This window comes from Rossellomorea sp. FS2, assembly GCF_047915635.1.
Lineage (GTDB): Bacteria > Bacillota > Bacilli > Bacillales > Bacillaceae_B > Rossellomorea > Rossellomorea marisflavi_A.
This window is the reverse complement of record NZ_JBLRVS010000001.1, coordinates 726,940-838,867: the sequence shown is the minus strand read 5'-3', so window position 1 is coordinate 838,867 and position 111,928 is coordinate 726,940. Positions and strand designations below refer to the sequence as shown.

Annotated in this window: 124 protein-coding genes, 1 other RNA gene, 1 pseudogene and 1 riboswitch (2 of these 127 running past the window's edge); of the genes and pseudogenes, 24 read left to right on the top strand and 102 right to left on the bottom strand. The window is 49.4% G+C overall.

The window, feature by feature from the left end; translation table 11 throughout:
* The 3 genes from ribD to ACNA6I_RS04500 all read right to left on the bottom strand — a co-directional run.
* Nucleotides 1-1,022, bottom strand: the 5' portion of a protein-coding gene (gene ribD, locus ACNA6I_RS04510) for a bifunctional diaminohydroxyphosphoribosylaminopyrimidine deaminase/5-amino-6-(5-phosphoribosylamino)uracil reductase RibD (protein ID WP_148795304.1). Its footprint begins 106 nt before the window's first position; 1,022 of the gene's 1,128 nt are visible here — the first part of the coding sequence; it begins with the start codon at nucleotides 1,020-1,022; its stop codon lies beyond the left edge, outside the window.
* Nucleotides 1,023-1,136: 114 nt separating this feature from the next.
* Nucleotides 1,137-1,280: riboswitch (FMN riboswitch) on the bottom strand.
* A 117-nt stretch (nucleotides 1,281-1,397) separates the two neighbouring features.
* A complete protein-coding gene (locus ACNA6I_RS04505; RefSeq protein ID WP_156489347.1) occupies nucleotides 1,398-1,604 on the bottom strand; it encodes a hypothetical protein in 207 nt (68 codons plus the stop codon).
* 85 nt (nucleotides 1,605-1,689) lie between these two features.
* Entirely contained in the window at nucleotides 1,690-2,382 is a 693-nt protein-coding gene (locus ACNA6I_RS04500) for a hypothetical protein (protein ID WP_048003845.1), read from the bottom strand.
* Between the two features lie 140 nt (nucleotides 2,383-2,522).
* On the opposite strand from ACNA6I_RS04500, the gene ACNA6I_RS04495 reads away from it, so the two are divergent.
* On the top strand, nucleotides 2,523-2,645 hold the full coding sequence (locus ACNA6I_RS04495) for a hypothetical protein (protein ID WP_262370504.1): 123 nt from the start codon (nucleotides 2,523-2,525) through the stop codon (nucleotides 2,643-2,645).
* A 92-nt stretch (nucleotides 2,646-2,737) separates the two neighbouring features.
* Here the strand turns inward: ACNA6I_RS04495 and ACNA6I_RS04490 are convergent, their stop codons facing one another.
* The 4 genes from ACNA6I_RS04490 to ACNA6I_RS04475 form a co-directional block, all read right to left on the bottom strand.
* Entirely contained in the window at nucleotides 2,738-3,586 is an 849-nt protein-coding gene (locus ACNA6I_RS04490) for a patatin-like phospholipase family protein (RefSeq protein ID WP_416312981.1), read from the bottom strand.
* Between the two features lie 12 nt (nucleotides 3,587-3,598).
* Nucleotides 3,599-4,000, bottom strand: a complete 402-nt coding sequence (locus tag ACNA6I_RS04485) for an NUDIX hydrolase (protein ID WP_048003847.1) — start codon at nucleotides 3,998-4,000, stop codon at nucleotides 3,599-3,601.
* On the bottom strand, nucleotides 3,984-4,982 hold the full coding sequence (locus tag ACNA6I_RS04480) for a helix-turn-helix transcriptional regulator (RefSeq protein WP_416312980.1): 999 nt from the start codon (nucleotides 4,980-4,982) through the stop codon (nucleotides 3,984-3,986). Before ACNA6I_RS04480 ends, ACNA6I_RS04485 begins: the two co-directional genes overlap by 17 nt.
* 134 nt (nucleotides 4,983-5,116) lie before the next feature.
* Entirely contained in the window at nucleotides 5,117-5,440 is a 324-nt protein-coding gene (locus ACNA6I_RS04475; RefSeq protein ID WP_187427066.1) for a DUF4870 domain-containing protein, read from the bottom strand.
* A gap of 176 nt (nucleotides 5,441-5,616) precedes the next feature.
* On the opposite strand from ACNA6I_RS04475, the gene ACNA6I_RS04470 reads away from it, so the two are divergent.
* The 5 genes from ACNA6I_RS04470 to ACNA6I_RS04450 all read left to right on the top strand — a co-directional run bounded on the left by ACNA6I_RS04470 (nucleotide 5,617) and on the right by ACNA6I_RS04450 (nucleotide 9,753).
* Entirely contained in the window at nucleotides 5,617-6,396 is a 780-nt protein-coding gene (locus ACNA6I_RS04470; protein WP_416312979.1) for an undecaprenyl-diphosphate phosphatase, read from the top strand.
* A 13-nt stretch (nucleotides 6,397-6,409) separates the two neighbouring features.
* The gene (locus ACNA6I_RS04465) at nucleotides 6,410-7,009 is read left to right on the top strand and encodes a DedA family protein (RefSeq protein ID WP_048014937.1); all 600 of its coding nucleotides are present in this window, start codon (nucleotides 6,410-6,412) and stop codon (nucleotides 7,007-7,009) included.
* A gap of 63 nt (nucleotides 7,010-7,072) precedes the next feature.
* On the top strand, nucleotides 7,073-8,200 hold the full coding sequence (locus ACNA6I_RS04460) for an amidohydrolase (protein ID WP_048014938.1): 1,128 nt from the start codon (nucleotides 7,073-7,075) through the stop codon (nucleotides 8,198-8,200).
* Between the two features lie 375 nt (nucleotides 8,201-8,575).
* Entirely contained in the window at nucleotides 8,576-9,127 is a 552-nt protein-coding gene (locus ACNA6I_RS04455) for a GNAT family N-acetyltransferase (protein WP_048003852.1), read from the top strand.
* A gap of 107 nt (nucleotides 9,128-9,234) precedes the next feature.
* Complete coding sequence (locus ACNA6I_RS04450; protein WP_053072386.1) at nucleotides 9,235-9,753, top strand: hypothetical protein; 519 nt, start codon at nucleotides 9,235-9,237, stop codon at nucleotides 9,751-9,753.
* Between the two features lie 298 nt (nucleotides 9,754-10,051).
* Here ACNA6I_RS04450 and ACNA6I_RS04445 read toward each other — a convergent pair whose 3' ends face one another.
* From ACNA6I_RS04445 to ACNA6I_RS04420, 6 genes are all read right to left on the bottom strand, one after another.
* Nucleotides 10,052-10,198 (bottom strand): DUF2639 domain-containing protein, encoded by a 147-nt coding sequence (locus ACNA6I_RS04445; RefSeq protein WP_416312978.1) that lies wholly within the window; start codon nucleotides 10,196-10,198, stop codon nucleotides 10,052-10,054.
* A 59-nt stretch (nucleotides 10,199-10,257) separates the two neighbouring features.
* A complete protein-coding gene (locus ACNA6I_RS04440) occupies nucleotides 10,258-11,328 on the bottom strand; it encodes an undecaprenyldiphospho-muramoylpentapeptide beta-N-acetylglucosaminyltransferase (protein ID WP_048005785.1) in 1,071 nt (356 codons plus the stop codon).
* 117 nt (nucleotides 11,329-11,445) lie between these two features.
* On the bottom strand, nucleotides 11,446-12,912 hold the full coding sequence (locus ACNA6I_RS04435) for a phytoene desaturase family protein (protein WP_316247139.1): 1,467 nt from the start codon (nucleotides 12,910-12,912) through the stop codon (nucleotides 11,446-11,448).
* The gene (locus ACNA6I_RS04430; protein WP_416313215.1) at nucleotides 12,909-13,997 is read right to left on the bottom strand and encodes a glycosyltransferase; all 1,089 of its coding nucleotides are present in this window, start codon (nucleotides 13,995-13,997) and stop codon (nucleotides 12,909-12,911) included. Before ACNA6I_RS04430 ends, ACNA6I_RS04435 begins: the two co-directional genes overlap by 4 nt.
* Nucleotides 13,998-13,999: 2 nt before the next feature.
* On the bottom strand, nucleotides 14,000-14,707 hold the full coding sequence (locus ACNA6I_RS04425) for a lysophospholipid acyltransferase family protein (RefSeq protein ID WP_048005787.1): 708 nt from the start codon (nucleotides 14,705-14,707) through the stop codon (nucleotides 14,000-14,002).
* Entirely contained in the window at nucleotides 14,694-15,470 is a 777-nt protein-coding gene (locus tag ACNA6I_RS04420; RefSeq protein ID WP_416312977.1) for a carotenoid biosynthesis protein, read from the bottom strand. The genes ACNA6I_RS04425 and ACNA6I_RS04420 overlap by 14 nt, the downstream gene beginning before the upstream one ends.
* Nucleotides 15,471-15,569: 99 nt before the next feature.
* Between ACNA6I_RS04420 and ACNA6I_RS04415 the strand changes: the two genes are divergently transcribed.
* Entirely contained in the window at nucleotides 15,570-16,931 is a 1,362-nt protein-coding gene (locus ACNA6I_RS04415; RefSeq protein ID WP_048005789.1) for an MATE family efflux transporter, read from the top strand.
* Between the two features lie 55 nt (nucleotides 16,932-16,986).
* On the opposite strand, the gene ACNA6I_RS04410 is transcribed toward ACNA6I_RS04415, so the two are convergent.
* The 3 genes from ACNA6I_RS04410 to ACNA6I_RS04400 all read right to left on the bottom strand — a co-directional run bounded on the left by ACNA6I_RS04410 (nucleotide 16,987) and on the right by ACNA6I_RS04400 (nucleotide 19,292).
* Nucleotides 16,987-17,769, bottom strand: a complete 783-nt coding sequence (locus ACNA6I_RS04410) for an SDR family oxidoreductase (RefSeq protein ID WP_048006356.1) — start codon at nucleotides 17,767-17,769, stop codon at nucleotides 16,987-16,989.
* A 135-nt stretch (nucleotides 17,770-17,904) separates the two neighbouring features.
* A complete protein-coding gene (locus ACNA6I_RS04405; protein ID WP_416312976.1) occupies nucleotides 17,905-18,702 on the bottom strand; it encodes a CAP domain-containing protein in 798 nt (265 codons plus the stop codon).
* 323 nt (nucleotides 18,703-19,025) lie between these two features.
* The gene (locus ACNA6I_RS04400) at nucleotides 19,026-19,292 is read right to left on the bottom strand and encodes a hypothetical protein (protein ID WP_148795313.1); all 267 of its coding nucleotides are present in this window, start codon (nucleotides 19,290-19,292) and stop codon (nucleotides 19,026-19,028) included.
* Nucleotides 19,293-19,364: 72 nt separating this feature from the next.
* Between ACNA6I_RS04400 and ACNA6I_RS04395 the strand changes: the two genes are divergently transcribed.
* Complete coding sequence (locus ACNA6I_RS04395; RefSeq protein ID WP_048005792.1) at nucleotides 19,365-19,607, top strand: hypothetical protein; 243 nt, start codon at nucleotides 19,365-19,367, stop codon at nucleotides 19,605-19,607.
* 52 nt (nucleotides 19,608-19,659) lie between these two features.
* Here ACNA6I_RS04395 and ACNA6I_RS04390 read toward each other — a convergent pair whose 3' ends face one another.
* The 3 genes from ACNA6I_RS04390 to ACNA6I_RS04380 form a co-directional block, all read right to left on the bottom strand.
* Nucleotides 19,660-21,261, bottom strand: coding sequence for an MDR family MFS transporter (locus tag ACNA6I_RS04390; RefSeq protein WP_048005793.1), 1,602 nt, complete (start codon nucleotides 21,259-21,261; stop codon nucleotides 19,660-19,662).
* 99 nt (nucleotides 21,262-21,360) lie between these two features.
* Nucleotides 21,361-21,789 carry a MarR family transcriptional regulator gene (locus ACNA6I_RS04385; protein ID WP_231578998.1) on the bottom strand — a complete coding sequence of 143 codons (429 nt, stop codon included), beginning with the start codon at nucleotides 21,787-21,789 and terminating at the stop codon, nucleotides 21,361-21,363.
* Nucleotides 21,790-21,871: 82 nt separating this feature from the next.
* Entirely contained in the window at nucleotides 21,872-22,774 is a 903-nt protein-coding gene (locus ACNA6I_RS04380) for a CobW family GTP-binding protein (protein WP_048014942.1), read from the bottom strand.
* Between the two features lie 215 nt (nucleotides 22,775-22,989).
* Here ACNA6I_RS04380 and ACNA6I_RS04375 point away from each other — a divergent pair, with 215 nt between their 5' ends.
* Entirely contained in the window at nucleotides 22,990-23,703 is a 714-nt protein-coding gene (locus ACNA6I_RS04375) for a helix-turn-helix domain-containing protein (protein WP_048005795.1), read from the top strand.
* A gap of 40 nt (nucleotides 23,704-23,743) precedes the next feature.
* On the opposite strand, the gene ACNA6I_RS04370 is transcribed toward ACNA6I_RS04375, so the two are convergent.
* From ACNA6I_RS04370 to ACNA6I_RS04345, 6 genes are all read right to left on the bottom strand, one after another.
* The gene (locus tag ACNA6I_RS04370; protein ID WP_048005796.1) at nucleotides 23,744-25,219 is read right to left on the bottom strand and encodes a S41 family peptidase; all 1,476 of its coding nucleotides are present in this window, start codon (nucleotides 25,217-25,219) and stop codon (nucleotides 23,744-23,746) included.
* A gap of 89 nt (nucleotides 25,220-25,308) precedes the next feature.
* Complete coding sequence (locus ACNA6I_RS04365) at nucleotides 25,309-25,893, bottom strand: YitT family protein (protein WP_048005797.1); 585 nt, start codon at nucleotides 25,891-25,893, stop codon at nucleotides 25,309-25,311.
* A 353-nt stretch (nucleotides 25,894-26,246) separates the two neighbouring features.
* Nucleotides 26,247-27,086, bottom strand: a complete 840-nt coding sequence (locus ACNA6I_RS04360; RefSeq protein ID WP_048005798.1) for a M15 family metallopeptidase — start codon at nucleotides 27,084-27,086, stop codon at nucleotides 26,247-26,249.
* Nucleotides 27,087-27,222: 136 nt separating this feature from the next.
* Entirely contained in the window at nucleotides 27,223-27,927 is a 705-nt protein-coding gene (gene deoD / locus ACNA6I_RS04355) for a purine-nucleoside phosphorylase (protein ID WP_048006358.1), read from the bottom strand.
* Between the two features lie 94 nt (nucleotides 27,928-28,021).
* Nucleotides 28,022-28,342 carry a YodL domain-containing protein gene (locus tag ACNA6I_RS04350; protein ID WP_148795315.1) on the bottom strand — a complete coding sequence of 107 codons (321 nt, stop codon included), beginning with the start codon at nucleotides 28,340-28,342 and terminating at the stop codon, nucleotides 28,022-28,024.
* Nucleotides 28,343-28,430: 88 nt separating this feature from the next.
* Entirely contained in the window at nucleotides 28,431-29,204 is a 774-nt protein-coding gene (locus ACNA6I_RS04345) for a sporulation protein (protein WP_048005799.1), read from the bottom strand.
* A gap of 173 nt (nucleotides 29,205-29,377) precedes the next feature.
* On the opposite strand from ACNA6I_RS04345, the gene ACNA6I_RS04340 reads away from it, so the two are divergent.
* On the top strand, nucleotides 29,378-30,451 hold the full coding sequence (locus ACNA6I_RS04340; RefSeq protein ID WP_159129759.1) for a DUF2515 family protein: 1,074 nt from the start codon (nucleotides 29,378-29,380) through the stop codon (nucleotides 30,449-30,451).
* A gap of 71 nt (nucleotides 30,452-30,522) precedes the next feature.
* Here the strand turns inward: ACNA6I_RS04340 and ACNA6I_RS04335 are convergent, their stop codons facing one another.
* Complete coding sequence (locus ACNA6I_RS04335; protein WP_048005800.1) at nucleotides 30,523-30,702, bottom strand: YozD family protein; 180 nt, start codon at nucleotides 30,700-30,702, stop codon at nucleotides 30,523-30,525.
* A gap of 166 nt (nucleotides 30,703-30,868) precedes the next feature.
* Between ACNA6I_RS04335 and ACNA6I_RS04330 the strand changes: the two genes are divergently transcribed.
* Complete coding sequence (locus ACNA6I_RS04330) at nucleotides 30,869-31,006, top strand: hypothetical protein (RefSeq protein WP_156489349.1); 138 nt, start codon at nucleotides 30,869-30,871, stop codon at nucleotides 31,004-31,006.
* On the opposite strand, the gene ACNA6I_RS04325 is transcribed toward ACNA6I_RS04330, so the two are convergent.
* The 9 genes from ACNA6I_RS04325 to ACNA6I_RS04285 form a co-directional block, all read right to left on the bottom strand.
* A complete protein-coding gene (locus ACNA6I_RS04325; RefSeq protein ID WP_048005801.1) occupies nucleotides 31,001-31,642 on the bottom strand; it encodes a hypothetical protein in 642 nt (213 codons plus the stop codon). The genes ACNA6I_RS04330 and ACNA6I_RS04325 overlap by 6 nt on opposite strands.
* Nucleotides 31,643-31,823: 181 nt before the next feature.
* Nucleotides 31,824-32,048 carry a YozE family protein gene (locus ACNA6I_RS04320; RefSeq protein WP_079516241.1) on the bottom strand — a complete coding sequence of 75 codons (225 nt, stop codon included), beginning with the start codon at nucleotides 32,046-32,048 and terminating at the stop codon, nucleotides 31,824-31,826.
* An 85-nt stretch (nucleotides 32,049-32,133) separates the two neighbouring features.
* Nucleotides 32,134-32,418, bottom strand: a complete 285-nt coding sequence (locus ACNA6I_RS04315; protein WP_048005802.1) for a YokU family protein — start codon at nucleotides 32,416-32,418, stop codon at nucleotides 32,134-32,136.
* Nucleotides 32,415-33,830, bottom strand: a complete 1,416-nt coding sequence (gene ablA, locus ACNA6I_RS04310; protein WP_048014115.1) for a lysine 2,3-aminomutase — start codon at nucleotides 33,828-33,830, stop codon at nucleotides 32,415-32,417. Before ablA ends, ACNA6I_RS04315 begins: the two co-directional genes overlap by 4 nt.
* A 46-nt stretch (nucleotides 33,831-33,876) precedes the next feature.
* Nucleotides 33,877-34,707, bottom strand: coding sequence for a putative beta-lysine N-acetyltransferase (gene ablB, locus ACNA6I_RS04305; RefSeq protein WP_416312975.1), 831 nt, complete (start codon nucleotides 34,705-34,707; stop codon nucleotides 33,877-33,879).
* A 168-nt stretch (nucleotides 34,708-34,875) separates the two neighbouring features.
* Nucleotides 34,876-36,144 carry a peptidase gene (locus ACNA6I_RS04300; protein ID WP_416312974.1) on the bottom strand — a complete coding sequence of 423 codons (1,269 nt, stop codon included), beginning with the start codon at nucleotides 36,142-36,144 and terminating at the stop codon, nucleotides 34,876-34,878.
* A gap of 7 nt (nucleotides 36,145-36,151) precedes the next feature.
* Nucleotides 36,152-36,817 (bottom strand): 3-oxoacid CoA-transferase subunit B, encoded by a 666-nt coding sequence (locus ACNA6I_RS04295; RefSeq protein WP_048005806.1) that lies wholly within the window; start codon nucleotides 36,815-36,817, stop codon nucleotides 36,152-36,154.
* The gene (locus ACNA6I_RS04290) at nucleotides 36,796-37,494 is read right to left on the bottom strand and encodes a CoA transferase subunit A (protein ID WP_159129760.1); all 699 of its coding nucleotides are present in this window, start codon (nucleotides 37,492-37,494) and stop codon (nucleotides 36,796-36,798) included. Before ACNA6I_RS04290 ends, ACNA6I_RS04295 begins: the two co-directional genes overlap by 22 nt.
* A gap of 5 nt (nucleotides 37,495-37,499) precedes the next feature.
* On the bottom strand, nucleotides 37,500-38,807 hold the full coding sequence (locus ACNA6I_RS04285) for an aspartate aminotransferase family protein (RefSeq protein ID WP_252264807.1): 1,308 nt from the start codon (nucleotides 38,805-38,807) through the stop codon (nucleotides 37,500-37,502).
* A 354-nt stretch (nucleotides 38,808-39,161) separates the two neighbouring features.
* Here ACNA6I_RS04285 and ACNA6I_RS04280 point away from each other — a divergent pair, with 354 nt between their 5' ends.
* The gene (locus tag ACNA6I_RS04280; RefSeq protein ID WP_252264808.1) at nucleotides 39,162-40,928 is read left to right on the top strand and encodes a methyl-accepting chemotaxis protein; all 1,767 of its coding nucleotides are present in this window, start codon (nucleotides 39,162-39,164) and stop codon (nucleotides 40,926-40,928) included.
* Nucleotides 40,929-41,095: 167 nt separating this feature from the next.
* Here ACNA6I_RS04280 and ACNA6I_RS04275 read toward each other — a convergent pair.
* The 5 genes and pseudogenes from ACNA6I_RS04275 to rsgA all read right to left on the bottom strand — a co-directional run.
* Nucleotides 41,096-41,185, bottom strand: a pseudogene (locus tag ACNA6I_RS04275) (YjcZ family sporulation protein); the annotation flags it as partial.
* 188 nt (nucleotides 41,186-41,373) lie between these two features.
* On the bottom strand, nucleotides 41,374-41,874 hold the full coding sequence (locus ACNA6I_RS04270) for a PTS sugar transporter subunit IIA (protein ID WP_048005809.1): 501 nt from the start codon (nucleotides 41,872-41,874) through the stop codon (nucleotides 41,374-41,376).
* Between the two features lie 70 nt (nucleotides 41,875-41,944).
* The gene (msrB, locus tag ACNA6I_RS04265) at nucleotides 41,945-42,370 is read right to left on the bottom strand and encodes a peptide-methionine (R)-S-oxide reductase MsrB (RefSeq protein ID WP_048005810.1); all 426 of its coding nucleotides are present in this window, start codon (nucleotides 42,368-42,370) and stop codon (nucleotides 41,945-41,947) included.
* Complete coding sequence (gene msrA / locus ACNA6I_RS04260; protein WP_048006363.1) at nucleotides 42,367-42,909, bottom strand: peptide-methionine (S)-S-oxide reductase MsrA; 543 nt, start codon at nucleotides 42,907-42,909, stop codon at nucleotides 42,367-42,369. Before msrA ends, msrB begins: the two co-directional genes overlap by 4 nt.
* A gap of 247 nt (nucleotides 42,910-43,156) precedes the next feature.
* On the bottom strand, nucleotides 43,157-44,227 hold the full coding sequence (gene rsgA, locus ACNA6I_RS04255) for a ribosome small subunit-dependent GTPase A (protein ID WP_416312973.1): 1,071 nt from the start codon (nucleotides 44,225-44,227) through the stop codon (nucleotides 43,157-43,159).
* A gap of 295 nt (nucleotides 44,228-44,522) precedes the next feature.
* On the opposite strand from rsgA, the gene ACNA6I_RS04250 reads away from it, so the two are divergent.
* Entirely contained in the window at nucleotides 44,523-45,263 is a 741-nt protein-coding gene (locus tag ACNA6I_RS04250) for a DUF4397 domain-containing protein (protein WP_048005812.1), read from the top strand.
* Nucleotides 45,264-45,297: 34 nt separating this feature from the next.
* Here the strand turns inward: ACNA6I_RS04250 and ACNA6I_RS04245 are convergent, their stop codons facing one another.
* Nucleotides 45,298-45,891 carry a YpmS family protein gene (locus ACNA6I_RS04245; RefSeq protein WP_048005813.1) on the bottom strand — a complete coding sequence of 198 codons (594 nt, stop codon included), beginning with the start codon at nucleotides 45,889-45,891 and terminating at the stop codon, nucleotides 45,298-45,300.
* Nucleotides 45,892-45,905: 14 nt separating this feature from the next.
* Nucleotides 45,906-46,718, bottom strand: coding sequence for an SGNH/GDSL hydrolase family protein (locus ACNA6I_RS04240; protein WP_251527283.1), 813 nt, complete (start codon nucleotides 46,716-46,718; stop codon nucleotides 45,906-45,908).
* 297 nt (nucleotides 46,719-47,015) lie between these two features.
* Here ACNA6I_RS04240 and ACNA6I_RS04235 point away from each other — a divergent pair, with 297 nt between their 5' ends.
* The gene (locus ACNA6I_RS04235) at nucleotides 47,016-47,474 is read left to right on the top strand and encodes a PCYCGC motif-containing (lipo)protein (RefSeq protein ID WP_148795746.1); all 459 of its coding nucleotides are present in this window, start codon (nucleotides 47,016-47,018) and stop codon (nucleotides 47,472-47,474) included.
* A 42-nt stretch (nucleotides 47,475-47,516) separates the two neighbouring features.
* Here ACNA6I_RS04235 and ACNA6I_RS04230 read toward each other — a convergent pair whose 3' ends face one another.
* Nucleotides 47,517-48,359, bottom strand: a complete 843-nt coding sequence (locus ACNA6I_RS04230; protein WP_048014105.1) for a DegV family protein — start codon at nucleotides 48,357-48,359, stop codon at nucleotides 47,517-47,519.
* A 188-nt stretch (nucleotides 48,360-48,547) separates the two neighbouring features.
* Entirely contained in the window at nucleotides 48,548-48,793 is a 246-nt protein-coding gene (locus tag ACNA6I_RS04225) for a DUF2535 family protein (RefSeq protein WP_048005817.1), read from the bottom strand.
* Between the two features lie 184 nt (nucleotides 48,794-48,977).
* Between ACNA6I_RS04225 and trhA the strand changes: the two genes are divergently transcribed.
* Nucleotides 48,978-49,616, top strand: coding sequence for a PAQR family membrane homeostasis protein TrhA (gene trhA, locus ACNA6I_RS04220; protein ID WP_048005818.1), 639 nt, complete (start codon nucleotides 48,978-48,980; stop codon nucleotides 49,614-49,616).
* Between the two features lie 50 nt (nucleotides 49,617-49,666).
* Here trhA and ACNA6I_RS04215 read toward each other — a convergent pair whose 3' ends face one another.
* The 13 genes from ACNA6I_RS04215 to ACNA6I_RS04155 all read right to left on the bottom strand — a co-directional run bounded on the left by ACNA6I_RS04215 (nucleotide 49,667) and on the right by ACNA6I_RS04155 (nucleotide 61,857).
* Nucleotides 49,667-50,152 carry a dihydrofolate reductase gene (locus tag ACNA6I_RS04215; protein ID WP_048005819.1) on the bottom strand — a complete coding sequence of 162 codons (486 nt, stop codon included), beginning with the start codon at nucleotides 50,150-50,152 and terminating at the stop codon, nucleotides 49,667-49,669.
* Nucleotides 50,149-50,943 carry a thymidylate synthase gene (locus tag ACNA6I_RS04210; protein ID WP_048005820.1) on the bottom strand — a complete coding sequence of 265 codons (795 nt, stop codon included), beginning with the start codon at nucleotides 50,941-50,943 and terminating at the stop codon, nucleotides 50,149-50,151. Before ACNA6I_RS04210 ends, ACNA6I_RS04215 begins: the two co-directional genes overlap by 4 nt.
* 381 nt (nucleotides 50,944-51,324) lie before the next feature.
* Nucleotides 51,325-51,810, bottom strand: a complete 486-nt coding sequence (locus ACNA6I_RS04205) for an NUDIX hydrolase (RefSeq protein ID WP_048005821.1) — start codon at nucleotides 51,808-51,810, stop codon at nucleotides 51,325-51,327.
* Between the two features lie 230 nt (nucleotides 51,811-52,040).
* Nucleotides 52,041-52,631: a YpjP family protein gene (locus tag ACNA6I_RS04200; RefSeq protein WP_048014102.1), complete on the bottom strand. Its 591-nt coding sequence runs from the start codon at nucleotides 52,629-52,631 to the stop codon at nucleotides 52,041-52,043.
* A gap of 353 nt (nucleotides 52,632-52,984) precedes the next feature.
* Nucleotides 52,985-53,758 (bottom strand): class I SAM-dependent methyltransferase, encoded by a 774-nt coding sequence (locus ACNA6I_RS04195; RefSeq protein WP_048006364.1) that lies wholly within the window; start codon nucleotides 53,756-53,758, stop codon nucleotides 52,985-52,987.
* Nucleotides 53,759-53,839: 81 nt separating this feature from the next.
* Nucleotides 53,840-54,271, bottom strand: coding sequence for a BrxA/BrxB family bacilliredoxin (locus ACNA6I_RS04190; protein ID WP_048005823.1), 432 nt, complete (start codon nucleotides 54,269-54,271; stop codon nucleotides 53,840-53,842).
* Nucleotides 54,272-54,287: 16 nt separating this feature from the next.
* Entirely contained in the window at nucleotides 54,288-55,406 is a 1,119-nt protein-coding gene (locus ACNA6I_RS04185; protein ID WP_416312972.1) for a conserved virulence factor C family protein, read from the bottom strand.
* 71 nt (nucleotides 55,407-55,477) lie between these two features.
* Nucleotides 55,478-57,355, bottom strand: coding sequence for an ABC-F family ATP-binding cassette domain-containing protein (locus ACNA6I_RS04180; protein ID WP_416312971.1), 1,878 nt, complete (start codon nucleotides 57,353-57,355; stop codon nucleotides 55,478-55,480).
* Nucleotides 57,352-57,972: an HD domain-containing protein gene (locus ACNA6I_RS04175; protein WP_416313214.1), complete on the bottom strand. Its 621-nt coding sequence runs from the start codon at nucleotides 57,970-57,972 to the stop codon at nucleotides 57,352-57,354. The genes ACNA6I_RS04180 and ACNA6I_RS04175 overlap by 4 nt, the downstream gene beginning before the upstream one ends.
* 85 nt (nucleotides 57,973-58,057) lie before the next feature.
* Nucleotides 58,058-58,903, bottom strand: a complete 846-nt coding sequence (locus ACNA6I_RS04170) for a DegV family protein (protein WP_048005826.1) — start codon at nucleotides 58,901-58,903, stop codon at nucleotides 58,058-58,060.
* A gap of 40 nt (nucleotides 58,904-58,943) precedes the next feature.
* Complete coding sequence (locus tag ACNA6I_RS04165) at nucleotides 58,944-59,423, bottom strand: hypothetical protein (RefSeq protein WP_048005827.1); 480 nt, start codon at nucleotides 59,421-59,423, stop codon at nucleotides 58,944-58,946.
* Between the two features lie 17 nt (nucleotides 59,424-59,440).
* The gene (locus tag ACNA6I_RS04160) at nucleotides 59,441-61,129 is read right to left on the bottom strand and encodes a formate--tetrahydrofolate ligase (protein ID WP_048014099.1); all 1,689 of its coding nucleotides are present in this window, start codon (nucleotides 61,127-61,129) and stop codon (nucleotides 59,441-59,443) included.
* Between the two features lie 53 nt (nucleotides 61,130-61,182).
* The gene (locus ACNA6I_RS04155; RefSeq protein ID WP_048005829.1) at nucleotides 61,183-61,857 is read right to left on the bottom strand and encodes a class I SAM-dependent methyltransferase; all 675 of its coding nucleotides are present in this window, start codon (nucleotides 61,855-61,857) and stop codon (nucleotides 61,183-61,185) included.
* Between the two features lie 140 nt (nucleotides 61,858-61,997).
* Here ACNA6I_RS04155 and ACNA6I_RS04150 point away from each other — a divergent pair, with 140 nt between their 5' ends.
* Nucleotides 61,998-62,183, top strand: coding sequence for a DUF3892 domain-containing protein (locus ACNA6I_RS04150; RefSeq protein WP_048014098.1), 186 nt, complete (start codon nucleotides 61,998-62,000; stop codon nucleotides 62,181-62,183).
* Between the two features lie 55 nt (nucleotides 62,184-62,238).
* Here the strand turns inward: ACNA6I_RS04150 and mntR are convergent, their stop codons facing one another.
* The 5 genes from mntR to ACNA6I_RS04125 form a co-directional block, all read right to left on the bottom strand.
* On the bottom strand, nucleotides 62,239-62,655 hold the full coding sequence (mntR, locus tag ACNA6I_RS04145; RefSeq protein WP_048005831.1) for a transcriptional regulator MntR: 417 nt from the start codon (nucleotides 62,653-62,655) through the stop codon (nucleotides 62,239-62,241).
* A 71-nt stretch (nucleotides 62,656-62,726) separates the two neighbouring features.
* Nucleotides 62,727-63,602, bottom strand: a complete 876-nt coding sequence (locus tag ACNA6I_RS04140; protein WP_048005832.1) for a metal ABC transporter permease — start codon at nucleotides 63,600-63,602, stop codon at nucleotides 62,727-62,729.
* Nucleotides 63,599-64,858, bottom strand: coding sequence for a metal ABC transporter permease (locus ACNA6I_RS04135; RefSeq protein ID WP_082139310.1), 1,260 nt, complete (start codon nucleotides 64,856-64,858; stop codon nucleotides 63,599-63,601). The genes ACNA6I_RS04140 and ACNA6I_RS04135 overlap by 4 nt, the downstream gene beginning before the upstream one ends.
* Nucleotides 64,859-64,873: 15 nt before the next feature.
* Entirely contained in the window at nucleotides 64,874-65,611 is a 738-nt protein-coding gene (locus tag ACNA6I_RS04130; protein ID WP_048005833.1) for a metal ABC transporter ATP-binding protein, read from the bottom strand.
* A 12-nt stretch (nucleotides 65,612-65,623) separates the two neighbouring features.
* A complete protein-coding gene (locus tag ACNA6I_RS04125; protein WP_048014097.1) occupies nucleotides 65,624-66,547 on the bottom strand; it encodes a metal ABC transporter solute-binding protein, Zn/Mn family in 924 nt (307 codons plus the stop codon).
* 343 nt (nucleotides 66,548-66,890) lie between these two features.
* Between ACNA6I_RS04125 and cspD the strand changes: the two genes are divergently transcribed.
* Nucleotides 66,891-67,091, top strand: coding sequence for a cold-shock protein CspD (gene cspD / locus ACNA6I_RS04120; protein ID WP_048005834.1), 201 nt, complete (start codon nucleotides 66,891-66,893; stop codon nucleotides 67,089-67,091).
* 56 nt (nucleotides 67,092-67,147) lie between these two features.
* On the opposite strand, the gene ACNA6I_RS04115 is transcribed toward cspD, so the two are convergent.
* Both ACNA6I_RS04115 and ACNA6I_RS04110 read right to left on the bottom strand, forming a co-directional pair.
* Entirely contained in the window at nucleotides 67,148-67,324 is a 177-nt protein-coding gene (locus tag ACNA6I_RS04115) for a zinc-finger domain-containing protein (RefSeq protein ID WP_082139311.1), read from the bottom strand.
* Nucleotides 67,325-67,389: 65 nt separating this feature from the next.
* Complete coding sequence (locus ACNA6I_RS04110; protein WP_231888759.1) at nucleotides 67,390-68,040, bottom strand: reverse transcriptase-like protein; 651 nt, start codon at nucleotides 68,038-68,040, stop codon at nucleotides 67,390-67,392.
* Between the two features lie 79 nt (nucleotides 68,041-68,119).
* Here ACNA6I_RS04110 and ACNA6I_RS04105 point away from each other — a divergent pair, with 79 nt between their 5' ends.
* Nucleotides 68,120-68,506 (top strand): reverse transcriptase-like protein, encoded by a 387-nt coding sequence (locus ACNA6I_RS04105; RefSeq protein WP_048005837.1) that lies wholly within the window; start codon nucleotides 68,120-68,122, stop codon nucleotides 68,504-68,506.
* A gap of 33 nt (nucleotides 68,507-68,539) precedes the next feature.
* Here the strand turns inward: ACNA6I_RS04105 and ACNA6I_RS04100 are convergent, their stop codons facing one another.
* The 10 genes from ACNA6I_RS04100 to ACNA6I_RS04055 form a co-directional block, all read right to left on the bottom strand.
* Nucleotides 68,540-68,806 carry a DUF6123 family protein gene (locus ACNA6I_RS04100; RefSeq protein WP_048005838.1) on the bottom strand — a complete coding sequence of 89 codons (267 nt, stop codon included), beginning with the start codon at nucleotides 68,804-68,806 and terminating at the stop codon, nucleotides 68,540-68,542.
* 24 nt (nucleotides 68,807-68,830) lie between these two features.
* Nucleotides 68,831-69,301 carry a divergent PAP2 family protein gene (locus tag ACNA6I_RS04095; protein ID WP_048014095.1) on the bottom strand — a complete coding sequence of 157 codons (471 nt, stop codon included), beginning with the start codon at nucleotides 69,299-69,301 and terminating at the stop codon, nucleotides 68,831-68,833.
* Between the two features lie 47 nt (nucleotides 69,302-69,348).
* Nucleotides 69,349-70,251: a 5'-3' exonuclease gene (locus ACNA6I_RS04090; protein ID WP_159129766.1), complete on the bottom strand. Its 903-nt coding sequence runs from the start codon at nucleotides 70,249-70,251 to the stop codon at nucleotides 69,349-69,351.
* Nucleotides 70,252-70,307: 56 nt separating this feature from the next.
* Nucleotides 70,308-71,150 (bottom strand): sulfurtransferase, encoded by an 843-nt coding sequence (locus ACNA6I_RS04085; protein WP_048014982.1) that lies wholly within the window; start codon nucleotides 71,148-71,150, stop codon nucleotides 70,308-70,310.
* Nucleotides 71,147-71,338: a hypothetical protein gene (locus ACNA6I_RS04080; RefSeq protein WP_048014956.1), complete on the bottom strand. Its 192-nt coding sequence runs from the start codon at nucleotides 71,336-71,338 to the stop codon at nucleotides 71,147-71,149. Before ACNA6I_RS04080 ends, ACNA6I_RS04085 begins: the two co-directional genes overlap by 4 nt.
* On the bottom strand, nucleotides 71,322-74,906 hold the full coding sequence (locus tag ACNA6I_RS04075; RefSeq protein WP_416312970.1) for a dynamin family protein: 3,585 nt from the start codon (nucleotides 74,904-74,906) through the stop codon (nucleotides 71,322-71,324). Before ACNA6I_RS04075 ends, ACNA6I_RS04080 begins: the two co-directional genes overlap by 17 nt.
* A 172-nt stretch (nucleotides 74,907-75,078) precedes the next feature.
* Nucleotides 75,079-75,243 (bottom strand): hypothetical protein, encoded by a 165-nt coding sequence (locus ACNA6I_RS04070; protein ID WP_156184508.1) that lies wholly within the window; start codon nucleotides 75,241-75,243, stop codon nucleotides 75,079-75,081.
* A gap of 62 nt (nucleotides 75,244-75,305) precedes the next feature.
* Nucleotides 75,306-75,872 (bottom strand): isoprenylcysteine carboxyl methyltransferase family protein, encoded by a 567-nt coding sequence (locus ACNA6I_RS04065; RefSeq protein ID WP_048014958.1) that lies wholly within the window; start codon nucleotides 75,870-75,872, stop codon nucleotides 75,306-75,308.
* A gap of 2 nt (nucleotides 75,873-75,874) precedes the next feature.
* Nucleotides 75,875-76,939, bottom strand: a complete 1,065-nt coding sequence (locus tag ACNA6I_RS04060; protein ID WP_367257828.1) for a type III polyketide synthase — start codon at nucleotides 76,937-76,939, stop codon at nucleotides 75,875-75,877.
* 69 nt (nucleotides 76,940-77,008) lie between these two features.
* Nucleotides 77,009-77,134 carry a hypothetical protein gene (locus ACNA6I_RS04055; RefSeq protein WP_262370506.1) on the bottom strand — a complete coding sequence of 42 codons (126 nt, stop codon included), beginning with the start codon at nucleotides 77,132-77,134 and terminating at the stop codon, nucleotides 77,009-77,011.
* A 314-nt stretch (nucleotides 77,135-77,448) separates the two neighbouring features.
* Here ACNA6I_RS04055 and ACNA6I_RS04050 point away from each other — a divergent pair, with 314 nt between their 5' ends.
* Nucleotides 77,449-77,925, top strand: a complete 477-nt coding sequence (locus ACNA6I_RS04050; RefSeq protein WP_416312969.1) for a cytochrome c oxidase subunit II — start codon at nucleotides 77,449-77,451, stop codon at nucleotides 77,923-77,925.
* Between the two features lie 10 nt (nucleotides 77,926-77,935).
* Nucleotides 77,936-79,561 (top strand): b(o/a)3-type cytochrome-c oxidase subunit 1, encoded by a 1,626-nt coding sequence (locus tag ACNA6I_RS04045; RefSeq protein ID WP_416313213.1) that lies wholly within the window; start codon nucleotides 77,936-77,938, stop codon nucleotides 79,559-79,561.
* A gap of 142 nt (nucleotides 79,562-79,703) precedes the next feature.
* Here ACNA6I_RS04045 and ACNA6I_RS04040 read toward each other — a convergent pair whose 3' ends face one another.
* From ACNA6I_RS04040 to ACNA6I_RS03995, 10 genes are all read right to left on the bottom strand, one after another.
* Entirely contained in the window at nucleotides 79,704-81,215 is a 1,512-nt protein-coding gene (locus ACNA6I_RS04040; protein ID WP_048014091.1) for a carboxypeptidase M32, read from the bottom strand.
* A gap of 163 nt (nucleotides 81,216-81,378) precedes the next feature.
* Complete coding sequence (locus ACNA6I_RS04035; protein WP_048005845.1) at nucleotides 81,379-83,295, bottom strand: ATP-dependent DNA helicase; 1,917 nt, start codon at nucleotides 83,293-83,295, stop codon at nucleotides 81,379-81,381.
* Between the two features lie 122 nt (nucleotides 83,296-83,417).
* Entirely contained in the window at nucleotides 83,418-83,597 is a 180-nt protein-coding gene (locus tag ACNA6I_RS04030; protein WP_148795357.1) for a hypothetical protein, read from the bottom strand.
* Between the two features lie 69 nt (nucleotides 83,598-83,666).
* Nucleotides 83,667-84,815 (bottom strand): THUMP domain-containing class I SAM-dependent RNA methyltransferase, encoded by a 1,149-nt coding sequence (locus ACNA6I_RS04025; protein WP_048005846.1) that lies wholly within the window; start codon nucleotides 84,813-84,815, stop codon nucleotides 83,667-83,669.
* A 147-nt stretch (nucleotides 84,816-84,962) separates the two neighbouring features.
* Nucleotides 84,963-85,347: RNase P RNA component class B (gene rnpB / locus ACNA6I_RS04020), an RNA gene on the bottom strand.
* A gap of 61 nt (nucleotides 85,348-85,408) precedes the next feature.
* Nucleotides 85,409-85,720 (bottom strand): cell division regulator GpsB, encoded by a 312-nt coding sequence (gene gpsB, locus ACNA6I_RS04015; RefSeq protein WP_048006372.1) that lies wholly within the window; start codon nucleotides 85,718-85,720, stop codon nucleotides 85,409-85,411.
* A gap of 70 nt (nucleotides 85,721-85,790) precedes the next feature.
* The gene (locus ACNA6I_RS04010; RefSeq protein WP_048005847.1) at nucleotides 85,791-86,342 is read right to left on the bottom strand and encodes a DUF1273 domain-containing protein; all 552 of its coding nucleotides are present in this window, start codon (nucleotides 86,340-86,342) and stop codon (nucleotides 85,791-85,793) included.
* A gap of 159 nt (nucleotides 86,343-86,501) precedes the next feature.
* A complete protein-coding gene (locus ACNA6I_RS04005) occupies nucleotides 86,502-86,789 on the bottom strand; it encodes a CotD family spore coat protein (protein ID WP_082139313.1) in 288 nt (95 codons plus the stop codon).
* A gap of 317 nt (nucleotides 86,790-87,106) precedes the next feature.
* The gene (locus ACNA6I_RS04000; RefSeq protein WP_252264823.1) at nucleotides 87,107-88,345 is read right to left on the bottom strand and encodes a ribonuclease H-like domain-containing protein; all 1,239 of its coding nucleotides are present in this window, start codon (nucleotides 88,343-88,345) and stop codon (nucleotides 87,107-87,109) included.
* A gap of 13 nt (nucleotides 88,346-88,358) precedes the next feature.
* On the bottom strand, nucleotides 88,359-90,623 hold the full coding sequence (locus ACNA6I_RS03995; protein ID WP_416312968.1) for a DEAD/DEAH box helicase: 2,265 nt from the start codon (nucleotides 90,621-90,623) through the stop codon (nucleotides 88,359-88,361).
* Between the two features lie 164 nt (nucleotides 90,624-90,787).
* Here ACNA6I_RS03995 and ACNA6I_RS03990 point away from each other — a divergent pair, with 164 nt between their 5' ends.
* Nucleotides 90,788-91,240, top strand: a complete 453-nt coding sequence (locus ACNA6I_RS03990; protein ID WP_048014961.1) for an Hsp20/alpha crystallin family protein — start codon at nucleotides 90,788-90,790, stop codon at nucleotides 91,238-91,240.
* 227 nt (nucleotides 91,241-91,467) lie between these two features.
* On the opposite strand, the gene ACNA6I_RS03985 is transcribed toward ACNA6I_RS03990, so the two are convergent.
* Nucleotides 91,468-91,914, bottom strand: a complete 447-nt coding sequence (locus tag ACNA6I_RS03985) for a YppG family protein (RefSeq protein ID WP_053072034.1) — start codon at nucleotides 91,912-91,914, stop codon at nucleotides 91,468-91,470.
* Between the two features lie 226 nt (nucleotides 91,915-92,140).
* On the opposite strand from ACNA6I_RS03985, the gene yppF reads away from it, so the two are divergent.
* Nucleotides 92,141-92,311: a YppF family protein gene (gene yppF, locus ACNA6I_RS03980; RefSeq protein ID WP_082139316.1), complete on the top strand. Its 171-nt coding sequence runs from the start codon at nucleotides 92,141-92,143 to the stop codon at nucleotides 92,309-92,311.
* Nucleotides 92,312-92,392: 81 nt separating this feature from the next.
* Here yppF and ACNA6I_RS03975 read toward each other — a convergent pair whose 3' ends face one another.
* From ACNA6I_RS03975 to ACNA6I_RS03965, 3 genes are all read right to left on the bottom strand, one after another.
* Nucleotides 92,393-92,749, bottom strand: a complete 357-nt coding sequence (locus ACNA6I_RS03975; protein ID WP_416312967.1) for a YppE family protein — start codon at nucleotides 92,747-92,749, stop codon at nucleotides 92,393-92,395.
* A 94-nt stretch (nucleotides 92,750-92,843) separates the two neighbouring features.
* Nucleotides 92,844-93,053, bottom strand: a complete 210-nt coding sequence (locus ACNA6I_RS03970) for a hypothetical protein (protein WP_048005852.1) — start codon at nucleotides 93,051-93,053, stop codon at nucleotides 92,844-92,846.
* Between the two features lie 336 nt (nucleotides 93,054-93,389).
* A complete protein-coding gene (locus tag ACNA6I_RS03965) occupies nucleotides 93,390-94,391 on the bottom strand; it encodes a DUF2515 family protein (protein ID WP_082139697.1) in 1,002 nt (333 codons plus the stop codon).
* A 114-nt stretch (nucleotides 94,392-94,505) separates the two neighbouring features.
* Here ACNA6I_RS03965 and recU point away from each other — a divergent pair, with 114 nt between their 5' ends.
* Entirely contained in the window at nucleotides 94,506-95,114 is a 609-nt protein-coding gene (gene recU, locus ACNA6I_RS03960; protein WP_048005853.1) for a Holliday junction resolvase RecU, read from the top strand.
* A 104-nt stretch (nucleotides 95,115-95,218) separates the two neighbouring features.
* On the top strand, nucleotides 95,219-97,945 hold the full coding sequence (locus tag ACNA6I_RS03955; protein ID WP_416312966.1) for a PBP1A family penicillin-binding protein: 2,727 nt from the start codon (nucleotides 95,219-95,221) through the stop codon (nucleotides 97,943-97,945).
* 19 nt (nucleotides 97,946-97,964) lie between these two features.
* On the opposite strand, the gene ACNA6I_RS03950 is transcribed toward ACNA6I_RS03955, so the two are convergent.
* From ACNA6I_RS03950 to bshA, 14 genes are all read right to left on the bottom strand, one after another.
* Entirely contained in the window at nucleotides 97,965-98,399 is a 435-nt protein-coding gene (locus ACNA6I_RS03950) for a YpoC family protein (RefSeq protein ID WP_416312965.1), read from the bottom strand.
* Nucleotides 98,396-99,052, bottom strand: coding sequence for an endonuclease III (nth, locus tag ACNA6I_RS03945; protein ID WP_048006376.1), 657 nt, complete (start codon nucleotides 99,050-99,052; stop codon nucleotides 98,396-98,398). The genes ACNA6I_RS03950 and nth overlap by 4 nt, the downstream gene beginning before the upstream one ends.
* 107 nt (nucleotides 99,053-99,159) lie before the next feature.
* Complete coding sequence (locus tag ACNA6I_RS03940; RefSeq protein WP_048005855.1) at nucleotides 99,160-99,870, bottom strand: DnaD domain-containing protein; 711 nt, start codon at nucleotides 99,868-99,870, stop codon at nucleotides 99,160-99,162.
* Between the two features lie 131 nt (nucleotides 99,871-100,001).
* Entirely contained in the window at nucleotides 100,002-101,294 is a 1,293-nt protein-coding gene (gene asnS / locus ACNA6I_RS03935; protein ID WP_048014963.1) for an asparagine--tRNA ligase, read from the bottom strand.
* 112 nt (nucleotides 101,295-101,406) lie between these two features.
* Entirely contained in the window at nucleotides 101,407-102,591 is a 1,185-nt protein-coding gene (locus ACNA6I_RS03930) for a pyridoxal phosphate-dependent aminotransferase (RefSeq protein ID WP_416313212.1), read from the bottom strand.
* A 23-nt stretch (nucleotides 102,592-102,614) separates the two neighbouring features.
* On the bottom strand, nucleotides 102,615-103,067 hold the full coding sequence (locus ACNA6I_RS03925) for a DUF5590 domain-containing protein (RefSeq protein WP_159129771.1): 453 nt from the start codon (nucleotides 103,065-103,067) through the stop codon (nucleotides 102,615-102,617).
* Between the two features lie 37 nt (nucleotides 103,068-103,104).
* Nucleotides 103,105-103,275, bottom strand: a complete 171-nt coding sequence (locus tag ACNA6I_RS03920) for a YpmA family protein (protein ID WP_079516288.1) — start codon at nucleotides 103,273-103,275, stop codon at nucleotides 103,105-103,107.
* A 177-nt stretch (nucleotides 103,276-103,452) separates the two neighbouring features.
* The gene (dinG, locus tag ACNA6I_RS03915) at nucleotides 103,453-106,236 is read right to left on the bottom strand and encodes an ATP-dependent DNA helicase DinG (protein ID WP_416312964.1); all 2,784 of its coding nucleotides are present in this window, start codon (nucleotides 106,234-106,236) and stop codon (nucleotides 103,453-103,455) included.
* 130 nt (nucleotides 106,237-106,366) lie between these two features.
* The gene (gene panD, locus ACNA6I_RS03910; RefSeq protein ID WP_048005858.1) at nucleotides 106,367-106,750 is read right to left on the bottom strand and encodes an aspartate 1-decarboxylase; all 384 of its coding nucleotides are present in this window, start codon (nucleotides 106,748-106,750) and stop codon (nucleotides 106,367-106,369) included.
* Complete coding sequence (gene panC, locus ACNA6I_RS03905) at nucleotides 106,743-107,606, bottom strand: pantoate--beta-alanine ligase (RefSeq protein WP_416312963.1); 864 nt, start codon at nucleotides 107,604-107,606, stop codon at nucleotides 106,743-106,745. Before panC ends, panD begins: the two co-directional genes overlap by 8 nt.
* Nucleotides 107,603-108,442, bottom strand: coding sequence for a 3-methyl-2-oxobutanoate hydroxymethyltransferase (gene panB / locus ACNA6I_RS03900; RefSeq protein WP_048005860.1), 840 nt, complete (start codon nucleotides 108,440-108,442; stop codon nucleotides 107,603-107,605). Before panB ends, panC begins: the two co-directional genes overlap by 4 nt.
* A gap of 275 nt (nucleotides 108,443-108,717) precedes the next feature.
* Nucleotides 108,718-109,701, bottom strand: coding sequence for a biotin--[acetyl-CoA-carboxylase] ligase (locus tag ACNA6I_RS03895; protein ID WP_048005861.1), 984 nt, complete (start codon nucleotides 109,699-109,701; stop codon nucleotides 108,718-108,720).
* Complete coding sequence (locus ACNA6I_RS03890) at nucleotides 109,686-110,870, bottom strand: CCA tRNA nucleotidyltransferase (RefSeq protein ID WP_048014082.1); 1,185 nt, start codon at nucleotides 110,868-110,870, stop codon at nucleotides 109,686-109,688. The genes ACNA6I_RS03895 and ACNA6I_RS03890 overlap by 16 nt, the downstream gene beginning before the upstream one ends.
* A 12-nt stretch (nucleotides 110,871-110,882) precedes the next feature.
* A protein-coding gene (gene bshA, locus ACNA6I_RS03885) for an N-acetyl-alpha-D-glucosaminyl L-malate synthase BshA (RefSeq protein WP_048005863.1) crosses the window boundary here: on the bottom strand, nucleotides 110,883-111,928 show its 3' portion. The gene runs 76 nt beyond the window's last position; only the last 1,046 of its 1,122 coding nucleotides appear in the window; the start codon falls outside the window, past its right edge; its stop codon occupies nucleotides 110,883-110,885.

The window sequence follows — 111,928 nt, the reverse complement described above, 5'->3', positions numbered from 1 at the left end:
CCTTCGGCTATGGATGGGAAACCATCTCCGCCGAAGCTTGGGAACGAGTTCCGTCCTCCGAGCAGTTTCGGGGCCATATAAAGGATGAGCTCCTGGAAGGCCTCCTCCTGAAGGAAGCTGCCGTGAATGCTGCTTCCACCTTCTACATAAACCGAGGTAATCGATTTTTTTCCAAGCTCACCGACAAGCTCTTTCATGGTGATGGCCGGACTTGATAGGGAGAGTATTTCACATCCCTCCTGAATGTATGCCTGCTTACGAAACTCAGGCACCTCACATCCTGTGATGAGGATGGTCGGGCTTTGACGATCTTGAATGATATGGGAGTGAATCGGGGTACGCAGGTGCGTATCCACGATAAGTCGAATGGGGTTTTTTCCACCTTGGGGCAAACGGGTGGTCAGGTGCGGATTGTCTTGAATGATGGTGTTGACTCCAACTACTATCGCGTCATGCCGGTGACGATCATAGTGGACGTCCAGTCTTGATTGTTGCGATGTGATCCATTTACTTTCTCCGGACGAAGAGGCAGTCTTGCCGTCCAATGTCACGGCGGACTTCAGCGTCACAAAGGGTGTGCCTGTCCGGATGAAGTGGAAGAAATGCTTATTGAGCTCAAGGGCTTCTGACTCTCCCATGCCGAGGTGGACATCAATGCCTGCTTCCTTCAACCGCTCGATTCCCCTCCCTCCTACAAGAGGATTGGGATCCTTGCAAGCGATGAAAACGCGTTTGATCCCGCTCTCGATGATCAGGTTTGCACACGGAGGCGTACGCCCGTGATGGGAACAAGGCTCGAGGGTCACATATATATCTGCCCCTTCGGCTTTATCACCCGCTTCCCTGATTGCATGGACCTCTGCATGAGGGCCGCCTGCCTTGAGATGCGATCCGGTGCCCACAATGGAACCATCTTTAACCACCACTGCTCCCACGACCGGGTTTGGTGAGGTCTGTCCTTGAGTGGCCCTTGCCAGTTGAAGGGCAAGGTTCATGTATTCATTGAGTTCCAATTTCTTCATTCACCTCCTGATTCATTCATAAAAAAACCCCAAGAACGTAGTCTTGGGGGAAGTTTGGCATGACGAAATAAAGCATCTATCCTGATCGTTTAAAAAATCAGTGATACACACTTGCCGTTCCTTCTCCCATCCAGACTTTCACTGTCGGCTTTGGAGTTTCACCAAATCCACCGTCTAATAACCATTAGCCGGGTCACGGACTGAGAGCATACGCTCATCACCGCCGGTAGGGAATTCCACCCTGCCCCGAAGGAAACCTATTCGATTATGTACTGATTATCACCTCAACACAAATTGATTGTCAAGCATTGAGTTTTTTGCCTCAGCTGCGTGATATCACTCGATCTACCTGTTGCGGACGGGATCTCGGTGCCCTCATGCGCCGAATTTCCTATCCCTGATCATCCCCGCTGAAAGGATATTCTCACGCCGGAACATCCTGATCCCCCGCTTCGTATGACAGTAGGCACGAACATGGGTAGCGGTTATGGACACAACGTGTATGACCCTCTCACTCAGCCGGGATTGACGGTCGATATAGATGATTTTCAATAGTATATCTTCTTCGATCGCTTTTCTCATCAAGGGGTCCATAAGCCCACTCCATTCTGCCTGGTATGAGCTGATTATATACGAACGTACGTTCTTTTTCAAGTGGGCGGTTTTCTTATGGCGTGATATAGAACTCCTGATCAAGATGCCAAAGAAAGGCGAATAACCAGTCCAATTCATCCGAGTAGGATTCATACATCGTAATCAAGGTGTGGTGGGCATCAAAAATGGCATGGAGGTTCGTCGGCAGAATCCCGGTTTGGATGGCAAACATATTTACGCCATTAAAGTTCAGTATCCACTTTTCGGCCCCCTTATAAATCAGGATTTTATCATTCTCAAGGCTTCTCCACTCGAGAGCGGTCCGGCTGGCGTATTTTAAGATGAACCGTTTTCCCACGGAATGATCCATGTTCAGGACCCGCTTTCTCTTTAAAATCGGAAGGGGATCTTTATTTTCCCTGTAAAAGGCGTAATCTTTTCTGGGACTGAGGGGCTGCTGCCGATGGATGGCATACTTCACCCATCCATTGGTCTTCACAAAAAAATACCCTTCCTTCGTTGAGACCCCAATCAGTGTGCTGCTTGATACCGGCAATTCGCGGAACCAGATTCGGTACGCTTTCCTCAACTCCCTGTTCATACTGACTGAAAGATACAGATTGGAACAGGCAGGTATGAAAATCAACAGGGGAAAATAGAAAAGGTCATGCATGACGAGGAGCATGCCGACACCGACCAGGAAGTACATCGTTCCCCTGAAAAGGAGGGTATACTGCTCGTTCTTGTAGATTTGATAGAGATTCATTTAAGCCCGTCCTTTCAAGCAGGAATCACTACTATGCTATGAACCATCCATCACATGCAGAACAGAAAAGAAGTTGGGTCAACACGAAAAAGGTACCATGACATGACGAACCCGATCAATGCAGGTTCTTTATACCGCTCATGATTTCCGGGAAAGACTTCGGGGAGCCCGTGAGCCTCCTCGGCAAGCCTGCGGGATCTCACATCAGCTACTCTTCCAGCAGGAGTCTTCGTCTTGCACTCCAGCTGGAAACAATGATCTGAATGGTCACAGGAAACAAACTAAAAACCCGAATTCAAGTGCCTGACTGTAGGCAATTGAATTCGGGCTTTACTAAACACGTTTGTCCCAGCTCTTATGTCCACGATAAAATCCGGTTCAGCTGTGCTTCTGCGTCTCGATACCCCTGTTGGTAAAGAGCATCCAGTTTAGCAGGGTTTTTCTCGATCCTGCTTACTTGGAGTGGTTCCTGGGGCTGGATGATGATGACTTCCCCCCTCCGCTCTTTTTCCTCGAGTTCAGCAATCGTTTGGTTGTAATGAAGATACCGATTTTTCAGTGCATGGTACAAATGAGGATACTGGGGATATTTCCTCTTCACGAAATAAGAGAACCGGGACGGTTTTTTCATATACCCACGGTTCCGCGTCAAAATGACTACATTCTTCTTATATCCATCCCGTTCTGCCTGCTGGAAAGGCACTGGATCGCTGATGCCGCCATCGAGCAGTTCGTGGCCAGATAAGTTCACGATGGGCGCTACAAATGGAAGGGAACTGGACGCCCTGATCGCTGTGAGGAGCTCGTCCCCATAGTCACTCCTTCGGAAATACTGAGGTTTTCCTGTTGCACAGTTGGTCGTCCCGATCACGAATTCACTCTCATTTGATGCGAACGCATCGAAATCGAACGGCACGATTTTCCTCGGAATCTCTTCAAAAACATAGTCCATCCCGAAAAGTTCCCCGGTCTTCCAGTAATTCCTCCAGGACAGATAGCGGGGGTCATGGATGAAATCGACATTGACCTTGCGATTCCTCCCTTTTTGTCTCGATAGGTAGGATGCGGCGTTACACGCCCCGGCCGATACCCCGATCACATAAGGAAAGTCCACTCCCTGCTCAAGGAAGTATTCAAGGGCACCTGCCGTATAGATCCCACGCATGCCCCCGCCTTCCAATACAAGTCCTCCGTTGATCATCATGATGGTTCCTCCTTACCGATTCACTAGTAACGATTTCACTTGCTCGGGGTAAAGGGGAATAGACACCGCTTCGTCCAGCGGCATCCAGACGGGCTCATAGCTGCCGCTTGAATGCCCTGAGTACTCATACCCTTCCCCTGTTCCGAACGTCCCTTCATATTTTCCCACAAGAAAATAATGATGGATACCATTTTGCTTGAACATCATGCAGGGCTGTAGGGACGCAACCGTTATCCCAAGCTCCTCTTGTGCTTCCCTTCGTGCGGCTTCCAGCGGTGTCTCACCTGATTCGATCCCGCCTCCCGGAATCACGTAGTAGATGCTGCCGCCCTTCACGCGTTTGATCAAGGCGATGCAGCCGTCCTCGATTAGGAGTACCCCTGCCCGGTCCCTCGCATCACGATTCACGATCATATAACCGGTGGAGGTTTTCCACCTCTTCTTTCACGGTCTCCTGAAGGGTTTTCGGTGACAGGACCATCATCTTGGATGCAAATCCGAGGATCCAGTTCACCAGGCCGTCGCTTATCCGGGCTTTGGTTGTAAGGATGAAATGGTCTTCTCCGTCGCGGGTCGTCGAGATGTCCTTGCCGAACTTATCGATGATCACATTGATCAAGTTGTTGCGGCAGCGGATCTTGATCCATTCTTCATCCCCTGCAAACATATGGAATGTTGACTGTGTATAGCTTGAAACATCAAACGATTCATAGGCGAAGGTTTCATCCGATTCCATTACATTCTGAAGCCTGTCCACCCGGTAATGACGGATTTCTTCCGCCTCGAAATAATAAGCGATCAAGTAATAGAAATCATTCGCCCACGCGAGGGCATAGGGTTTCACACGGTAGACCCGTCCTTCATGGCTGAGCTGGAATTTCTTATCCACATCGTATCGCCCATACTGAAAGGTGATGACCCTCCTTTGTTCGATGGCTTCATGGATTTTATGTATCGCGAGGCGGATATAGGGGTTTTCGCTTTTGATCGACGAATCGATCTGAATTTCATTTTGGAGCTTCTTCCCCTGATGGGTACTTGTCAGCCGGCGGATCTTCCCTGTCAGCTGACGGGTTTCTTTCCTCGAGATGAATTTCGCCGATACGACTGCGTCGATGAGCATGCGAAGCTCGTACAGTTCGAAGAGGCGGTACTGATGGCTATAGTACTTCGGCATCCCTTCTTTTTCCTGATTCACGGTGATATCGAATCCATTCTGAATCAGATGCTCCATATCATCTTTGAGTGAATGTTTATTCAACTTCACATCGGGACCATATTGCTGCTTGAAGCGATAGATAAGATCATCCAGGGTCTTCTGCCTTTCTTCATCCGTCTCTTCGCTCAAGATCTGCCTCAATTGAAGCAACCGGTCTTTGTTATCCAGTCTTGTCAATGTCCTCCCCCTGTTCCCCGGCTGTGCCGGCTGGAGCGTATTATCTCCTAGTGGATTCTATAAAGTTATCAATCTAAGGGTAAATTTGTCAATGCGTAAAGAAAAAAGCCCCTGTAGAAACAGGGGCTTTTGACTTATTTGATGAAACGGATGACGGTCGGGATCCGGTATGTTTCCCCTCCGTATGATTTAACGGCCGCGATGATGGTGAAGACGAAGGCCAAGATTCCTACCACCGGAAGAAGGACAAATCCGATGAGGATGAGCATCAACAGACTTGCTACGATACTGTAAATCGTATAAGAGATAAGGAAGTTGAGGTATTCCTTACCGTGGAAATCCACAAATTCCGAGTCCTCCCTCTTCATCAGCCAGATGATCAAGGGGCCGATGAAGGTTGTGAAGAAGCTTGTCAAATAGATTAGCATCGCCATGAGTTTTTCGTCACTTGTAGGCATAGGTCTTTCCATAAATTCTCATTCCTCCATAAAAAAATAATAAGTTCATATATATGTACGCATGAATCAATCAAAAGTTTCACAGATTGGAAAACTTTCATAGATTAGACTCTTTTTGAATATAAGTGAATGGAATGAGTTTGTCCATACCATTAGGGAAGAAAGGCGGTCTTGTGTTGAGTAAATTAGAAGCATTCATTCTCGGGATCATCCAGGGGCTGACGGAATTCCTGCCCATTTCGAGCACGGGGCATCTTTACCTCGGGAGGCTTGCCTTCGGACTGGAGGAGGCCGGTCTATTCCTCGATACGATGCTTCATATCGGGACGCTTATCGCCGTCCTTGTGGTGTATCAAAAAGAGCTTCTTCACATGATCCGGCATCCGTTTTCAAAACTATCATTGATTCTTATCATCGGCACGGTACCGGCTGTCATCGTCGGCCTGCTTTTCAAGGATTTTTTCGACAGCATCTCTAAAAACGGTGTCACCATCGGGTGGGAATTCATTGCGACGGGGTGCATCATGTATTTCGCTGACAATGTGAAAGGCGGGTACAAGAAACGGCAGGATCTAACCTATACCGATGCCTTGGTGATCGGGAGCTTCCAGGCTGCTGCCATCTTTCCTGCCCTTAGCCGTTCGGGGCTTACCATTGCTGCAGGGCTCATCCGGAAGCTAGACCGGGAGACAGCCGCTTATTTTTCTTTCCTGCTCTCCACTCCCGCTATACTCGGGGGCATCGTCCTGCAAGGAAAAGACTTGTTCAGCGGCCACACCGAAGCCATCAGCTTCACAAGCCTCCTCATCGGGACAGTGAGTGCAGGGCTCTTCGGATATTTCGCCATCGTCGGGATGATCAATTTTCTCAAGAAACGGTCACTGAAAGTATTCTCATATTATGTTTGGGCCCTGGGTATCGCCATTTTGATCCTGCAGTTTACGGGAGTCCTTTAGGAGGTGGATGATCATGGATACGGATTGGATCCTTCAGCTCTTATCCACGCTGGGTGACTGGGGGTATATCGGGGTGGCGGCGGCCCTCATGGTCGAAGTGATCCCGAGCGAGCTGGTCCTCGGCTATGCCGGCTATCTTGTTCATGCCGGACAGATTAGTCTTGTGGGAGCTATGCTGAGCGGGATGATCGGAGGGACCCTTGCTCAGGTTTTCTTATACTGGCTCGGCCGCTATGGTGGACGCCCGTTTTTTGATCGATATGGAAAATTCCTTCTCATGCCTCCCCGGCATATCGAGGCCGCTGAGAAATGGTTTGAAAAACACGGGACCTTCGTCGTTTTCACGGCCCGGTTCATCCCGGTTGTACGTCATGCCATCAGTATACCGGCGGGGATGTCGAGGATGCCCCTCTCTTCTTTCTGTTTGTATACCTTTGCCGCCATGTTTCCTTGGACGCTCCTGTTCCTGCTTGTCGGCATGCAGCTCGGTACACACTGGCAGCACATCGAAGTGATCGGCGTACGGTACATCAAACCCTTGGCCGCAATTGCCATCGGTGGGATATCGCTCTACGTATTGTTTACTTTCTTGCGGAGCCGGAAGAGAAGATGACTTCTATTATCAGGCAGGATTGATTACAATAGAACTATTACCTGATAAGGAAGGGACGACCTTATGAATCGATTACTCTTAACCAATGCAACCATCTACCCCATCTCAAGTCCTCCGATTCAAAATGGCTCCGTGTTGATCGAGGACGGCATCATCAGGCAGGTGTATGCACGTGCCTTCGAGGCCACGGATATCCCTTGGATCGACTGCGGGGGGCGGCATCTTCTCCCAGGGCTTATCGATGCCCATACCCATCTGGGATTATATGATGAAGGGACGGGCTGGGCGGGGAATGACGCCAACGAAACCATCGAGCCCATGACTCCCCACGTCCGGGCATTCGACGGTGTCTACCCCCTTGACCCCGGGTTTACAGACGCACTGAAGTACGGGGTGACGACGGTCAATGTGATGCCCGGAAGCGCCAATGTCATCGGGGGCACCACATCTGTCATCAAAACGTTCGGTTCGAACATCAGCTCCATGATCGTCAGGAAGACATCGGGACTGAAGCTTGCACTCGGGGAGAATCCCAAACGGATCCACAGTAACGGGAACAATGATTCCATCACGCGCATGGGCATCATGGGCATGCTCAGGGAAGCTTTCTTCACTGCAAAATATTGTGACCATCCCGATGACCTCCGGGTTGCCCCGCTGGTGGCTGCACTGAAGCGGGAGATCCCGGTCCGCATTCATGCCCACAGGGCAGACGATATCCTGTCAGCCATCCGGTTCGCCGATGAGTTCAACCTCGACCTACGTATCGAACATTGTACGGAAGGTCATCTCATTGCCCAGGAACTCCAGGGACGGAATCTTAAAGTATCCGTCGGTCCGACCTTCACGAGGCGTTCCAAGGTGGAACTGAAGAATAAAAGCTGGATGACCTATCAAAAATTGACGGAAGCAGGCGTCGAAGTGTCGATCACTACGGACCACCCTTATACGCCGATTCAGTATTTGAATATGTGCGCTGCCATCGCTGTGAGGGAAGGACTCGATGAAGGGAAGGCCCTGGAGGGAATCACCCTCGCTCCTGCCAGGAACCTTGGCGTATCGGACCGTGTCGGCAGCATTGAAGCCGGGAAGGATGCTGATCTTGTCCTCTGGACCCATCATCCGTTCCATTTCATGGCGAAACCCGTGCTCACATTGGTGAATGGACGGACGGCTTTCAGCAACCTATAAAAGGGCGCGGACGGATTGATTTCAATCCCCTCCATCCCTTGTGACGCATAGGATTGACGGATTTCCCTTCCTGTTTTTTCGACCTTTACAATCTTAAAAAAATAAATACAAAAAAACAGCATTTACCCTATTCCCTTTTTGTCGATTATCTTATATGATACAGAAAGGATATAGAATATTTCCTATTACATTGTTCTGAACACGCGATCTATTTATAGATAGGGCGATTGTAATGGAGGGAAGGCAAAAGGTGCGCCACCAGTTTCTTGACTGGTCTTAGTGGGTTCGATTCCCACCCCGAAATTTTTTAGTTACCATTTAAAAATTTCGAGGGTGGATCGTTCACAACGGGACTGCCCTCAAGGAGGGTCTACTATGATCAAGAGACGGGACCTTAATGAGTGTCATGAACTATTCGACCTCATGGTGCATCCGGATGTCTTCCCTTTTGTGCGTCAAAAAGCACATTCCTATGAAGAACTGTTATTCTTGACGAAACAAACCATTGAAGCAGAAGACCGCGGCGAGCTCATCTCCCGCACCATCACCGATGAATGGGGCAACCCCATCGGAACCATCAACCTTTACGACATCCAGGAAGGCGCCGGGTTCCTCGGGACATGGTTAGGTAAGCCCTATCACGGGAAAGGCTATAATCAACCTGCAAAGGATGCTTTTTTCCACGAGCTATTCTATGAACTCGGTATGGAAACGATTTTCATGAGGATCCGCAAAGTGAATGCGCGGTCAAGAAAAGCGGCTGAAAAACTGCCTTATGTCGTCAATGCGAACGAAACGAGGGCATCCCTATACGCTCAGCTCAATGCGGCGGAAGATGTCTATGACCTATACGAAATTCCCAAAGACCTCTATACGCTTTACCTTTATCAGCAGGAGCAGGCTGAAGAAGAGGCTATGGAAGCTTGAAATGAAGACACCGGCCAGCCGGTGTCTATTTTTTTGCATTCTCCCTATACATAATTCCCCCTTCTGTCAGGCAAACTGTCTGTAAAGTGTTAAGGAGGGGCATTCCTATGATTCTTCGCGTACTTCTCGTCATCCTGTCTTGGTTCAGCTTGATCTTTCTGCGGCGGACGGATATTCTTCGTTATTCACCGGCAGCCATCCTGGTGTCATTCATCTTGACTGTCGTTTCCTTCATCAATCCTGTGCTTAAACTTTGGAAGGTGAAGGGAAATAAGAAGGCACAGGTGTTGGCCGATCTCTCGTTCATCATCGGTCCATTTTTCGCAGCAACCATTTGGGTGTTCAAACTGTCTTTTCACTCTTTCCCCCTATACCTATTCCTGAACGGAGCGGTGAATTACTTTTTTGCCTACCCCATGACGGCATTCTTCCAAAAACAAGGGCTGTACAAGCTTCTGCACATGAATAAGCATGTCTTATACGGCGTGAGCATCCTGTATGCCATCGTCATCTATCTCTATCAGCGCGGCATCGAAAACTTATGCACTGCGCTGAAAGACATTCGCCACAAAAGATTTTCGGATGTTACAAACGATGTCCTCGCCGAAAAGATCTCCAAGGGATAAAACTAATAAGGGAGCCATAAATGACGAACACGATCAGTATAGGTTCCTCATACCGCTCATGATTTCCGTGCAAAACTTCGCTTTCAGCGGCTAGCCCGCGCGCCTCCCCGGCATGCCTGAGGGATCTCACATACGCTACTCTTCCCGCAGGAGTCTTCGTCTTGCACTCCAATCAACCGCTGGAAACAATGAAATCGTAATGGTCATGAAACAAATGAAAAACCCGAACCATACTGCCTGAACGGCAAATGAATTCGGGTTTTTCTATGACTGAAATACGTTTGTCCCAGCCTCTTTGTTAGTTCTTATTTTTCTTTTCGAAATAAAGATTGCGGATGACGAAGGTTTTATAGCTTTCAAGCTTCCGTTTATCAACCGGATGGTGATAAATCCCCATTTTCTTCAGTTCCTGGAGATACCAGCCTTTCGAGTATTGGTACGCCATGCCTCTCTCCCTTTCAACCGTTTGTACAGTTTATGTACATCGGCGGGTGAAAAGACGCATCATTTACTCATGCTGGATAATTCTTCATACATGTCCTGGATGGTATATGCCTTATCGGCGTTTTCCATGGCAGAAACGTACTCATCCCGTTTGCTTTCAAGTTCCTTCACATGTTGAAGGAACGTTTCCGCGGTTACTTCTTCTTCTTCAAGCTTCAGGGCATAGCCATGCTTGACGAATGAGTTGGCATTGAGGATTTGATCCCCCCTGCTCGCTTCACGGGACAGGGGAATCAGAAGCATCGGTTTTTTAAGGGCCAGGAACTCAAAGATGGAATTGGATCCTGCTCTCGAAATGACAAAGTCCGTCATGGCGAGATAATGAGGCAGATCACCTTTGATGAATTCGTACTGTTTGTATCCTGGTTGTTCTATATCGGGTTCTATGTTGCCTTTTCCGCAAATATGGACAATCTGGAAATGATTCAGCAGATCTTCGAGGTTGCTTCTTACGGCTTCATTGATCTTTCTTGCCCCGAGGCTTCCTCCCATGATCATGAGGACCGGCTTCAGATTGTGATATCCGGTCAGGCGGCGCCCTTCCTTTTCATCTCCGGTGAAAAGTTCTTCGCGGATGATGGCACCTGCACAAATCGATTTCTCGGCAGGCAGGACATTCACGGTTTCCGGGAATGTGGTGAAGATCTTGGTCGCAAATGGGACGGCCAGTTTATTTGCAAGGCCTGGCGTCACATCGGATTCGTGGATTGCAACCGGCACCTTGGCGATTTTGGCTGCCATCACAACCGGTACCGACACGAATCCCCCTTTTGAGAAAATGATATCCGGCTTCGTTTTGCGAATGATGGAAAGAGCCTCGAGGACCCCCTTCATCACTCGGAACGGGTCGGAAAAATTCTTCCACGAAAAGTAGCGGCGCAGCTTCCCGCTCGAGATTTCTTTATAAGGAATATGAGGGAATTGATCGGTGATGATTTCTTTTTCAATTCCGTCCTTGGATCCGATATAAGTGATCGCCCAGCCTTCTTTTTCAAAGTGGGGAATGAGCGCTGTATTGACGGTGACATGACCGGCAGAACCCCCGCCTGTAAATAAAATTCGCTTACTCATAGTGATAGACTCCTAACTGTTACTCGATAATGGTGGATGCTCCATTTGGCATCATCATTATACACTTTACCAAAAATACGGCCGGGATAGAACAAAAATTCATGAAGAATACATCAATTATCTCTTTCCTTGACGATTAAGGATGAAATCCGCCACGTTTTTGCCACTGATCGTCACCATTGGTGACCCCCCGCCCGGATGGGTCGTCCCACCGGCGTAATAGAGATTGCGTACATCCCTGCTTACATTGGAGGGCCGCAGGAACGCTTCCGTCATTGTATGGGAGGCAATCCCGTACAGGGCTCCCCGGTAAGCAGAGAATTTCCCCTTGATGGCATCCGGGGTCATCACCTTTTCGAACTCCAGCTGACTCCGGATGGGGATCCCCTTTTGTTCAAGTGCATCATAGATCCTGTTTTTGTACCTCATGACTTCTTCTTCCGTCAGATTCACCGCAGGCGCATTGACCAGGATGAACAAATTGCTACCCTTCGTCACCCCGGGATCGGTGGCAGCGGAATGGCTGATATAGATGGTGGGATCCTTCGGCAGTCTCTTTTTATAGAAGATGTCGTCAAACTCCTCCTTGTAATCATCCGTGAAGAAAACCTGGTGGTGGTGGATATCGGGCTGGAACTCTCGCAACCCTGCTAGGATCACGAATGCCGAGATGGAAGGTTCATAGGCATCAAGCTTCTGATCGGGAGTGGACGGACGGTCACGTTCCTCGAGAAGTTCTTTGGTTGCTGTGATATAATCTCCGTTCACAATCACAAAGTCACCCCTCACCTCTTCACCTGTGGAAGTCATTATGCCCTTCGCTTCCCTTCCCTCGACAAGGATTTTCTTCACCTTCGTTCCGGATCGGATTACTCCCCCGCATTCCTTGAAGAATGTCGAGAATCCTTTGGCGATACCGGTGTTCCCCCCCTGGGTGTAGTACACACCGTCATTCATCTCAAGATGTCCGATCAAGGAGAAGGTTGCCGGACATTTGTATGGAGATGATCCGATATACGTTGCGTAACGATTGAACACTTTCAGTACATCGGGGTGGCGGAAGAACCGTCTGTGGAAATGGTCCATCTTCTCAAGTGGCCTTACTCTTGCGAAATTGGCGGCAAGGGATGGGGACAGATAGTCCCTCCAGGAGTTGAACACACGATAAAAGAATCCTTTCTCAGCAAGACCGTAAAGTCTGTTCACTTCCTCTAGATACGCTTCATACCTCCCTGCTTCTCCGAACTGAGAGAGCGATTCTTTCATCTCACCGGGATCCGATGACTGATAAAGGATCCTTCCGTCCGGAAACACATTCTTTGTATGCCTGGTCAATTTGGTGAAGCGGAAATAGCGATCCGCATCACCACCGGCATCATTGATCACTCTTCTGAAAATGTCCGGCATGGTGATGGTATTCGGTCCGAAATCGAAATGGAATCCGCTCTCATCCACCGGCATCATCTTGCCTCCGGGGTGGACATTTTCGTCGATGATCGTCACATCAAATCCCTTTGATTGAAGGGTGATGCCCGCCGACAGGCCGCCAAGCCCAGAGCCGATTATGATGACTTTCCCACTCAATATGATCTTCCTTTCCAGTTGTACGTTTGTTTTCTGATCCGTTTTACCATGGACGTCCACATGATGGCGATCAGGGCCAGACTAGCCAGTGGCATCAGCCAAAAATGATGGGGAGATTGATTGGATGTCCGGTCGACAATGAACGTCTGGGCCCATACCACGATCAGCGGGAGACAATAGATTGCCTGAAGGCTGATGATCCCGTAGCCGAACAGCGGGAGGGGCATGAAGTAGAAGATGAAATAAAACAAGGAACATAGCCCGACCATGAAGGGATTCTGGCCAAGACCGATATAAATATTCTTGAGGAATCCCTCCCATACTTCACGATTCGTATCGTACATATGGCAGACGGCGTCACCTGTGTTATTGACCAGGGTCGCTTTCCATCCCTTTCTCTTCACCAGCCTGGTGATATGTACATCCTCGAGGAGGGATGATTGAACGGCTTGATGTCCGCCTATGCTTTCATACGCCTCCCTCTTAAAGAACATGAAGGCGCCGTGAGCCGCCGTAAAAGCAGGGAGCGTCGTATAATTTGCCATAGATAAAGGAAGGTGGAAGAATACCAGGAAATGCTGAAAGGGAACGAGTAGTTTCCCGAGGAGCGGCTTGACCGGAAATCGTGGAAAACCCGTGACCAATCCTGATCTGCTGCGGTCCATCTCGTTGAGCACCTTTTCGATCGTATCAGGCGCGATGCGGACGTCGGCATCAAGGAAGAACAAATACTCCCCCTTTGCTTCAATGCTAAGTTGATGGCAGGCATGTACCTTCCCGACCCATCCTTCCGGGAGGGGTTTGCCGGCTATGACCTTGAAAAAGGGATCATCGCCAATCGATTTCTTCAAGAGCTCTGACGTCTGATCGGTCGATCCGTCGTCCAGTATGATGATTTCCAAGGATCGATGAGTAAGACATTTCAAATTTCGAATCAAGGATACGACATTCCGTTCTTCATTGCGCATCGGAATCAAAAGGGAAACAAATGCGGTAGATGGAGAGGCTGCCTTCAACCGGGGAAGGAATGCCAAATTGAGGACGGTCAAGATCATAAATACGATGAGTATGGCAGTGTAGATCACAATCAATTCATTCTATCCTTTCCTTTTAAAAACTGCAGCTTTTCGCTACTTGATGAAAATCCGCCGACCCAGGGGGTGAACGAAGAAAGATCCTCCTCCACCACTTCCGATTTCATCCTATCCAGTTGAGTTTCCATCAACGTCCTTAAGTGGTCGGTCCTTTCTTTCCGTCCGCCATGCAGGGGCGGGGCATCTTTCAATCGAATGAACAGCTCCGGGCGCTGGTGGTGACGGAAGGTATAATAGAATGTGACGAGGACCACCGACACTTCTGGAACTTTTCCTATCAGGTAGCCCGGTCCATTAAAGAATGTAAGGGGACGCTTCTCCACGTGCTCCTCATCCCCTTGAGGGAAGATCCATACCGTTTTATCCTCCTTGAGGCGCTCTTCAGCGTAGCGTAAAGACGCAACCACTTCCCTTGAAGAATCCCGATCCACTGAAAACGCCCCTATTTTCCGGAAGAATCCGTATTCTTCCATCCCTTTGCGGCTCATCATGGCATAGCTGTCCCCTTTCACCACATGCCGGTTCAAATAAAACACCAGTAGCCCGTCCCACCAGCTGGAGTGATTCACGAGCATAAGCCCCTGCCCTTTCCTTTGACGATCATCATCCAGCCAGATCCGGTGAAAATGCTTCTTCAATTGAAAGGTTAAATATCCTGACAGGATCCGTTGGAATGCCGGACTTTTTTTAGGCTCTATCATAGGATTCCCTCCATATCTTCCTGATGATCAACATGATGCCATATACAGTAAGCGTCACGAAGACCGCAAGCCATAGGCCTTCCACCATGGAAGTGACCACGAACATTCCGACGACCATCCCATATAACCACCTCATCCTCCGGCTCCAGCCCTTTGGGAATGACGTATCCCTCAAAAGGTAGTAGAGGATGAATTGGATCACGATAGATACATAGAACCAGCCAAGGAAGTTTTGCGTTGGAATATCATAATAGATGCCGTCCCCCTCCCAGATCCAGTATTGCCTGCCTTTGTAGGCAACTGGATCGATGATGAGATCCATCGTGACCGCAAGGATTGAAGTGGCAATGCTGTACACCAAGGCGTTCTTCACGGTTTTCTTCCCGTTCAGCATCCACTCGAAGTACGCCATACTCGTGAATATGACCATCACCCATGCGAAGCCGATCGTAACGGGGACTCCGAAGAGCTGGATGCCGAAATCTTTTTCATAATGATATGACCCGAAGATCCATCCGTAATGGACTCCGAGTGATTCGGCGGCAATGGTCCCTATGATGATGATGGCAGAAAGCCAGTAACCCATTCCCCTTTTAAATACCATGCCGGCATACAAGACGGCCAGAAATCCCGAAAGATATAAAAAAACGGCATTCGCCCATTGAAGTGCAGGCGGAAGCCAGTCAAGGGAAACAAGCACGAGTCCGACTCCATACCAGACCAAAAATACGATCCACACCCAATTCTTCCATCTATCTTCCACGGCGTTCCCTCTTTTCAAGATTGGATTTTTTCACCTGTCACCCCTATTCTGTGGTACAGTATGATAGTGCATTTTTCGCAGATTAAAGGAGAGTACGCCATGAATGAAACTTCATCCATCCCCCAAAAAATCAAACAGCTAATGGTCATCCTCATCCCCATCCTGATTACTCAGTTGGCGATGTTTTCCATGAATTTTTTCGATACGATCATGTCGGGGAAATATTCCCCAGCGGATCTGGCAGGGGTCGCCATCGGATCATCCCTTTGGGTTCCGATCAGCACCGGTTTGACCGGCATTCTTCTCGCAGTCACACCGATTGTGGCTCAACTGATCGGGGCCAAACAGAAACGGGACGTCCCTTCCACCGTTCTTCAAGGCAGTTATGCCGCCATCTTCTTGTCTATCCTGGTATTCATCATCGGGGCATTGTTGATCAGACCGATCCTGAATGGAATGAATTTGGAGTCGGATGTCCGGGAGGTGGCATATGCGTATCTTGTTGCCATTTCCATTGGGATCCTCCCTCTCTTCCTCTATACGGTCTTCAGGTCATTCATTGATGCACTGGGCATGACCCGTGTGACGATGGTTATTACATTGATGAGCCTGCCGATTAATGTGATCCTGAACTACCTGTTCATCTTCGGTAAGTGGGGATTCCCCGAATTAGGAGGTGCAGGGGCAGGGTATGCTACTGCCATCACCTATTGGGTGATCGCCTTCATCGCCTTTTGGGTGATCCACACGAAGCAGCCCTTTAACGATTACCGGATATTCAGGGTGATTCCGCTTCCTGAATGGAACAAGCTGAAGGAGCTCTTAACGATGGGAGTCCCCATCGGCCTGTCAATCTTTTTTGAGGTTAGCATCTTTTCGGCGGTGACGCTTTTGATGAGCAACTACAGCACGATGGTCATTGCAGCCCATCAGGCAGCCATCAACTTTGCATCCTTCCTGTACATGATCCCCCTCAGCATCTCCATGGCCCTTACGATCGTCGTAGGGTTCGAGATCGGGGCCAAGCGGGTGAAGGATGCGAGAGTTTACAGCTGGATCGGGGTTTCATTCGCCCTTCTCCTTGCCCTTATTTACGGCGCATTGCTCCTTACCTTCAAGTCCGATATTGCATTTTTATATACCGACGACCTCCATGTACGGGAACTGATCGGCCATTTCCTGCTCTATGCTGTGTTCTTCCAGCTCTCAGATGCGGTTCAGGCCCCTGTCCAAGGTGCACTTCGGGGCTATAAGGACGTGAATATCACCTTTGTGATGGCGCTGATTTCCTATTGGGTAATCGGGCTGCCGCTTGGTTATGTACTAGCCAATTACACGGCATGGGGACCGTATGGGTATTGGCTCGGTCTTACATCGGGACTCACCGCCGGGGCCATCACATTATCCATTCGCCTGATTGCCATTCAGCGCAGGTCGATAAAAACAGCCACATCCCGCTAAGTGCTATGAAATCATAGATGAGGAGAGATGAGCCGTTCCGGCTCATCTCTTTTTTTTATAACCCTTCCTGATGAAAGACCTTCCCCAGCACATCCTTCCCCCCTGTCACAGGGATGATCGAGCCGGTGATGAAATCGGATTCCTCACTGCACAGGAAGGCAATGACACGTGATAGGTCTTCTCCCGTGCCCGGGCGCCCCACGGGTGTCGATTCATCTTCCTCTCCCCGTGCTTCACTGATTGAACGTTCCTTCCATTCGGGTACGATGTCACCCGGGCATACCATATTCACCGTGATGCCGTTGGCGGCTTCTTCCATTGCAAGGGTCCTCGTAAAGGATGCAAGCCCCGCCTTGGCAGCTGCAAAGGCAGAGCGGTAGATCCATCCCGGAGCCGTCTCCACGCGGTCATAGCCGAAGGTGACGATCCTACCCCAGCCTTTTCCACGCATATGTGGGATCAAGAGCCTGGTTAAGTAAAACACCGCATTGAGGTTGCCTGCGATGATATAATTCCATTCACCCGGACTGTACTCATCAAACGTCTTTCGATCTTTGACGAAGGGACCTGCGTTGTGTATGAGAATATCGACTCCTTCGACCTCATGTGACAGTTCTTCCACCATCCGGGAACAGTCCGCCTCGTCCGCGATGTCACCCTTGACAGAAAAGACCCTGTTTCCATATGTATCATGAAGCTGTTTTGTAAGCTCCTGCACTTCTTCTTCATGTTTTCGATAATTGAGTATGACGGTGTGTCCTTTTCGGGAAAATTCTTCTGCTGTTTTCTTTCCGATCCCCTTCGAACCACCAGTAATGAACACTACTTTTTCTTTCATCAAGCTAGATCCACTCCACGTCTCACTTTATACCTTAATAGTATGGACCAGAGGGCCGAAATGCAAATGTAAGCTCTTTTTTATTCACAATAAAAACGCCCGGGTACCATACCCGGGCGTTCATTCGTGAATCGATTATTTGCTGATGAATTGTTGTGTCCAGTAGTTACCTTCTTCAACATAACCCACACCGATGTGTGTATAGTCTGAGCTCATGATGTTTTTGCGGTGTCCTTCACTGTTCATCCATGCTTGAACGACTTCTTCAGGTGTCTGTTGACCCTGGGCGATGTTTTCACCGGCCGCTTTGTATTGGATTCCGAATTGCTTCATCATGTCGAATGGAGATCCGTAAGTCGGGCTGTTGTGATCGAAGTAGTTGTTCTTTTGCATATCTTTTGACTTTTCCTTCGCAACCTTGCTCAACTCGGCATCCACTTTCAAAGCAGGAAGTCCTTGTTTCGCACGCTCTTGGTTTGTCAATTCCACTACTTTTTGCTCATACTGGCTCAATTGGCCGCTCTCATCAGAGGCTTTTTGCTCAGATTGCTTTGGTTGTTCCTGCTTTGCAGGTGCCTGTTGCTGCTGAGCTTTTCGCGCTTCTGCTTTTGGTGCATCTGCTTTTGGAGCTTGGGCTTGAGGAGCTTCCGCTTTAGGTGCCTCTGCTTTTGGTGCTTCCTGTTGATTTTCAGGTGCCGGAATGCTACCGTTCATGCAATCTTGTACGTTGATGGCTTTTCCATCCATTTGATATTTTGAAAGGATATCCTGCATCCATTTATTCAAATCTTCTTGATTAGCAAACTGTTGCGCATTCACGTTTGTATTTACTTTAGCCTGGTCCATTCCAGCGGCGTCTGCTTTGCCTCCGGCGAATGGTGCTGCAAGGAATGTAAATGCTGTTGCTGTCGTGATAACCAATTTCTTGTTCATAGGTGTGTGTGCCTCCTTAATGAATGTGTTTTTCCTGGTGCAAAAACATCATACCATCAAGTTTTTGTTACATTTACGGGAGATGTTGGCAGCTCACCGATAATTGTCGGGATTGAAAGACAATTCTCCTCTAGTACTTTAGTAATCACCGAAACTAAAGGGTATAAAGACTCACCGGATGGTTTGCTTTCATTTCCAACACAAGAAATTCATCTCTCCCGCACCTAATAATTACCTGAACAAGAAGATTGACAACTTTATGAACGGCGTTCCTCTGTGACATTTGTTACAGGTTTTTTTCAATGATTTCTATATGAAGCAGCTCAGATCAACTCTGACATGACCAGTATATGACACTGTATCAGTTTCTCTTTTACTTCTGCCGGAAAGGGAGAGTCACTAATTCGTTTGGTGGCCAAATAGAACTTGTCCAACGGTCCCTTTCTGATCCGGGGGTGGCTGAACTCATCCTGAAGCTCCCGCTTGATTGCTTCGCGGAGGACCTCCAGCGGCTCCCTGCCCCCATGCTCGAGGCGGCGGCCCTTATACATGTTCCTATATGCTTCCAGAAGTTCTTCGGATGTCATCATTTCCTCTCCTTTTTACATATTATCTGATTTATCAAGGTACACTATCCATAAAACCCGAAAGGTGGAATCTCGATGTCGACACCATACCGTTGTCCGAGTTGTAAAACAAATCGCACCCGTTTCAACATTATACAGCAGCTCTCTCAGAGTGTTAAACTGGACCCTGCTTCCGGAGAAGTGGTGCAACAATACGAAAGTGGTCAGTTGGAACCCTTTCACCTGGCCTATAATGGACCCGATAAGAAGATTCAATGCGCTGCATGCGGACTTGTGGAAGACGAAATGACCTTTAAAAAGTTCGGGGAGTCCCACTGAGATGGTATCATGAATCCAAAAAGCTGACCCTTTCACAGGATCAGCTTTTTTGTTATTCATTAACAGCTTTTTGTGGTTCGCTCTCTTCTTTATTGCTCATCCGCAAAGGGATTTCCTGGATGAAGAAGGTCAACAGGAACCCGGCGAAGAGGATGATCGCCCCAATAAGGAAGACGTTCGTCAATGCGTAGCTCAGTGCTTCCCTCACACCTGATATGATCGTATCAAATACACCGCTCAGTTCTGAAGGAAGCGTCTTTTCTATTTCTTTGAGCTTGTCGGCACTCATGATCAATTGTGGATCCTGGAGTTTTTCGAGCCCCTTTGCAGCGTCCGGGTTGGACAGGAGGGGCGATTCTTTGACCGCTCCCATCTGCTCACTCATCTTATTCGCCATGGACTGGTTCATGACGGTTCCCATGATGGCCACCCCGATTGTTCCGCCAATTTGACGGAAAAGCTGTGTGGCTGCCGTCGCGACTCCAAGGAACTGGTGGGCAACGGCGTTCTGCACGGTCAGGGTGAAGACCGGGAAGCTAAGCCCGAGTCCGGTGCCGACGATGATGATATTGATCAGGGCCCTGGCATTCGTCGTGTCAGTATCCATGAATGACAAAAGAACCATCCCGCTGCTCATCACAAAAAGTCCGATAAGGGCCAGGAACTTGTATCGCCCCGTTTTGGTGATGATCTGACCGCCGATGGCACTGGCGAGCACCATGCTGAGGGTCATCGGCATCATGACGAGTCCCGACTTGGTGGCGGATGTTCCCATGACCCCCTGAATGAAGAAGGGCATGTACATGATGGCACCGAACATCCCGGCCCCAAGGATGAAACCGATCATATTGGACAGGGTGAAGATCCTGTTTTTAAACAGACCAAGGGGCAGTACCGGATTCGACGCATTCTTCTCAGTGACGATGAAGAGGATCAGTGCGATGATGGCACCTCCAAGGAGGCCGAGTATCTGGACAGACAGCCAATCATAGTCATTCCCGCCCCATGTGAACGCAAGGAGAAGCGGGATGATGGTGAGTGAGAGCATGACGGAGCCCAGATAGTCCACCTTCTGCCCTTTTTTTGCCTTCTGGGATGGAAACATTTTATAAATCATGCCAAAAGCGATGAAGCCTACCGGCAGGAATACCCAGAATACCCAGTGCCAATTGGCATTATCGACGATCCAACCACCCAGGGTTGGCCCAAAGACGCTGGCAAGACCGAAAACCGAACTCATGAGTCCCTGCCATTTCCCGCGCTCTCTCGGAGGGAACAGATCCCCTACTGCAGTGAAGGCCGTGGACATGATCATCCCTGCACCGAAGCCTTGGATGCCCCGGAATAGGATGAGCTGAAAGATCGATCCCGATAGACCATTCAGGAAGGAGCCGACCATGAACACCCCGATTCCGAGAAGGATGAACGGTTTACGCCCGTACATATCCGACAGTTTTCCCACCAGGATGGCCGTGACCGAGCTGGTGAGCATGAAAATGGTGAAGACCCAGCTATAGTAATCCATTCCACCGATTTCGGAAATGATCCTTGGAAGCGCCGTACCGACAATGGTCTGATTCAATGCGGCGAATAACATAGCTGACATGATGGCGATCATGATCATGACTTTCTTTTTATGTTCCAAATGTTCCAATTCATTCCCCTCCTATACCATTCGGTTGCAAAATAGTTCAACGAGTGAAGTAATGGGCAGAAAAGGAGGGGCGACCGGATCGTTCCGGTCATCCCCTTCCTACGAATGACGTTTCGGATGACTTAACAGCTTTTCAAATAGATGCGTGAAAATGCGGATTTCTTCCTCATCGAACGTGTGGAACAGATCCTGGAAATACTCCGATTTCCGCTCTTCACATTTGGCCAGTACTTCCTCACCACTTTTGGTGATCTGCAGCTCTACGACCCGGCGATCTTCATTGGATCTTTGTCTCGTGATATGTGATTTTTCTACGAGGGCATCGGTGATGGAAGTGATGTGGCTCGCTGAAACTTCCATCCTCTTTGATATTTCCGAGGACTTCAGGGCCCCGTTCTCACGAATGAGCTGAAGGACACGGAATTCCCCATTGGATAGGTATTGTCCGAAGATGTTTCTCACATCTGCCTTCATCATTCGGAATACGGATACGAATAATCGCTCTAACTCAAATAAGTCTTTCCCCAATTCTAATCGACCTTTCCTACGATTATTGAATAATTCAGTGTGTTAACTATTAAATCATAGACCTTTTTCCTCTTCTTGTCAATCATCTTTCCAGGCTTTTAAGGGAGGAGATGATCCGTTCCCGATCAAGTCCTTCGCCGATGACGACAAAGTTGGTCGGGTAGTTCATGTCCCCAGGCATGTATAGGGGCATGCCGTATGAGTATTGGAAGAGCGTCGGGTGCTTCCTTCCCTGAAGCGGAATATAGCCTTTCATCCTATAGATGGACTCTTGATGGGCATGGACCCATTTTTCAAAGTCTTCACCGCTCACCCCCGCTTCAAACGTATGGACGACCGCCTGAAGCGTCAGGGTATGGCCTTCTCCCCCCTCATAACGATCTTTTTTCGTCATGGAGGTGATGGCCTCTACAGGCACTTTCGAATGGCTCGTTAAATAAATCGAAGCGCCTGGATTCAGTTGTTGAAGATCATACGCAAACGTCCCCTGTTCCATTTCAGTCAAAAGGTCAACCTTGTTGGCGACAAGGAAACTTGCATGACGGATCTGTTCCCTCATGAGGTGTAGGACAGAAGGACTGAAACTCCCCCGTTCTCTCCATTGAAGACCGTCGACCACGGTGAGGATGCCCTTGAAGTCGAAACGATCTGCAAAAAGCGGTGAGAGAATCGAGTCGACCACCTCTACAGGATGGGCGGCACCCGTCGTTTCGATGACCAATGCACCGAAATCTTCCTTCATCAGCAGATCTTGAAGCTGGGATTCAAGTTTATCCGAGAGGGTGCAGCAGATGCATCCGTCAAGCATCTCCCTCAAAGCCGTATCTTCATCCACTTCATCGCTGTCGATCGAGACACTTCCAAGCTCATTCATCAGGACCGCGGGTTTTGTCCCCTCTGCTTTCAATGATTCGAGCAACCCTTTCAGCAAGGTTGTCTTTCCGCTTCCGAGGAAGCCCGATAATATGTAGACATCTTTCTTCATGAATATGTTCCTCTTTTCTTTTTTCACCGGACTACAAAGACTCTATGATCAATCATTCCTTCGGATTCACGGTGATAGTCTCTATATACTATTTTAGTCAATTCGAGCCGTTATGACAATGAAAGCAATCCCCCCTGATTTTCAGGACACAGCCATAAAGGGCGACCTGGCGCATAAAATGTAGGTATAGACCAAAGGAAAAGAGGTCGACCCCATTGTTTCATGACAAGATTGTGCCTCAGACATTGAAGGAATTCCTGATCAGCCCGTCTAGGGAGAACCTGAAAGAATTGTTGTTGAATAATACGGGTGAATCGGATTATGTTGACTTCAAATCCAGCTGGGTCGAGTGGACCAAGCTTGCCAAGCATATCCTAGCGATCTCGAATTCAGGCGGTGGGTGCCTGATCCTCGGGGTCAGACAGGAAGATGACGGCAGTCTTACACTGAGAGGGCTGGCGGATGAAGACTTTTATGATAAAGCCGATGTGGACAATAAGCTTCAACATTTACTTCCGAGCTATCTTACGTACAGGACGGAAGATTACCTTTTCCCGAGTGAAGTTGATCCCCTGTTGCACTCAAAACGCTTTCAGGCCCTGATTATTGAATATGATCCCCGGTATGTCCCCTTCACTTCTGTCGTCACCAAGGGGGAACTCAGGGACGGGGCCATCTATGTGAGACAAGGCACGAAAACCATCGAAGCAGGGAATGAACATCTTGTAGATATCATCATGAAGAAGGTTCACTTGAACGGCTTTGAAAGGAGCATGAAATCCCTTGAAGAGCACCTCACGGATTTACGGACGTTGCTCAGGGAGTTCCACTCTTCCCAGGATGATCTATATCGACATTATGTGGGGGAATGGATCACGAGAAAAAAACAGAAAATCGAAAAGGTACTCGGTCTCGATACCTTTCCATAACAAAAAAATGCCCCGGTACGTCACCGGGGCATCATGATGATCAATTCTTCTTATTGAGCTGTTCCACTGCTTTTTTGAACTGTGGATCGTTCTTCTGCAGTTTTTCCCTCAAGCTATCCATCAGCTGAATGATTGTATCGGAATCAAGCTTTCCGGTGACCTTCAGCTTTTTGCTTTCCTGGAACTTCTCCACTGCCTTCGTTGTGTCTTCGTCGTAATAGCCATCAACGTTACCAGGGTTGAAGTCAAGGGCATTCAGCATCTGTTCTGCTGTCTTCACCTGATCGGAAAGGTCTGATTCCTTCAGTTCCTTGTCAGGATTCAAGTATGGCAATTCAGCATAATCCGGCATCTTAACTTCCACGGTCGGCTTGATTCCCTTCTCATGGATCCAGTTGCCATCCGGGGTCAGCCACTTGGCAGTCGTGAATTTCATGTTGGATCCGTCCTTGAACTCTTCAGCCGTCTGTACGGTTCCTTTCCCGAACGTCTTCGTTCCGATCAACGGGATGTCATTGGATTCACTTACGGCAGCCGCAAGGATCTCGGCCGCACTGGCACTGCCCCCATCGATGAGGACGGCTGTAGGGATATCGATTTTATCTCCGCCCTCAGCAACGTATTTCTCGACTTTGCCGTTACTGTCCTCCACCTGGAACATCACTTCCCCTTCAGGTACGAAGAGGTTTGAGATCTTGATGGCCTGGTCCAAAAGCCCACCTGGGTTCTGCCTTAGGTCGAGGACCACCTTTTTCATGCCCTTATCGTTCATTTCATTCAATGCCTCTGTCAGTTCCTTATACGTGTGCTCAGAGAATGAAGTGATCTGGATCTTCGCGACCCCATCCCCTTCCATTTCTGCATACACGGTCTCAATTGGGATCTCATCACGGGTGATGGTCACTTCCATTGACTTGTCCTGACCCGGCCGCTGCACGGTGAGGGTGACTTTCGAGCCTTTTTCCCCTCTGATCAACAGAACGGCTTCCGATACGGACATCCCTTGGATGCTTTTATCGTCGACCTTCAGGATCTTATCGTTCGGTTTGAGTCCTGCCGATTCGGCGGGTGACCCTTTAATCGGGGATACGATGGCGATATAGCCGTCTTTCTCCTGGATTTCAGCTCCGATTCCTTCAAAAGAAGATGAGATGCTCTCATCGAATTTCTTCGCTTCATCTTTGTCCATATAATCGGAGTACGGATCCCCCACGCTTTCGATCATGCCGTTGATCGCGCCGTCGATGAGCGTATCTTTATCTAGGTCCTTGTAATAATTCTCGTTCAGTTTGTCATAAGCGTCGTATAGCTTCGTGAATTCCGATCGATCGGTCACTCCGACATTCACGGCTTTTTCATCACCGAAGGCCAGGGCAAAGGTGGTGATTCCTGCTGTGGCGAATACGAGGATGAAAATCAGCATGACGAATTTAAATTTCTTCATTTTAATGACATTCGATTCTTGCTGGGGTGATTGATCTGTCTTGTCCTGTTCCAATGCTTCCACCACTTTCATTGCTATGTATCATCGTGTTTTCGACTGGTCATGAAGCCCATAAGGCCATCATGAGATTATAACCTCTTCATTCTATCAGCTTTTATCCATTAGCGAAAGGAAAATCCATCATTATGGGTAGGATATGCCAAAAGTGTCGTAAAAAAACCGACCGTGCTGATGGCGACCAGCGAATGAAGGAATGCTTCCCCTCCGATGATCGAAAGACCAGCCAAAAGAACGATGCTGTCAAAGAGGAAGATGACCTTCCCTGGATTGAGTCCGAATCCCCTCCCGAGGAGCTGTGCCAGCAAATCGCTGCCCCCAGTCGCTGCCCCCACCCTCAACATCAATCCGATCCCGATCCCGACGGTAGCACCACCAAGCAGTGCACACCCCAAGGGGGGCAGGTATACGCGGTCGCTCAAGGGCCGTAGCCAGTCAATCATCAGGGAGGAGAACCACAGGCCGTGGACACTTCGATAGAATAGGCTGCGATCTTTATAAAAGGCAATGGCATAGAGGGGGATGCTTAAACCGATGATCGTCAGCCCCGGCGGCAGGCCAAACCAGTAATAGGTCAGGAGCCCGAGCCCGATCATGCCTCCATCAAGAAAATGATGGGGCACGAAGAACATATTGATCCCGGAAGCCACGAGCAGGCTGCCGATTGCGATCGAGATACCCGATTTCATGTTTGCTCCCCCCTTGTCCTGCCAACTACCCCTAGTCTATGTAGGTGAGCCTGGATTCAGACATAAAGAAATAGGTTGGGACAAAACAAAAAGGTTCCATTTTATGACGAACACGATCAGTATGGGTTCTTAATACAGTTCATGATTTCCGTGCAAGACTTCGCTTTCGGCGGGTAGCCCGTGAGCCACCTCGGCATGAGTCTCTCATAAGCTACTTTTCCCGCAGGAGTCTCCGTTTTGCACTCAAATCAACCGATGAAAACAAATTAAAAGCCCGAATTCATTTGCCTGATCGCAGGCAAATGAATTCGGGCTTTACTATGACTAAAACACGTTTGTCACAGCCTAGTTCATCATATTTCCTTCACATGATCAAAATATTCTTCCAACGTCCAATCCTTATCATACATGACCTTGGCCGCTTCTTTTCCGACATAGCGGAAGTGCCACGGTTCATATTGATATTTCGTGATGTCTTCCTTGTCTTCAGGGTAGCGAAGGATGAATCCGTACTCATGGGCATGCTCGGCAAGCCATTTTCCTTCCTTGGTTTCCCCGAACGGGATATCGATTTGGAATTGATGGCTTTGACTTGAAATATCCATGGCCAAGCCCGACTGGTGTTCACTGTTTCCAGGAGGAGCGACGGCCATTACCGCTTTTTTCTCTCCATATTGTTCTTTCTCCCTGTCGAGGAGCATTTTTTGATAATCATACGACCTGTATCCGGAGATAGCGGTCAGATAAAGATTGTCCTTTTTGGCACCGGCGAACATGTCTTCAAGATGTTCTGCCGCTTCTTTACGCAGATGGGCTTTTTCCAGGTCCTCTTCGCCGAAAACGAACGGAACGTCCGGACGTACGAGGTCATCCGGTTTGTATTCACCCAGCCCATAATCCTTATTGACCATGGCGAGGATGTTGGAAGGGTTCTGGATGATGGCATGGCCATCCACTTCCTTGATATCGTTGAAGAACCGGGCATCCAACTGAAGCTCAGGAGGGACGGTCTCTTCCGGTGCGGAGGCTTTTTCCTGTTCATCCGCAGGTGTTTGTTCAGGTTTTTTTTCGTCTTGTTGTTTTTCTTCTGTCTGATCTTTTTTACCTGTAAGATCATTAGACCAGTCCTTGACTTGCTGACATCCTGAAAGCAGGACGAGGGATGCAGCAGAGACCATGATGATCTTTTTCATACTTTCACCTAGTTTCTATTTTGATTGCATTTAACATATTACCATTAATTTTTGATTCTGTAAGCAGGAGAAACTTCACAAAATAAAGACTGCGCTCCCCCAAGTTTTGGGAAAACGCAGTCTATTCAGCATGATGTTACGCCTTGATGGCCGCTTCAAGGGCCACTTCGATCATATCGTTGAAGGTAGTCTGTCTTTCATCTGCAGAAGTTTCTTCACCTGTGATGATGTGATCGCTCACCGTCAGGACGCTCAGTGCATTCCGGCCGTATTTGGCAGCCAATGTGTAAAGGGCGCTTGTCTCCATTTCAATGGCAAGGATTCCGTACTGTGCCCACTTCTCATGTTCTGCATTGTCGTTATAGAACATGTCAGCCGTGAAGACATTTCCCACCTTCAGGCTCAACCCTTTTTCCAGCCCACTGTCGTAAGCACGTTTGAGAAGGTCGAAGTTTGCCGTCGGGGCATAGTCGATGCCATTGAAGGTCAGACGGTTCATTTGGGAATCGGTAGAAGATGTCATGGCGAGGATCACATCCCTGACTTTCACATCTTTTTGGATTGCGCCGCATGTCCCGACCCGGATCAGGTTCTGCACATTGTAGCTCTGCATCAATTCATTGATATAGATCGAGATCGACGGGACACCCATACCTGTTCCCTGGACCGAAATCCGTTGTCCTTTGTATGTTCCCGTATATCCGAACATATTGCGGACTTCATTGTAGCAGACAGGATTGTCCAGAAACGTCTCAGCTATATATTTTGCCCGTAGGGGATCTCCCGGTAAAAGGACCGTTTCTGCAATTTCGTTTTCTTTCGCACCAATATGTACACTCACCATTCATTCCTCCTGATTGTAGGTCTATGAACCTCCATTGTAATCCTTTTCAACGGTCGTGACAATGGGGGAGGAGAAAATGGTGAATGGGATATTACTGAAGGATGACCCTGTTCACCTGGGCCCAGCCATCGGATTGAAGACGATAATAGAAATGCCCCTTCCTTCCCTCATCGATGAAGACGATGTCTCTCGAGGTCAGGTATCGGCCCTTGAAATCCTTCGGCATCAGGTCGGACACATTGAACATGCGGAATGTTCGATAAAGGGCATCTGCATGGTCATCTGCTTCAATGGATACTCGATACACATTTCGATAACCTTTATCTTCCCCGTAGGATGGCGTTTGGAAGATGGTCATATCATAGGTCGTACGGGATCGCTTCGGGCGCATCATTCTATCAAGAGTCAGCATGGTCATCCCTCCAAAAGATCTTTTCAGATGTATTAGACAAACGAGCTGTCGAATCCTTCATCGACTGGTGGGAACCTTTGTCGAAATGTTATGAGCAGACGCGGTCGATAGCCTTCTGGATGATCCGTTTAAGGTCAGGTGCATCTGAGGCATTCACGTGAAGTGTGACGATCGTTTCGTCCATATCAAGTGCTTCCGCCAAGAAGCCCCCGAGTCCCCTTGCCCTGCGATCCACTTCAAGGAGAATTTCCACCCTGTCCCTGGACTGCTCGTTGAACATGACTTCCAATTCGTCCAGCTTGCCCGCATAAGGTCCGTTCATGGGGACGAACTCAAACTCCTGGATGAAGGGATACTGTCTCCGAAGACGTTTCGGTGCTTGTTCACACTCCACTTTCCGCGTTCTGAAACCGAGCTCCTGAATTGCGGAGAGAACTGATTCCTTCAGAGGGTGAGGGGCGATCTCGATATAATCCTTATCTTTAGGATCAATGGAATTTTTAATATCCATACCCGTTGATACCCAGACTTTCGTATTGCCGTAGGTGACGGGTGTTTCATAAGACAAATCAAAGGCGAAAGGGATCTCTTTCCTCTCATTCCCGTTGATGATGAACGGTTCCGCGACCTTAATTTTCTGGATGATCGCATGATCCGTGAACTTTTTATCATCAGATTCACGGATGTACGTGGTATGCAGGGTGAGATAGATGGCATCCACCTCCTGCTGCGTGCTTCCTCCCTTGATCTCGATCATGCCTTGTATCCTTTCACCGGCCACATAGTGTGACTTCTCCAGCACTGTGTCCACCGTTGCAGCCCCGATACCGATTGTAGCGAGGACTTTATTAAAAAACGACATGTTGGTTCCCCCTCCGGAAATAGTTACAGACTTCCTTTAAGATGTTTCTCCCCTCTCGTCCCATAATCCTTCTTTTTATCGTGCAGATGGATCAGTATTGCCAAGTCCGGGGTATAATGCCTCGATGAATAAAATAGCTTAAGAGTACATGATTCAAGAAAGGAGCGGGAGTCATGTCACGAAAAATGCGCGGTACTGTCATCAACGGGACCATTCCCCTGCTGCCTGTCCAGGAAGTTGAAGTCATCCTTCAGCCCTGGCAAGAGGATCAACCCATCCTATTCTTTCCCGATGACAGGAAGAGGCTTCATCACATGGAAGGGCAGACAACCCTCGGGAACAGGGATAATTTGACCCGCACGGCGAGATATTTGAGCTTCTACCGGAAACACCCGGAGATCCATTGGGTATTCCTTGCCCATATGGTATCACGGAACGCCGGCTATTATATGACCGATCTCCGGGGGAGCCTTCTATCGGGTGTCATGCCAAGAAGGATCCAGAGAGAATTCTTTTCGTTCCTTGAAACATGCAATGCGGCGATCTTTGAGGATGCCTATCCCCAGCTGATGCTTTATGAAGAATGGAAGGAGAGGGGGTCATGCAACTGGTCCCTCCTGTCAAAATTCCAGGTATCGTCCTTCATGAAGCCTTTTTGGCAGGCATTTTTCAAATCGGGTGATAGCAGCCTTCTCACAACTGCACTGATCATCAATGAACAGATGCTCATCGAAAATCGGATCGTTTCACAGTGGATGGACCAGAAAGATCTGACCAGGTGGTTATTCACCCTTCAGGATTCACTCGGTCTCACATCGATTCTTTTCCCATACGGAGAAGGTCCTTCCCATTCCCTGGCCGGCCAAATAATCTATGGATTTGACGATGTCCACGCGCGGATCGAGGCAGGTAAGAAGCTTTACAGGATCTTATTCCACCCTCACATCCATCAGTCTTCCCTTCGATACGCCCTTTTGCGGCGCCATACCGCTTCCCGGCAGGATTACTGGCCCAGGGTGTATTCGAACACCCCCTCAAACATCCGTACATTATACAGCCCCCGCCTGGTGGACGCGTGGCCGGATGCAATCCGCCTGCCCTATCCATCTCGCGATTGGTACAAAGGTGACCCGTCGGAGATCAAGCGGCATCTTATGGCCATCCCCCCTCCAGGCACTTTCACGCTGACGAAACGTTGGAGGAAGGCTGTATCGGGTATGCTGAAATCATCCTCAAAGGACTATTGACCGGTGGTCCCACCCAAAGACACAGCAAAAAGAGGGTCCCATCCAAGGGCTCCCTCTCCTAATTCCGGCCACTATTCTACTTCTTCTTCCCATTCCTCATCGATGATGGACTTGGCAATCAAATACTCGAAAGTGATATCAGCTAGTTCTTCGATTTCGGCTTCCGAAGGGACAAAGCCTCTTTCGACCAACTCTTTCATAAAGAAATCCGCAATTTCCTCCGTATCGATAAAGACTTCGATTTCTCGCATAAGATCGCCCCCTTTGATTCTCAATTTATGAGCCGTCCTCCCAGGTTATGACTATAAAAAAGTTTTCATAACATGGGAGGGACGGGCATACACTCTACTATTCAATCACGAACCGGACTGGTTCATAGAGGAGTGGAGTCAATTGTTGAATAAAGCGCTAAAGGTAATGGAAAAAAATGAAGATGAAGTGGAAACGACGATCCTGAAGGGAATGCAGTGGATCCTCCGCTTCATCTTGATCTCATTCATGATCCTCAGTATTCCCTTGTTCCTCTATCTCATGTGGATGATTCCTTCTTTATGATTCGTGGCTTGAGTGGGACTTGAGCTGTTCCAGGACATGATCCATCTTGCTCTTATAAACAGGGTCATTGAATAATTCATAGAGAAGCTTGTAGTCATTATAGTGATCCAATAGTTGATCGATCCAGTTCGGCTTCTGACCCGTCGGGGAAGGGAGCTTTTTCGTTTTCATCCCCTTCTTCGCCGGAAAGACAAACCCATATTTCTTGATGAATGCCTCGGCCTGACCTTCATCGGCCACGAGGGTGATTTCGTTTTCATCCGCTTCCAGCCATTCTCCGTCTGTGACCCTCATCAGCTCATAGATGACGTCTTCCCATGCATCATCTTTATAGCGCCAGATTTCAGTGCGAAAGCCCACAATTTTGAACAGGTCTTCGTCATATCCCTTCACGACCACCAGATCGCCGAATAGGAATTTGTATTCGATATCGATCTGTTCCTGTTCGAATATATATCCATCATACGATTCAAGGAGTTCGAGTGCGGATTCCTTGAACAGTCCTTCACTCTCATTTACTTCGTAGAGGAATTCCCCGTCGATTTTCTTAATATCGGTTATCTTTCCGACTGTCCCATATATGGTCACGACCACCGTTTCACCAACCCTGAACCTGGGATCTTTTCGCTTTTTCATTCTCCCCTCACCCTAATCGACTTTTTTATATGATATGCAGGGACCCTTGTATCGGTAAACAAGATTTACGTTTCAACAACAGATCGCAGAGTTGAAGAAAGGCCGGGAAATGACAGCAGTCCCCGGCCTTTTGGCTATTTACAGCGCGTTTACGCTTATGAAAATGTGCGGATGCCTGCCCTCAGGCTTTTTCATCCTGCAGATACATCTCCCACGCACGGTCGAAGATGACCATGCTGTCGAGATAATGGCCGTTGAATTCCAGGTAGGAACTGATTTCATCGTATTCCCCGGAGTGTTTCGGAAACGCATGATCATCGTAGGCAGCATTGGCAAATGCTGTGAGATCATCCTTTGCAGAGGGTTGCCTATGCTTCATCAGGTAGTGGTAAAATGATTTTCTCACTGGCCTTCACCTATCCTTCAATTCGTTTCCTAAAAGGATAGCCGATGATATTCCGTTCGTAAAGGGAAAGGTTTCGGACCCGGTGCTAAAACCGGAAGTAATTCTTTTTTAAGAATCTGGGCATCTGCAGCAATTCATCAAAACGTACAGCTTTTGGAATCGTCTTGGTGTCCATGAGCATGAGCTGATCTTCGATGTCCATGATGACCTCTTCCTCCTGATATTCCATGCCGCACGACCGGCAAAGGATACCAGGGACCTCATGGATTTCAATCGATCTTGTACCGTCGGGAAGTTCCCAATAGACGGTCGTCACGGAATCTGTCACATTGCCGGCGCACCATTCACACGTCTTTCCATCTTCGGTCATTTTTCATTCCCCTCCTTAGGGGGAGACTGGTTTTCCATTTTGGATAGCATCGCCTGGTGCTTCTTCTCCTTCAGTTGATCCCGCTTGTCTCTGAAATTCTTCAGGGAATGATGATCAGGGTTCTCTTCATATGCCTTTCTGCGTTCAAGGCGTTTCAGACCTGATGGCGTAAGGGATGCGTGGGTATCGTGCATGAGCCCTGCAATGCCGATGGTAGGCTCCTTCAGTTCCTCATCATGATAGATTCCCTTAAAGTACTCGTCTGCCCTCCCAGCTACATAGCCTTCCGGTTCAGGATAGGTGGAAATGACACCCTCGAAGTTCCTCACCACTACTTTCGATGCACTCTGGGAAATCAGATAGTTCGGTTGAAGGGAGATCTTCCCTCCTCCTCCCGGTGCATCGAGGACGAAGGTCGGCACCGCGTATCCCGACGTATGCCCCCTTAGCCCCTCGATGATCTCCAGCCCTTTGGAAACAGGGGCACGGAAATGCCCGATTCCCTCGGAAAGGTCACACTGATAGATATAGTATGGGCGCACCCTGATCTTCACCAGGTCATGCATGAGCTTCTTCATGATCGGAACGCTGTCATTGATGCCGGCCAGGATGACTGCCTGATTACCGACCGGTACCCCTGCATCTGCAAGCATCTCGCACGCCTTCTTCGATTCCTCAGTGATTTCAATCGACGTATTGAAGTGGGTATTCAGCCACACCGGATGATACTTCTTCAGGATGGAACATAGATTCTCAGTGATCCGCTGCGGGAATACCACGGGCGCACGCGTTCCGATCCGGATGATCTCGACATGGGGGATCTCCCTCAGGTTCTTCAGGATGTATTCAAGGATCTGGTCATTGATGAGAAGCCCATCCCCGCCGGATAACAAAACATCCCGTACGGCAGGGGTATTCCTGATATAGTCGATCGCTGCATCGAGCTGCTTTTTGGGCACACCCATTCCGATCTGTCCGGAAAACCTCCTTCTCGTGCAGTAGCGGCAATACATGGAACATTGATTGGTCACGAGGAATAGAACACGATCCGGATAGCGGTGGGTGAGTCCCGGCACAGGAGAATCTTCATCTTCATGAAGAGGGTCCTCCAGGTCATATCTCGTTTTGTTGATTTCCTGTCCGATCGGCACCGATTGCATGCGGATTGGACAGCGCGGATCATCCTCATTCATGAGCCAGGCGTAGTAAGGGGTGATATTCAGCGGGATCGTCTTAGTCGAAATCTTGACTCCCTCTTCTTCTTCAGGAGTCAGATTGACCACCTTTTTCAAATCATCAAGGGTCCTGATTGTATTGGTAAGCTGCCAAAGCCAATTCGACCATTGGTCCTCCGTGACATCTTTCCATAAATCGATTTCCTTCCAATGCCTCTTAGGGGAATACAGATTCATTTTCAATTAAAACACCCGCTTTGCTCAAAATTAAACCTGAACGCCATCAACGGCTCAGGTCTTTTTCCCAAATATTCATGTCTTCCATTTTGTCGAAGATGATGCAATTATTCGCCAATCGCCCCGTATACCTATAGCCGAGCTGCCAAAACGCCGCATTCATACCGGGTGAAAGGGATCTGGCGATCGTATAGGAACAAAAAATCTTTCTCTCCACGAGCTCACGTTCAAGGCGGAGCAGCAGATGCTTCATGTGTCCGCCCTTTCTGTGCGAGGGACTCGTTGCGCAGTCGGTCAGCTCTGCATTGCCGAACGTAAGGTTTACTTCTGCCGACGCTGCACTGATGATGGCCCCGTTTTCTTCGATGCATACAAAGATTGTCCCATTTTCCATCGAGTGTCGGATATAGCTGGGATCATGGAGAGGAACCGGATACACCTCGAATACAGCACGGTATAGGTCAGCAAGCTGATCAGCGTGGCTCTCCCCACAAACCTTGATCTCCGGTTCCGGTGAAACCGCCCCCCCTTTCTTTTTCATGATCGCCTGGAGAATGTCATCCTCCTTTTTCCAGTAAGAACTGTTACGCCGTTCGTCCGTCAGGAACTTGCTCATCCAGATCGCTTCGCTTCCGTTGAAATAAGCAGATAATCTTCCTTCTATCACGTATCCCTCTTCCGTCAGGCAACCACACTGACTCTTCTTCGCTTTGACAATGATTTTTTCATACGCCCCCGATCGGCACTCTTCCTCCACATATCGGATGAGCTGGTCGATACTGCCGTTGATTTCATCGATCCGCATCCGGCGATTCGGGAGATCTTTATAGATGGATGCCTTTCCGTGTGTCAGGGTGATGGTTTCATATGTTTGCATAGCAGCCTCCCCTTTTTACCAACATATGAATGGTCCCGGAGGGTTATGAAGTCTTCTTACAAGACCTTTACCCATAAATAGACAGGTCATGATGAATTTTACTTTTTATTTTGAATTTTTTGTTTTTTTATTTTGACAGATAGCGACAACCGCTTATATTACCTTCCGTCATACGGGCTGATTGCACCATTCAACGATGAATCCAGCCAGGATCTCTGCCGACTTGAATACACTCTCAAGCTCAATGGATTCATCTGCGTCATGGGCAAGTTCCGTCGTCCCGGGTCCAAACACAGCCACCGGTATCCCGGCCCCTTTGGATAGGATCCCCCCGTCGGTTCCCCAAGGGGAAGCTTCGATGACCGGCCGGACCGAGCACACCTTCTGGAACTCTTCCGAAAGCGTTTGAATCAATGAATGGCCGGGCTCAAGACTTCCAGGCTGCCATCTGCCACCGAACCACTCGATCTCCACAGGGTGATGATCGAACCACTCATCAATCTTCTTCAGATCTCCAAGCGCATCGATCAATTCGTCCTCTACCGATTCCATATCCTCCCATGGTCCGACGCCGATCCTTCCTTCAATGATGGCCACATCCGGGACACTTGATGGCCATTCACCGCTGGAAATCTTCCCGATATTAATGGGCAGGGGAATCGGAATCTTATCATACAGCGGGTCATCCACACGATCGTTTCGATCCCTTTCCAGTTCATGGAGCCTCTGGATGACGGTGACCGCATTGTCGATCGCACTCACCCCTTCATACCTTGTGCCGCCATGGGCCGACTTCCCCTTCACCTTCAACCTGAACCACATGGAGCCCTGCTGCTTAGGAAAGATCTTCATATTCGTGGGTTCCGGGATGATGGCGCCATCAGCTACATACCCCCTCTGAAGGGCCGCAAGTGTCCCTGCGCCCCCGCTCTCTTCTTCGATGACGCTCTGAAAGATCACCGACCCCTTCAATGGAATCGCGAGGCTTTGGACCGCTTCGATGGCCAGAAGAAGGGACGCTGTGCCTCCTTTCATATCGGTGGAGCCGCGTCCATATAAGCGCCCGTTCTCCACCTTTCCACTATAGGGATCATCACTCCAGTCCTTTTTGTCCCCCGCAGGCACAACATCGATATGGCCGTTTAAGATCAGGCTTTTCCCTCCCCCCGTCCCCTTCAGGACTCCCACGACATTGGGGTTGCCTGTAAAGTGTTCACGGTCGCATCGATAAAAGGGATGGCACTCCACTTCCGTTCGATCAATCTCCCATATATCCAGGTCCATTCCGAGCTTCCGGCATTTCTCAATGATCACTGCCTGTGCTCCCGCTTCATTTCCCCTGATGCTGTCCTCCTGAACCAGACGTTGAAGAAACGCAATGGTTTCTTTCCTTCGTTCCGCTATGGCCTGTGCAATCAGATGTCGCTGCACGGTCATCCCCTCCTTATCCTTCCAAGAACAACACATTCGGATCTACGGAAAAGTCTGCTTCTGTCGATGAGCGGATGTCTTCGATGGAAAAAGGCTTGAAGATCTCCTTCAGTACCATCTCTCCGTTCTCAAATCGGAATACCGCCTGATCCGTGATGATCATGGAGACGCACTCCTTCGCTGTTAATGGGAGTGTACATTCCCGCAGGATCTTGGGCCCACCGAATTTATCCGTGTGGGTCATGACGACGATGACCCTGCGGGCGCACGCTGCGAGCTCCGTCGCTCCTCCCATCCCAGGGACCTTCTTCCCAGGGATGATCCAATTCGCCAAATCGCCCTTCCCGCTCACCTGCAGGGAGCCGAGTATCGTCAAATCGATGAGTCCCCTCCGGATCATGGCAAACGCCACCGCGCTGTCTGTGAATGCCCCTCCCTTCACCAGGGTGACGGGGTACCCCCCTGCATTACAGAGGGTTGGATCCTCACGACCTTTTTCAGGTGCTTCCCCGATCCCTATGATCCCGTTTTCCGATTGAAAGAGGACCGGAAATCCTCCTGGAAGAAAATCTGGTACCAGACTCGGGATCCCGATTCCGAGATTGACGACCGTATTTTCTTCTACTTCCTGAGCTGCCCTCCTTGCCAGGCGCTCTTTCAAACCGTTTCCCACACCCATCTCCAATCGACTCCTTCCGACGGTACAATGTAGTCGACAAATACACCTGATGTCACGACTTCTTCAGGATCCAATTCACCGAAGGGAACAATCTGCTCCGCTTCAACGATGGTGATATCAGAAGCCATGGCAACGACGGGGTTCGTGTTCCTCGCACTCTTATCAAAGATGAGATTACCGAATGTGTCTGCCGCTTTTGCCATGACGATCCCCACTTCCGCCGTCAGGGCCGTTTCAATCAGACATTTCTCCCCATTCAGCAGAACGGTCTGCTTCCCCTGATGCAGGTAGGGGTCGTCATAACCGATCCTGGTGACAATCGCCTGAATCCCGACTCCGCCTGCCCGGATGCGCTCGGCAAGGATCCCCTGGGGCGAAAACTCTACTTCGAGCTCGCCATCCCCCATCATCTTTCCTGCAATCGGATTCGATCCGATATGGGAGGCAATCACCTTCTTCACCCGCTTTGCCGCCACCAGCTGTCCGATGCCGATATGAGGGAACCCTGTATCATTCCCGATGATGGTGAGATCCTTCACTCCCCATGTCAGCACATGCTTGACGATGGTCGGTGGTGTCCCGATTCCGCCGAATCCACCAAACATCAGGTGCATTCCGTCCCTGAAGAGCGGCTTTATCTCTTCAAAACCCGATAGCTTGCTTTTAAGAACGCCCATCCTTCCTACTCCTTCCATTCTGTCGCAGACTCCCTCAACGCCGCTTTCAACCGCAGGCAGATTTCCTCCAGGTCCCGCTTTGAGCTGTTAAGGGGGGGAGCGATCATGATGGCGGACCCACTCCTTCCGTCGACGCCTGCTGCGGCAGGATATAGAAGGATCCCATTTTGGATCCCCTTCTTGACAATCAGGGATGTGAATGAACTCCCAGCCCCCTCCACCATTTCTAGTCCGATGAGGAGGCCCTTCCCACGGACCTCCTCGATAAACGGGAATTCGCCTTTGAGCTTTTCAAGGAGATTGCGCATATACGTTCCTTTTGATTGGACTTGTGAAATGATGTCCTCTTTATCAATCAATTTCAGTACTGCAAGGGCTGCTGCTGCGGATAGAGGATTGCCGCTGAATGTGTGACCGCTCATGACGACCTTCGACCCGCTGAGAACGGGATTCATTACCCGGTCAGAGACGAGTGTGGCCGCAATGGGAGCATACCCGGCACTCAACCCCTTCCCGATTGTGACGATATCTGCTTCCACCCCGGATTGCTCAAGCGTCAGAAACGTACCCGTCCGTCCACATCCGGTCATGACTTCATCGGAAATGTAGAGGATATCGTGGTGATCACAGATTTCCCGGATCCTCTTCTCATATCCCTTCGGAGGAACAATCGCGCCCCCTGCAGCACCGATGACGGGCTCAGCAACAAAGGCGGCGATTTGATCACTTCCGATACGGCGGATCATGGTATCGAGTTGGTCTGCACAGAATAATCCGCAAGAGGGATATTCTTTACCGAAAGGACAGCGAAGGCAATACGGGGGCTCCACCGTCGGCCAGTCCCCTAGATGACTGTCGAAACGTTCCCGCCTGACAGGATGACCGGACGCAGACAGCGCACCCATCGTGATGCCATGGTAGCTCAGCCATCGAGATAGAATACGAGTCTTCGAGGATCTACCCTGCTCCTGCCAATGCTGAATCGCAATCTTGATCGCCGTCTCTACTGCTTCCGATCCACTGTTGACAAAGAAACTCCAGGCATACCCCGTCTTTTCATATAAGAATGCCGCCAGCTCCTCGGCAGGCTGATTGCTGAACTGCGAGCGATAGACGAACGCTACCTTATTTCCCTGCTGGACGATCGACTGCAGGATATCTTCCATCCCATGACCCAGATTTGCGGTAACGGCCCCTGAACACGCATCAATATATTCTTGTCCACTATCATCATACAAATAGATCCCTTTCCCATAATCGATCGTCGGATAATATTCACCGATAAGCGGCTTGATCAAATGTGAACGAAGCATAGCGTCCCTCCTGAACGGATAATAATCTCTCTTTGTTCGATCTGGTTGGAGGCGATACATCAACCATCGATCCGGTAAATCCACGATTATTCAGCAGGATTCCAGCGGACACCATGTGTTGATAAGTGAAGTCCTTCTCCACTATATTTATGTTGAGATCTTGGAATCTTTCGTCTTCCTTAAAAAAACTTTGATTTCGTCCGAATCCCCCGTGCAGGATAATAGTCCCGAAAAATTCTCCCTTTTTCGACAATTTGATGGATTGACCACTAGATTAATCCTATGTATAAAGTTAAAATAATGGTAAGTTCAACCTGTCATACTACTTTTTTCTTATATAAGGAGGGGGAAACGGTGAAGAAAAAAATAAAACACCGAGATAAAAAGAAAGAAAAAGAGAAAAAGGGAAAGAAAAGCCCTTACTTTCGATCCATTCGCGGAAAAGTCGTCTTATCATTCAGCGTTCTTGCTGTCATCATATGGGTCCTAGCCTATACTTCCTATCTGAACACAACCAAGCTTGAAGCCGAAATGGACAAACTGATTGAATCAGACATGGCCATAGATGCCAAATCAAAGGATCTGTCCCGGCTGCTCAATGAAATCGAGATCGGTGAACAAGGTTATGTGATTACGGGTGCGAGCGGGTTCCTTGCTCCGTATGATAATGGAAAAAAACAAGTGAATGAGAATTTGGGAGAGTTAAAGAAGCTACTGAAAGACAACCCTGATCAAATGAGCAAGCTCGATAAAATCGACAAGCAGTACTCTTTCTGGATCCAATTCGTCGACCGGGTAATTGATAAAAGGGAAACAGCTGGCTTCAAAGAAGCCGCAGCCCTCGTGGAAACCGGAACCGGTAAGAAGTACATAGACGGGATCCGCTCCTATGTGGATATGATCACGGAGACCCAGGAGAAAGATCTTGGAAAACGGATGGATTCCCTCAACACGCTGGTGATGAATTCCAAGATCATCACGGGGAGCCTGTCCTTGTTGGCCATCATCCTCATCGTCATCTTCAGCCTATGGTTGTCGAGGACGATCCTGAAGAATACACGTAAAATCAGTGAATCCATCCTTGAAATCGCCGATGCCGGTGGAGACTTGACGAAGCGCATCCACGTCAAGAGCCGCGATGAGCTTGGCGGCCTCGCAGAGGATACGAATAAGCTGATTGCAGGCATTTCCGTCCTCGTCCGCCAGGTGACTGAAATGGCTGAAAACGTGTCGGCAAGCTCCCAGGAACTGCTTGCTTCTGCAGAGGAAACTTCTCACACGATCTCATCCATTGCCGAAACGTCAAGTGAAATTGCGGCAGGCAGTGAAGACACCACCTCCCGTATGTCTGCTTCACTGCAAAAGATGAATAGCCTTGAAGAAGCTTCCCGCTTCCTGTTCCAGCAGGCGGAGCAAGTGAAGTCCACTGCGATCGGGATGAAGAATGCCGCCGAAAAAGGCGGGGAATCCGTCCGTGAATCCTCTGAGAAGATGCAGGGAATCGAAGAAACAATGGCGCACACAACCCGGACCGTCGAGGCCCTCGGAAAACGTTCATCTGAAATATCCGCCATCATTGCAACCATCACGGATATTTCAGAACAAACCAATCTCCTTGCACTGAATGCCGCCATTGAAGCCGCCCGTGCAGGAGAGCACGGACGCGGATTCGCCGTGGTGGCCGATGAAGTACGAAAGCTTGCTGAACAATCAAGGGATGCAGCAAAAGGTGTGACGGGAATAGTCCACAGCATCCAAGAGGAAGTCGATCTTATCATTGACCAGAATGCCGAAGGGGTAAAAGAAGTCATCGCTGGAGTGGAAACAACCAATTTGACCAACTCTGCTCTCAAGGATATCCTCAAGCACACTGAGAGAACTTCTGCCGTGGTAGAAGAAATGGTAGGACATATCCATGAAACGCTGAACCTTTCTCAGGAAGTGGCTTCATCCTTTGCCGCCGTAAACGAAATCAGTGAGTCCACGGCCGCCAATACCGAAACAACAGCGGCCGCGGCCGAAGAAGGTTCCGCTGCTATGGAACAAGTGACGGCAAGTGCCTCAGAGCTCTCAAAGCAAGCGGAGGCACTAAAAGGGATCATCTCGAACTTCAAGATTTGAGAAGCCACCACCGACCGGGTAGACCGGAGAAAAGATCAACACAACACAAAAACCACGCCTGGAGTTCCAAGCGTGGTTTTTGTATGTGCAAAGGTGTATTCATGCCTCCCATCCAAAGGACGGTAAATTTCTTCCCCTGGATCCAGCGGGAGCTTCTGTTTGTTTTATCAATCCCCGCAGTAGCAAACGGCTCCAATAATGATCAATAAAATGAAAAGGACGACAATCAGGGCAAATCCGCCTGAATAGCCACCTGTCGGATAGCCATAGCCATACCCGCCCTGGTAACATGGGTCACAACCGTATCCATAATTCACGTAAACCACTCCTTAAGGTTAAGTGATTGAATCATATTTCTATACACTGTATGTCAATCACCCACAAAAGGTTTGTGTTTTTCCCCAAAAGAAAAGAGGACCGGCTACGGTAGCCCGGTCCCCTCACATCATTTTGCAGAAATCTCCAGGATTTCTCCGCTTCCTGCCTCTACCTTGGTTCCGTCCTTTTTCACAAGCTCGCCCATATCGTCCCCATTAGTCAAAATGACCGGAGTGATGGTGCTCTTGGCCTTTTCTTCCACCAGGCCGACGTCAAACGTAATTAGAGGGTCGCCCGCTTTCACCTTGGCACCTTCAGACACATGGGCCTCGAACCCCTCTCCTTTCATGGAGACAGTTTCAAGACCGATATGGATGAGCAGTTCCGCCCCGTTTGCTGCTTTGATCCCGACTGCGTGCTTGGTTGGGAAAAGCTGCATGATTTCTCCGTCTACCGGGGAAACCACTTTTCCATTATCGGGTACGATTGCGATCCCGTCCCCCATCATTTTCTGAGAGAACACTGGATCCGGTACTTCTTCCAGTGATTTGATTGTCCCCGACAAAGGAGCAACGACCGAGATTGTTTTAGGGCTTTCTTCTTTTTTACCGAATAATTTTTTAAACATATCATTCACCATCCTACTGTATATTTACACCTATGTACTCCGCCATAAACCTGGCGGATTGCTCTTCGATTCAATCAAAGAGCTTTTTAAATTCCCCGTAGCCTTCTTCTTCGAGTTTCTCCAGCGGGATGAACCTGAGAGCGGCCGAATTGATGCAATAACGGAGACCGGCCGGACCAGGACCGTCATCAAAGACATGCCCGAGATGGGAATCGGCTTCTTTGGACCGGACCTCTGTCCGTACCATAAAATGACTCCTGTCTTGTTTTTCGACGATGTCTTCCTTTTGGATCGGTTTTGTGAAGCTGGGCCATCCGCAGCCAGCGTCGTATTTATCCCGTGAGCTGAAAAGGGCTTCACCGGACACGACATCCACATAGATACCATCAGAGAAGTGGTCCCAATACTCATTCCTGAATGGAGGCTCGGTTCCATTGTTTTGTGTCACTTCATACTGTTCTGCTGTGAGTTTATTTTTTAGCTCTTCTTTACTCATCCTTCATCCCTCCAATGATGCTGAATGAATCCGGCGCGGCCGGATCCTATGCTGTATTGACGATAGTGTGTGGGATTCTTTTTATAGTAATCCTGGTGATATTCCTCTGCTGGGTAGAACTCGGATGCAGGGAGGATCTTGGTTGCGATCGGCTGACTGAATCGCCCCGAAGCAGCGAGTGCCTGCTTTGAAGCCTCCGCAGCCTCCTTCTGGCTGTCATCATGATAAAAGATGACGGTCTGATACGATTGCCCCCGATCATGGAACTGCCCTCCGGGATCAGTCGGATCGATCTGCTGCCAGTAGAGCTCCAGCAACTTTTCATATGGGAATACATCGGGATCATATTCGATCTGCACTGCTTCATAATGTCCGGTTGTCTCAGAGCATACCTGACGGTAAGTCGGATTCTTGACATGCCCTCCCGTATAACCGGATGTGATGCCGTAAATACCAGGCTGTTCATCGAATGGTTTGACCATGCACCAGAAACATCCCCCGGCGAAGGTCGCCCATTTTTTCTTCTTATCACCCGTCATGATCAACACCCTTTTCTTTTCGTGATTTCATACTGTAAGTGTACCCCAAATGCACTGAAAAGTTAAACAATCCGCCTTCCGGGACTTCGTACCGAGGTAATGTCCGGAAGATTCGATGAACCCGGCCTGTAAAGTAAAAAGTCCCTTTAAAGAGGGTGTTCGCACACCTCGTATTTAAAAGGGACCAGACCGTTATCATGAGTAAACCCTGTACCGGCTCTTCTCTTTCCCGATCATTGGTATTTCATCATCCGGTCAATGAGGAAGGTGCCGCTGCTTCAGTTTTCCGCTTCTTGCTCATGCTCTTCCATTTTTTCCTCTCGAGGGACTCGAGGCGCTTATTCCCCCGCCTTTCCATGTAGGCGATTTCCCGCTGCAGCTTTTCATAGTGAAGATATCGATCCTCACTCAACACCCCTTCCTCGATGGCGAGTCTGATGGCACAGCCTGGTTCACCACCGTGTGAGCAGTCATTGAACCGGCAGGAGCGTGCGAGCTCCTCCACGTCGTTGAACTGGGTGGACAGACCTTCGCTTCCGTGGAGGATCTGTATCTCCCTCATGCCTGGCGTATCGATAAGCGCCGCTCCCGAATCGAGGAGGAAGAGCTCCCGATGGGTCGTGGTATGCCTTCCTTTATCATCCGAATGCCTGACTTCCTTCGTTTTCTGCAGGCTTTCTTGAAGGAGTTCATTTGTCAGGGTGGATTTTCCCACTCCGGAAGAGCCCGTCAAGGCTACGGTCTTACCAGGGGTAAGATACGGATACAGCGCCTCCAACCCTGTCCGGTCCAGAGAACTGATGGCCATGACGGGCACCCCAAGAAGCGCAGCCTCCACTTCAGAAACCCGTTCAACCGCATCGGGGCAGACGTCGGCCTTCGTCAGGATCACAACGGGGGTTGCACCGCTCTCCCAGCACAGGATGACGTATCGCTCGATGCGATGAAGATTAAGATCGTCATTCAATGAGCTCAGAATGAAGACCGTGTCAATATTCGCAGCAATGATTTGCTCCTCTGCCTCATTCCCCGCCATTTTCCGTGAGAACTTGCTCTTCCTGGGAAGGACACGCTCGATGATAGCCTCATCCTTCCTGATTGCCACCCAGTCACCGACTGCTGGAAGATCTTCGCGGGAGTCTGATTGGAACCTCATCTTTCCTGTGACCTGACAAAGTAATCCTTCTTCCACGTCAGTCATCACTTTATAGAATCCTTTTTGTTCCGTGACCACCCGTGCCACTTCCATATGTTCTTCAAGATAGGGGGCATATTCCTCCCTGGCACTGCTGAAAATGATTGATTTATATTGATTCAATGGTATTTCCTCCCTAAAATAAAAAATCCATCCGCGTTCATCACGCAGACGGATTCTCCTTCAGGCAGAATGATCCCTGTTAATCCCGTTAGAGCACGGAAGCGTGATGAATGTGGTGTTTGTATCGGTATGTGTGGTTGAATGCTTCAGTCGTGAATCCCATATTCATCACCTGCTCTCTTTTGTCGTTATTCAAATTATATCATCATTATTCCGAAGTGCAAGAATATTTTCACCGTTTGGGCGATTGTGCATATTCTATCCTGTCAAGTCTGTACGAAGGAGAGATGTCTTCATGAGCCAAGAACAATATTTGAATAAAGCCGCGATGTATGATCTTTTGTCCTGCTACTACAAATATTCCAATCCGAATATGCACCATCATTATTATCTGAAACACCTTAAATATATGAGGCTTGCCCTGGAAGCCCAGAGAGCCGATCTGACGACGGCTGCCCAACCGAGCTATGTCCGGGTATTCCACGGAGTACCGGATGCCGGTGAGGTCGATGTTTATGTCAATGGTCACCGCGTCCTGCGGAAACTCGCATTCAAGGATGTCAGCGACTACCTCACCCTGCCGGGGGGCAAATACCATATTGATGTGTATCCGACAGGAACCAGTACAGAAACGATCATCAGCAAAAAGGTAAAAGTCGATCCGGGTAAGGCATACACGTTGGCAGCAGCAGGAACCACGAAAAAGCTGCAGCTCCTTCCATATGTGGATGAACCTGGTGTCCCTGCCGGTGAAACGAAAGTGAAATTCATCCACCTTTCACCGGATGCCCCTGCCGTTGACATCGCGGTCAAAGGAAGAGATGTCATCTTCCCGAATGTCTCCTTTAAGCAGGCAACGGAATACCTGGGATTGACTCCGATGACCGTCGACCTCGAAGTCAGGCCGGCAGGATCAAAGGACGTTGTCCTGTCCATCCCTGATGTCAAATTCGAGGCGAATCAGGCCTATACGATTATTGCAGCGGGCTTCGCAGGCGGCGAGCCTGCCCTGGAAGCTGTGCTCATCAACGGATAAATAAGAAAGTAGGCAGCCGGAAGGCTGCCTTCTTTTAGTTTTGCAGGGCGCGATCAACGGGAACGAGCAATCGGAAGGAGATACGGTCATCCTTCAAATTGAACTCATTGGCGCGCACCTTGATGTCGCTCTTCAGCTCCATATCCTGAAGGGCCACGTAGATTTCTTCATCATTTGGTCGAATCTTCACCCACTCGGGGAAATTATAGGAGTCCCTTACGATTTTAAGCACGTAGGAGACCGGTAATTTGAGTTTACCCAGTGAGATGGATTTCTGCTTCAACAGGATATCCCCATTCTCTAGGGCTTCCGGTTCGAATGTCAATTTAAAATCCAGATTCGAGGTGAACACCGGTACGGAACCGATGAGTTCGACATCATCTTTCAGCTGTACCCCGTAATCAACCGGGCCATCCATGCCCTCTTCTTCAATATAATGCTCGATGATCAGGTTCAGATCCTCTTTGTCTGTCTGGATATTGAATCCGACATCATTGTTCTCATCAGGATTCCCTTTAGGGACCGGGTCGTCCTTGATCGGTGCAGACACCATGATCAGGAGGACGATGATCACTGCCAACATCAGCCCGGCTAAAGCAAAGAACCCCACTTTCCATTTGCTCTTCATGGCGACTCCTCTTCCTATTGATTTTTCTCTTTACGCGTCAACGAAGCTAATGTTTCCCCCTTCGTCATCCTTTTAAACATGCGCTCTGCAATGAGCTCATACCCATCGTCATTCGGATGGAAATAATCCTCGAACAGCAATTCATCCCCGGCATCGATGAAGAGATCGTCAATCTCGACGAACAGGGAACGATCATAGTCATCCAGCACCTCACGACTTCCTTCATTCCAGCTATCAATGATTTCTTCCACCTCTTCAATATCGGAGAACCAGGTGTTGAAAGGATTATATAGCCCGACAAGGACGATTCCGGCATCTGGATTGTATTCCCTGATCGTATCAAGGATTTCTTTCAGGCGTTCCTGATAGGCAATTTGCTCCTGTTGAAAGACATCAAGCTTCAGCTTGGAAAGATTCTGCTTGAAGATCTTCATGACATCATTGCCTCCGATCGTGATCATGACCACGTCGGATTTTTCAATGGATGATTTCACTTCTTCGGTTTTGATCTTTTTCAACAATTGATCCGTCCGATTTCCCCTGATGCCATAATTATGGAACTCGGCATCCTTCACACCATCGGTGGATTCAAGAAGCTTCTCAAGATAAGGAACATATCCCCCGCTGTTGGTACTGTCTCCAACCCCCTGGGTCAGGGAATCCCCGACAGAGGTGACATTCATATTCTTCGGAATGAACGCTTCTGGAGGCTGGTCTTTTTCCCAGTCGGAAACCTGCCTCGAAACATGCTTCGCCGCATCTTCTATGGAACACCCCGATAAGAAAAATACAAAAGCGAGAATGAGGACACTCCATTTTTTCATCATATTCACCTCGCCTTTCCTTTATATATAGTATATCACTCTTCATTCAGACCGAAACATGATCCAGACGTTTTGAAGTTACTAGTGTATCAGATAAAGAGGCATCACGGCAATAAGTCCCTGTCCCGACCAGAAGGTGAAGGCGCATACAATCCAACTTCCGATTTGTGACAAAACGTTCAACATTCTATGACTATTGTATGTATGGCACTCTGATAAATGAATGTTACAATTCAATTACATACGATAGAGGAGGAGGTTTTTAAATTGAAGCAACGTCAAGTGTTTATCTCTTTTTTCATGGTGATGACGCTCCTCATCGCCGGATGTTCCGAAGAGGAAAAAACAACAGAGGAGCATGATCACGAAAGCCATGCAGTCATGAATGAGGACATCCAGGAAGAAACCTCATCACCGGAGATCCTCCCTTCATTCCTTGACGGGAAAGAGGATACAATGAAGACGATTTATGCGGCATCGGCTCAGCATCAGGAACTTCTTGAATACATACCGTGCTACTGCGGATGCGGTGATTCTGCCGGACATAAAAGCAATTTCAACTGCTTTGTCCAACAGAAGAATGGCGAGAAGACCACATGGGATGACCATGGGACCCGCTGTGGGGTATGCCTGGAAATTGCGGCCGAATCCATCGTCGAATATAACAAGGGCAAGTCCATCAAGGAGATTCGCAAGACCATCGATGAAAAGTACAATGAGGGCTATGCGAAGCCGACCCCTACCCCGATGCCTTCCTGATTGCAAAAAAGGACGAAAGCCTGGGCTTTCGTCCCTTTTTGATCAATCCGTATAATAAGTGAAGCCGATTGCCCCGATCCCCGTGTGGGTGCTGATGATCGGTGTGGTGACGCCGATATCGAATTGATCATATCCGGTCTTTTCGGCAATTTTTGATTTAAGGTTCTGGGCAAGGGCCAATCCATCGGCATGACAGAGCCCGACACCTTTGATCGTTTTGCCCTTCACATCCTCCATGAACTGTTGCACAAGGAATTTCACGACCTGGGTGTGACTCCTGACTTTTGCGACGGGAGTATATTCTCCGCCTGCAAGGGAAGCAATCGGCTTGATGTTCAGCAGGGAGCCGATCATGGCTTTCCCCTTTCCGATACGCCCACCCTTGACGAGGTTCTCGAGCGTGTCCACTACCACATAAAGCTGTGTCTTCTCCCGGATTTCCGTAATGGCCTCCAGGATGTCCTCCACACCTTTTCCTTCTTTGGCAAGCCTCGCCGCCTCGATCACCTGAAAACCGAGTCCCCGCGAAATGAACCGGGAGTCGACAACCGTTACATCCGTCTCGGTAATTTCGGCAGCGGACTCAGCGGACCGGACCGTTCCACTCATGCCGCCCGTCATATGGATGGAAATCACTTTCGATCCATCTTTCCCGAGCTCGTCATATAGCTCTGCGAATACCCCTGCTGAAGGCTGTGAGCTTTTAGGAAGTTCATCCGATGCTTTCATCTTTTCCAGGAACATTTCAGGTGAAAGATCCACTCTATCTAAATAGGTTTCCCCTTCGATGAAGATCGAAAGTGGAACCACATGTATATCCAAGTCCCCGATCATGTCTTCCGATAAGTCTGCTGTTGAATCAGTTACAATTTTGATTTTCTCCATGTTAGCCACATCCTATCTTCCTTATCCCTCTCATTATAGCGTGCTTTGTTTGAGATTTAAATAGATGAAAAGGATTTCACCGTTTCTACACAAAACGGGCTTCCATGACTTCGCCGCGAATCACCCGGCCACATACGAATAAAGTGCCACTGCAAAGCTCTATAGCTAAGCAGCGGCACCCTACCCGGTCAAGCGTTGTTCTTCAGCTCTTCTGATTGATAAATCTTTTCGAATTCCGACCATTTCAACGTTCTCTTCAAGTATTCCCTGAAACTGTAGGTCCCTGGTCCCTGCTTATGCAGGCTGCCCAGATAAAGCCGCAGCCTCATATTCACTGTGAACCAGTGGGGGTGATCATTTCTCATGACCGGGATCCCGTGGACCTTAATCTTCTGTCCATACTTTGTTTTGAACTCAATGGTTTTTGTCAGCAAAGTATCAATCCTCTTTTATGCCCGTCTGTACTCCTATTATACCTCAATTCCCACTGCAGAATATGTCAAAACCTACACTGGTAAAAAATTTATCTCCCCATCCCTTTAATGTGATAAAGTTTGCATTCGCTCCCCAAGAGATTTATCATGGAGGGACAATCCCATTCAGAAAGGATGTTTTTGATTGACCTATGATTTCGATTTTTCAAACTGGAAGGAAGAGATAGCCAACGCCATCACCCATGGAATCGGCTTGATTATGAGTATCCCAGCGCTCATCATGCTGGTTGTTTTCGCCGTGGATAAAGGTTCGGCTTGGCACGTGGTCAGCTTCTCCATATTTGGTGCATCCATGATCCTTCTCTATCTCTTCTCCACTCTCCTTCACAGCTTTAAACCCTCTAAGGCAAAGAATGTTTTCGCTGTCCTGGATCATTCAGCCATCTATGTGCTCATCGCCGGCACTTACACACCCCTTATGCTCGTGAGCGTGAGAAGTGCCCTTGGTTGGACATTATTCGGGATTGTATGGGGGCTTGCCATCGTCGGAATCATCTTCAAGTGTTACTTCGTGGACCGATTTCAAATCGTATCGACCCTCTTCTACCTTGTCATGGGGTGGCTCGTGCTTGCGGCCATCAAGCCTCTTTATGCAAGTCTCACTCCTGCGGGATTCGATCTGTTGCTTACGGGCGGTATCCTCTATTCTGTCGGAGCCGTCTTCTACGTGTGGAAGAAGATTCCTTACAATCATGCCATTTGGCATCTGTTCGTACTGGCAGGCAGCAGCTTCATGTACTTCTGCATCCTGTTCTACGTATGAGTGCACTGCAAAAAAAGCAGTCAGCCCACAATTGGGGCTGACTGCTTTTTTCATTTACGTATGAAGATCTTGAACTCATAATCATAGGGATTTTTTTCGTCTTTCAATCCCTTTTCCGATTCTACAAGGGTGAAATCATCCCAAGGGACTTCTGCCATATGGGTATCACCTTCGAAGGCGTGGTGGATCGTGGTCACATAGAGTTTATCCGCATAGGGCAGGAACTGCTCGTACACGTTGCTTCCACCGATGATGAACGTCTCCCCCTGCTGTTTATCAGCAAATGCCAAGACCTCTTCCACGTGATGGAAGACCGTGCATTCATCATGGGTGAAAGAAGCATTCCTCGTCAGGATCACATTCTCCCTTCCAGGCAGCGGCTTGCCGAACGATTCGAATGTCTTCCTTCCCATCACTACCGGATGACCCAGTGTCGTCCGCTTGAAGAACTTAAGATCTTCCGGTATGCGCCAAGGCAGGGCATTGTCCTTGCCGATCAACCCGTTTTCATCCATTGCCCAGATAAATGAAATCATACAGACACGACTCCTTTGATATGGGGATGCGGATCATACCCGCTCAAGGTGAAATCTTCAAACCGGAATCCGAAGATATCCTTCACGTCAGGATTGATCTCGAGCTTCGGAAGAGGACGTGGCTCCCTTGTCAGCTGCAGGTTCACCTGTTCCACATGGTTCTGATAGATATGAACATCGCCGAATGTATGCACGAATTCACCCGGTTCGAGATCGCATACCTGAGCCACCATCATGGTAAGGAGGGCATACGATGCAATGTTGAACGGGACACCGAGGAAGACATCGGCAGACCGCTGGTAGAGCTGACAGGACAGCTTGCCATCCGAGATGTAGAATTGGAACAAACAATGGCACGGCGGTAGGGCCATGGAATCTACATCTGCTACGTTCCAAGCACTGACGATCATTCGTCTGGAGTCTGGATTATTCTTGATGGTGGTGATGAGGTTTTTGATCTGATCGATCGTTTCCCCATCTTTTCCAGGCCAGGATCTCCACTGATGGCCATAGACCGGTCCAAGCTCGCCGTTTTCATCGGCCCACTCATTCCAGATCCTTACCCCGTTGTCCTGCAGATATTTCACATTGGTATCCCCATTCAGGAACCAGAGAAGTTCATGGATGATCGATTTGACGTGAAGCTTCTTCGTTGTAACGAGAGGAAACCCTTCCTGAAGATCGAATCTCATCTGATAGCCGAAGGTACTGATCGTACCCGTACCAGTCCTGTCCCCTTTTTCCGTACCATTATCAAGTACATGCCTGCATAAATCTAAATATTGTTTCATCTGTGATCACCTTCATATCTTATTGATTGGCCTTCGTCATCTTGACCGGTCCATAGCTGCAAAAGACTATTTTACCAGAAAGAACGAGAATATCATATGATGACGATCAGCGACACTTTATCAATAGTGTACATGATTGCTCTTCCCCCCACAATGCTTGCAAAGGGATCGGGTAAAGAAGCACGCCAAGATACCGTTTTATTCGTCCGGAAAATCACTTGAGTTAACATGGACCTCTATCATCCGGTTTCAGCAGGGATCAAGGAATATATCATTGTATGAATTCCATATCCCGTGTATGTGATCCTTCAGCATACTGAAGTTCCCCACCCGATTTCTTTACCTATGAATAAGAGTCGGGGATCGGAGGACGGGCCCCGCTTATATCCTTCTCTTGGATTTCACTTTAAATTCAGGCTTGGTTACATAGTCCATATACTGAACGCTGCCCTCAAAATCTACATAAGTCTGATAGCGCGTACGAAGGGCCGGGGTGGATATCAAGTTCATCACTTCCCCTTTATCGACCCAGCGTGCCTCTGATGTTTCATCCGATGTGGTGAATTCACCGCCCAGGGGTTTGCAAACAAAATCAAACATCACTTTAGTAGGGACGATCTTCACCCCGCTATGTCCCTCATACGTGGCTGTATTCGAAAAAACGCCAACCAAATGGGAAACCATCACATCCATCCCGCTTTCTTCTTTCATTTCTCTTACCACTCCGTCGATCAGGTTTTCCCCGACCTCTATCTGACCTCCCGGAAACACCCACTGACCATCACGACGGGTTTTCACTAACAGAATCTCATCTTTCGCATTCTCAACAAAACCCGCAGCAGCAACAATATGCACCGGCATTTGCATCCCATTCTCCTCCAATAAACATCCACCCTCCCTCGTTCCGTCAAAGGGAAATGGAAGTAGTGACTTACGCATACAATTCTTTTACCCACACCCGCCTTCGCGATGCCCCCCCCGGACCTATACCATTGTCATCCCTGTCACGGAGGATCCATTTTCAAGCATGTATATGGGTTTCAACGTGAAAACACATATAAAAAAAGCGCGATCATCGTGCATCGCGCAACTTCCTATTATGAAAGGCTCCTCCACTGCGGAGGCATATTCTTATTCCAATAGATGCTTCCAAGATCATGATGGGCCATGAATTGATCATGTGCAGTATGATAGTGGAAGTTGAAATAATATCCGTCTTTTGGCGGGTGATCCTTCCTTACATGAAACCGGATCACGTCTTTTCCGGTACGGCTGTCGTAAATGTGAAAGATTTTCTCCGTCTTGACGTATTCCGGCACCTCTGAAATGACAAGTGAGCTCAAGTCTTCATCAGGAAAATCAGTAGCGGTCCTTGCAATGGCTTTTTCAAGATTCGGAAGCACGACCGATCTGAATTCATCTTCGATCACAGGCTTGATTTTCGTGCCGAATTTTTCATAAGAATGAAGTTCAGCCTGAGCCATTATGGTTTCCAGGAAGGCCTCCCTTGAAAGGGTCCCTTCTTCTTCCACAGGATCTTCCGTACTCGATTCGAAGGTGGATGATTTTCCGTTGCCTTTTGCAAGGGCGTGATTGTCCTCATTCAGGAATGGCTGGGTCGGGGAAACCAGACCGAATGTCAGGATGGATAATAGGATGAAAAACGATTTTTTGATCCAGATCGACATAGGGAACGTCCTTTCTTTTTTGGTAGCGTATATCGTCGTTGGTAGGGTCATTTTGTTTTTTTATTGGATGATCGTGCCCGCAGGATGAACGGGTCACAGACTGATTATCTATCATTATACTATCTTTTCTGAAAAAGTGGTGAAAAAGCTTTCATTTTCCGAGGATAACATGCTCCCGATGTGGTAGTATAGGATTAGAAGTATGTGTAAAGGAGAGAAAAAGATGGATACTGGCTTGATGATCAGCATTGGTTTTTTACTATTGTTAGGATATTTTTGCGTATTGGCCGTTACCGATTGAGTAAAAAAGGACCCGGAAGCATTGGCTTCCGGGTCCCTTTTTTTCCATTCCGTCATGGCAGATCGATAAAGCCATAGTGAAATTTCGATGAAGGTCTGATCAGGACCTTGAAGTGGTGTTCATCGAACAAAGTCGAACGGAAATGTTCTTTCAAGAGCACCCTCCTTTTCGCCACCCGTTTTGCTTCCTCCACCGTTTCATGGGTGAGCCGTTCATAATGGGCCCAGCTCCGGATCGGGTTGATACCTTGGGAATCGGTCAAGCCTTCTTCAAACATGGGATCGAAGTAGACAACGTCGAAGGAGTCATCCGGCAGTTCCTTCAAGAAGGACTGTGACAGACCATCGATCACCTTGACCCTCCTCATGGCATCATTGAGCTCAGGCAGTGGGGATACCCACTCCTTCATTCCACGTTTGAGGATATGGGCGACATACGGATTGGCTTCGACTCCCGTTACAGATCCGGTCCGGCCGACCACCGCGCTCGCGATGATGCTATCGGATGCGAGGCCCAATGTGCAGTCGAGCATGGTCATTCCCTTTTTCAATCCTGCCGCTTCAATGAACGGATCGGATTCTCCCCTAAGGACTCTTTTGATCCGGAATGAAGCGGAGTTCGGATGGAAGAAGAAAGGCTGCTCACCCCTCCGATGAAGCTCATCCCGCTCTTTCCCCAGGACCAGACAGTCTGCCTGATGGAGGCTCATATAATTGGCGATGGACCTTTTCTTCCGTTCAATATAGGGGATCTGGAACTCCTCTGCAAGGGTTTTAGCCCTCAACTTGACGGATTCATCGGCCCTGCCAGAGGTTGTAACGAACATCTCTTCCATTTGATTCACCTGTTTTCCTGATAAAGTCTCTACATAAAAAAGGACGGATGGCCAAATGCCATCCGCTGCCTTTTAGCAGTGTTGCTCGAACGCACCCGTCAAATTGGAGATGATGCTGCCGATATCATGGTCTTCGATTTCTTCACGAGGGATGAAATGGACGACTTCCTTTCCTTTCAGGAGTGCCATGGAAGGAGAGGACGGCTCATAGCCCTTGAAGTATTCGCGCATCTTCACCGTCGCTTCTTTGTCCTGTCCTGCAAATACCGTGACAAGATGATCCGGTGCCTTGTCATTCAATACCGATTGCGTCGCAGCCGGACGGGCAAGTCCTGCTGCACATCCGCAAACCGAATTCACGACAACGAGGGTCGTTCCTTCCGCTGCTTCCATAAAGGTTTCTACTTCCTCTTCATCCTTCAATTCTTTGAATCCTGCTCCAGTCAGCTCTTGTCTCATAGGCTGTACAAGCTGCCTCATATATTCTTCATATGCCATTGACATAATGTCATCATCCTTTCTAGTCTTTTTGTGAACGGGCTTCGGTCATTTGCTTCCAAACGGATCCTTTGGCTTCTTCTCCGCCTTCAATCCTCTCGATGGCCATCTTCACCTGCAGCCTTACTTCGAACTCTGGATCATGTTCTGCATCCTTCAGTCCACCGAGTGCGCTCTCATCACCGACTTCATACAGATACATGGCGGCACGCCAACGGACCAGCTTGCTCTTATCTTTGAGGGCGAGTGTCATGACCGGAATTGCCTGGGTGAATCCGAGATCCGAAAGACAATCGCCCGCCGTGCGCCTGACGGACACAGATGAGTCCTCCAGTCCTTTATATAAAAGGGGAAGGACTTTTTCGTCCTCGATCATCCCTGCATAGACGACGGCAAGCCTGCGGATCGACACTTTCTCATCGTCCAGTGCCTTTTCCAGGAGGGGAAGGTCTTCAACTGTCGGATCTTCCATTGCATCAAGCCGCTCATAGCGAATTTTCCAATCCGCTTCCTCAAGATCAGCAAGAGTGAGCTTACGTCTTTTCCTCGGCTCGGGGATGGTGGTATCACCAGCCTGCTCGACCAGTTCCTTCAGGCGTCTTTCAGGGAAGGCGGCCTGTAGTTCATCGATTACCTGGGCCCCGATTTCCTCCAGGTCACCGTACCGGACACCATAGTCCTTCCATTTCCGGAGCAGGACGACATTGTCCCCTTCTTTTTGGGCCTGACCGATGGCCTCGATATAGGCTTCCGGAAGAGAGAAGCGTTTTTCAGCTTCCCCGTCCGTCAGCTTGACCTGCATCGGGATTCCTTTGAACATCTGTACGGACACATTGACCTCTCCGAAATGTTCTTCCATTTCCCCCGATTCCGACTGGGCTCCTTCTTCACCAAAAGCCTGTCTTACTTCTGATAGAAGGGACTGCCAGTCATATTTGGCATTCCGTTCAACGGCAAGGAAATCCGCGACATGATAGACCCCTTTGATCCCTTCTATGGAAAGGATGGTTTTGATGACGGGAGGTGCCCCGTCCGCCTGGTCCTTTTTATAATTATTGCTCCGGCCCGCCTTCAATTCTTCGTCGAGAAGAACCTTCATCGTATTCGGACTCGGAGTCGGTTCGATCGAGAGTATCCTCACTGTATGCTCCCCTTTCTCAAGATCTTTTCCTCATTTTATCATAACGTGTGCTTTCCGCTAAATGATCGGTCCTACTCGGCGAATTCGGACAGATAGCTCCAGCGCTCGATAAGGTGTTCTAGCTGTTCGTTGAGCTTGGCACTCTCGTCCATAAGCTGTTGTGCTTTCGTGAAATCACTGCCGATTCCCTGAAGTTCCACATTGACCTGTTCGATCCTTGATTCGATGTCCGCCATCTTGTCTTCCAGCTCATCCCATTCCCTCTTCTCCATATAGGACAGGCGTTTTTTTTCTTTCTGAACTGCCTGGGGAGCCGGTTCCTTCTTCGTGGCCTGGGGTTTGACGGCTGCCTGCTGAGATCGTTCAAGGTATTCGGTATATTCCCCTATATAGGAATCGATGCTTCCCTGCCCGTTGAAGATCAAGAGCTCTCTTGCCGTCTTGTCAAGGAAATAGCGATCATGTGATACGGTGATGACCACGCCGGTAAATTCATGGATATAATCCTCTAGGACCGTCAATGTTTCCGTATCAAGGTCATTCGTCGGCTCATCCAGAAGCAGGACATTGGGTTTCCCCATGAGGAGCCTCAAAAGGAACAGTCTCCTCTTCTCTCCACCGGAAAGCTTCCGTATCAGGGTCCCATGGGTGCTCATCGGGAACAGGAACCGCTCGAGCATGGATGTGACTGAAATCTGCTCACCCTTATCGGTGGTCACGTACTCCCCAGACTCCCTGAGATATTCGATCATCCTCATGTTTTCATCAAGTTCTTCATGTTCTTGCGTATAATAGGCAATCTTTACGGTCTGACCGGTCATAAGTTCACCGGAGGTCAATTCCTCGCGGCCGGCAAGGATGTTCAGGAGCGTGGACTTGCCGCTGCCGTTTTTCCCGACAATCCCGATCCGGTCCTTGGGCTTGATGAGCCGGTTGTATCCGTCAAGGATGACATTCCCCTGGAAGGTCTTCACAGCATCCTTCAATTCGAATACCTGCTTCCCGAGGCGGTCACCGCCGATGGAAACCTCCATCTCCTGATTCCTAGTGCCTGATCCCTTCGCATCCTCCAGTTCATCAAAGCGCTGGATGCGTGCTTTTTGCTTGGTGGAACGGGCCTTTGCGCCCCTCCTCATCCAGGCAAGCTCACGGCGGTAGAGGTTGTTCTGCTTGATTGACTGTTGCCGTTCATTTTCTTCCCGGACGGCTTTGGCTTCGATGAAGTCGGCATAGTTCCCTTTATAATGGAACAGCTTCCCGCCATCCAGTTCAAAGATGCGATTCGTGACCGCGTCAAGGAAATAGCGGTCATGTGTAACCAACAGGACCGATCCATTGTATCTGCCCAGGTAATCTTCCAGCCATTTGATGGACTGATAGTCGAGATGGTTCGTCGGCTCGTCCAAAATGAGAAGGTCCGGGGTCTCGATTAGCACTCCGGCTAGTGCGACACGCTTCTTCTGCCCACCGGATAATTCCCCCATGCGCTTGGAGAACTCGGTGATGCCGAGCTTGGTCAGAATCGCTTTTGCTTCTGCACTCGCTTCCCAGGCATTCAGATTATCCATCTCTTTCTGTGCGTTCATGAATTCAGACTGGATCCCTTCATTTTCATAGCCGTTTTCCATTTGGAGGAGGGCCGATTCGTATCTCCTCATGGCCTTCATCACAGCGGCCTCCCCTTTGAAGATCTGCTGAAGGACCGACAGATCAGGATCGAAGGATGGATCTTGAGGAAGATACGCGATCCTGTAGTCATTCGGCTTCATGATTTCGCCTGAATCACCTTCTTCTATGCCGGCAATCAGTTTCAACAGACTCGACTTACCCGTTCCATTGACGCCGATGAGGCCGACGCGCTCCCTTTCTGCAATGGAGAAGGAGATCGCATTGAAGATCGTCTTCTCCCCATATGTTTTCGACAGGTGTTCTCCTGTAATCATTCTCATTGTGGACCATTCCATTCTATAGTGAATTGCCTGATGAAGTCTTTCATGACTGCATGGCGCTCTTCTGCGAGGCGTTTTCCCGTCGGTGTCAGCATTAGGTCTTTCAACTTGAAGAGTTTCTCATGGAAATGATTGATGCTTGTGGAAGGACCATTCCTGTATTCATCGTTCGTCATTCGCTCCCTGACGGGAAGATCGGGAAGATGGATGGGTTGGCCCTTCCACCCTCCATAGGCGAAAACCCTTGAAATGCCGATTGCACCCATGGCATCAAGACGGTCTGCATCCCTGAGCACCTTTGCTTCAGGTAATACGGGGTCATCGGTGCTTCCACCTTTGAACCCCATGGAGTGTATCACTTCCCGGATCGTCTCCAAGGTCTCTATTGTAACAGGCAACTGAAGGAGCCACCCCTCAAGCTTCCTTGTTCCTTCACCGAGTGTCGGATTGAGCTTTTCGTCGGCCACGTCGTGGAGGATCGCCGCCCACTCTAAGACGTCTCGATCTCCGATTTGGTCTTCTTCTGCTATGTATAAAGCGAGCTTCCTCACGCGCTCAAGATGATGCCAGTCATGACCACCAGGGTCGAGACCATACGTCCGGCGCATCTCTTCCATCAGATCAAGCTTATTCAAAACCCTCACACCTTTCACCCCATTGTACCAATTTCCCCTTCCCATTTGAAGAAAAAGAGCGGAAGGCTTAAGCCTTTCCGCTCCCAATTTCCTCGTACCAGCTGATCCCAAGTGTATCCGAGCCCGCATGAATCCCGATAACGGCAGCAAGGGGATAGGGAGAGAAGTGAATCTTGGGAAATTCCTCCCTGAGTTCCTCCATCCACTTGTTGGCTTCCTCCCTGTTCAATCCATAGAGGATGAATGCCTCCCTGACATTGGAAGCAGAGAGCCGTTCTTTCATAAGGGCAAGGCCCTTCCGGTGATTCCTTACCCGTTGATCGACGGAAAGCTTCCCGTCACGGATGCTGAGAAGAGGTTTGATGTGAAGCATGCTTCCGAGAAAAAAACTGAGGCCGCTCATCCTTCCGCTCCTATGAAGCTGTTCAAGACTTCCCACCATCACAAACGTCCTTGACTGTGCAGCCCTTTCTTCAAGGCGGGTTTTGATCTCTTCATGCGAGACACCCTCCCGGTCAAGGTCCTGCCCATAACGGATGAGATCCGTCAGAGGATAGGATAGGATCTTGGAATCCACGCAGTAGATGGCTGGGAAATCCTCTTTCATCAGATCCGCCGCCTGGACCGCCGAAGCATACGTGCCGCTGAAATGGGATGAAACATGTACTGAGAAGATGGCATCATGATCTTTAGCCAATTCCTCATACAAAGAGGCAAATGTCCCGATGGACGGCTGGGAGGTCTTGCCGGCCACCCGTTCCTCCTCCAGCTTTTCGTATAACCCTTCCAGCGTCAGGTCTACTCCATCCAAATATTCACGATCCCCAAAGCTGATATGCATGGGAACCACATGGAAGTCTTCAATGCCATCCCCCACAAATGCTGTGCTGTCTGTCACCCAGGCCACTTTCATCTGGACGACCCCCTTTTTCCCTACTATATGTGAATTCCTTTTATTTCAGAAGCGATTCGATGGAATGAGCCACCATTTCAATCACATCATCGACCATTTCCTCTGTAATGACCCTGAAGAATGTGAGGATGCCTTCCACCCGGGTCTCCCCATGTGATGAAGAGATGGTGAGCCATTCCCATGAGGTTCCTTGCCCCCAAAACTCTTCCAGAGCGTTACGGGATGACAGGAGGGATTCATCGCCCAGGTAGGTGAACGCTATAACGGCACCTGCACGATTCCCCCTGACAAAACCATTCCGTTCAGCCAAGAAGTGACCGGCATCGGCCTTCAGTTCCAGACGGACAGACGCTCCCTGTGTTCCTTTCAACCGATACTGTATCTGATACTTTCTCTCATAATGGGCGAAATCGAAGAGATCCTTGCGATCAACGATGTCGATTTCCCCGCCGAGATCGAAGTCATAGACGGCACCTTCCAGTACCACCTTCAAATTATCAAATGCCGTAGGGTCGAACATCTCTCCCCCTCCTCTCGTTAAAACAGGCCGATGGCCCTGCCATCGGAAGCCACGTCCATTTGATTGGCCGCCGGTGATTTCGGCAGGCCAGGCATCGTCATGACGTCACCGGTCAGGGCGACGATGAATCCAGCACCGATCTTTGGCTTCAATTCCCTGATCGTAATTCTGAATCCAGATGGGCGGCCAAGTTTAACAGGATCATCAGACAGTGAATATTGAGTCTTCGCCATACATACAGGATGGCCTCCCCATCCTTCTGATTCGAATTGCTCGATCTGTTTAAATGCCTTCGGGGAAAAGTCGACTCCCTCGGCACCATAGACCGTCATGGCAATTTTTTCGATCTTTTCGGAAATTGAATCGGTCAGCTCATAGATCGGCTTCAAGACTTTTTTGTTCGTCTCGATTTCTGATAGGACTTTTTCGGCAAGCTCCAGTCCCCCTTCGCCGCCGTTGGCCCAAACATCGGTAAGGGCAACAGACACACCACGGTCTTCACACCACTTCTTCAACAGGGTGATTTCAGTTTCACTATCGGTGATGAACCGGTTGATGGCCACTACATAAGGTACCTCGAATGCCTCGAGAGTTTCCATATGCTTCTCGAGATTGGCCAGACCCACTTCTAGTGCCTTTGTATTTTCCGTTGCCAGTTCCATCTTATTGACCCCTCCGTGCATCTTCAGGGCGCGTATGGTGGCAACTAATACAACGGCGGAAGGGGCAATGCCTGCCGCCCTGCTCTTGATATTCAGGAACTTCTCGGCACCGAGATCCGCTCCGAAGCCCGATTCCGTCACAACATAGTCGCCGAGCTTCATGGCTGTACGCGTGGCCATGACACTGTTGCACCCATGGGCGATATTGGCGAAAGGACCACCATGCACCAGTGCAGGAGTGTGCTCGATGGTCTGTACCAGATTTGGTTTAAGGGCATCCTTCAACAGGAGGGTAAGAGCCCCCTCTACCCCAAGGTCTCTGACGTAGACGGGCTTACGGTCATATCCATAGGCGATGACCATGCCGGCAAGCCTGTCTTTCAGTTCATCCAGGCTGTTTGACAGACACAGGACGGCCATGATTTCGGAAGCCACTGTGATATCAAAACCTTCTTCACGCGGTACACCTTGAACCGGCCCTCCGAGACCGATGACTGTATGCCGCAGGGCCCGGTCATTCATATCAAGCGCACGCTTCCATACGATTCTCCGCGGGTCGATCCCGAGCTCGTTTCCTTGATGGATATGATTATCGAGGAGGGCGGCCAGGGCATTATTGGCAGATGTGATGGCATGGATGTCCCCAGTGAAATGGAGATTGATGTCTTCCATCGGGACGACCTGGGCATATCCACCTCCAGCTGCCCCTCCTTTGATACCCATCGTGGGGCCGAGTGAAGGCTCCCTCATGGCGATGATGGACTGTTTCCCCAGACGGGTCAGGGCATCCCCAAGTCCTACTGTCACCGTGGATTTCCCCTCACCCGCAGGGGTCGGATTGATGGATGTGACCAGAATTACCTTTCCTTCAGACGCCCCCTTGCGTTTTTCGATCGCGTCAAAGGTGATTTTGCCTTTGAACCTGCCGTAAAGCTCGACTTCATCCTCTGCAAGGCCGATGGATGCAGCGATGTCCAAGATCGGATGTAGCTCGGCTTCCTGTGCGATGGTAATATCGGATTTCACTTGTTTCGTCGTTGTCATATATGTGTCACCTACTCATGAAAGATAGAATCATTCCATTATTCTATCATGATTCAGCCGGATGATGTAAACATGAACAGCGTCATGAATGACAGTGCCTGCTTCAGCTCATGATCGAGTCCTGTGACAATGTCCCCTTTCACACCTTTCTTGAATACCCATTCTTCATCCACAGCCTCCCATCCAAGCTCGTTTGAAAGTTTCACGAGCTCCCATGGCATCATGGTATTGCACACCGCTTTCCCGCCCGTCAATCGGGGAAAAGCATTCTCCCTTGGATGTGCCGTCGGACCGAGGAGCCCGATTACGATGTACCCCCCGGGGGCCACTACCCGTTCCACCTCTTTAAGCGCCTTGAGTGGATCTTCCACCCACTCGATGGAATTGATGGCCATCACACCATTGAATGCATGATCATGGAAGGGCATGGACGTCAGATCACCCTGGACGAAACGAAGATCTTCCTCTTCGTATCGCTTCGCAAGATCGATCATATTGTTTGAAAAATCCATTCCTGTCACTTCGTAGCCCGCTTGCCGCAACAGATGGGAACCGGCCCCGTCACCACAGCCGAGATCCCCTATGTGAGAAGCTTTCTTAACATGCTTCTCCACGAAAGGCAAAATCTGTTTCCTGCTGCCTGTCAGCCACATCTCTTCGCTTCTGGAATGCCAGCTTCCCGCATTCCCCTCCCATTTTTCCTGTGCTGCCTTTGCCCAATCTTCCATATCGATCCATCCTTTCCCTGATTCTCTCTCCCTCCATTCGCGAAAAAGGGGGTAAAAACCTTCCTCCGAAAGCAAGTTATGAATCTGGTCATTTCAGTCCATACTAACATACGAACCTTTATGAAACAGGAGGAATCCTCATGGAACAGATCGTCGCAGTACAGCGGAATCAAGCAGGCGGGATCATCAACTTCGAGACCTCATCTGGCCGCATCATTTCATACAGGAAAGCCGTGATGGAGGCGAATGAGGGCACACTCCGGTTCCCCCTCGGCGGTGATGCAGACCTGGATGATCAGTTCGACCAGTATCCTTCCATCTTTTGATTCCAACTAAAAAGGGAAGGGCTGAATATCGATCAGCCCTTCCCTTTATGATTTATTATTCGCTTCGATTTTGTATGACGCGGAGCTCTTCCACCCGCTTTTTGTCTTCTTCAAAATACTGTACGAGATCTCCGATCCGATCGATGGAATCCCAGCTGAGGTGATGCTCGATCCCCTCCACGTCTTCATAGATATGTTCGTCCTTCACGCCGATGACGGTCAGGAATTGCTCCAGCAGTTCATGTCTATACACTAAACGTTTTCCAACTTTATTCCCTTTGGGAGTCAGAACGAGCCCACGGTATTTCTCATAAACGAGGTAGTCATCCTTATCTAGCTTCTGCACCATTTTGGTTACTGAGGAGGGATGGACGGACAATGCCTCGGCAATATCCGATACTCTTGCGTATCCTTTATTCTCAATCAGCAAATAAATTTGTTCTATATAATCTTCCATGCTTGGTGTAGGCATTCTGTACCCTCCAAATTCCCTTCAATATCATTAAAAGTTTACTATAAGAATTGGATGAATACAACCCGCGCTTATCCCCTGCCCGCCCTCAAAACGGAAAATCGTGCCATCAGCCCATGGCGGGGTGACAGGATCCAGGTCAAGAGGAAAACCAAACCGGCGACGACTGCCATGCTCCCTGAGATGGATACATCCAGCCATTTGGCTGCATAGTAACCGGCGATGCTATCGAATATGCCGATGATTACACTCAATAAAATCATCCTCAGGTAGCGGTCGGTCCATAAATAGGCCGTGGCCCCAGGTGCGATGAGCATGGCCACCACCAGGATCGCCCCCACGCTGTCAAATGCCGATACGGTCGTAACGGAAACAAGGGTCATCATGACATAATGAAGGAGGAGGATGGGAAAGCCCATGGCTGCCGCCATACCCGGATCGAATGATGTCAGTTTGAACTCCTTGAAAAGCAGAAGGACCACGACAATATCGAGGAGCAGAACGGCTGTAAGCATCACTACCGATTTAGGCACCTCTCCAAGCACGGGCAGCATCACCGTATCCCACGGGATGAAAGCAATCTCCCCCATCAGGGCGTGTTCCACGTCCAGATGGACATTCTGTGCGAACAAGGAAATCAGAATGACACCGATCGCGAAGAGGGTGGTGAATACCACACCGATCGAGGCATCCTCCTGTATGCCCTTCGCATTCAGCACCTGTATCAAATATGTGGTGAACAGACCGGCGGCGGCCGCCCCGATGAGCATGATGCCGCCGTTCAAGGACTGACTGATTAAGAAGGCAAGCACCAAGCCGAGAAGAACCGTGTGACTGATTGCGTCGGCAAGCATCGCCATCTTCCTCAAGATGAGGAAACACCCCATCATTCCACAGGTCACCCCGACCAAAGCACCGGTAAGCAGGATCCAAAGCTCATATGTCATTGTCCTCTTACTCCTTTCAGCATGTAGGGATGGCGGTTGTATATGTCTTTTCTTTCCTGGATCAACACCATCAGGCTCTCATCGGAAGGCGCCTGATGTGCAGCTTCTTCCAACCAACCTTCTTCATAAGATGCCATTTCTGCAGGATACATCTCCTTCAGCTCACGGAGTTCATCCGTGTAAAGGATGTGGGTGGCTTGGAGACGCCCTTCTTCGGTCAGCCCGATCGTCTCCTCTTCAATGTTAATCCATCCGGAAAGCTTACAATGGTGTATGGCATCATGCATCTTTCGCTCATTGGTCCCCAGACGCACGTGCATCTCTGACATTTCCCATTGTCCGGCAAGGCATGCCTTCAACAGGCTCCGTCCGAGGAGGATCTTATCATTCCTTCTCCGTTCCATTCCTTTTGAGATCATCCCTTTTGATGGTGCGAACAGGATGGATATCACAAAGATCGAACTCGCTGTCAAGACGATGAACGGACCAGTGGAAAGCCCCTTCCCTGTTGCGCTGATGATGGTTCCGACGACACCGGATATGCCACCGAAGGCACCAGCGATGACGACCATCCGATGCAGGGAATCCGTCCAGTATCGTGCAGAAATGGCAGGTGTAATCAATAATGCCGCCATCAGGATCACACCTACTGCCTGGATGCCGACGATGACCGTGATGACGAGGAGCGACAAGAACAAGAAGTTCAGACGCTGGACCGGCAGTCCGATCCCTTTGGCAAACTGGGCATCGAACGTAACCAGCTTGAACTCTTTGAAAAGGACGGTGATCACCAGGATCATGACGAAGGCCGTCCCCCCCATCAACCAGACATCCTTGCCCACCAGGGAGGCTGCCTGACCGAAGATGAAGTGATCAAGGCCGCTTTGATTCCCGCTCGGCATCTGGGCCACTTTGGTCAAGAGGACGATCCCCAGGCCAAAAAAGACTGAAAGAAAGAGACAGATGGCCGTATCTTCCTTGATCTTGGACGTGCGTGTGACAGCCTGGATCAAGTAGGCCGCAATCAGTCCCGTGACAGCCGCTCCCACCAGTAGTCCGAAAAAGTCCTTCTCCCCCATGATCATGAAGGCGAGACATATGCCCGGTAGCGCACTGTGGGCTACGGCATCTCCTATGAGGCTCTGTTTCCTCAGAAGGGCGAAACTCCCCATCACCCCGCTTGCGATCCCGAGCAAGAGGGTGCTCAGGAGGACCCACTGGGTATTGCCGTCCTTCAAGATGCTTAACCATTCCATTTCACACTTCCTCCTTCACCGGCTCCCGATCTTATCCAAAAAGGCGAGTTTTCCGCCATACGTACTTCTTAAATTCTCCATCGTGAAGACTTGCTCTGTCGGTCCGCACCCAATCACCCTGCGATTGAGCAGAAGGGTCCAATCAAAATAATCGGTGACCGTCTGAAGATCATGATGCACCACCAAGACCGTCTTGCCCTGATCCTTCAGTTCGGTCAACAGGGCGATGATGGATTTTTCCGTTGCAGCATCGACTCCTGCAAAAGGTTCATCCATGAAATAGACTTCGGTATCCTGCGCCAGTGCCCTGGCCAGGAAGACCCTTTGCTGCTGTCCTCCCGAAAGCTGGCTGATCTGTCTTCCGGCGAATTCCTCCATGCCTACCTGTTTCAAGCAATCCAGTGCAATCACGGTATCCTTCCTGGATGGAAGGCGAAACCAGCCGGTGTGCCGGTATCTCCCCATCCGCACGACATCAAGGGCATCCGTCGGAAAGTCCCAATCGACCGTCCCCCTCTGCGGTACGTATCCTACCTTATTGGACTTAGGGGAATACGGTTCACCCAGGACACTCACCTCTCCGGTGGAGCGCTGGACAAGGCCGAGGATCGCTTTCATCAATGTCGTCTTGCCCGCCCCGTTTGGCCCCAATATCCCGATGATCACTCCCTTTGGCAATTCAAACGTTACATCGGACAATACCGGCTTTCGATGGTAGGCCACCGTCAAACCATTCACTTTTATCGACGTCATCTTCTCTTCCCCCTATTTCAACGCTTTCACGATTGTGTCCACATTATGCTTATACATCCCTATATAGGTTCCTGTTTCCGTCCCCTCTTTTCCCATGGCATCGGAATAAAGCTCACCGCCGAGCTCGATGTCTTTCCCCTTCTTTCTGACGCCCTCCATCACGGCTGTAATTGATTTCTCCGAGATGCTCGACTCGACGAACACGGCCTTGATCTCCCTTTCGGCAAGGATCTCAACAAGCCCCTGAACATCGCCTAAGCCGAACTCGGCATCCGTACTCAAGCCTTGGAGTCCCATCACTTCCATGTCATAGGCATCACCGAAATAGTGAAAAGCATCATGTGCCGTCACCAAGACGCGCTGCTCTTCGGGGATCGAGCCGATTTCCCCTTCAGCATATTCCTTCAATTCATCCAGCCTGTCGAAGTAGGCTTCTGTATTTTCCCTGTACTCCTCTTCATGGGTAGGATCCTCCTTGATTAATCCATCCCTTACCTCCGCGACAGCGATCTTCCAGAGATCGATATCGAACCACACGTGGGGATCCACAGCCGCTGCACTTGCTTCATCCGCACGAAGGCGTTCTTTTGGAATGCTTTCGGAAATGGCGTACGCAGGCTTCGTTTCGTTCACCTTTTCAAGCACTTCGAGCATCTTCCCTTCAAGATGAAGTCCGCTATAAAAGATAAGATCTGCTTCCTGAAGCTTTCCGATATCCGACTGTTTCGCTTTGTAAAGATGGGGGTCGACTCCTGGTCCCATCAACGTTTGTACCTCCACATGGTCCCCACCGACCTGTTTGACGGCATCCCCGATCTGACCGATCGTCGCCGTCACCTTCACCTTTCCACTCTCATCCGTTCCACTCTTCTGAGCACAGCCGCCCATCATCAGGGCAAATGCCAGCACCGTGGTAACCATGAACCTCCGTTTCATTCGACCATTCCTCCCTTTCTCTCCACTTACCATATTCAATACTTTTACTCTTTGCCACTATTTTTGCTCATGTTTATTTATTTTAACTATATCTATAAAAGTTTCCCTTGTGCAAATTTTAAAATGGAACCTCCCTATTGTCAATCCTGTTTTTTAAAGGATTTGTAAAATTTACTCAAAAACCACCTCCTGATGTTGACTCGAAAAACGTCATATTGTATAGTAAAGACATCATTGAAGTGATCGATTAGTAGGCGCTTGCAAAAGCGGGAATATCAGCATTTCGTGATAAATATTTCCCACGGCACTCAATGTGCTTGAACGACTTAGGAGGATTTAGATTATGCAGAATGGTAAAGTAAAATGGTTCAACAACGAAAAAGGTTTCGGTTTCATCGAAGTTGAAGGTGGAGACGACGTATTCGTACACTTCTCTGCTATTCAAGGTGACGGATTCAAGTCACTTGAAGAAGGTCAAGACGTTTCTTTCGATATCGTTGAAGGAAATCGCGGACCACAAGCAGCAAACGTTGTAAAATTATAATCCATAACCACCCATAAATGAAAAAGGCATCGATCCTCCGGATCGATGCCTTTTTCTTATCCCAATCTTTCCCCGTAGCGTCGGATTTCCCTTCCTACTGTGCATTCTTCTATGCAAAAACGGTGGGCATGGGTTTTGCCATATTCCTTGCGGAAATGTGCCTTCAAGAGGCAACCCTTGCAATAAGCATCCGACAGCTCATCCACCTTATCAATCAGTTGTTTGCGGTCCACGTCCCGGTTTCACCTCCGCGTTCCATGTTCGTAATCTTTTATAGGATATAATGATCCGTGCTTCTTTATTCCAGACTTTTGTGGCTTTCCACCCTGGTTCCCTCAAGAGCCTGATTGGCAAGCTTATCGGCTTCCTTATTATCTTTCCGGCCGATCACGTGCAGAGAGGTTTTGAGCCTGCTTTTTTTGATAAGGGCTTCAGTCCTCTCCAGCCATTTTGCCAGACCGGCTTCATAGCATGGCCACTCTCCACCGAGCTGATTCAGCACTACCTGGGAGTCCCCGTAAATATCGCAAGGCTGGTTCTTGACCCCCAATTCCTGAAGGATTGAAAGGGCATAATGAAGAGCTGCATATTCCGCTTCATTATTGTTTTCAAGCGAATCCAGCAGATCATTCCTCCGGATCCGGAAGGCTTCACCGCCCTTTTCATAATAAATGACGATCCCGATTCCTGTCATGGAGGATTCTTTATCAAAGCCCCCGTCAAAGTAAAGCCTGATGTTTTCCGGCTCCTTTTCCAGTTCTTCATTCAGTTTGATGAATTCCTTCCTCGTCCAGGATGATCCCATTTCATCGATGATTTCAAGGTCAAGCACCCTTCCGGTCTTCATGAGATCATCCACATGGATAAGGGTCTCCTTTCTTGGGAAAGGGCTGGATTCAAACCATACGGATGATTTTGTTTTTGTCTTATACGTAAATCGGATGCGCATATCCACGTTTCAACACTCCTTGGTTAGGTGATTGACTCCGTCCCTGCCCTGATATAAGGTAGGGAGGAGGTGAATGTGTATGATCGAAGTGAACATCGATGGTGCGAGCGCAGGCAACCCTGGCCCGAGCGGTGCAGGTATCTTCATAAAAGAAAACGGAAAGATCACCACTTTTTCTTTACCCTTGGGTACGATGGATAACCACTCGGCCGAGTTCACCGCCTGCCTGAAAGCGCTCGAGTATTGTACCGGAGAAAAGCCTGACATCGTATGGCTTCGCAGCGATTCACAAGCCGTGATCCAGGCGATCGAGAAGCGTTTTGTCCGTCATTCCGAATACAAACCGATCCTTGCAGCCATCCTTAAAGAAATCGATAAGCTGGATCTCTTCTTTTGCAAATGGATTCCAAGCAAGGAGAATAAGGCAGCAGATGATCTCGCACGAAAAGCCATCCGCTTGAACTAAAAGAAAAAGGAAGCCATTCGGCCTTCCTTTTTTTCATGCCAGTCCCTGTGCATCCATCCACTTCAGAGCTTCCTTCCTGGAAGATATCCTCTGCGTATGGAGCCTTTCAAGGATGGACATATAAAAGCTGCTGTCGAATGCCTTCTGGGCCTTCAGGGTAATTTCAATGGCGCTGTTGACGACCTCATCAGATGCACCTGTATATTGTTTGCCGAAGTAGATGAAACCGATGGCATCTTCTTGAAATTTAAAACCCCTGTTTTCCAGATCAATCAGAAAATCCTCTGTTGTTTTTTTCACGTTTCCCCTCACCCTACTGAAGCGTTATCTGCTTTTCCGATTTCCCCCGATCCTATGGGAGAATAAACCTGTGATCACTCCGAGGACCGCCCCGCCTATCACTTCTTCCGGCTGATGTCCAAGCATCTCCTTCAAGCGTTTCGGCTGCTTCTCCTCAAAGGGGACCCCTTCATGTTCGTTTGCTTTCTGGACCAGATCATTCAAGCTGTTCACCTTTAAGGTGAGTTCACCCGTCTGTCTCCTGATTCCCTGGGCATCATACATGACGATGAGACCGAAAATGAATGCCAGGGCAAAATCCATCGTCCTGAATCCTCTCTTCAGGGCAATGAATGTCGCAAGAGATGCGACCCCGGCGCTATGGGAGCTCGGCATCCCGCCGGTCTGGAAGAACACCCCTGCCTTCCATTTGCCCGATTTAAGGTAATGGAGCGGAATCTTGAGCCCCTGTGCCACGATGATGCTCAGTAAAGCGGTGATTATTCCTTTGTTCATGCCATCCCCTCCTTTGAGGATAGTGTGCCCTTAAGGATGGTTTCCTTTCATCCGGAAGCAGGAAGCATGACATTAGATCCCAGGAGGTATCGTCTGAGCACCTTCAGCTCCATTTCCTCCACTACATCGAGATGTTCTGAGGATACTTGGTTCCATACACATTCTGAAAGCTTCACATCCAGTGGAACCTCACAGTGGATTTCCGCCAATTTCCTTGACAGGTGAAGCATATCCAGGTCGGCTTCGATTTTTTTCTTCTGGGAAGGTGTCAAGGAAGACAGGTTTTGAAGGATGCCTTCGATATCCCCGTGCTCCTGGATGAGTTTCATGGCTGTCTTTTCCCCAATCCCCTTGACTCCGGGATAGCCGTCACTCGTGTCACCCATGAGGGCCTTCACGTCGATGAACTGTTGGGGCGTGATACCCTTTTCTTCTACAAACCCGTTCTTCGTATACGTTTTATAGTTCCCGAATCCTTTTTGAAGGAGCATGATTTCAATGCCATCGTCGAGTAGTTGCAGAAGGTCCTGATCACCGCTGACGACCGAAACCTTCCGTTCAACCTTGTATTCCTTTGCAAGGGTCCCGATGCAGTCATCCGCTTCATAACCCGAGACTCCTACGTTTGAAAGATTGAATCGGCCGGCTACTTCTTTGGCAAGATCGAACTGGGGAATGAGCTCCACCGGCGGGGCATTCCGATTCGATTTATAGTCCTCATACACTTCGTTCCTGAACGTTTTGCTCCCCATGTCCCAGCAGATGATGATATGCGTCGGATCAGCGTGTTCTGCTGCCATGAAGAGATGCTTCATGAATCCCTGCACGCCGTTTGTCGGCAGCCCTTGTGAATTCACCATGAACTGACCGCTGACGGCCGTTGCAAAAAAGGAACGGAATAAAAGCGCCATTCCGTCCACTAATAATATATGCTCTTGTCTTGATTCCAAACTGAACACCACTTTTCATCAAATTCGATGAATACAGTATACCACAGATGTACGGCTTACTGGTTGGAAATACCCGGATTCGCTACTTTGTTTCCAGGGTAAGAAACCCAGTCGCTGTAGCTTCCGGCGTATAATCTGACGTCTTCGAATCCCGATTCAAGCATGGAGATGATATTCGGCGTGGCCGTGATCCCGGAGCCGCAATAAACGATGACCCGCTGTTGTTTATCCATACCGGCGTATCGTTGCTTCTGGATTTCAGGATCAAGGTATCTTCCTTCCGACAGTGCATCAAACCATGGAAGATTGACGGCACCCGGTATATGACCCGCTACACGGTCGAGGGGTTCTTCCTCTCCGCGATATCTCTCACTGCTCCTTGAATCGATGAGGACCACATCACTCTCTCCCTCTGCAATGGCCCTCACTTCCTCTACCCCTGCGATCATGTACTCTTTTATGGTCGGTTGATAGTGCCTTTCCCTGGGGGAAGGCACTTCTTTTGTGACTGGAAAATCGTTTCTCTTCCATTCTTTTAAACCTCCATCCATTACATAGACCCTTTCATGGCCGATGAAGCGGAACAGCCACCAGGCCCTTGCAGCCGGTGCAGCATCCCCTCCATCATAGAGGACAACGGTCGAATCTTGTTGGATGCCTGCTTTTCCGACCTTATCGACAAATAGAGCTATATCCGGAAGAGGATGACGTCCGCCGTGGGTTTGGACTGGACCGCTTAGATCCTGTCCTAGGTCGAAGTGGACAGCGCCCGGTATATGCTCTTCATGATAGAGGCCTGCCCCTTCACCGGTGGACAGGACAGCTTGACAATCGACCATTGCGAGGGACGGATCCTCTAAATGTTCGAAGACCCACTCGCAGTTTTTGATGAAATTCATGATTTCCATCCTCTCTTCTCCATTAATTTGACGACCTGCTCCTTAGGCACCCAGCAGTCGAACCGGTAGGAAGGCCGAGTGTCGAAGCCAAGGCGGGCACATATGTAGCGCGTGCCCCCGTTCTCTTTATAAGCACGGAAGTGGATGCAGGTGGCACAGACGTGGAAGGGATTAGGCTCCTTCTTCATGGCTCAAGCCCTCCAATCGGGCAAGATCCGCTGCCAGACTTTCAAGGTCCTGCACTTCCGCCGTCACGTTGATGAGGGAGTCGAGTTGCTCTGACAGCTGTTCCTGTGAATCCACCATCAGCTTTTCATGATCCCTCTCCAAAAGTGATGCCGCCCACTTTGTCAGGCGTGTTTCTTCTGTTGAAAGATAAACATCTGCAGGAGACGAAAGGGATTTTTCCACTTTTTCTTGAATTTCTTTCTTCCCGCCCTTCTCAAAGAAGTGCTTTGGATTTTTGAACGAGTGAAACGCACTCTTCACGTCTGCTTCCTGAAGTCCTTCGGAGAACTCAATAGATGGTCGCTCATCAAAATCGGGCTGGATCAGATAAAGTTCTGGTTCCAATGCTTTGATCCGCCTTTCCAACTCCTCAAGCTTCCCTTTCAATGCCCGGTCGATGAACCGTTCGGTCCGGAGGGAGGTCGCCCTCATTTCCTGTGCAAAATCATAGGAGATGCTCCGCGTCAATTCTTCAGTTCCAGCTGAGATGGCTTCCTCAGGATTCCCATTTGAAGGAAATCTTCCCGGATGGAAGGCTTCCTTGAAGAAATCGGGGAGCCTGTAAAACACCCTTTGCTTCACATAGTGCAGGAGCTCTGAGAGTTCTTGACGCATTTCTACGAGAAGCGGGTCTGGTGTTTCCGTGTTCAGGATGCGCAGGACGTTCTCTTTTGTTTCCAAAAGATGCTCCCTGCGCCTTTCTTTCGATACCTGATCCGTTGAGGCGAATTCCACCCACTGGCGGAACCTGTTGTAGCCCCTTTCCCATTCATGGATGGCGGCATCGATGCTCATCTGGACGAGTTCCTCTTCTATGAAGGTGTGGAAGGCCTCCCTGAATGGGATCATGCCGGAGGCCGCTTCTTCCCGCATGGCCTGAAGGGAAGAGACTCCGTGAATGCGCGGGAAGCGGATGCCATACTGCAGGAGCTGAGACTCCACGTAGCCCAGGACCTCGTCTTTTTCTTCTTCATTAGCGGCAAGGTCGATGGCGTTCACGATGAAGAACATTTTATCAAGCTCGAACGAGTCCTTCACCCTTCCAAGCTGAATGAGGAACTCCCTGTCGGCTTTGGCAAAAGCGTGATTGTAATACGTAACGAAAAGGACGGCATCCGCATTCTTGATGTACTCGAATGCGACTCCGGTATGACGTGCATTGATGGAATCGGCACCCGGCGTATCCACAAGGGTGATCCCCTGCCGTGTAAGGGGACAATCGAAATAAAGATCAATGCTTTCAACAAAACATGATCGTGATTCATTGGCTACATAAGTGCGGTACTCGTCGATCGACACAAGCTTGACGGAGCCGAGATCGGCTGCAAGCTTTTCATACCCGGAGTGGAAGGCCGACAGGAAGGACCGATGGACATTTTCCCGATCCTTCGACTGAAGGATTGATGGAATCAACGAGTAGGCTGCCTCCAGTGAATCCACCCTTTCACCGAAATGAGAAAGGGATTGATTCAGATCACCAAGCATCTGCTCGGGTGATTTGATATGAACATCGGCAGTCTGATGCACGTGATCATCGGAAACCGGACAGATCCTGTTGATGGAAGCCGTGGTGGGGTTCGGACTCACAGGCAAGACCGATTGTCCAAGGAGGGCATTGGCAAAGGAAGATTTGCCTGCGCTGAATGCCCCGAACAAAGCGATCGTGAATGATTGATCGAGGATGCGCTCCCTTTTCCCCCTGAGAAATCCTGCGGTTCTCCGGAATCCTTCATATTTTGAGAATACCTCTTCAAGGACGGTCAATTTTCGGGCGGCCTCCTCCTTCGTTATACGGCCAGCCGATTCGTTCGCACGATCGGGGATCTCCGTATGAATCTCCTCACCCACGTCGGAGGAAGGTTTTTCAAGTTCTTCCTCACTGCGGTAATGAGAATCCCTGATGTCCCACTTCTTCAACCATGATGACACGACACCCTCCGATATGGCCGAATCTCCCGCTCCTTCACGGATACGGTTTGCTTGCTCGAGCCGCTCTTCTTTGATCTGATTCCATTTCAGGAACACAGCCGTTTTTTCCTGAACAGTCCGGAGTTCTTCTTCCATGTGCTCATTTTCATCCATGAATGCGGTGTCGATTTCTTCTGTCATTTCTTCCATGAGGACATTGGTCTTCAATCGGCACCTCTTCTTGATCTCTTCTGCCAGTTCATTGCAGTATTGAAGAACGTAATCACCATTCAGTCCGGCTCCCTCGCGGATCACACCCGTAATGAAAGCCGAGTCCACTTCAAGAGACAATTGGTCCCATCTCTCGATGAATTGTCCGGAAAGACCGGCACTTTTGGCTAATTTTTTCCCCAGGGTCCTGATATGCCACTGAAGCTGTGAGTCGATTCTGCTGTTGAGATCGGACAGGAAAGCCCCAAGCCTTGTCTCCTTCTCTTCTTCGGTTTTTTGCCCTGCGAAAAGGAAGCCTATTTTGAATCCTTTCTGACGGCTTTCAAGGAACCGCTCTGCCAGTTCCCTCGTTTCAAAAGGCATGAGATACGCATTCTTCAGGATATCGGTCCGCTCCTCTTCGAATGTATTCCTTATTCCTGTCCTGGCCAATAATCGGTCGAGGAGTTCGTTCTCAAGGATGAACGCACTGTCCATATCTTCCCATTCACTGTTATCAAGTCCGCTCTCTTCCTTTACCTGATCGAGCTTGCTTTTGTACCATTCATCATGCTCCTGTATCAACTGGGAGAGGGAAGCTTGAAGGGATTCTGCGATAAGGGATTTTCTGTTCGAAACCTGTCTTTCAACAAGCTGCTCCAGTTCAGGCAGGTCATTCCCTTCCATATCGGGCTTCCTCAGACTCGTATAGAAAATACCTTCCGGCTCGACTCCCCATGATCCAAACGCATCCTTCACAGCGGTTTTGAACGTCTCGAAGGAGATTTCCGTTTCGTTATGTTTGTCGATCTGATTGATCACAAGGTACTGCTTCACTCCGTGCAGGCTCAGTTCCCGGGTGAATTCGAAGTTCACCTGTGATTGGACATGGTTGTAATCCATCACGTAAAATACCGCATCCGCCAGATGCAGGGCAGACTCCGTCGACAGACGATGAGCGTCATCTGTACTGTCTACTCCCGGAGTATCGAGGATGGATACATCTTTATCCATATTCGATCTGCCGATTTCAACCGAATATACATCACGATCCTTGCACCATTCCCGCACTTTGTCTTCATCATATGGGGCAGGAATGAAGACGGGATACTGATGATGATAGTAGATCTTGGCATAGTCGGAATCCGTTTTCTTCACCTTAACCAGATTGGCACTGGTCGGTATGGGGGATGCAGGAAGGACACTGTCGCCGATGAGGTGATTGATCATGCTGGATTTTCCTGCGGAAAAATGTCCGCAGAATGCAAGGATGAGCTCCTCCCCATGCATTTTTTCAGCCAGGCGTTCCGCTTTCTCAACCCGTTCTTCATCGCCCGCCAAACGGAATCGCTCACTGAGGGAAGCGATCGTTTGCATGGATGTATGTATGGTTCGTTTCGTCGTATTCATAGGACAATCCTCTTTTCAAAACGAGTTATGGTAACGCTTCTATTTTAGCGCATTTCCATCTTATTCTCTATGATATTCTCCCTTGAAGTGTTTGGTTTACCCAACCTGCTTCTCCCCTGACTCTGATGCTTTTCCACATAAAAAAACCATCCTTTCTGGATGGTTTTGAATGTTATCGAGTCGTTTCGTTCGGGATGAGATTGGACCTTGAGGCGGTTCGCTTCTCGAACTTCAATGCCGTTTTACGCGGTTTTTCAGCTTTCATCATGTTGGACAATACATATTTCATCACAAATCCGTATACCAGCACTGTCAGTAGTACAAGAAACCAAACCATATACGTCCACTCCTTAATGAGAATCATCTTCAATTAGATCTTATCAAAAACGATAATCATTTTCAATAAGAATCGCTATTTTTTCTGAAAACAGGGTATCCCCTTGTCTTTCCATGCTTATCACGGTAGTCGGTTTCACTTCTCAAAGCCCTCTCTTCTTCCGGGATCCTGACGGAAAGCATCCACTGATTGAGGAGGGAGAACAGGACCATCGTAAGATAGGCATTGAAAAGGAGCGGGATGAGGATGAGCTCCAAGGTGACGATAAGATAATTGGGATGCCTGAAATACCGGTATGGGCCTCTTGCCACAACGTGGGCCCCCTTGCAAACGATGATTTTCGTATTCCAGTAGCGTCCGAGGGAAAATATGGCCCACACCCTCCCGCACTGCACCAGGAGGAATAGGGCGAACAAAGGAATCCAATAGGGATTCAAACTGAAGCCTGAGCTCCATGCTTCCAGGAGAAGGACAAGGAAGAAAGCTGTATGCATGGCCACCATCCATTTGTAATGCATCTGTCCGTATTCTATACCTCCCCGCTCCTTCATCCATTTTTCATTGGAATGGGCGATGATGAGTTCTCCCAGCCTCTGGAGGATCAGGATGAGGAATATGACACCAAACATGTTCATCCCTCCCACCTGAGCAACAATAGTTCGGAGCTGAATCCCGGTCCAAGTGCCATGGCAAGGCCCAGCTCCCCATCCTTTCCTGCATGCACCATTTCCTTCATCACATACAGGATCGTTGCGGACGACATATTCCCGTATTCCTGCAGGACAGCAAGTGACGGGGCCAACATGGCTTTGGCGAACCCGAGTGATTTTTCATACGCATCGAGCACTTTCTTCCCCCCGGGGTGGGCGACGAATTGCCGGATATCGGCAAGGCCCACTCCTTCTTTTCGGAGGAACTCTTCCACATTCGGTCTCAGCCATGTTTCTACGAGATTTGGGATGGACTTCGAAAATACGACATACAGTCCTTCATTCCTGACTTCCCACCCCATGACGTCCAGAGAGTCCCGCAGGAGGGTTGAACGAGTCGAGATGACCCGAGGGAGCGGCTTATCTCGTTTTTGCAGGAGGGGACTTTCATCTCCGCACAGGACGGCACACCCGATACCGTCGGCAAATAAGGATGTCCCGATCAGATTGCTTTTAGACCGGTCCCCGTGCTGGAAGGTGAGGGAACAAAGTTCGATGGCGAGAACGAGCACCGTCGAGGATGGAAAGGCACGGCAATACTCATTGGCCCTTGCCAGGCCGCTCGCTCCTCCTGCGCAGCCGAGACCCCAGATCGGGATTCGTTTAATATGTGGATCAAGACCGAGCTCATTCATGATCCTTGCTTCGATGGAAGGTGTCGCAATCCCAGAGGTGGAGATGGTGAATATCGCCTCCACGGGGCCACCCCCTATCGTTTCAAGCGCTTTTGTTACAGCCTCTTTGCCGTATTTCACAGCCAGCTCGATGTATTCCCCATTTTTCTCTTCGAAGGAGTGCGGACTGCCGAACCACTCCAAATCCTTTACAAAATACCTGCTGTTGATCTCCCCATTTTGGAATACGGTCAACAGTCGGTCGATATCTTTGAAACTTTCCTGAAAAAGCTGTTTGGCGAAAACAGACGCATCCTCCTGATCGATCCGATGCGGGGGGATCGCCGTTTCAACTGAATAGATGACAGGCACGCTCAATCCATCTCCTTATCTTACAGATATGGATAGAATCCCCTGTTCATGACGGAACCATGCATGCACTCATGTCTTTTTAGGCTGATGGTGAAGGATGATATCAATTTCGGTATCCGCCATCGCCAGGCAGAATCTGCACGCCTGTTTCCTCACATAAAGAAAGCAGCAGTGGCTGCAATAAAACCGTTTCATATTCATTCCCCCAGTCCTTTTTAATACTATATGCCGAATTTCCTTCCTCAAGGCAACGAAATCTTCACGTTCTTCACATTCTGTTCAAAAGTAGTGTGACTTATATCACAGATGATTCCCCGCGGTTCAGCTAAGATGATGGGGAAGGAACAATCAGGATTGGGGTGAAGAAGATGAAAGATCCTCAAAAAAGAGATAGCTCCTTACAGGGGACCTTCGTGTCCGTACTGGTGTTGGGACTCTTTTTGGCGGTGAGCTGGATAGGGGTATTCTTATTATTCATGTCGCGATTTTAACGCAGGGAGTGATTTGTCATGCATATGCACCGTTATGAAAAATGGTGGTTGACGCTTGGGACGGGTGCCCTGATCCTTTTCTTGCTCATTCTCGGCGTCAGCGCCTTTCATCAAGGCCATAAGCCACCGAGTGCCAAAGCGTATATCGATCCTGAACGGGTGGATGCAACAGCACCCTTCGACCAACCGGGCCTGAAAGAGGTGAGCGGAAAGGACTGGGATTATGAATTAGTGATCGTCGCCTCTGCTTTTCACTATGAGCCCGCGGAATTTACCGTTCCGAAGGGTTCAAAGGTAAAGATCATGGCTACAACGAAAGATGTGATCCACGGATTCGAAGTGGCGGGCACCAACATCAACATGATGCTTGAACCCGGGTACATCAATGAATATGTGACCACCCTCGATCAGACAGGGGAATTCCTGATTGTGTGCAATGAATACTGCGGGGCGGGACACCATACGATGAAATCCATGCTGAAGGTGGTAGACTAATGTGAAAAAGATGACTGACACGCGGGGTAGAAGCCTCTCTCTCGCCCATTTGTATGTCGCTTATACAGCCCTGGCACTGGGCGGACTGGCGGGTCTCCTGCAGGTTCTGGTCCGCTCAGGGGGCTTGACCCTGCCTGCAGGGATCGGCTACTATCAGATCCTTACCGTGCACGGGGTGCTTTTAGGGTTGATCCTCACCACTTTCTTCATTATCGGCTTCCTTCATGCCTCCATTATCCGGACTGCCGGCCCATACTCCAACAGGTCGATCGCATTGGGTTGGCTGGGGTTTTGGATCATGCTCACAGGGACACTCATGAGTGCCACCATGATCCTGTTGAATGAAGCCACCGTGCTCTATACATTTTATGCCCCGCTCCAGGCCCATTGGCTTTTTTACCTCGGCCTCACTTTGGTGATCGTGGGGAGCTGGCTATCCGGGGGTGCCATGATTTCCGTTTATCGTCACTGGAGGAAAGAACACCCTGGTCAGACGAGCCCATTGTTGACCTTCATGGCGATTATCACGATCGTACTCTGGATCATTGCAACACTCGGGGTAGCGGGGACCGTGCTCTTTCAGCTTCTCCCTTGGTCCCTCGGCATCGTGGAGCGCGTCGATGTTCTCACAAGTCGTACGCTATTCTGGTATTTCGGTCATCCACTTGTGTATTTTTGGCTGCTTCCTGCTTATATGGCATGGTATGCCGTCATCCCGAAGGTCATCGGAGGCAGGGTGTTTTCAGACTCACTAGCAAGATTGTCATTTCTCTTGTTTTTGCTGTTCTCGATCCCCGTCGGATTCCATCATCAGCTGGTCGAACCTGGAATCGATGCCTTTTGGAAGTACCTCCAGGTTGTGCTCACATTCATGGTGGTCATCCCCTCCCTCATGACCGCCTTTTCTCTCTTTGCCACATTTGAAATCAGGGGGAGGGAGCTCGGGGCGAAGGGATTATTCGGCTGGATACGCAAGCTTCCCTGGAAGGATTCACGCTTTATGGTTCCCTTCATCGGGATGCTTGCTTTCATACCTGCCGGTGCAGGAGGATTGATCAACGCCTCCAATCAGATGAACCAGGTGGTCCACAACACCATCTGGGTGACGGGTCATTTCCACCTCACCCTTGCGACAACCGTCGTTTTGACGTTTTTCGGAATCTCCTATTGGCTCATCCCCCACCTTACGGGACGGGTCCTGACAAAAGAGATGAACAGACTTGCCATCATCCAGGCAATCGTTTGGACTGTGGGGATGGGGATCATGTCCCTGTCCATGCACGCTGCCGGATTACTCGGAGCACCGCGAAGGTCCTCATTCTCCACTTACGGGGATGCCCCACAGGCACTCGGCTGGATCCCATATCAGGCAGCACAGGCAATAGGAGGAACGATTCTTTTCATCGGCATCATCCTTGTCCTCTATATCGTAGTGAACCTTGCTTTCTTTGCCCCAAAAGGCAGCGAGGCATTTCCAGTCGCTGAATCCGGATCTGCACAGACCCCGAAAGCCCTTGAGGACTGGCGGATCTGGCTGACCATCCTCACCGCCCTGATCCTGATCGCTTACAGTGTCCCTTTCATCGATATGATCCAACAGGCGCCCCCCGCCTCGAAGGGATATCGCCTTTGGTGACGGGAAGTAAGTGAGCATGGAGATGTGTTCACTGGTGTTTCGGAATAAAGAGGGATAAAAAAAATCCAAACGATGATTCGACTTTCCCTGGAGAAAGTCGAATCCGTTCGGATTTATATTGGTGCTAACCGCTTCGTCCTGATCAGAGAGCATAGACGCCGGCATACTTCTCGATGAGGTAGTCCGCGAGGTATTTGGCATTCAAGCCCTCACCGGTGACGTCTTCAAGGATTTCCAATGGCTTCTTCAGTTTGCCCCATTGATGAACCCTCTCCGTCAACCATTCCTTCACGGGGACGAGATTCCCCTCTTCCAAAAGCTGATCGAAGTTCGGGATGTCTTCTCTCATGGCTTCCCTGAACTGGGCAGCGTACATATACCCAAGTGCGTAGGAAGGGAAATACCCGAAGCTTCCTCCGGCCCAGTGCACATCCTGCAGGACTCCCTCCCCATCATGGGTTGGACGGATGCCGAGATATTCTTCATATTTTTCATTCCAGATGCGCGGGAGATCTTTTACTTCGATCTCGTCGTTGAAGAGACCTTTCTCGATTTCATATCGGATGATGATATGCAGGGCATACGTCAATTCATCTGCTTCGATCCGGATCAGGGAAGGCTTGGATTCATTGATGGCACGGTAAAAGGCTTCGAGGTCCACCTCATCGAATTGTCCGGTGCTGAAATCCTTCAATGTAGCATAGTTCTTTTTCCAGAAGGAAAGATTCCTGCCCACGAAATTTTCATAGAAAAGTGACTGAGATTCGTGGATTCCCATGGAGGTACCTGTACAAAGAGGCGTCCCGATGAGCTTTTCTGATATATTTTGCTCATAGAGTGCATGGCCTCCTTCATGGATGGTACCGAAGACGGCCGTCCGCCAGTCTTTTTCATCGTATTTGGTGGTGACCCTTACATCCCCGGGATTCAAGCCGATGGCAAAGGGATGGACCGTTTCATCGAGGCGCCCTGCACTGAAATCATACCCCATCTGCTCGAGGACCTTGAGACTGAATTCCTTTTGCTTTTCCTTAGGGAAATGATCGAAAAGGAACTCCGTCCGCGGCGCTTCTGCATTCGATATTTTATGTACGAGAGGGACGATTTTCCCTTTGAGGTCACTGAACACTTCATCCAGTACATCGACCGTCACGCCTGGTTCGTATAAGTCGAGCAGGGTATCATATTTATTTTCTCCGTATCCCCAATAATCGATGAACCGTTTCGTAGTGGAAACCAATTTTTCAAGATACGGCTGGAACATAGAGAAGTCGCCTTTTTCTTTTGCCTCTTCCCAGATCCCTTCAGCCTTGGACTGAAGGACGACATAGTCCCGGTATTCCTTGGCCGGGATCTTCTTATTCCGGTCGTACTCCTTTTGACATTCTTCCAACAGGGCACACGTGATCTCATCAAGATCGTCGGCGACCGGCGTCAGCTTCGCCAGATAGGCTGCCATCTCACTTGATGTGGACATTTCGAATACTTCAGACGAAAGCATCCCGATTACTTCGGAACGCTGTGAGGCACCCTTTTTCGGTGCACCCGTCCTCAAGTCCCAGAACATGAGTCCCAGTGCTTCATTATAGGCGCTCATCTTACTTGAGTATTCCTTGAATGCACCACTCACTTTTTTTATCTCTTCCTTATTCATGCTTCATTCCCCCTTCACCCTCCTATCTTACCACAAAAGTCAGACTAGGCAGATGATTCACTCTTGAAAAACAACAGGGCTTTCACCTGCAGGACGTAAAGCCGGTTCAACATGAAAAACGGCCCCCTCCGCCCTGAGACAGGACGGATTGGAGCCGGTAACATCATGCTTCGATGGATTCAACGCTCACAGGCAGGATCGCCTGTACTTCTTTTTGGTAAGCCCGGTCGCTTTCATTCAGGAGGATATGGATGCTTCCATGGTCGCCTTCCGTTCTGATCAGGCGTCCGATTCCCTGGCGAAGACGGAGCAGCATATACGGGATATCGACTTCTGCCACAGCGTTGCCGCTGTGCTTCCGCTTTGCATCGAAAACGGGATCCTTCGGCGGGAACGGCAGGGAATGGATCACCACTTGCGAAAGGGATGAACCCGGGATATCGAGACCCTCCCATAAATGATAGGAGCACAGTACGGAAGTTTCATCTTCCTGGAAGCGCCTGACCGTATCACTGATCTCCCTGTCTCCCTCATAGATCACTTCGAAGGGTACCTCCCGTTCATTCATATGTTTCCTGAAGGCTTCCATTTCTTCTTTTGAGTTGAACAACACGAGGGACCTTCCTCCATGGTCAATCAATCGGCTGTCAATATAGCCGTATGATTCGGACCGTTGTACATGGGGCAGGCTTACACTCATCACTTCGTCGTACTCATAGGGGGATTCGACGGAGAATGATTCATAAGAAGCGATGCCCAATGACGACGATACGTAGGAGAAATCGCCGTGATAGGAAAGGGTAGCAGAAGAGAAGATGAAAGGAATGTTTTGGGAAAATACATGCTCTTTCAAAATTTCTTCTACCAGCCTAGGCATGACGACGAAGGTTTCTTCCTTGTCATTCGATTCCAGCCAGTAAATCCCCTTATCATCCTCCACATAAAGCTTCAGAGAGTAATGGATCTGCTCGAGGTACTCCTCCACCACCTTGAGGAGATATTCCTCGACCACATACATTTCGGATTCAAACACAAGTTCATTCAATAGACTTTCGATCCTGGAAGCGAGATCTTTTGCATGAGTGAGAATATGAGGAGCGCGAGACACATAATGCCGCTCGCTTCCTGCCACCTTGTTTGACTCTTCTTCAAGAAGCTCGAACCAGCGGTCGTTATCAGCAAGGATTTCTTCGATCAGATAGAGTGTTTCCTCACGCAGATCAGAAGCTGATAACCGCTCCAGAAGATGCTCGATGGTTTCTTTTGTCATCCGGTAGGTCATCGCCTTTTGTGAAGCGTACTCCAATAGATGTCCTTCATCAAAGACGACAGAACTTGCTTCCGGCAGGAGGGGGAGCTGCCCTTCCCTTTTTCGGGAGTCCTTCGTCCAGATATGCTCCATATAAAAGTCATGGGAGCAGATGATCAGATCTTTTGCCTGGCGGTAGTGCTCACGGTGCAATGTCAGGCCACAGCGGTGGCGTTTCGGGCAGGCCATGCAGTCTTGAAGGGGATCCCATGCGATGGGTGACCACTCTTCATCGGAAAGCTCTGCGTATTCCTTCCTGTCTCCATATGGATAAAATCCCGACATGGAGCCGCTCTCGTGGACGAATGACGGAAGGTCACCCCAAATCCGCTCGTATTCGTCATCAGCAGACAGATTATCCTCGAGTTTTTTGATACAAAGGTATTGATCGCGTGATTTTGCCAGGCGGACATCGATATCAAGGCCGAGTGCCTCCTGGAGCTTGTCCACATCGCCACCCTCTTTGACGATCTGCTCGATGAGGGTCTCATCCGCACACGAAATGATGGCGGGCTTACCCGTGTATCGCGCATAGCTTAAGGCATAGAGCAGGTAAACGAGGGTCTTTCCGGTCCCGACCCCCGCTTCTGCAAATATGACTTGATTCTGTTTATAGGCCTGATTGAGTTGAAATGCCATGAACACCTGCTCATCACGCAAATCAAAGCCTTTTTCAGGCAGTATATCGTAAAATACATCCCCGACCCAGTCGGATAATGCTTCATAAAATGATTGTTCCTTCGATAAGGGGAACGGCAGCGTTTGTCTCATAAAATCCTCCTACATGAACACAGTATATCTACTTTACTAGATTTCCCACGGGATGAAAAGCAGCAGCACAAAAAAAGAGAGCATCCTCCGTCCGCCGTGGGACCGGATGCCCTTTCTCCCGTTCAATCGTACAGCCGTCTGGTGGCCAGTTCATATTGAATCGCCTGATCCAGTACCTTGGAGGCTTCGTGGAGGGCAAGGGGATTGCTTTCTTCCCCTTCTCCGTGCAGTGAAGCCATGGAACGTTGGATGGCCTGATAGATTTTATGATAGTCGATGCGATCCTGAATCATCGTACCCATTCCCCCTCTGATTAATAGAACCAGTTTATGCAGGAACGACCGATTTTATACCTGGGATCGCCCGGTATCTTATTCTTCTATCTTTTTGCGCGGCGGTCTCGGCCCCCAATACTGATAGTAATCGGTCCTGATGAATCCATTGAACAGCTTACGCTTCTTAGTGGCTTTCTTGCCATAGCATTCTTCGAAATGCTCCAGGCTCGTCATCATGTAAACAGACCAGGTATCAAGCTTGGAGAAGGCCTGTCCCATTTCGCGATACATCAGTTCGACTTCCTTGCGATCACCGAGACGCTCACCATACGGCGGGTTTCCGACAATGACGCCATACTCGAGCTCCGACGTGAAGTCCCTTACCTGCATCTGCTTGAATTTCACCAAATCACCGAGCCCTGCCTCTATGGCGTTTTCCTTTGCAATGGCAATCATGCGGTGATCGATGTCGGTTCCGAGGATTTCAAGGGGCTGATCATAATTCGCTTGATCCTCCGCCTCCATCCTCGTACGATCCCATACATCCCCATCCATCATTGGCCAGGCTTCAGAAAGGAATTCACGGTTGAACCCCGGAGCGATATTCTGTCCAATGAGGGCTGCTTCAATGGCGATCGTCCCGGATCCACAGAAAGGATCCACAAAAGGACGGTCCGGATTCCAAGTGGTCAGCTGGATCAACGCAGCAGCGAGGGTTTCCTTCAGAGGAGCGTCCCCTTGCCCCACACGATAGCCCCTTTTATGGAGACCCTGACCGCTGGTATCGAGGGTCAGGCTCGCTTTATCTTTGTGGATGGCGACTTCGATCTTGAAAAGCGGTCCTGTCTCATCAAGCCAGGATGTTTTTTTATAGGCGGTCTTCAACTTTTCCACGATTGCTTTCTTTACAATCGCCTGACAGTCGGGCACACTGTACAGTTTCGATTTGACGGATTTCCCCTGTACAGGGAACTCCGCATCCACAGGAAGGAACGACTCCCACGGGAGGGCTTTCGTCCGTTCAAATAATTCATCGAAGGAATACGCATTGAATTCCCCGACGAGGATCTTGACCCGATCTGCCGTCCTCAGCCACATATTGGCCCTGGCGATGGCCGTTTCATCCCCTTGGAATATGACCTTCCCGTTTTCCACCTGACATTCATACCCAAGATCTTTCACTTCTTTGGCAACAATCGACTCCAGCCCCATTGCGGCCGTTGCGATCAGTGTATACTTACCCAATACCTTCACCTCTATCATCATCGTTTGCACGTATTTTCAATCATCGATATTTTCTACAAATAAAAAGGACTGACACATCAGGCTCCAAAAAACCCTGTATCAGTCACTTCGATCGTTGTATCCATTATTGCTCTCCCCGTAACAGCGTCCTGTAAGCCATGTTTTGTTCCGTTGTACTGCAGGCGACTTGACGTCTCGTACTCTGGTGGTAATCATCTATCTACAAAGGCAAGCCTTTGTCCCTCTCTTCGTTCAATTCCTCCAAGAGGATTCCCCTACCAAATTTGGGTTTCTCACTCGCGGGGTTTACCTCGTTCCACTCCTGCCATTTCTAACAGGACTTCGTCACTGTGGCACTTTCAAGGTATTCACACCATATCCGTGAGGACGTAGGCGTTTTCCCTGCCGTCAGCCCGTTTGACCGGACTGCCCTAGCTTATGAATTGGCTAGGCACGAACACTACGGGCATCTCAGCACCGTGTGAGCATGGACTTTCCTCTACAGCCGGAGCTGCAGCGATTACCCAAACACCATTAAAGGATCAGCAATTTCTAATTATATAGCATCCCTTTCTACATTACAAGGGGGAATTTCAATCGTACAGTTTATTTCCAAACACATGCTTCTCAAGATTCGAGAGGCGCTTCAGGATATCGAAATTCGTCGTACCTGATGGCTGTGGTGGTGCAGCAGAGCGCTGCTGCCTGCCCGCTTCCTCAACCTGCTTCTTCAGACGAAGGTTCTCCTGCTGCAGTTCTTCTATTTCCTGGTGGAAGACTTCATAGTCCTTGATGACGAGGTCGAGGAACTTGTCCACATCTTCGGGTTTGTACCCGCGCATGCCGCTTTTAAATTCTTTTTCCAAAATATCCTTTGCAGTCAATTTCACTTTATCTGAGATCATCATATTCACCTCTGCGTTTATGTTAATCATATTTCCATATTCCCGTTCGTTTGTCAATGGCATTTCTCCGTTAACCCCATTGGGCCTCTTCTACCACCCATTGAAGATCGTCAAACGTGATGGTCTTGAGCATGAAAGATGGATCTTGTTCCTGTTTCCTCTGCGCTTCCTCGTAGAAGTACCTTGGGGAGCCTTCGCGCTCGGGATCGTAGAGGATGATGCATGACTGGCTTTTATGCAGGAACAGCAGATTCCGATTCTTGAACTGTCCCGGATTCTGGTAGGGGCTTTTGGAGATGGAATCGACAAAGTCGGCCTGCGAAAGGATCGTTTCGTAATACTCCTTATTCTGGTCATTCCACTTTTCCTCCTGCTGCAGGAAAGGTGTGAGGACTGCAAGCTTTAGATCCGGATACTCTTCCTGAAGGTCGAATACGACCTCTGCGGCCCATAACTCCACCCCGAGCTGACCGGAAATGAGGACCCATTCCAACCCGGTATCAAGAAGGGAAAGCAGTTCTTTCCGGATGGCTAGCTTTATGTATTGTACAGCCTGATCGTCTTGTTTGAAGATGCCCAGCTCAAATGATTTATATCCTGTGATCGATGCGACCCCGCCCATGGTACCGAAGCTCCTTTATTCATAGTCTGTCCTTATTGCTTCCATTGTAGCACACATTTCCACGACATTGCCTCTTACAACCATTGAAAAAAGCACCTGTTTCCGGCCATCCCCTCTGGTAAAGGGAAATGAGCCGGTCAGGTGCCGAACGTTCATTCATTAAAATCCAAATGGCCGCGGTCTTGGTCCGAATCCAGGGCCGAATCCTGGTCCGCCGGGTCCGCCCATTCCCCCACCGCAGTTGAACTGCTGGTTGGATACATTGTCCACCATTGAATGTGTATGAGGGAAGTAGTGTTTGTGCTGATAGTTCACATGATTCACCGTTGTGGTATGCACAGGATGGATATGGGGTACCTCCAGGGTCGTGAAGGTATGATTCACACAACACTTCGTAGGGTGCATGACAGCCGGAAGGACTTGGTTGGGTCTTGGTCTACAGTACATCGTGACATGATCTCCTTTCATCTCATGGTGTCTACACTATCAACCTATGATGAACCGGAGCCACGGGTACTGATACATTTACCTATTTTAAATCAGTTGGCACTGTAAAGGGTTCCAGAGAAATTGGAAAACACGAAAGCCGTCAATCCGATCACGACAAAAAACAACAAGAGAATAGCTCGGTTCAATCTTCATCATCCTATCCGAAAAATTTCATCACAATGTATTATTTTACATCTACATTAGAAAATTCTCAATATTCCCGGATGAAATTTTGCGAAGCTTTTTCCTGGTAATTCTTCTCACTGGTAAAGCCTTTAAGGCCGACCGTCTTTCTGCCTCTTCATTTTCCCGAGGATCCTCTCAATCCGATGCTGTAGTTGGTCGGATTCCCTTCCCTGTTGAACCATCGGGGCAGCGCGCTCGGCGTATTCCTTCGCGCGATCCAGATTGTAGAACCGATGCTCATGGAGCTTCGACAGTTCGATGAAGGCGGCTTTTTGCAGCTTGGGAGCGGCCTCCTCATCGATCTTTTCCCAAAGCCTGGCCGCCTGTTCGAAATCCTTCTCCTTTTTCAGTTCGAGGGCGAGAAGATGTAGGGCTTCGTCATTCCCCTTCGCCCCCTCATCTACGATCTTCTGAAAAAGGGCCTTCGCCCTCCCCTTGTTGCCTGTGTACTGTAGCCATCTGCCGACTTCGAAGGATTCGGGCTCACCGGGATTCAGGAGAGTGAGGGAGAGATGGGCATACAAGGTGATGAGGGACAGGATGTCGAGCTCATTATGTTCGAGTACCTTGAAGATCCCCTCTGGGTCCCTCCGCTCCACATAATCGAAGTAGATCATCGGAGCCAAATAGCCAGGCACATCATCCTCACGATGAAAACCAAGAACATCCTTCTCGACGTTCACCAGCTTCACGGACCCAAGTCTTTCCTTGAAGAGGCGCCGGGATCCATGGTACAGGTCAAAGTGCCCGAAGGCCGGTAGTTTCGGGACGTGCTCCCTGATCAGAGTATGACGTGTTTTCACCTGAGGCCAGTCGAATGCTTTCCCGTTATAGGTGACAAGGGTCGTGTAATCGACCTTTGATAGAAAACTGTGGTACAGGGGGATCTCACTCCCCGGACGTGGAAGCACGTGCTGGGTAACGATGACTTCCGATTCAGTGATGCGTGCATGGCCAAGGAGGAAAATCGTATTGCCTGCCCCTCCGCCCAATCCGGTCGTTTCCGTATCAAAAAAGAACAGGTCTTGCGGGGAAAGGCCCCTGGCGGACAAGGGATGCTCCCCTTCAAAATCCTGCCAAGCCTTCACGGCTCTTACAGCATCCCTGAAGGAATAACTACCGTGTCTATGATCCAATGGATACCGCTTCTCCCTCACGATGCAATAGTCCTCATCCAGGACATATGGAAAAGCACCGATCGATCCCCACTGATCTGCATGGGGGAGGGCATCATCCGGAAGCTCGTTCAGCGGGGCTTTCACACCCGCTGCAGTCTCTTCACGGATAATATGCTTTTTCATCCGATTCAGCTTATTCTTGAGTGACATTCCCTTTCACCTCCTATGCGAGGAACAGCTCAAATAATTTCAAGGTATCCATCTTGGCCGTTTCCAACGAATGCTCGGTCCCTATACAGGATGGGCATCCCGTTTCACACGGGCATCTTTCCACCATGTTCTTCGTTTCTGTAAGCACTTCTTCGACCTGGTCAAATACCTTTTCACTCAGCCCCACCCCTCCAGGGTAGCGATCGTAGATAAAGATCGTCGGTCTTTCATTGTGAGCCGCCTTGATTTGGGGTACGACGAAGATATCACTCGGATCGCACATCACATAAAGGGGCACGATTGCTTTCAGGCTCTCCGCCGCCCCGATCAATCCTTCTTCCAGCCGCTCCTGTGACAATCCTGTATCCTCTTTGAGGGAAATCCAGCTGGAACTTGTGTGAATCTCTTCTTCTGGGAGATGGATCGGTCCCGATCCGATATTTTCATGTGTATCGAATTTGATTTTCTTGAAGATGGTGGCCATGGCGCGCACCATGACATCACCGAATGCTGCTTCCCATGAGCCTGATTCTCTCTCCTTGTCCTGTTCTAGGACGCTCAGTTCAACGGCAAGATTTGCATCCGTATAGTAATCGACGTCCACTTCGCGAACGAATGCCTTCTTCTCATCCCAGTCCAGGAATTCCACTTGATACTGTATGCCCTGATGTAGATAGATTGCTTCATCATGAAGGAGGGTCATAGCCGAGAAACGATCCATCTCCCCGATCACTTTCACCGCCGCCACGTTCGTCCGGTCAACGATGATGACATTCTCCTGTGAGGCAGAACGCAAGCTGATGTTATGGGCGGGAAAGGCATCGTTCATCCAATACCACTTGCTTCCGTTTTTGTGGACGACCCTCTCCTCTGCAAGGAATTCCATCATATCCTCGACCTCGAGCCCGCCGAATGTATCATCTTCCTTGAATGGAAGTTCAAAGGCTGCGCATTTGATGTGGTCCACGAGGATGATGAGGTTATCAGGGTTGATCCTGGCGGTCTCTGGCGTCTGTCCGAAGAAGTAATCCGGATGATCGACGATGAACTGATCCAGGGGACTAGAGCTCGCAACCATGATCACCAGGGACTCGCCGTGACGTCTTCCGGCACGCCCCGCCTGCTGCCATGCACTGGCGATCGTTCCAGGATATCCCGTCATGATGCATACTTGCAGCTGTCCGATGTCCACACCGAGCTCAAGGGCATTGGTGCTGACGACCCCATAGATATCACCAGACCTCAAGCCTCTTTCAATTTCACGTCTCTGAGTAGGGAGATAACCGCCGCGGTAGCCGCGTATCGACTTGGCACCGAGCTCACCTTTCACAAGCTCCTGAAGGTACGTGAGGATGATCTCCACCCGCACACGGCTCCGCGCGAAGACGATCGTCTGGATCTTATTCTTCAGGAGCTCCCCTGCAAGCCTCCTGACCTCCAACGTCGCGCTTCTCCTTATATTCAGCGGCTTGTTTACGATGGGAGGATTATAGAAGACAAAATGCTTCCTTCCCGCAGGCGCCCCATTGTTATCCACAAGGGCCATTTCCTCTCCCGTCAGTCCTTCTGCAAGCTCCTTCGGATTCGCAATCGTGGCGGAGGTACAGATGAAGGTCGGGTTTGAACCATAGTACGCACAGATCCTTTTCAACCTGCGGATTACATTCGCCACATGGGAGCCGAATACCCCCCTGTAGATATGCAGTTCATCGATCACCACGTACTTCAGGTTCTCAAAGAGGGACACCCATTTCGTATGATGAGGGAGGATGGCAGAATGGAGCATATCTGGATTGGTGATGACGATATGCCCTGCTTTCCTGACCTTCTGCCTGATATTTGCCGCTGTGTCTCCGTCATAAGTATAACTATTGATGGCAGCACCCGTTTCTGAAATGATCTCGTTCAGCTCGCTCTTCTGGTCCTGGGCCAGTGCCTTCGTCGGAAAGATATACAGGGCCCGTGAATCGGGATTTTCCATGACTGACTGGAGGACGGGCAGATTGTAGCAGAGCGTCTTCCCGGATGCCGTAGGTGTCACCGCCGTGAAGCTCTCCCCTGCCTGGGCGTGGTCAAAAGCCGATCGCTGGTGGGTGTATAGGTTGCCGATCCCCCGGATTTCAAGTGCATGCTTGATGCGGGGATCGAGGCTCCCTGGAAATTCCACCGTGTCGGCTTGCTTTTCTTCTATTGTATGCCAATGGCCGATCTGTTCGCTGAATCGCTCATCGGTCTTTAATTGTTGAATAAGTTGTTGCAGATTGCTTTTTCCAAACATCTTGTTCACCTCATCCCCTATTTTAGCGAATCTATGTTCGAATACAAAGAAAAAAATATGGGGTATGAGTTTCCATCACCATGACTATGCCCAAAGGTTCATTCACATCGTATGGGCATTCCTCATACACTGGATGCAAAAGGCATGTCGAAAGGGGAATCACGATGGATAAATCACCAAAACATCCATTCGGCTTCGGGAATCTTATGAACTCCATGAATCAATTCTTCCATGAAAAGCCGATGAAAGGGATGCTGCAAAGCATTGATGATTTTTTCTCCTCCTCACAGAATCCCTGGGGTTCCTTCCCCGTGGCCCTGGAGGAGCGGACGGACTGCTACGTCATCACCGCCGAGGTCCCGGGAATCAAAAAGGAGCAGATCGAGCTCGATATCTTCCCTGATTATATGACCATCAACATCACCAGAATCGAAGAGTTCACAGAAGATAATCAACGGAATCGCACGTTCAGCTATCAGAAGTCCACCTCGCGCAGCAGCAGGAGCATCGCGTTCCCGGGCACGATCGATGAGAGGGGGCAAAAAGCTTCCTTGGCAGACGGCATCCTCACCGTCATCCTGAAAAAAGACACAGGCAACAGACTTCGAATTGAATGAAGCAAGATGCTGTGACAAACCTGTGTTAGTCATAGTAAAACCCGAATTCATTTGCCTAGGCAAATGAATTCGGGTTTTTAATTTGTTTCATGACTTGCGATTTCATTGTTTCCAGCCGAGTGGAGACCCCGTGGGCATGGAGGAGGATCGAGGAAAGGGAAGTTTTGCAGGGAAATCATGAGCGGTATAAAAACCCTATACTGATCGTGTTAGTCATATGAAATACACTACTTCAAAAATGCCCCGAATCCCTTCACAAGAGAAGATACTTGGTTGATTGCCCCCATCATTTGACTGCCGGTGTTCATCATTTTATTGAGATCGAATTTGCCATCCTGTGATTTGAATGAATTCAGCATGCCACCCATTCCCCCTGAAGAAGGCTTCGCCATGAATTTCGCCTTCGGATAAGGGTTGGCATACCCTTGTTGAGAAGCATACGCCTGATACGGATTATATTCCTTTGACTGCAGTGGATTATCGAAATACGGATTTGAATAATAGCTCTGTGACGGCATTTGTGAATAAGGCATCATTTGGTGGACCTGTTCCTGCGGGGGAAGCTGTTGCTGAAAGGGATCCATCCCCAGATTCGGAAGGCCCCCGTATGGATTCTGCCCATACGCGGGGTGCATGAATGGATGAGCTTGCCTTTGGTGATGGTGTGGATACATATGAACCCTCCCGTTCGATTTCATCATTTAGTACAGCATATGATGCGTCAGGCAAAATGGTGAAAACACCCAGGAAGGTCAGATTTTTCGACAATCATTGTCGATAGTTACACTATTCTTACAACTCTTATCCGCCGTCTTCACATGATAGAATTGTGTCAGGAATCCCCTGTGGCACCACGCGGGGAGTGAGCCTGTTGAAAAGACGGTAAAGGGAGGAAACACAATGAGTTTAAATGAATTGATTCAATGCTACAAGACGAGTAAACACGACGATGCAGCCAATCACCTCGACCTTCTGACCATGGCCAAAAAACTTTATATTTCCAATGAAATCACTTTTCAACATTATAAGGAGCTCATCAAAGACCTTGAGCCGACGACGGACCATCAATAAATAGAAAGAATCTGCAATGAAAAAATCCGGGGCCCGATTGAAGGGGCCCCGGATTTTTCATGACTCACGTGCAGCTTCCCTTCAATCCTTCCTCAGTTCATGGAGCTGTGTCCCCAGCACGTAGGAAACAGATTGATAATGACTGATGAAGCGATTAAAGCTTGATTCCGGGAAGAAACAATGAACCGAAAGCATTTCGATATTATCGTAGGTGTTTGAAATTTGAGGAAGGTGAAGATGTTTTGGCCTGGACGTTGCTACCCATTCTTCGGATAAAGACCTCCACTGATCATTCAAGCTTTTGACCTTATCCGCGTAGGGTTTCACATCCTGGTAAAAGTCCCCCTTCTCCCCACTTTCCCTTCTTCGTTTGTATTCTTCTATCATGAAACCTGCTTCAGTGAGCAGGCTATCCGTCACACCGATCAACTTGTCCATCCGCGAATCCCCCAGGTTCAAAGTAAAAAGCAGCCAAAAACACGGCTGCTTCATTACAGTCATTTTATGATGTCTTCCTGGATAATTCAAGCTTTTACACTGCGAATGAAGGGGACGGACGGCGAATGTCCCTGATCCCTTCACATCGATCCAGCTGATTTTCAACCTTCTGCACCTCGATGTGGAAACTGTCGACTCTATCCTGCTTCTCGATTCGGATCCGGTCATACAAATTTTGTTCCAATTGATTAAGACTTTCCTCGATCTCGGCAAGCTTTAACATGATTTCCTGTTTCTGATGCATAATGGGGTCCTCCCAGCATTTTGATTTACTAAGAGTATTCTCCCTTTTGAAGGCATCCCCTCCCCCTGTGACAAAACTAGAAGCGTTTCGGCAAAGATAGTGGACAACAGACAAGGCTTCGACATGATTGAATAAAAGGAGCTTCCGCACTTCATACTAGGGATGGAGGTGGAAAACATGAAAAAGCAAACGAAAGATCCCAAGCAGCAGGAAACCAAGCAAAATGCTGCTAAAGGGAATCCTAAACTAACCGGGCCGGACCGCCCTTCCACTTAATAGAAGAATGATGAAGACCCGAAGGCTGAAGTGCCCCGGGTCTTTTTCTTTTCGTTCCCGTCATTTGGAAGACCTCAAGGAAAGGGCCTTCTTGATCCATTTGGCGAAGCTATTCATTCTCATCAGCTGCTTTTCCTTATGAATGAACCAGCTCTTGATCTCCACTTCTGAAGGGATAGGTACGGGATCAAACCAGTCTTCCCTCACCCGTCCTTCTATTGACCAGTCCTTCTTTCTTCTCATATGGTGGGTAACCTCACCGTAGACGCTGCGGAGATCTGGCGAGGAGGTACCGGTCGGCCCTTCTGCGTATTCCCTTCGAGATCCCTTTGGTTCGACCGCGACCGCCCATTTGAAAATATCGGAGAAATGGTCGCTGTGGAAAAGGATGCTGTACAGCTTCTTTCCCAGAAGGATCCTGTTGTCCAAGTCCCTGAACCCATGTACACTAGCCCCGTAGAGCCTCCCATCCAGGGTCGGGAAGATCACCGAACTGAAATGGAGACGATCTTCAACGAAAAAGAGCGGGGACGTAAAGACCTTGCGATACACGGGATCAAGGATCACAGGTCCTTGTATCAAATTTTGCTCGTTGATGATCAGCGCCGTCACCAGACGGTCAAGATCCCGATGCTCCCAAAAAAACTTCCACTCTGTCTTCATGAAGGAAGAAACGTGAAACTCATCGAGGAGATGAAACATTTCCACCCCCGCTACAACGGAATAATGGTAGATGAGGAGCTGGGGATAGGCATCTTCAAAGATCATCCAGTTGGCGCGTTCATAGGTCATGAACAGGTCCTCTCGTCGCCTTTTGGAAAGGATGTCTCCAAGGACCCCTCCTTCGAGATCAGTCATGTTCCAACCGGCATTCCTTGATACGAGGGACGCAAGGAGTGACCATCTGACTTCACCGTGCCACTCAAAGAAGCCTTGATAGGCCATCGTCCTCGAGATATTATCCCTATTGTGGTCACGTACCTGGGCGCGTATCATCTTGATCCAATAGCAGAGAGGTTTATCCTGTCCGATAGAGGGTATATTCGGATAGATTCTTTTCATCTGATCCTCCCCGAGTCCTTAATATATCTAGGGTGAGGACATTTGTAATGATTTATTCACACAAAGTCGGGGACTTTCTGGTATGATATAGATTAGTCTGCGAGGTGTATTACCATGAAATTCCATTACCCGAATGGAAAGAAATATGTGGAACCGGAACGACCCTCAAAAAAACCCGGGGCTAAACCGAAACAAGTAACGTATGGCAACAGGGGGATGACACTCGAAGAAGATATTAATGAAACCAATCTGTATTACCTTGCGCAAGGAAAGGCTGTCATACATAAAAAGCCCACACCTGTGCAAATCGTTGATGTCCTCTATCCTTCAAGAAGCGCTGCAGTCATCAAGGAGGCCTATTTCAAGCAGCCCTCCACTACCGATTACAATGGCGTCTTCAGGGGCAGATACATCGATTTTGAAGCAAAGGAAACCAAAAACAGCACGTCTTTCCCTCTTAAAAACTTCCATGAACATCAAATTACCCATATGGAAGAGGTTTATAAACATGACGGGATCACGTTCGTCCTCCTTCGCTTCTCGGCGACGGAAGAAGTGTTCCTGCTTCCCTTCCCCTCTCTCCATGCCTATTGGAAAAGGATGCTGGACGGTGGACGAAAATCCATCACCAAGGAGGAAATCGAGAGCGATGGGACAAGGATACGCCTTGGGCTCCATCCAAGGGTCGACTACTTAAAAATAGTCCAAGAGTTATATTTTTAGCTCTATGAAAATGAGTTAATCTATATTTTGTCTTCTTCCATGTTGTATATTTCAAAACGTGGACAATACTAAATTAGACAGAAGATTGAAAGCGAGGAACCAAAATGGCTGGTGAGTATAAATCCAGAGAAGAAAAACGCCTTGCCCAGCAGAAACAGAAGCCCTCAGGTAAAAAAGGGAAGAAACGTTCGCTGTTCAAGCGTGTCATCTTAACATTATTCGTCATCGGGATCATCGGGATGGTCGCAGGAGGAGGGCTATTCGCCTATTACGCCTCGAGTGCCCCCGATCTTGATGAGAAATTATTGAAAGATCCGATCGCTTCGGAAATCTATGACATGAACGGTGATCTCATCACCACGGTCGGAAAGGAAAAGCGTGAATACGCCAACTTCGAGGATATTCCAAAAGTGATGCAGGACGCGGTCCTCGCCACAGAGGATAATCGTTTCTATAAGCATCACGGGATCGACCTCATTCGCCTTGGGGGCGCCGTCATGGCCAATATTACAGGTGGCTTCGGTTCCGAAGGGGCCTCCACCATCACCCAGCAGGTGATCAAGGGATCCTTCCTGAATCCCGAGAAGACGTTGAAACGTAAAGCCCAGGAAGCATGGCTCGCCATCAAGCTCGAGCAGGATTACACAAAGGAAGAAATCTTCGAGATGTACTTCAACAAAGTGTATATGTCCGATGGCATCAACGGAATGGCCACTGCAGCCGATTATTACTATGGTAAAGATGTCAAGGACATCAAGCTGAATGAGGCAGCGGTGATTGCGGGTCTTCCTCAGAGTCCTAATAATTATAATCCGTTTGAACATCCGGAAGCGGCCGAGAAGCGACGGAACATCGTCCTTTCCCTAATGGCTCAGCATGGAAGGATAACAGAGAAACAAAAAGAGGAAGCACAAAAGATCCCGATTACGGAAGGCCTCGTATCAAAAGAGGATCGTGCTAAAAAGAACGACAACAAATACCCTGCCTTCGTCGATGCTGTAATCGAAGAAGTCGAAGACATGGGTGATTACAACATCTATTCAGATGGACTGAAGGTCTATACAACGGTCGATCCGAAAGCACAGGATCGCGTGGAAGAAATCCTTGCAGGTGAAAACACATCCTTCACGTATCCTGAAAAATACGACCAGCCGATGCAGGCCGGCATCACCCTCCTTGATACAAAAACCGGTGAGATCCGTGCCATCGGAGGAGGACGTGAACAGGATAAAAACGTACAGCGTGGATTCAACTATGCCACAGACATCAAACGCCAGCCGGGCTCTACGATCAAACCGCTGATCGACTATGCACCGGCCGTTGAATACTTGAAATGGTCCACGTATCATATCCTGGATGATGAACCATATAAATATTCCGACGGAACAGAACTGAATAACTACGATGGACAATTCAAAGGTCCGATCACCATGAGGGAAGCCCTCTGGGATTCACGGAATATCCCGGCACTGAAGGCATTCCAGGAAGTCGGCCCTGAAAAAGCCGAGGACTTCGTGAATGGACTTGGGTTGAATTTCGACCATTATTATGAATCTGCCTCCATCGGCGGTGTATCACCTGGTGTCAACTCCGTCCAAATGGCAGGTGCATATGCTGCTTTCGGTAATGAAGGGGTCTATACGAAACCTCACGCCATTCAAAAGGTTGTCCTCCGCGATGGAGAAACGGAAGTCAAACCTGATATCAAACCAAAAGCCGCTATGAAAGAATATACGGCCTATATGATTTCAGATGTGCTGAAGAGTGTCATTGATAATCCAAGGGGTACAGGGCTATACGCCAAAGTACCAGGGCTTCCGATGGCAGGTAAATCAGGTACCACCAACTACTCTCAGAAAGATCGCGAGAAACTGGGAATCCCGAAAGCAAATGCACCGGATTCATGGTTCGTCGGATATACGACCAACTATACGGCGGCCGTCTGGACAGGATATGAAAAACAATCCAACTCCCTCGATCCGACCGACAGGCATATTGCCCAGTATATCGTGAGTGATTTGATGAGTTCCGTACATGAAGGTGTCGACACGGCAGACTTCAAAAAGCCGAACTCCGTCGTCGAGTCGAAAGTCGAAATGGGAAGCAATCCAGCAAGACTCCCTAGCGACTATACGCCTGATGACCGCATCATCACGGAACTGTTCGTACGCGGCACAGAACCATCCAAAGTGTCGTCTGAATTCGATAAGATCGATGCACCTAGCGGACTGAATGCAAAATACGATGATAAGAAACAATCCATCAAGCTATCTTGGGATTATAAGAAAAAGAAAGACGTCACGTTCGAAGTCTCCGTTTCAATCAATGGGGAGTCGAAACAAACCCTGACAACAACGGATAAAAAAGGCTTGAATGTCGATAACATTCAAGGCGACGGTACGTACGCCTTTGAAGTCGTAGCCATCTCTGGCGGTCAGCGAAGCGACCCTGCTTCCACGAGCGTGACGGTGAGCGGCAATGATGACGAAGAGCAAGCGGAAGAACCGGAAGATCAACCCGATGACAATGCCGATGATGGCAACACCGACAATCCTGACAACCCAGGCAATGAAGATGGCCAGGGCAACGGAGGAGAGAACGGGAACGGGAATGACAATGGAAATGGAAATGGAAATGGAAATGGAAACGGGAACGGGAACGGCGGAGGAAACGATAATGGCTCCGACAGCGGAGACGGCGGCACCCCTCCAGGAGATGAGAATCCTCCTGCAGAGGGTGACGGCGATCAAGGAGGTACCGAGACCGAACCACCAAGTGACGGTGGAACGACAGATGGAACCCAAGATCAAGCCCCTGCTCCGGCCCAATAGAAAAAAGCAGCGAGTTCACTTACTCGCTGCTTTTCTTTATGGACTTCATTGCCCTGTCCTTTGCGTATCTCTTCCATTGTTCTGCAAACAGTTCCTGCAGTTGCAGGAAGGAATGGGCAAGCCTTGGATTCTGCTCGATGAATGAAAGCCTGTCCACGACGTTGTGGGGCTTCAACTCCAACCATTCCACCCTTTTCTGCCGATCCGTCAGATCGACCTCCTGCCCATTACTCCAAAACAAGAGCTGATAGAACCATAGGATGGCCTTTCTCATTTCATCTGCGCATGCAGGATCACGTGTCTTGAACAGGGTGGAAATCCCGTCTTTTCCCTCTTCCCAGTTTCGATACGCCTCTTCGGGACGAAGGATGGACCCTTCGCATTCTCCATCGCCTTTATTCTCACCTGCTGCAAAGAGGGATATATCTGGCTGCCCTTCTGCTCGATCTTTCATACCCTCACCTTTTTCTTCATTCGCTTCTGCCCTTCCCTGCATAAATCAAGAAGAGGACAGATTTCACACTGAGGGGACTGTGCCTTACAGTGATAGCGGCCGAAGAAGATCAGGCGGTGATGCGTTTCGCTCCAATCTTCGCGGGGAATCTTGCGCATGAGCGTCTTCTCGACTTCGAGAACACTGTCCTTCCAGCGGCAAATGCCCAACCGCTTACTGACTCTCTCCACATGGGTATCAACGGCCAGGGCCGGGACACCAAAGGCGACGGACACGACGACATTCGCTGTCTTCCTTCCGACTCCCGGCAGCTTCACAAGCTCCTCATGTTCTCTGGGGACCTCCCCTCCATATTCCTGAAGAAGGATCTCACAGAGGCTGCGGATGTTCTTCGCTTTGTTTCGGTAAAGTCCAATGGACCTGATATCCTGCTGGAGTTCTTCCAATGTGACGGCCAAATAGTCCTCAGGTTCCTTGTATTTCTGAAAAAGGTTCTTTGTCACCTTATTGACCAAGACATCTGTGCACTGTGCAGAAAGCAGGACGGCGATGACGAGCTCAAAAGGATTTTCGTGTACAAGCTCACAATGAGCGTCCGGGTACATGACCCTCATTTCATCCAAACATATGGCAATCTGTTTATTGTTAAGCAAAGACATACAGCCTCCTTATCACTTGTAAGGGATCACCGGTTACGCAGTGATGCCCCTCTCCTTTGCGTTTGAAAAAAGACCGGCCATGATGGCCGGTCTTTTATGCCCTATTGCTCCAACCAATTATAAAATGGAACCGACTTGCGCTTCCCTTCTGATTTGACTTCCTTCGGTGCAGCCGCTTTTTGATGCGGACGGAAGCGCTGGCTTTGGTTACGGGCATCCTCGATGGTCTTCACGCCATTTTTCTTCCATTCGAATAAAATGCGATCGATATATCGAAAATTAAGCTTCCCGGAGATGACAGCCTCCCTCAGGGCAGCCTTGATGATGGTCGGATTATGCTCATCCTGATCAAGCCACATGGCAAGGGTCTCGCACTCAAGGGGGGAAAGGGGACGAGCGAATTCCTGTTCGAACACGGAATAGATGTCCGCCTCTTCCTCCATCGCCTGCACGGTCTGCTCCCTCTTATCATCCAGAATGACATGGTCCGCCAGTTTACTCCATAGTGGTGTAAGGCTGTAGCGTTCGAAGAGGATGCCTTCCTGGGAAGCTCCCTCTTCGATTCCGAGGAATTGATGCTGGATCAGTTTCCTCAAAAGGGAAGAACAGTGCTCAGCACTTAAGGTCATGCTTTCCGAAAGGTCAGTTGGTGTCGGGAACTGATTCCCCTTATCCATATGCCCGTAGATATTCAGTAATAGGACAAGCTCGGTTTCATTCAATCCGAGAGCTTGATAATGTTTCAATAATAAATGGGGGATGTTCAATGTCCCTTCCTCGATCCAGGACACCATCAGTCGTTTATGATCCATAGTACTAACACCTCCTAACCAGTATATCATGGCTATGGGTCATTTTCTCATATTACAAGGTGTTTTTCTTTTCCATGTCGCCTTAAAAAAAGAAGGCCATCCCGTGCACTATGCACAGGACGGCGTTTTCCTTACGGATATAGACGGTTCAACAGACGCGGGAATGGGATGGTTTCCCTGACATGCTCCACGCCGCTGATCCAGGCAACGGTACGCTCAAGACCAAGTCCGAATCCTGAATGAGGAACTGAACCATACTCCCTCAATTCAAGATACCATTTGTATGCATCCGTCGCGAGATCGTGTTCTTCGATGCGCTGCTTCAACAGTTCGGCATCATGGATACGTTCTGATCCACCGATGATTTCCCCGTATCCTTCCGGTGCGATCAGATCGGCGCACAGGACAACATCATCACGGTCTGCATCAGGCTGCATATAAAACGGCTTCAATGAAGTCGGGTAGTGCGTGATGAAGACCGGTTTATCGTAACTTTCGGCAATGGCTGTTTCATGTGGCGCCCCGAAGTCATCCCCCCAGGTGATATCATCGAACCCTTTCTCATGAAGAAGTTTGATGGCATCATCATAGGAAATGCGCGGGAACGGAGCTTTGATCTGTTCAAGCTTGCTTGTGTCGCGTCCAAGACGCTCGAGCTCTAGCTTACAGTTTTCAAGCACACTCTGCACGATGTAGGACACATACTGCTCTTGCACTTCAAGGTTTTCATTGAATGTGACAAAAGCCATTTCCGGTTCGATCATCCAGAACTCGATGAGATGGCGTCGGGTCTTGGATTTTTCCGCACGGAATGTCGGACCGAAAGAGAAGACCTTCCCGAGGGCCATGGCTGCCGCTTCCATGTACAGCTGTCCGCTTTGAGAAAGATAAGCGTCCTCTTCGAAGTATTTGGTTGCGAATAGCTCAGTGGTTCCCTCCGGTGCACTTCCGGTGAGGATCGGCGGATCCACCTTCACGAATCCTTCTTTATTGAAGAATTCATACGTTGCCCTGATGATTTCATTCCTTACCTTCATCACGGCGTGCTGCTTGCGGGAGCGCAGCCATAAGTGACGGTGGTCCATGAGGAACTCGGTCCCGTGCTCCTTCGGTGTTATCGGGTAATCCACGGCTTCATGGATCACTTCGACATCCTTCACCTGAAGCTCATATCCGAAAGGTGAACGTTCGTCTTCCGTCACGACACCTGTCACATAGAGGGATGTTTCCTGAGTAAGGGATTTGGCCTTTTTGAAGATGTCCTCTTCGACTTCGGCCTTGACGACGACACCCTGGATGAAGCCGGTACCGTCACGCAGTTGTAGAAAAGCGATCTTGCCGCTGGAACGTTTGTTGGCGAGCCATGCACCGATGGTCACTTCTTCCCCAACAAAACGATTAACTTGAGATATTGTGGTTTTCACGATTTATTCCCTCCAAAAACTTATACACATATGTATCGTACCTTATTATACCTTCCCGATCATCGTGTCGCAACAGATTGGGAAAAAGAGCCCCTTCAACAGGGGCCGATCCTTACTTGCTGCGGTCTACAACAAATGTGTGAATCCGTTTCAACGCTTCCTCCAGGGAATCAAGGCTGGTTGCATAAGACAAGCGGATATTATCCGGTGATCCGAAGCCGGAACCGGGGATCACCGCCACCTTCGCTTCCTCAAGAAGTGCCTTCGTGAAGGCATCCACATCTTCATAGCCTGTCATCTCTGCCGCTTTCTTGACATTCGGGAAAAGGTAGAATGCCCCTTGGGGCTTAATGCACTGGAATCCAGGAATGGCATTGAGCTTCTCGAACAGGATGTTAAGCCTCTCTTCGAATGCCTGCCTCATATGTTCCACAGGTGCTTGATCCCCTTTATACGCCGCGATGGCTCCGTATTGGGACGTAGTGGTCGGATTTGAAGTCGAATGGCTTGCAAGATTCGTCATCGCCTTGATGATCGTTGCATCACCCGCCGCATAGCCGATCCTCCACCCTGTCATGGAATGGGACTTCGACACTCCGTTGATGACGATGGTCTGATCCTTGAGCTCCTGTGACAGCTGTGCAATCGAGATATGTTTGTTCCCATCATATACAAGCTTCTCATAGATTTCATCCGAAACGATAAGGACATCATGTTTGATGCACGCTTCACCGATCGCACGAAGTTCTTTCTCGGAGTAAAGCATCCCCGTCGGATTGCTCGGGGAATTCAGGATGAGGGCTTTCGTTTTGGACGAAAGCACCCCTTCAAGTTGCTCAGGTGTGATTTTATATTCGTTTTCCTCTTTTCCCTCGACCATCACCGGGACACCTCCGGCGAGCTTGACCTGCTCAGGGTAGCTCACCCAATACGGAGTCGGAATGATGACCTCATCCCCTTCGTCCAAGAGCACCTGAAACAGGGTATAAAGGGCGTGCTTCGCACCGCTCGTCACGATGACTTCACCGGGGCCATACTCAAGACCCTGATCAGTCTTGAATTTTTGGATAATGGCTTCCTTGAGGGCAGGAGTACCGCCTGATGGGGTATACTTCGTCTGACCGCCGACCATCGACTCATGTGCCGCCTGGATGATATGGTCAGGGGTGTTGAAGTCGGGTTCACCTGCTCCAAGTCCGATCACATCGATTCCCTGCTGCTTCATCTCTTTCGCCTTGGCCGTAATGGCCAGTGTTGTGGAAGGTGTTAGTGCACTTACTCGTTGGGCTAATGAAATGTTCATCGTGACTCACTCCTGTATTATAGATTTTCTATTTTTTTCCACCATTCTCCATTGGAGAACAGCATATAGAAATAATTCAGTTGTTCCTGATCATCAAGGTACGTAATTTCCCATACTGGACCGACGGACTCATAGCCGAGACGCACGGAAAGAAGTTCCTTTGGCTCGATCTCACTTTTGAGCTTTTTGACGGCTTCTTCCTTCGAGATGCCACCGTCCCAGTCCCTCTCGATGATTTCCCCTTTACCTTCAGGAACCCATGCAACCTTTTTCTTGCCGTTTTCATCCTTACCGATGATGACGGAATAGGCTTTGGTTCCGTTATAGAAGCTTGTATCATCGATTTTGGTGATGCCCGTTTCATCCTTGACGCGGTCGATTGCCGCTTCCGATTGTTTATGGAGCGGGCTGCGTGAGTTTTTATAAATCAAGAAGGCCGAAGTGCCACCAATGAGCACGAAGGCAATCACGATTATCGTTATCCATTTTTTCATCATCATCACTCTTTTATGTACGATAGATTGTTAGTACTGCCACCTGCTGATCTTCCGGATCAAGTGCGAGGCCAAACATATAGTCGTCTTTCTTCAACGTCCTGTTCAATTCGTCTACCACTTTATAAAGGTTATCCGTATAGTCGATCCGAAGGGTAGATAATATTTCGATCTTACTTTCCATGATGTTCCTCCTTCATCGATTGGTATGTTACATTCTACACACATTATAACAACATTTCTCCTTCGTGTAATCGAAGAATGTAAAAACTTCACTCCATATGTTCATGCACTTTCTGGAGGGGTGAATCCGTTTGCCATAACCCGGCCCCTTCCCCGGAGGCTTTCCTGTCACCGGGGTTCAAAGCCAATCTTCGATCTGATCGATGAGTTCGAACAGATCCCCTTCCTGCACCGGCATATTCGGGATCGAATCGAGGAATGCCTTCCCATATCTCGTCGATATGATGCGACGGTCATAGACGATGATGATCCCCCTGTCACTGCTCCTTCTGATGAGCCTTCCGATCCCTTGTTTGAAGCGGATGATGGCTTCCGGAAGCGAGAGGGCCGAAAATGGATTTTTTCCAGCCGCTTTGAGGATTTCCGCCTTTGCCTGTGTGACTGGCTCATCAGGAGGGGAAAACGGGAGACGCACCATGGCCAGGCACGAGAGATCCTCGCCAGGTATGTCGACACCTTCCCAAAAGCTGCTTGTACCAAAAAGGATCGCCTTATCGAAACGCTGGAAGTTCTTTGTCAGCCTCGTGCGGCTTCCCGATGTGATCCCCTGTGCCATCAGCACATACTCTTCGAGAAGCCCGGAATCCTTCATGAGCTCATACGTCTTCCGGAGCATGTCGTAGGAGGTGAATAGGATGAGCATCCTCCCCTTCGTGGCCTGTGCCACTCCGATCAGATGGGAGCTGATGGACTCGATATATTCTTCATTGGTCACATGCTGGATCTCCGGTACATCTGAAGGGATGAACAACCTCGTCGCTTCCCGGTAGTCGAATGGAGAAGGGAGTCGGAGGGTGCCGGCACCCTCCAGCCCGATTTCCTGAAGGAAGAAATCGAATGAATCGCTGACCGTCAGCGTCGCAGATGTGAGGATGACGCTCTCTTTTTTCACAAACACTTCATCCCGGAGTTGATCAGCCACCGTCACGGGTTGGCCTTGGATGGTCAGGGAGTTCGGCAAGGATCTTGTATCCCCTTCAAGCCAGATGACATATTCATCCGACGCCTTCAGGAAGAGGGTGGAGAGTCCTGAATGCAGCTCATTCCAATCAAGCAGGAACGAAAAGAATTCTTCGATGAATGCTTTCTCAGGATCACTAAGCCTGACTTTCTTTTCTTTTACGGTATCAAGAACCTTCCTGAAATGTCCTTCGATCGTTTTCATATGGGAAACGACCCTTTCGATGATCATCCTGACGGGCATCCACTGCCTGCTTTTCTTCACATCTTCCGTCAGGCGCCATTGGATCTTGTTTACGCCCGATCTCTTTTTGGATTGCTTATAGAATGTCGAAGCAAGCACCGTGAACGCTTCTTCGAGTTCTCTGTAAAAGTCCGTGATGAGACGGTCGAGCTCAAACGGGTGGAGTTCCATAGTGACCGAATGGTTGGCCAAAAGTTCATCAAGACGCTTATACAGCTGGTGATGGTCCAAGGATCCGAGCTGGGAAACCGTGAATTTAATGGAAGGATAGTCCAGCATGATCCCAAGATGCTGCCTTGCAGCCTTTTCTAGATGATGGGCCTCATCGATCACAAGATAGTTGAAGTCGGGGAGCATCTTTTTCTCCATTTTCACATCGGTCAGAAGCATGGAATGGTTTGTGATGATCAGATCGGCCTCAAGGGCCTCCTTCCTTGCAGAAAGGTAGAAATCCTTCGACACCCACGGATCTTTGTGATGAGGCAGATGCCATCCGTCCTGCTTCAGCCGGTTCCAGAACAATTGTCCGCCTGAACTCAGGTTGAGTTCGCTCATATCTCCGGTTTCCGTCCTAGTAAGCCAGACAAGGATCTGCATTTTGGTCAATGCAGCATCATACTGCGCTTCGTCTTCCCTCAGGGACTGCTCGAATTTGAACAGATTGATATAATGATTTTTCCCTTTCAGAAGGACGGTCTTAAACGGAAAGGGAGCGATGGCTTCCAACCGCTTGATTTCCTGCTGTAGAAGCTGCTCCTGAAGCTGGATCGTATATGTACTGATGACCACCCTTTCCCCTCTACGGATCGCAAAATCGAGGCTGGGCCATAGATACCCGAGGGATTTTCCGACGCCCGTCCCCGCTTCGATCACCATATTTTTGGACAGGTGAAAAGCATCCGTGATGCTTTCCATCATAGCCAGCTGTGCCCCCCTCCGCTCATAATGGGGGACGGATTTCCTCAGGAGCTCCTCGATACCTTCTCCCTCGTCAGCATCCCCTTTGGAGATCTGCAGCTTGCTTTTTTTCTTGATGGCAAGGCCCCGGTGGACCTCCAGCCCTTCGGGAAGATCCTCGATCCGCTCATATTTGTCATGGAGGATCCGGTCAAAGATCAAGTAGAGATCACTCTTCAGATGATCGGACAGCTTCCTTAGCTTTTCCAGTGTCACCAAGGGCAATTCGTTGAGGGTGTCGATGAAGTATAAAAGGATTTCTGCCGTGACGTAGGCATCACTGTCAGCCTGATGCGGTCTCACATGACTGACATCGAGGGTGCTTGACAGCTCGGATAGTTTGAAGCTATCCGCAGACGGAAACGCGACTTTTGCCAATTCCACCGTATCGACCGACGGACCGTCAAAAGGCATATATCCGCTTTCTTCAAGCTCCGCCTGAAGGAAAGATAGATCGAAATTGACATTATGGGCAACAAATACCGCCCCTTCAAGGATCTTATGGACCACGGGTGCGATTTCTTCAAAGGCCGGGGCATCCCGGACCATGTCATCATCGATGCCCGTCAACTCTTCGATGAATGCCGGAATCGGCTTGCCCGGTGAGACAAAGCTCGTATATTGGTCGGTAATCTTACCGTTTTCGATCGTGACTGCCGATAGTTGAATGATCCGTTCTCCCCTCTTTGGGGAATTACCGGTCGTTTCAAGATCGACGACTACAAATTTCAATGGATCCATCTTCTTCACTGCCTTCATTTAATCGCTACACGTTATCTTCAACAGTGTACCACAATCTCTTCATCGTGAGCCACCATGCGGGCATAAGAAAAGAGGGAGATCCCGGCATCTCCCTCTTCCATGTTCACGGTCAATAGACCGTTGCTTCCGGTTCTGTACCGAGCATTTCCACGATCGCATTATTCTCATCCATGATCGCAACTTTCGGCACATGACGGCTGACGTGTTCTTCCGCGACGAGCTTATAGGAGACGATGATCACGATATCCCCTTCCTGAACCTTCCTTGCAGCTGCTCCATTCAGGCAGATGACACCGCTCCCCCGCTTACCGGGGATGATATAGGTTTCCAGGCGTTCTCCATTATTGTTGTTGACCACCTGGACCTTTTCATTTGCCACCATCCCCACTGCATCGAGGATCTCTTCATCGATGGTGATGCTGCCCACATAATTCAAGTTCGCTTCCGTCACGCGGGCCCTGTGGATCTTCCCGCTCATCATTGTCCTAAACATGTTTATCCTCCTTTGAGACTGTGATTATCATATTATCAATCAACCTTGCCCTTTCATATTGGACCGCGAGTGCTACGATGATCTCCCCATCCCACTCTTCCACCGGGCAGAGTCCCGGGTAAGAGAGAACTTCGATATAATCGATGATTCCTGACGTCCCTGACTCGATCGTTTCCCGTACGAGCAACATGACTTCTTCACTGGAATCGGCCCCTTCTTGTATCGCCTTCCGTGCAAGCTGGAGGCTATGCTGCAAAACAGGCGCTTCCTCCCGTTCTTTTGGAGACAGATAGACATTCCGGGAGCTTTTGGCGAGCCCGTCGCTTTCCCTCATGGTCGGAACCCTGACGATGGTAACAGGGAAGAAGTAGTCATTTACAAGCCTCTCCACTACGGCCACCTGCTGGGCATCCTTCAGGCCCATGTACACGGAATCGGGCTGTACGATGTGGAATAGTTTCGTGAGGATCGTCACCACACCGTCAAAGTGACCCGGCCGTCTCTTTCCACACATCACATCAACCCCTTCAGTGACATGAAGGGTGACCGATGTTGTCCCGGCGTATATTTCTTCCGTGCGCGGAAGGAACAGGATATCGACCCCAGCTTCCTCCGCCAGTGCCCTGTCTCTCTTCAGATCCCTTGGGTACCGGTCAAAGTCTTCTCCCGGGCCGAATTGGGTGGGATTCACATAAATACTCATCACGACAAGATCATTCTCTTCCCTTGCCTTCTTTACGAGTGACAGATGCCCTTCGTGAAGATACCCCATCGTAGGGACAAAACCGATGCCTGAGCTCTTCTTATTATTTTTCAATACTTCTGTCAGTTCCCTGATGTTCTCTATGCATCTCATTTATGTCCACCACCGTAAAGGCTGTTGAGCTCTTCTTCCTTCATCGAGAACGAGTGATCATCGTCGGGGAAACTCTCAGCCTTGACATCTTCAATGTAGGAGGCAATTCCACCCCGGACGGCACGGGACACGTCGGTATACGATTTGACGAACTTCGGTGTCCTGTCGACTCCGAACAGGACCATGTCATGAAAGACCAGTACCTGGCCGTCGGTGTCTTTTCCGGCTCCAATGCCGATGACCGGGATCGACAGGGCCTCGGAGACTTCTTTGGCAATCTGCTTTGGCACGCATTCGAGAACGAGGGCAAAGGCTCCCGCCTCCTCGCATTCCCGTGCATCCCTGATCAGCTTTTCCGCCTGGGAAGCTGTTTTCCCTTGGACCTTATATCCTCCGAGGACCCCGACCGATTGCGGTGTCAGCCCGAGATGGGCCATGACGGGGACCCCGGCAGCGGTAAGGGCATGGATCCGATCGACGACCGTACCCGCCCCTTCAAGCTTCACGGCATGGGCCCCGCCTTCCTGCATGATTTTTGCTGCAGTCTTCAATGTCTCCTCTGTAGAGAGATGATAGGTCATGAAAGGCAGATCCGTCACTGTGAACGTGTCGGGAGCACCTCTCCTGACCGCTTTCGTATGGTGGATCATATCAGAGGTGGTAACGGCTACCGTGGAATCATAGCCAAGTACGACCATACCGAGGCTGTCACCGACCAGAAGCAGGTCGATCCCTGCTTCCTGAGCAAGCTTCGCTGTCGGGTAATCATAGGCCGTGAGCATGGAAATCTTTTCTCCGCTTTCTTTCATCTTTAAGAATTGTGTCGTCTGTTTCATGAGTTCCTCCTTCTTTTCAGTCAGAGGTGACGAAACAAAATGATATAAAAAGGATCCTTCTGCAAAAAATTGACAGAAGGATCCCTGGATTATCGTAAAGTTTCGGCCCTCTGTCCCAGTCCTGAACGGATCAAGGCAGATTTTAGTTTTCGAATATGGATGTAAACGCTTCAAGGTGCAGTTCCTAAGGGATACTGCCCAATTCCGATTATAGCATAGGACGACGACGAAGAGGCAAGTCTGAGCCTAAAAAAAAGAGGAGCTTTTTGCTCCTCTTAACGGGACAACTCGATATCCGCGGAATAAATGTGATGGATCCGACCGGCATCGTCTTCAATCTGAAGGACTCCTTCTTCCGTGATCCCTCGGGCATATCCTTCGATGGACCCGTTGATCGTCCGGGCGGTGATTCTCCTCCCGATACTGACGGCATAACCTTCCCACATGAGCTTGATGGGGGTGAATCCCTTTGCCAGATACAGCTCATAAAGTGCCTCCATCCGCTCTAACACCCTCTGGACGATGTCAGATCGGGAAAGTGAACGGCCAGCCTCCATTCCATAGGAAGTGGCGAGACTCTTCAACTCATCGGGAAAATGCTCTTGGGTCTGGTTGACGTTCATGCCGATTCCGATGATGATAGAGTTGATTTTATCCGGTTCCGCCTGGAGCTCGGTCAGGATCCCCGTCGCTTTCTTGCCATTGATCAGGATATCGTTCGGCCATTTGATCTGCGGCTCGAGGCCGGTTGCCTCCTGAATGGCCTGAACGACGGCCACCGCTGCGATCAATGTGAACTGCGGGGCTTTCTGGGGAGGGAGGAGCGGCTTCAGGATCAGGCTCATCCATATGCCCGTCCCTTTCGATGAATGCCACTCCCGCATCAGCCTTCCCCGTCCATCCGTCTGCTCATCCGCAATGACGAGCGTTCCTTCAGGAGCTCCATTGGCAGCCAGTTCATGCGCCACTTTCTGGGTGCTCCCCACGGTTTCTTCATAATGGATATTCTGGCCGAGTGTCTTCGTCTTCAGACCGATCTTCAATTTGTTTGCAGTCACACTGTCAGGAGCACCGATGATCCGGTACCCTTTCTTCCTCACAGCTTCGAGGACGAATCCTTCTTTCCTGAGCTCTTCGATATGCTTCCACACGGCAGCCCGTGAACAGCCCGCAATGTCTGCAAGGGCCTGGCCGGACAGGAAATCATCCGGTGAATCCGATAACGCGGACAAAAGTTTCTCCCTTATGACCGATTGCATGTTGTCACCCACTTTCTGATCGAAGCCTTTTCATTCGAAAGTTCTCCGTTTAAGATGGCCTCTTCGATTTTTGCTATTTCCTCTTTCACCCATGGTCCCCCCGGGTTCCCTTTCCATTTGATCAGCTCCGCCCCGGTCGCCTTGATGTCCTTTACTGAATGGATGGGCAGTTCGTCGTAGCGATTCAAGGCCTCACGAATCGAATGGGGAGAGGTTGAGATACAGGAAGCAACGGATTCAACGTTCACTACCCCGTTCCTTCCTGTCTTATAGAGGAGCTGTGGAGACCAGTCCCCACAAAGGCGTTCCTTCAACGACTCTTTCTCTTTTTCCCTCGCTTTGATTTCCTTTTTAGGCAGCCGCCAGGCTTTCAGGAAACCGCCATCCATCACATGAAATAGCAGGTATAACCAAGCCTGGTCCTTCGACAGTGATCTCACCGCTGGGTTCTCGCCCATGGCTTCAATAACATCACCATATCCTTCAAGCATGGGGAGCTCACGGTACAGACCGGTGCGCACCAGCAGGTTAAAAGCAAGATGTTTGTTCATAGAGGCGAGGATCTTCTCGAATTCCATGGTCTTTCTCTCCACGGCGATGTGGCTCATGAGGGGGGCATGACGGGTAATCGCCTCTCGTGTATCATCTTCCATGTCGAATCCTAGCTGAGCGACAAAGCGGATCCCCCGCATCATCCGCAGGGCATCCTCTGAAAATCGTTCATCCGGCAGGCCGACGGTGCGGATCCTTTTTTCGCGAAGATCAACCCGCCCTTCAAACGGATCCAGGATCCTGCCCCTTGCATCCATGGCCATGCTGTTGATGGTGAAGTCCCTCCGTTTAAGATCTTCCTCGAGGGACCTTACAAAATCGACGGAATCGGGTCTCCTGAAATCCTGATAACCTGCTTCCGTCCTGAAGGTCGTCACTTCGAACCTTCCGGATCCCGTCAGCACCAAAATGGTGCCATGGTCAATCCCGATATCCACCGTATCGCGGAAAATGCTCTTAACCTCTTCAGGAAGGGCAGATGTTGCAATATCGACATCATTGATCGGCCTGCCCAGGAGATGGTCCCTGACCGATCCGCCGACGAAATAGGCGTCATATCCGTTCGCTTCCAATTCAAGAAGAACGGGCAGCGCCTGGGAAAACTCCCTCGGTAACATCCTATCTCCCCCTTAGATCAATTCCTTGTAGATGGACTCATACTGATCGACCACGCGATTCCGATGGAATTTTGTACGCACGGTTTCAAGTGCATTCCTTGAGATCTCTTCATAAAGATCTCCGTCCTTCAACACTCTGACGGCTTTACTTGCCACGGCTTCAAGGTCACCGAGTGGACAGATGAAACCGTTCACCCCGTCCTCGATCACTTCCGGTATTCCCCCGATATCAGTTCCGATTGCCGGTACCCCGCAGGCCATGGCCTCCAAGGCGACAAGACCGAAGCTCTCTTTTTCGGACAGGAGCAGCTTGAGATCGCTGATGGAGTAGAGTTCTTCCAAGTTATTTTGTTTCCCCAGGAATAAGACATATTCCTCGATCCCCAGTTCTTTTACGAGAGAGGAGATTGCCCCCATTTCCGGACCGTCTCCTACCAGTAGCAGCTTTGAAGGAACAGCTTCCTGGATCTTGGCAAATGCACCCACGACATCCTTCACCCGTTTGACCCCTCTGAAGTTCGAAACGTGAATGAGCACCCTTTCATGAGGCAAGATCCCATATTCCGTTCGAAGGTGGGACGAGTCAGTCTTCCGGTACACCCTCTCATCGATAAAATTATATACCGTGCGTATATCTTTGTCCGGTCTGATCAAGTCGTCGGTCTGCTTCACGAGGGCTGTCGACACTGCTGTGACCACATCGGATTTTTCGATACCGAAGCGGATCGCCCCCGTCAGTGAGGCATCATATCCGAGCACTGTGATATCCGTGCCGTGAAGGGTCGTGACGATCTTCACATCCTTCCCCGACATTTGTTTCCCGAGGATGGCACAGACGGCATGAGGGATCGCGTAATGGACGTGGAGGATATCAAGCTCCTCTCGTTCCACCACCTCGGCCATCTTATTAGCCAGTGCGATATCATACGGCGGGTACTGGAATACGGAATACTGATTCACTTCCACCTGGTGAAAGTAGATATTATGGTACATCTTGTCCAATCTGAAAGGGATGCTCGAGGTGATGAAATGGATTTCATGTCCTCTTTCTGCAAGCA

Excerpts from the sequence above, each read along its gene's own strand:
- ACNA6I_RS04505 (WP_156489347.1), bottom strand. The coding sequence starts at position 1,604 with ATGAGAAAAGCGATCGAAGAAGATATACTATTGAAAATCATCTATATC.
- ACNA6I_RS04500 (WP_048003845.1), bottom strand. The coding sequence starts at position 2,382 with ATGAATCTCTATCAAATCTACAAGAACGAGCAGTATACCCTCCTTTTC.
- ACNA6I_RS04495 (WP_262370504.1), top strand. The coding sequence starts at position 2,523 with ATGATTTCCGGGAAAGACTTCGGGGAGCCCGTGAGCCTCCTCGGCAAG.
- ACNA6I_RS04490 (WP_416312981.1), bottom strand. The coding sequence starts at position 3,586 with ATGATGATCAACGGAGGACTTGTATTGGAAGGCGGGGGCATGCGTGGG.
- ACNA6I_RS04485 (WP_048003847.1), bottom strand. The coding sequence starts at position 4,000 with ATGATCGTGAATCGTGATGCGAGGGACCGGGCAGGGGTACTCCTAATC.
- ACNA6I_RS04475 (WP_187427066.1), bottom strand. The coding sequence starts at position 5,440 with ATGCCTACAAGTGACGAAAAACTCATGGCGATGCTAATCTATTTGACA.
- ACNA6I_RS04465 (WP_048014937.1), top strand. The coding sequence starts at position 6,410 with ATGGATACGGATTGGATCCTTCAGCTCTTATCCACGCTGGGTGACTGG.
- ACNA6I_RS04460 (WP_048014938.1), top strand. The coding sequence starts at position 7,073 with ATGAATCGATTACTCTTAACCAATGCAACCATCTACCCCATCTCAAGT.
- ACNA6I_RS04455 (WP_048003852.1), top strand. The coding sequence starts at position 8,576 with ATGATCAAGAGACGGGACCTTAATGAGTGTCATGAACTATTCGACCTC.
- ACNA6I_RS04450 (WP_053072386.1), top strand. The coding sequence starts at position 9,235 with ATGATTCTTCGCGTACTTCTCGTCATCCTGTCTTGGTTCAGCTTGATC.
- ACNA6I_RS04445 (WP_416312978.1), bottom strand. The coding sequence starts at position 10,198 with ATGGCGTACCAATACTCGAAAGGCTGGTATCTCCAGGAACTGAAGAAA.
- ACNA6I_RS04440 (WP_048005785.1), bottom strand. The coding sequence starts at position 11,328 with ATGAGTAAGCGAATTTTATTTACAGGCGGGGGTTCTGCCGGTCATGTC.
- ACNA6I_RS04425 (WP_048005787.1), bottom strand. The coding sequence starts at position 14,707 with ATGATAGAGCCTAAAAAAAGTCCGGCATTCCAACGGATCCTGTCAGGA.
- ACNA6I_RS04415 (WP_048005789.1), top strand. The coding sequence starts at position 15,570 with ATGAATGAAACTTCATCCATCCCCCAAAAAATCAAACAGCTAATGGTC.
- ACNA6I_RS04410 (WP_048006356.1), bottom strand. The coding sequence starts at position 17,769 with ATGAAAGAAAAAGTAGTGTTCATTACTGGTGGTTCGAAGGGGATCGGA.
- ACNA6I_RS04405 (WP_416312976.1), bottom strand. The coding sequence starts at position 18,702 with ATGAACAAGAAATTGGTTATCACGACAGCAACAGCATTTACATTCCTT.
- ACNA6I_RS04400 (WP_148795313.1), bottom strand. The coding sequence starts at position 19,292 with ATGATGACATCCGAAGAACTTCTGGAAGCATATAGGAACATGTATAAG.
- ACNA6I_RS04395 (WP_048005792.1), top strand. The coding sequence starts at position 19,365 with ATGTCGACACCATACCGTTGTCCGAGTTGTAAAACAAATCGCACCCGT.
- ACNA6I_RS04380 (WP_048014942.1), bottom strand. The coding sequence starts at position 22,774 with ATGAAGAAAGATGTCTACATATTATCGGGCTTCCTCGGAAGCGGAAAG.
- ACNA6I_RS04370 (WP_048005796.1), bottom strand. The coding sequence starts at position 25,219 with ATGAAAGTGGTGGAAGCATTGGAACAGGACAAGACAGATCAATCACCC.
- ACNA6I_RS04365 (WP_048005797.1), bottom strand. The coding sequence starts at position 25,893 with ATGAAATCGGGTATCTCGATCGCAATCGGCAGCCTGCTCGTGGCTTCC.
- ACNA6I_RS04360 (WP_048005798.1), bottom strand. The coding sequence starts at position 27,086 with ATGAAAAAGATCATCATGGTCTCTGCTGCATCCCTCGTCCTGCTTTCA.
- ACNA6I_RS04350 (WP_148795315.1), bottom strand. The coding sequence starts at position 28,342 with ATGCTGACTCTTGATAGAATGATGCGCCCGAAGCGATCCCGTACGACC.
- ACNA6I_RS04345 (WP_048005799.1), bottom strand. The coding sequence starts at position 29,204 with ATGTCGTTTTTTAATAAAGTCCTCGCTACAATCGGTATCGGGGCTGCA.
- ACNA6I_RS04340 (WP_159129759.1), top strand. The coding sequence starts at position 29,378 with ATGTCACGAAAAATGCGCGGTACTGTCATCAACGGGACCATTCCCCTG.
- ACNA6I_RS04335 (WP_048005800.1), bottom strand. The coding sequence starts at position 30,702 with ATGCGAGAAATCGAAGTCTTTATCGATACGGAGGAAATTGCGGATTTC.
- ACNA6I_RS04330 (WP_156489349.1), top strand. The coding sequence starts at position 30,869 with ATGGAAAAAAATGAAGATGAAGTGGAAACGACGATCCTGAAGGGAATG.
- ACNA6I_RS04325 (WP_048005801.1), bottom strand. The coding sequence starts at position 31,642 with ATGAAAAAGCGAAAAGATCCCAGGTTCAGGGTTGGTGAAACGGTGGTC.
- ACNA6I_RS04315 (WP_048005802.1), bottom strand. The coding sequence starts at position 32,418 with ATGACCGAAGATGGAAAGACGTGTGAATGGTGCGCCGGCAATGTGACA.
- ablA (WP_048014115.1), bottom strand. The coding sequence starts at position 33,830 with ATGAATCTGTATTCCCCTAAGAGGCATTGGAAGGAAATCGATTTATGG.
- ablB (WP_416312975.1), bottom strand. The coding sequence starts at position 34,707 with ATGCAAACATATGAAACCATCACCCTGACACACGGAAAGGCATCCATC.
- ACNA6I_RS04300 (WP_416312974.1), bottom strand. The coding sequence starts at position 36,144 with ATGACCGTGCAGCGACATCTGATTGCACAGGCCATAGCGGAACGAAGG.
- ACNA6I_RS04295 (WP_048005806.1), bottom strand. The coding sequence starts at position 36,817 with ATGGGTGTGGGAAACGGTTTGAAAGAGCGCCTGGCAAGGAGGGCAGCT.
- ACNA6I_RS04290 (WP_159129760.1), bottom strand. The coding sequence starts at position 37,494 with ATGGGCGTTCTTAAAAGCAAGCTATCGGGTTTTGAAGAGATAAAGCCG.
- ACNA6I_RS04285 (WP_252264807.1), bottom strand. The coding sequence starts at position 38,807 with ATGCTTCGTTCACATTTGATCAAGCCGCTTATCGGTGAATATTATCCG.
- ACNA6I_RS04270 (WP_048005809.1), bottom strand. The coding sequence starts at position 41,874 with ATGTTTAAAAAATTATTCGGTAAAAAAGAAGAAAGCCCTAAAACAATC.
- msrB (WP_048005810.1), bottom strand. The coding sequence starts at position 42,370 with ATGAGTAAAGAAGAGCTAAAAAATAAACTCACAGCAGAACAGTATGAA.
- msrA (WP_048006363.1), bottom strand. The coding sequence starts at position 42,909 with ATGACGGGTGATAAGAAGAAAAAATGGGCGACCTTCGCCGGGGGATGT.
- ACNA6I_RS04250 (WP_048005812.1), top strand. The coding sequence starts at position 44,523 with ATGAGCCAAGAACAATATTTGAATAAAGCCGCGATGTATGATCTTTTG.
- ACNA6I_RS04245 (WP_048005813.1), bottom strand. The coding sequence starts at position 45,891 with ATGAAGAGCAAATGGAAAGTGGGGTTCTTTGCTTTAGCCGGGCTGATG.
- ACNA6I_RS04240 (WP_251527283.1), bottom strand. The coding sequence starts at position 46,718 with ATGATGAAAAAATGGAGTGTCCTCATTCTCGCTTTTGTATTTTTCTTA.
- ACNA6I_RS04235 (WP_148795746.1), top strand. The coding sequence starts at position 47,016 with ATGGTGATGACGCTCCTCATCGCCGGATGTTCCGAAGAGGAAAAAACA.
- ACNA6I_RS04230 (WP_048014105.1), bottom strand. The coding sequence starts at position 48,359 with ATGGAGAAAATCAAAATTGTAACTGATTCAACAGCAGACTTATCGGAA.
- ACNA6I_RS04215 (WP_048005819.1), bottom strand. The coding sequence starts at position 50,152 with ATGATTTCATTTATCTGGGCAATGGATGAAAACGGGTTGATCGGCAAG.
- ACNA6I_RS04210 (WP_048005820.1), bottom strand. The coding sequence starts at position 50,943 with ATGAAACAATATTTAGATTTATGCAGGCATGTACTTGATAATGGTACG.
- ACNA6I_RS04205 (WP_048005821.1), bottom strand. The coding sequence starts at position 51,810 with ATGCAAATGCCGGTGCATATTGTTGCTGCTGCGGGTTTTGTTGAGAAT.
- ACNA6I_RS04200 (WP_048014102.1), bottom strand. The coding sequence starts at position 52,631 with ATGTCGATCTGGATCAAAAAATCGTTTTTCATCCTATTATCCATCCTG.
- ACNA6I_RS04195 (WP_048006364.1), bottom strand. The coding sequence starts at position 53,758 with ATGTTCGTTACAACCTCTGGCAGGGCCGATGAATCCGTCAAGTTGAGG.
- ACNA6I_RS04190 (WP_048005823.1), bottom strand. The coding sequence starts at position 54,271 with ATGTCAATGGCATATGAAGAATATATGAGGCAGCTTGTACAGCCTATG.
- ACNA6I_RS04180 (WP_416312971.1), bottom strand. The coding sequence starts at position 57,355 with ATGAGAATGATTACAGGAGAACACCTGTCGAAAACATATGGGGAGAAG.
- ACNA6I_RS04175 (WP_416313214.1), bottom strand. The coding sequence starts at position 57,972 with ATGGAAGAGATGCGCCGGACGTATGGTCTCGACCCTGGTGGTCATGAC.
- ACNA6I_RS04170 (WP_048005826.1), bottom strand. The coding sequence starts at position 58,903 with ATGAAAGTGGCCTGGGTGACAGACAGCACAGCATTTGTGGGGGATGGC.
- ACNA6I_RS04165 (WP_048005827.1), bottom strand. The coding sequence starts at position 59,423 with ATGTTCGACCCTACGGCATTTGATAATTTGAAGGTGGTACTGGAAGGT.
- ACNA6I_RS04160 (WP_048014099.1), bottom strand. The coding sequence starts at position 61,129 with ATGACAACGACGAAACAAGTGAAATCCGATATTACCATCGCACAGGAA.
- ACNA6I_RS04155 (WP_048005829.1), bottom strand. The coding sequence starts at position 61,857 with ATGGAAGATTGGGCAAAGGCAGCACAGGAAAAATGGGAGGGGAATGCG.
- ACNA6I_RS04150 (WP_048014098.1), top strand. The coding sequence starts at position 61,998 with ATGGAACAGATCGTCGCAGTACAGCGGAATCAAGCAGGCGGGATCATC.
- mntR (WP_048005831.1), bottom strand. The coding sequence starts at position 62,655 with ATGCCTACACCAAGCATGGAAGATTATATAGAACAAATTTATTTGCTG.
- ACNA6I_RS04140 (WP_048005832.1), bottom strand. The coding sequence starts at position 63,602 with ATGACATATGAGCTTTGGATCCTGCTTACCGGTGCTTTGGTCGGGGTG.
- ACNA6I_RS04135 (WP_082139310.1), bottom strand. The coding sequence starts at position 64,858 with ATGGAATGGTTAAGCATCTTGAAGGACGGCAATACCCAGTGGGTCCTC.
- ACNA6I_RS04130 (WP_048005833.1), bottom strand. The coding sequence starts at position 65,611 with ATGACGTCGATAAAAGTGAATGGTTTGACGGTGGCCTACCATCGAAAG.
- ACNA6I_RS04125 (WP_048014097.1), bottom strand. The coding sequence starts at position 66,547 with ATGAAACGGAGGTTCATGGTTACCACGGTGCTGGCATTTGCCCTGATG.
- cspD (WP_048005834.1), top strand. The coding sequence starts at position 66,891 with ATGCAGAATGGTAAAGTAAAATGGTTCAACAACGAAAAAGGTTTCGGT.
- ACNA6I_RS04110 (WP_231888759.1), bottom strand. The coding sequence starts at position 68,040 with ATGCGCATCCGATTTACGTATAAGACAAAAACAAAATCATCCGTATGG.
- ACNA6I_RS04105 (WP_048005837.1), top strand. The coding sequence starts at position 68,120 with ATGATCGAAGTGAACATCGATGGTGCGAGCGCAGGCAACCCTGGCCCG.
- ACNA6I_RS04095 (WP_048014095.1), bottom strand. The coding sequence starts at position 69,301 with ATGAACAAAGGAATAATCACCGCTTTACTGAGCATCATCGTGGCACAG.
- ACNA6I_RS04085 (WP_048014982.1), bottom strand. The coding sequence starts at position 71,150 with ATGAATTTCATCAAAAACTGCGAGTGGGTCTTCGAACATTTAGAGGAT.
- ACNA6I_RS04080 (WP_048014956.1), bottom strand. The coding sequence starts at position 71,338 with ATGAAGAAGGAGCCTAATCCCTTCCACGTCTGTGCCACCTGCATCCAC.
- ACNA6I_RS04075 (WP_416312970.1), bottom strand. The coding sequence starts at position 74,906 with ATGAATACGACGAAACGAACCATACATACATCCATGCAAACGATCGCT.
- ACNA6I_RS04070 (WP_156184508.1), bottom strand. The coding sequence starts at position 75,243 with ATGGTTTGGTTTCTTGTACTACTGACAGTGCTGGTATACGGATTTGTG.
- ACNA6I_RS04065 (WP_048014958.1), bottom strand. The coding sequence starts at position 75,872 with ATGTTTGGTGTCATATTCCTCATCCTGATCCTCCAGAGGCTGGGAGAA.
- ACNA6I_RS04055 (WP_262370506.1), bottom strand. The coding sequence starts at position 77,134 with ATGAAACGGTTTTATTGCAGCCACTGCTGCTTTCTTTATGTGAGGAAA.
- ACNA6I_RS04050 (WP_416312969.1), top strand. The coding sequence starts at position 77,449 with ATGCATATGCACCGTTATGAAAAATGGTGGTTGACGCTTGGGACGGGT.
- ACNA6I_RS04045 (WP_416313213.1), top strand. The coding sequence starts at position 77,936 with ATGACTGACACGCGGGGTAGAAGCCTCTCTCTCGCCCATTTGTATGTC.
- ACNA6I_RS04040 (WP_048014091.1), bottom strand. The coding sequence starts at position 81,215 with ATGAATAAGGAAGAGATAAAAAAAGTGAGTGGTGCATTCAAGGAATAC.
- ACNA6I_RS04035 (WP_048005845.1), bottom strand. The coding sequence starts at position 83,295 with ATGAGACAAACGCTGCCGTTCCCCTTATCGAAGGAACAATCATTTTAT.
- ACNA6I_RS04030 (WP_148795357.1), bottom strand. The coding sequence starts at position 83,597 with ATGGGTACGATGATTCAGGATCGCATCGACTATCATAAAATCTATCAG.
- gpsB (WP_048006372.1), bottom strand. The coding sequence starts at position 85,720 with ATGATCTCAGATAAAGTGAAATTGACTGCAAAGGATATTTTGGAAAAA.
- ACNA6I_RS04010 (WP_048005847.1), bottom strand. The coding sequence starts at position 86,342 with ATGGGCGGGGTCGCATCGATCACAGGATATAAATCATTTGAGCTGGGC.
- ACNA6I_RS04005 (WP_082139313.1), bottom strand. The coding sequence starts at position 86,789 with ATGTACTGTAGACCAAGACCCAACCAAGTCCTTCCGGCTGTCATGCAC.
- ACNA6I_RS04000 (WP_252264823.1), bottom strand. The coding sequence starts at position 88,345 with ATGTCACTCAAGAATAAGCTGAATCGGATGAAAAAGCATATTATCCGT.
- ACNA6I_RS03995 (WP_416312968.1), bottom strand. The coding sequence starts at position 90,623 with ATGTTTGGAAAAAGCAATCTGCAACAACTTATTCAACAATTAAAGACC.
- ACNA6I_RS03990 (WP_048014961.1), top strand. The coding sequence starts at position 90,788 with ATGGATAAATCACCAAAACATCCATTCGGCTTCGGGAATCTTATGAAC.
- ACNA6I_RS03985 (WP_053072034.1), bottom strand. The coding sequence starts at position 91,914 with ATGTATCCACACCATCACCAAAGGCAAGCTCATCCATTCATGCACCCC.
- yppF (WP_082139316.1), top strand. The coding sequence starts at position 92,141 with ATGAGTTTAAATGAATTGATTCAATGCTACAAGACGAGTAAACACGAC.
- ACNA6I_RS03975 (WP_416312967.1), bottom strand. The coding sequence starts at position 92,749 with ATGGACAAGTTGATCGGTGTGACGGATAGCCTGCTCACTGAAGCAGGT.
- ACNA6I_RS03970 (WP_048005852.1), bottom strand. The coding sequence starts at position 93,053 with ATGCATCAGAAACAGGAAATCATGTTAAAGCTTGCCGAGATCGAGGAA.
- ACNA6I_RS03965 (WP_082139697.1), bottom strand. The coding sequence starts at position 94,391 with ATGAAAAGAATCTATCCGAATATACCCTCTATCGGACAGGATAAACCT.
- recU (WP_048005853.1), top strand. The coding sequence starts at position 94,506 with ATGAAATTCCATTACCCGAATGGAAAGAAATATGTGGAACCGGAACGA.
- ACNA6I_RS03955 (WP_416312966.1), top strand. The coding sequence starts at position 95,219 with ATGGCTGGTGAGTATAAATCCAGAGAAGAAAAACGCCTTGCCCAGCAG.
- ACNA6I_RS03950 (WP_416312965.1), bottom strand. The coding sequence starts at position 98,399 with ATGAAAGATCGAGCAGAAGGGCAGCCAGATATATCCCTCTTTGCAGCA.
- ACNA6I_RS03940 (WP_048005855.1), bottom strand. The coding sequence starts at position 99,870 with ATGGATCATAAACGACTGATGGTGTCCTGGATCGAGGAAGGGACATTG.
- ACNA6I_RS03920 (WP_079516288.1), bottom strand. The coding sequence starts at position 103,275 with ATGGAAAGTAAGATCGAAATATTATCTACCCTTCGGATCGACTATACG.
- dinG (WP_416312964.1), bottom strand. The coding sequence starts at position 106,236 with ATGGATCCATTGAAATTTGTAGTCGTCGATCTTGAAACGACCGGTAAT.
- panD (WP_048005858.1), bottom strand. The coding sequence starts at position 106,750 with ATGTTTAGGACAATGATGAGCGGGAAGATCCACAGGGCCCGCGTGACG.
- panC (WP_416312963.1), bottom strand. The coding sequence starts at position 107,606 with ATGAGATGCATAGAGAACATCAGGGAACTGACAGAAGTATTGAAAAAT.
- panB (WP_048005860.1), bottom strand. The coding sequence starts at position 108,442 with ATGAAACAGACGACACAATTCTTAAAGATGAAAGAAAGCGGAGAAAAG.
- ACNA6I_RS03895 (WP_048005861.1), bottom strand. The coding sequence starts at position 109,701 with ATGCAATCGGTCATAAGGGAGAAACTTTTGTCCGCGTTATCGGATTCA.
- ACNA6I_RS03890 (WP_048014082.1), bottom strand. The coding sequence starts at position 110,870 with ATGTTACCGAGGGAGTTTTCCCAGGCGCTGCCCGTTCTTCTTGAATTG.